Raw genomic sequence first — 113,617 nt, 5'->3', positions numbered from 1 at the left:
CGAACTGCTGCTGCATGATGGTGCGGCCGTCGCTGAGCTCGGTGAGCGGCTTCGGCAGGCTGCGCCCGAGGCGGCTGCCCATCCCCGCTGCGAGGATGACGATCTGCGTGGTCATGCTTGTCCCTTCCGGTGACCGCCCGCGACCCGGTCCGCCCGCGAGGGCGGTGGCTCCGGTTCGCCGTGGTGTCACGTCGAGCGTGCCCTGACGGACACTTCGATACAGCTTTACTGGATACTGCTCGCAGTCCGTTCGAGTTCGCCGGGAGACGCGTGATCCGGAGCGACGAGCGCCCTGACCCGCGACCACCCCGACGCGGTGCGGGCGAGTGTCCGTGTGGTGAACACTCCGTCGTGTCCCGGTGAATGATACGGAACCAGGCGGCGTCGGGGTACGGCTCGCGGGGCATCGTGTTCATTTCGTGACCCGCTCCGACGCGGCTCAGCGGGCGGTCGGAACCGTTGGTACGGTTGGGCTCGTGTCGGCAGGAACAGCGGGAAGCGACGACGTGTACAGCACGTCGGACGCGACATGGACGGCCGACGCGGACGACGACGGCACGACCGCCGCCCAGGGGACGGGCGACGACGACCACGACGACACGGGGGACACGGGCGCGTACGGCGCGTCCGCGGGTGACGACATGACGGACGACAGGACCGGCTCGGAGACGACGGGGGCAGACGTCCTGCCGGCCGCGTCCGCCACGAGCACGACGACGCAGCCGCGCCAGGGGAAGAAGCGGGACAAGCGCTCCGGCCGGGCGACCCGACCGCAGGGTTCCGCGGCCCGCGCCGCGGCCGAGGACGACGCCCAGGAGGCCCGTGCCGGGTCCGGCACATCGGCCTCGGCATCCGCCGGCGCGAGCACGACCAAGCGCCCGACCGGCCGCCCGAACGTGCCGCAGCAGCCCGTGGTGCTCCGCGCTGACGGGCTGGTCAAGCGGTACGGGCAGACCCTCGCGGTGGACGACGTGGACGTCGAGATCCGCAAGGGGTCGATCTTCGGCGTGGTCGGCCCGAACGGCGCCGGCAAGACGACGACGCTGTCGGTGCTGACGGGCCTCCTGCGGCCGGACGCCGGCACCGTGACCGTGCTCGACCACGACGTCTGGGCCGACCCGACCGCGGCGAAACGCGCGATGGGGGTCCTGCCGGACCGCCTCCGGCTGTTCGACCGCCTGACCGGCGCGCAGATGCTCTTCTACTCGGCGACGCTCCGCGGCCTGGACGGCAAGACCGCCCGCAGCCGCAGCGCCGACCTGGCCGCGGCCTTCGGTCTCGGCGACGCACTCGGGCGTCCGGTCGCGGACTACTCGATGGGCATGGCGAAGAAGATCGCCCTGGCCGCCACTCTCATCCACTCGCCGCGCGTGCTGGTGCTCGACGAACCGTTCGAGTCCGTCGACCCGGTCAGCGCGACGACGATCACCGACATCCTGCGGCGCTACACCGCGGGTGGCGGCACCGTGGTGCTCTCGAGCCACTCGATGGAACTGGTCCAGCGCACGTGCGACTCGGTGGCGATCATCGTCGGCGGCAAGGTCCTGGCCGCCGGCACCATGGCGCAGGTCCGTGGTCGCCGCAGCCTCGAGGACAAGTTCGTCGAACTCGCCGGCGGTCGTCCCGTCGCAGAGAGCATGGAATGGTTGCACAGCTTCTCCGGCTGAGGGTCGACCTGCTGGCGGGCGAGGTCCGCGGTGGGGCACGCCGTTCGGTCGGTGTGGTCCTCGGCAGTGTCGTCGCCCTGGCCGTCGTCCTCTGGGCCGCCTCGGTCCTCGGCGGCCTCCGCACCGCCGACCCCGTCGTGGCCCGGACGATCGTGGTGCTGCTCGGCACGGCGGTGACCCTCGGTTGCACGCTGGTCCCGCTCGCGCTCGGCGTCGCCGACCAGCTCGACCCACGACGCTTCGCCGCGTTCGGGATCGCACGGCGTGACCTGGTCGTCGGACTCGGCATCGCCGGGCTCGTCGGCCTGCCGGTCGTCGCCGTCGCGGTGCTCGCCGTCGCGCAGGTCGTCACGTGGAGCCGCGGTGCCGGACCGGCGCTCCTCGGGGTCGTCGCCGCGGTGCTCGTCGTCGCGACGACCGCCCTGGTCATCCGGGTCTGCAGCACCCTCGGTGCCGTGGCCGCCGCCGGGCGACGCGTCCGCGCCGTCACGTGGTCGGCCGTGGTCGTCGTGGTCCTGCTGGCGGTGCCGACCGTCTCGCTCCTGCTCCGCCTCGACTGGCTCGACCCGGCCGGTCCGGGCGCGCAGCGGCTCGCCGACATCGCCGGCTGGACGCCGTGGGGCGCCGCCTGGTCCGTCCCGGCCGACGCGGCCACCGGGGACGTCGGTACCGCCGTCGCGAAACTCCTCGTCGCCCTCGTCGTCGTCGCCGTGCTCGCCCTCGCCTGGTGGGCGCTGGTCGGACGACTGCTGGTCACGGTCGCACGCCCCGCCCGGGTCCGGCGTCACCGCTCCCTCGGCTGGTTCGACCCGCTGGGGTCGACCCCGTTCGGTGCCGTCGCGGCGCGCGCGCTCACCTACTGGGCGCGGGACCCGCGGTACCGCAGCTCGTACCTGATCCTCGTCTTCGTCCCGCTCGTCGTGCTGCCGCTCGGCGTCGCCGGTGTGCCGTGGGCGTGGACGGCCCTCGTGCCCCTGCCGCTGATGGCGCTCATCGCCGGTTTCCTGCCGCACAACGACGTCTCGTACGACAACACCGCGGTGTGGCTGCACGTCGCCTCCGGCGCGCCGGGCTGGACCGACCGACTCGGGCGTCTGGTGCCGCTCGTCGTCGTCGGTGCCCCGCTCCTGGTCGCCGGTGCCGCGGTCTCCGCCCGCCTCTACGGCGACATGGCGGCGTTCCCGCTGCTCGTCGCCGTCTCGGCCAGCGGGCTGCTCGGCGGGCTCGGACTGTCGAGCATCGTCTCGGTCGCGCTGCCGTACCCGACGGTCCGCCCGGGCGACCACCCGTTCCACCAGCCGCAGGCGGCCGGGGCGACGGCGACCGTCGCGCAGACGCTCATGGTGCTCGGCACCCTGCTCTGCATGGCACCGGCGGGGTGGATCGGCCTCCGGGCGTTGCTCGGCCTCGACCACCCGTCGCTGTCGCTGGTCCTCGGTGTCGGCATCGGCGTCGGTGTGGTCGTCCTCGTGATCGGTGTCCTCGTCGGCGGTGCGGTGTTCGACCGACGCGGCCCGGACCTCCTGGCCGCCGCGCAGCGGAACTGACGACCGCACGCGCGACCGCGGCGTGACCTGCGGGGCGTGCGCCCACGGCGTGACCGATCGGGCGACGGACGGGGCCCCGACGACGTACCCTGGTGCGATGAGCACGACGGAACCCGGTGGTGGCGGCCTCGACGTGATGGACCGCGAACTCGAGAAGCTCCTGGAAGAGGAGGCGATCGAGCCCGGCGACCACGAGCGCTTCTCGCACTACGTCAAGAAGGACAAGATCCTCGAGTCCGCCCTGACCGGCAAGGCCGTCAAGGCGCTGTGCGGCAAGAAGTGGATCCCGGGCCGCGACCCGGAGAAGTTCCCGGTCTGCCCGGACTGCAAGGCCATCTACGAGAAGATGAAGTCCGAGTGACCCCGGCCGACGCCGCTCAGACGAGCAGCGTCGGGATGGCCGGGTCGCCCCGGCCGATGCGTTCGGCGTCCGCCGGCAGTTCCGCCTTCGCGCGTTTGTGGTGTGCCCGGGCCGCCTCGACGCCGACGGCACCGAGGAACGCCGGATCGACCTCGCCGTGGGTGACGACCGGGACGAGCAGGTCCCGCTCGTCCGGGCCGACCGTCCCCGAGGTCAACACGACCTCGGCGGTCGCGATGCCGTTGCGGAGTCGCCGGCCGGCTTCCTTCCGACCGCCGACGGACGCCTTCTCGGCGGACTTCTTCGCCACCGGCACCCACTCGCCCGCAGGGGAGTGGTGGGCGACGAGCTTGAAGACCATGCCGGCCGCCGGGTGGCCCGAGCCGGAGACGACCGAGGTGCCGACGCCGTAGGAGTCGACCGGTGCGGCACGCAGCGCGGCGATCGTGTACTCGTCGAGGTCGTTCGTCACCGTGATCTTCGTCGCGGTCGCGCCGAGCCGGTCGAGCTGGGCCCGCACCGACGCCACGACGGAGGGCAGGTCACCGCTGTCGATCCGGACCGCGCCGAGCGTGCCCCCGGTCAGGCGGACGGCGGTCTCGACCGCGGCCTCGATGTCGTAGGTGTCGACGAGCAGGGTGGTGCCACTGCCGAGCGCGTCGAGCTGGGACCGGAACGCCGCCTCTTCCGAGTCGTGCAGCAGCGTGAAGGCGTGCGCCGCGGTGCCCATCGTGGGGATGCCCCAGGTGCGGCCCGCCTCGAGGTTGCTCGTGGCGCCGAAGCCCGCGATGTACGCGGCCCGAGCTGCGGCCACGGCGTTCCACTCACCGGTGCGGCGGGAACCCATCTCGGCGAGCGGACGACGGTCGGCCGCGGACACCATGCGCGCCGCGGCGGAGGCGATCGCCGAGTCGGCGTTGAGCACACTGAGCGCCAGTGTCTCGAGCATCACGGCCTCGGCGAAGGTGCCCTCGATCTGCAGGACGGGGGAGTTGGGGAAGAACACCTCGCCCTCGCGGTAGGCGCGGACGTCCCCGGTGAACCGGTAGTCCGCCAACCAGCGCGCGGTGCCCTCGTCGATGACGCGCCGATCCCGGAGGAACCCGATCTCCTCGTCACCGAACCGGAACTCGGTCAGCTGCGTGAGGAAGCGCCCGAGCCCCGCGGCCACGCCGTAGCGCCGTCCGTCCGGCAGCCGCCGGGCGAAGACCTCGAAGACGCAGCGGCGGTCGGCGGTGCCGTCCTTCAACGCGGCGTCGACCATGGTGAGTTCGTACTGGTCCGTCAGGAGCGCGGTGGTCACGTCTCCGACCCTAGCCAGGACCGGACGCGCAGGCACGGAGGGTGTCCGGAACGGTGGGCGTCGCACCGGTCGCGGTCGGCGGCGGGACGGGAGGCCGCACCACGCCAGCGGGGTCGGCTGGCGTCGGTACGCTGGTCACCGTGACAAATGCACCGATCGGAGTCTTCGACAGCGGCGTCGGCGGGCTCACGGTGGCCCGGGCGATCATCGACCAGCTGCCCCGCGAGAGCATCCGCTACGTCGGGGACACCGTGCACTCGCCGTACGGCCCGAAGCCGATCGCCGACGTCCGGCGCTACGCGCTCGAGGTCATGGACGACCTGGTCGACCAGGGGGTCAAGGCGCTCGTCATCGCGTGCAACACCGCCAGCTCCGCGGTGCTCCGCGACGCCCGGGAACGCTACGAGCAGGCGTACGGCATCCCCGTCGTCGAGGTCATCCAGCCCGCCGCCCGCGCCGCCGTGAAACAGACCCGCACCGGCCGGATCGGGGTGATCGGCACGATCGGCACGATCGCGTCCCGCGCCTACGAGGACGCCTTCGCGGTCGCCGCCGACGTCACCCTCACGACCGCGGCGTGTCCCCGCTTCGTCGAGTTCGTGGAGGCCGGGGACACCTCCTCCGCCCAGCTGCGCGAGGTCGCGGCCGGGTACCTCACCCCGGTGCGGGACGCCGGCGTCGACACGCTCGTCCTCGGCTGCACCCACTACCCGCTCATGTCCGCCGCGATCCAGTACGTGATGGGGCCGGACGTCACGTTGGTCTCGAGCGCCGAGGAGACCGCGAACGACGTCTACCGCCGACTCGTCGAACACGGACTGGAACGCACCGGCACCGAACCGCCGACGTACTCGTTCGAGGCCACCGGTGCCGACGAGGCCGGGTTCGTCCGCCTCGCCCGCCGCTTCCTCGGGCCCGAGGTCGCCACCGTCGGGCACCTCGAGACCGCCAGCATCCCGGTACAGGCCAGCATCAGCCCGCCCCTCGGGCTCGACGTGGCGGCGACCAGCCGCACGACGTGACCCGCCCCGACCACCCGCACCGTGCCTCCAGGCCGGACCGAGAGGAACCCATGAACGCCACCGACGGCACCGTCCGCATCGACGGCCGGACCACCACCGACCACCGACCCGTCACCATCGAACGCGGCTGGAGCACCCAGGCCGAGGGCAGCGCGCTCATCTCGTTCGGCAACACCAAGGTGCTCTGCACCGCCTCGTTCACCAACGGCGTCCCGCGCTGGATGGCCGGCAAGGGGGCCGGCTGGGTCACCGCCGAGTACTCGATGCTGCCGCGGTCGACCAACGAGCGCATGCAGCGCGAGTCGATCAAGGGGAAGGTCGGCGGCCGGACGCACGAGATCTCGCGGCTCATCGGCCGCTCGCTGCGTGCCGTCGTCGACATGAAGGGCCTCGGCGAGAACACCCTGGTGCTCGACTGTGACGTGCTGCAGGCCGACGGCGGTACCCGGACCGCGTCGATCACCGGCGCGTACGTGGCGATGGCCGATGCGATCGAGTGGGGCCGTGAGCGCGGCTTCATCGGCAAGAAGGCGACGCCGCTGACCGACAGCGTGCAGGCGATCTCCGTCGGCATCGTCGGAGGTGTGCCGATGCTCGACCTGGCCTACGAGGAGGACAGCCGCGCCGACACCGACATGAACATCGTCACCACCGGGTCCGGCACGTTCATCGAGGTCCAGGGCACGGCCGAGCACGCGCCGTTCGACCGCGACGAGCTGAACGCCCTGCTCGACCTCGGGCTGACGGGCAACGCATCGCTCGCCGCCGTGCAGCGCTCGGCGCTGGGGCTGGCGTGACCAGCGGAGTCGCCGGGCCGGCCGGCGACGGCGGTGGCGTCGTGACCCGCACCGTCGTCCTGGCGACGCACAACCAGGGCAAGGTCGTCGAGCTGCGGGACATCCTCGGTGACGCCCTCGGTGGGGTCGAACTCGTCGCCTACGACGGGCCCGAGCCGGTCGAGGACGGCGACACCTACGCCGCGAACGCGCTGATCAAGGCGCGGGCCGCGGTCGCCCACACCGGCCTGCCCGCGCTGGCGGACGACTCCGGCATCGCCGTCGACGCCCTCGACGGGGCGCCCGGCATCCACTCCGCCCGGTACGCCGGCACCCGGGTGGACGCCGACAACATCGCGTTGCTGCTGCGGAACCTGGACGGCGTCGTCGAGCGGACCGCGGCGTTCGTCTGCGCGGCGGCGTTCGTCACGCCCTCGGGCGTCGAGCACGTGTTCGAGGCGGTCTGGAACGGCGAGGTGCGCACCGAGCCGATCGGGGACGGCGGGCACGGCTACGACCCGGTGTTCCAGCCGGACGACGCGGATCGTTCGGCCGCGCAGCTGAGCCGTGCCGAGAAGAACGCGCTGAGCCACCGGTCGAAGGCGTTCCGGGGGATCGCGCCGATCGTCCGCGAGTGGTTCGCCGGCGGGACGCCGCGGGCGTAGGGGCAGGCGCGCCTGGTGCCGGCGTTGGTGCCGGTGCTGGCGCTGGCGCCGGTCGGCAGCGCACAACGGGAACCGGCTCGAACCACGGGATCGCGTGCTTCGAGCCGGTTCGTGTTGTGCGGGTCCCGCTCGCGCCGGGCGGGCGCTGCGCCGGGCTACGGCTGCTCGGGCTCGCGCTGCTTCGCCTTGCGGGCGTTCCGGAAGTAGGTGATCGCGGCGGGGACCACGGTGACGACGACCGCCGCCAGCAGGATGACGTCGATGTAGTTGCGCACGAGGTACGCCACGGCCGGGATGTACCCGAGGAAGTACCCGAGGAACGTGACGCCCACGCCCCAGATGACCGCGCCGACGGCGTTGTACAGCGAGTACTTCCGGTAGTCCATCCGCCCGACGCCCGCGGCGATGGGGGCGAAGGTCCGGACCACGGGGACGAAGCGCGCCAGGATCACCGCGAGGGCCCCGTACCGGTGGAAGAAGGCGTTCGTCCGGTCGACGTTCGCCTTCGAGAACAGACCGCTGTCCTTGCGCTCGAAGATCGGCGGCCCGGCCTTCTTGCCGATGTAGTAGCCCAGCTCACCGCCGAGGAACGCTGCTGCGCCGATCATCAGCGCGACGACCCAGATCGGGATCCCGCCGATCTGGCCGTCCCGGTCGAAGGCGAACAGGCCCGTGATGACGAGCAGGCTGTCGCCCGGGAAGATGAAGCCGATCAGGAGACCCGTCTCGGCGAAGATGATCGCGCAGACGATGAGCACGGCGAACGCCCCGAAGTGGTCGAGGATGTACTGCGGATCCAGCCAGGGGATCAGGGCGAGTGCGACGGAGTGCATGGTTCTTCCGGTCGGCGGACGAGGGCGGATGGAGCACCCGCCGGACCGAGGGTACCGTGCGGGCGTGTCCGGGCCGTCCGTCGGGAGGGTGACGTCCCGAGCGGTCCCGTGTCGTGCCGGCTGCGACGTCCGGTGCGGAAGGAGGGACTCGAACCCTCACGCCGGAGCACAGGAACCTAAATCCTGCGTGTCTACCAATTCCACCACTCCCGCTGGCCGACCCAGTGTACGCAGCGGGCCGGACGTCGGAGGTGGGGCGTGCCTCCCGGCCGGGGCACGGCGGGCCGGTCAGCGCAAGGTGCGGGGCAGGTACCGCGGCACGTACCGGAGCAGGATGCCCGCTCCGACCAGGCCGAGCACGCCCATCACGCCACTGGCGACCGCGATGGTGGCGAGCGCCGTGACACCGGAGATCACGAGCGGAGCCGCGGCGGACCCGAGGTCGCCCGTGAACCGCCACGCGCCCAGGAACGGTGCCGGTCGGTCGGCGGGCGCCAGGTCCGCGCCGAGCGTCATGAGGATGCCCGAGCCGACGCCGTTCGCCAGGGACATCGCCATCGCCACCGCGACGAACCAGCCGACGCGGGCGTCGAGGTGGTCGCTCCACGCGAGCAGGAAGTAGCAGATGCTCAGGCCGAGCATGCAGGGCAGCGCGCTCGCGAGGCGTCCCCAGCGGTCCATGATCTGCCCGCTCGTGTAGAAGAGCGCGAAGTCGACGGCACCGGCGATGCCGATGACGAGGGCGGCGGTGGAGTCGTCCAGTCCGACGCTGACCGCCCAGAGCGGCAGGATCACCTGGCGTCCGGCGCGCATCGCCCCGATCAGGGCCGCCCCGCTGCCGAGCCGGACGAGGACCCGGTGGTGGGCGCGGATGGTCTGGAAGAGGCCCTGCGATTCCGCCTTGACGAACTGCTCGCCCTCGAGCTCGGCCGGCTGGGCCGTGCCGGCGGCCGTGGCCGCGTCCGTTGCGGTCGCCGCGTCCGTCGCGTCCGGCTCGGTCGGTCGGGAGGCCCGGGTCGGTCGGGAGGCGCGTGCCGGCCGCTGCAGACCACGCACGCCGGTCGCGGGGTCGCGGATGACGAGCAACACCACGGCGGCTCCGAGGCAGCAGACGACGTGCACCCAGAAGGCGCTCTGCGTCGTGCCGGTGAGGTGGATGACCCCGGCTGCCAGGAACGGACCGACGAAGTAGCCGAAGCGGAACACGCCGCCGAGGCTCGAGAGCGCCCGGGCCCGGATCCGCAGCGGGATCGCGGTCGTCATGTAGGCGTGCCGGGCGAGGGCGAAGACCGCGGTGGACAGACCGACCAGGAAGACGCCGACGGCCAGGACGAGGGGGTTCGGAGCTGCCGTGCAGACGAGCAGCCCGACGACCGAGACGACCGCGGCGCCGATCATGGCGTTCCGCTCGCCGATCCGGGCGACGACGACGCCCGAGGGTACGTCGCCGATGAGTTCCCCGACCAGGATCAGCGAGGCGACGAACCCGGCGATCGCCAGGCTGGCGCCGAGGGAGTCCGCCGCGATCGGGATGATCGGGATGATGGCGCCCTCGCCGATCGCGAAGAGCGCCGCCGGCAGGAACCCGGACAGCAGGACGCCGCGGAGGTCGAAGGCGTCGTTCGTGGTGCTCGTCATCGTCGAGCAACGCTACGCCGTGTCGGAGTTACCCTGGACGCATGCGTGTACTGGCGGCGATGAGCGGTGGGGTCGACTCGGCGGTGGCCGCGGCCCGGGCGGTGGACGCCGGCCACGATGTCGTCGGGGTGCACCTGGCGCTCAGCCGGATGCCCGGCACCCTGCGGACCGGCAGCCGTGGCTGCTGCACGATCGAGGACTCGATGGACGCCCAGCGCGCCGCCGCGGCCCTCGGGATCCCGTACTACGTGTGGGACTTCTCGGCGCGGTTCAAGGAGGACGTCGTCGACGACTTCGTGGCCGAGTACCAGGCCGGGCGCACCCCGAACCCCTGCATGCGGTGCAACGAGCGGATCAAGTTCGCGGCCCTGCTCGAGAAGGCGCTGGCCCTCGGGTTCGACGCCGTCGCGACCGGGCACTACGCGTCGATCGTCACCGCACCGGACGGCTCGCGGGAGCTGCACCGCTCGGCAGCGTGGGCGAAGGACCAGTCGTACGTGCTCGGTGTCCTGACCGCCGAGCAGCTCCGGCACGCGATGTTCCCGCTCGGTGCCACCCCGTCGAAGGACGAGGTCCGCGCCGAGGCCGCCGCGCGTGGGCTGACCGTCGCACAGAAGCCCGACTCCTACGACATCTGCTTCATCCCCGACGGGGACACCCGCGGCTGGCTCGCCGACCGCGTGGGCAGTGCGACCGGCGACGTGGTCGAGCGTGACGGCACGGTCGTCGGCAGCCACGACGGCGCACACGGGTACACGGTCGGGCAGCGTCGCGGCCTGGCACTCGGGCGTCCGGCGGCCGACGGCAAGCCCCGCTTCGTCCTCGAGATCCGTCCGAAGGACAACACCGTCGTCGTCGGACCGAAGGAGGCGCTCGACGTCGCCTCGCTCTCCGGTACCCGGTACACCTGGGCCGGTGCGGCCCCGGCCGACCCGTCGACCCCGTTCCGCTGTGACGTGCAGATCCGTGCGCACGCCGATCCCGAGCCCGCGACGGCACGGATCGAGGACGGCGCGCTCGTGATCGTCCCGGACGAGCCGCTCTCCGGCGTCGCCCCCGGGCAGACCGCCGTCGTGTACGTCGGCACGCGGGTGCTCGGCCAGTGCACCATCGACACCACGGTGTCGGCAGCGCCCGTCCCGGCCTGACCGGACCGGCACAGCCGCCCAGGTGACCGCGCTCCCGACGGCTGCGGCCGGGGTCGGTGGGGCACGGTAGAACTGATGCATGAGCGACACCGACGCGACCTTCGAGACCATCGACCCAGCCGGCCTCGACGCCGCGCAGGCCGCTCGAGAGGTCGATCGGCTGCGCGCCCGGCTGGGTGAACTGCGGCACGCCTACTACGAGGGCAACGGCTCGCCCGTGTCCGACGCCGAGTACGACACGATGATGCGTCGGCTGGACGCGATCGAGCAGCGGTTCCCGGAACTCCTGACCGAGGACAGCCCGACGCAGACGGTCGGCGGGCAGGCGCAGACGACGCAGTTCGCGCCGGTCGAGCACGCCGAGCGGATGCTGAGCCTCGACAACGTCTTCAGCCCCGAGGAACTGACCGACTGGGCGCTGAAGGTCCAGCGGGACGCCGGCGCCGAACGCGTGCGGTTCCTGTCCGAGCTGAAGATCGACGGGCTCGCGATCAACCTCCGCTACGAGCACGGACGCCTCGTCTCGGCGGCCACCCGCGGTGACGGCGTGGTCGGCGAGGACGTCACCGGCAACGTCCGGACGATGGGCACGATCCCGGACCGGCTCGCCGGCAGCGGTCACCCGCCCCTGGTGGAGGTCCGTGGCGAGATCTTCTTCCCGGTCGCGCAGTTCGACGAGCTGAACGCCCGCCAGCGCGACGCCGGCGAGCGGGTCTTCGCGAATCCCCGGAACGCCGCCGCCGGGTCCCTCCGGCAGAAGGAAGAGGGCAAGTCCGCGGGCAAGCGAGAGCTGATGGTCGACCGGCTCCGCCGCCTCCGGATGCTCGTGCACGGCATCGGTGCCTGGCCGGTCGCCGAACTCGAGCGCGACACCGACGTCCGCGCCCAGTCCGAGGTCTACGAGCTGCTGCACGAGTGGGGACTGCCGACCGGCACGCACCACCGCGTCTTCGACTCCGTGGACGAGGTCCTGGGCTTCGTGCAGGACTACGGCGAACGTCGGTCCGCGGTCGAGCACCAGATCGACGGCATCGTCATCAAGGTCGACGACCTGGGGCTGCACGAGGAGCTCGGGTCCACCAGCCGTGCCCCGCGGTGGGCGATCGCCTACAAGTACCCGCCGGAAGAGGTCCACACGAAACTGCTCGACATCGTCGTCAGCGTCGGCCGCACCGGTCGCGCCACGCCGTTCGCCGCGATGGAGCCCGCCGAGGTCGCCGGGTCCGTGGTCCGCCAGGCCACCCTGCACAACCAGCAGGTCGTCAAGGCGAAGGGCGTCCTGATCGGGGACACCGTCGTGCTCCGGAAGGCCGGCGACGTGATCCCGGAGGTCCTCGGCCCGGTGGTCGAGCTCCGCGACGGCACCGAGCGCGAGTTCGTGATGCCGACCGACTGCCCGGAGTGCGGCACCCCGCTCCGCCCGGCGAAGGAGGGCGACATCGACCTCCGCTGCCCGAACGCCGAGAGCTGCCCTGCCCAGGTCCGCGGGCGCGTCGAGCACATCGCGTCCCGGGGCTCGCTCGACATCGAGGGACTGGGCGAGGTCGCGGCCGCGGCCCTCACGCAGCCGGTCTTCCCGGAGACCCCGCCGCTCGTGACCGAGGCGGGGTTGTTCGACCTGACGCTGGAGGACATCGTCCCGATCGAGGTGATCGTCCGTGATGCCGAGACCGGCATGGAGAAGACCGAGGACGGCGGTGCCCCGAAGCGCGTCACTCCGTTCAGCCGGGCACGCAAGAAGACCGACCCGCCGTTCGACCCGGAGGCCCGTGGTGCGGACTACACCGGCGAGCCCAGCCGGTACCCGTCGAAGAACGCGTTCGAGATGCTCGCGAACATCGACGCCGCGAAGACCAAGCCGCTGTGGCGCATCCTGGTCGGCCTGAACATCCGCCACGTCGGCCCCGTCGCCGCCCGTGCGCTCGCGAACCACTTCGGGTCGCTCGACGCGATCCGGTCGTCCACGCGCGACGAGCTGGCGGCGGTGGACGGCGTCGGCGGGATCATCGCCGACGCCCTGCTCGACTGGTTCGAGGTCGACTGGCACCGCGAGATCATCGACCGCTGGACGGCTGCGGGCGTGCAGCTGACGACCCCCGGACACCCCGGACCGGGTGCGGCGACCGAGGCCGGCGGCGTGCTCGCGGGCATCACGGTCGTCGCGACCGGGTCCCTCGAGGGCTTCAGCCGCGAAGGTGCGCAGGAGGCGATCATCGCCGCCGGCGGCAAGGCCGCGTCGAGCGTCAGCAAGAAGACCGACTTCGTCGCCGCCGGCCCGGGTGCCGGCTCCAAGCTGACGAAGGCCGAGCAGCTCGGGTTGCGGATCATCGACGCCGAGCAGTTCGCCCTCCTGGTGACCGAGGGTCCGGCGGCGCTGGGCGACCCCGCGCCCGCCGAGCCGGAGCCGACCGAGCCGGAGCCCAGCGAGCCGGAGCCGATCGAGCCGCACTGAGCATGCACGCGGCTGCGCAAACCGGCTGTCACGACGCACCCCCGGTTGCCCCCAGTTCGGGGGCCAAGTTGCATCTCGCATGACCCCCGAAGGGCCGGATCTTCGTAGACTCGACAGAGCATCACCTGTTGTCTGCAGGGGGACGACAGGCTGGCCTTCCCGGGGGAGACCCGTTTGCTGCTCATCGCCGCGGCTCTGCTGACCGCCTCGATCTACTCGTTGGGAGTCGTCGAGGCCCCAGCCGTGCCAGTTTCCGCCGTCGTCACCTCGACGCGCGTGACGTCGTCGCGCCAGGACGTCACCGAGGGGTCCCGCGTACGGGTCGACGTGCCCTCCCGTCCGGGGACCGACGGATCGGGGACGATCGCCGCAGTGGACCTGCTCGCGGGCGCCTCGGGGCAGCGGTGGCTCGACGGGCTCGCCACGTCGACCCCGGTGACCCTGCGCGCCGCGGACGACGACTCGCGCATCGCCGCGACCGCGATGGACGAGCCGCCCAGCACGAACCTCGTCGCGAACTGGTGGGCTGCCCTGTCGCCCGAGGCCCGGACGTCGCTGGCCGACGACGCCCCCGTCGTCATCGGCAACCTCGACGGTGTCCCGTACCACGTCCGTGACCTCGCCAACCGGGCTGTCCTCGCCACCGGGCTCGCCGACCCGACCGCACCGACCGCGCTCGCCGCGATGCTCGGCCAGGTGCGCCAGTCCCTCGAGCAGGCGCCGGACGACCCCCGGAAGTACCTCGTCACGCTGGACACCCGGGGCACCGGCCGGTGCGCGATCTCGGTCGGCGACCTCGACACCGCCGGCGACGTCTCCGTCGTGGTGCCCGGCATCTTCTTCTCCGTCAACGGCCAGATGGTGGACTTCACCGCGACGGCCGGCGACGTCTACCGCGAGCAGGCCACCCTGGCGCCCGTGGCCGCACCGGCGGACGGTCCCGGAGTGGCGGTCCTCGCCTGGATGGGGTACCGCACGCCCGGCATCGCGGACTTCATGTCGCTCGACCTCGCCCACGTCGGGGCCGACCGGCTGGTGCGCACCCTCGACGGTGTCCGGTCCGTCCGGAACGAGCACGAACCGCGGCTCGGCGTCGTCGCGCACTCGTACGGGTCGACGACGGCGATGATCGCGCTCTCGTCGGGCCGGACGCGGGTCGACAGCCTGACCATGCTCGGGTCGCCGGGGAGCGCCGTCGCCTCGGCCGACGAGCTCGGTGTCCCACGCGGTGAGGTGTACGTCGGCGGAGCGCACTGGGACCCCGTCGCCGGCACGGGCTTCTTCGGAACCGACCCGGGCCGTGCGGCGTTCGGCGCCGCCAAGCTCGACCTGGCCGGCGGCAGCGACCCCGCCGACGCCGGCGACGTCTTCCGGCAGCCGTTCGGGCACAACGACTACCTCAAGCCGGGCACCGCGTCGCTGCACGACGTCGCGCTCATCGCCCTCGGGCGCGGGGACCTCGTCCGGAGCGGGCACGGGTCCGGCGACGACCCCGACGACGGCGTCGTGCAGGCGAGCCCGGACATGTACCTCGTGCGTCCACAGGACCTCCAGCCCCGCGACTGAGGCCCGGTCACCGGGGTCGGGACGGGAGGCACTGCAGACGTGACCGGATCGTGACCGGACGTGCGCGCCGGCGGCGATCCGGGCCTCCAGGCCGTCCCGGCCACGTGCCGGAGGCGCGACCGGGAGCATCCTGTGCGGCTGTGCAGTCGCGCGACCGCGCGCACCAGAGCGGACTCAGCCCGTCTCCTTACCGTGCTCGGCATGCGAGTCGTGCGGTGGCCGGGGGCCTTCCTGATGTTCATCGTCATGTCGGTGCTCGCGGGGCTGCTCGTCGCCGTCGCGTTGACCCCGGCCGTGGCGGTCACGGGGGAGGGCGCGAGCGGCGCGGCCGAGTTCTTCGAGGACCTGCCGAGCTACCTCGACATCCAGACGCCCCAGCAGGTCTCGACCGTCTACGCGGAACAGGGCGGCAAGGAGGTGCCGATCGCGTCCTTCTACGCCGAGAACCGCGTCAACGTCACGTCCGACCAGATCGCGACGACGCTGAAGCAGGCGGCGATCGACACCGAGGACCCGCGCTTCCACGACGAGGGCGGCATCGACGTGGTCGGGACCCTCCGTGCGACCATCGCCGACGCACTCCACAAGGGCGTGCAGGGCGGCTCGAGCATCACGCAGCAGTACGTCAAGAACGTGCTCGTGCAGCAGTGCGAGCAGCTGAACGGCAAGGACGCGTCGGCCACCGCGAAGAAGGTGGCGGCCTGCTACGACAAGGTCGCCGGTCAGTCCAAGGCCCGGAAGCTGCAGGAGATCCGCTACGCGATCGCCGTCGACAAGAAGTACACGAAGAACCAGGTCCTGACCGGGTACCTCAACATCGTCGGGCTCGGTGGACGGGTCTACGGTGCCGAAGCCGGTGCCGAGTACTACTTCGGCGTGCACGCGAAGGACCTGTCGCTCGTGCAGTCGGCGACCCTCGTGGCGATCCTCAACAACCCGCAGAACCTGCGCATCGACCAGCCGGGCGAGAAGGCGAACGGGTCGGCGAACGGGTACGCGTTGACGAAGGTCCGGCGGGACTACGTCCTCCGCCGCATGCACGCCCACGGCGCGATCACCCAGGCGCAACTCACGAAGGCCGTCGCGACCCCGATCACCCCGAAGATCACCGAGACCGCCAACGGCTGCTCGACCGCCGCGGCGAAGTACGACGCCGGCTACTTCTGCGACATGGTGCGTTCGCAGCTGCTCGCCGACCCTGCGTTCGGCAAGACCGCGTCCGACCGGATCGCCACCCTCGACACGAAGGGCCTGTCGATCCACACGTCCCTCGACCTCGACCTGCAGGGCACCGCCCAGACCGCCCTGTCGTCGTACGTCCCCACCACCATGGCCGGGGTCGACGCCGGCGGCGCGAACGTCACCGTCGAACCCGGGACCGGCCGTGTCCTCTCGATGGTGCAGAACACCGACTACACGCAGTCGGACGCCCCGACGGCGGGCGCCACCGCCGTGAACTACAACGCCGACCAGGCCGTCGGCAGCTCGGGAGGCTTCCCGACCGGGTCGACCTACAAGGTGTTCACCCTCGCCGACTGGTTGGCGAACGGCCACACCCTGTCGCAGTCCGTGACGACGACCGAGCACTCGTTCCCGCAGGCCGAGTTCACGAACTCGTGCTCCGCGATCGGTGGCGCGCCCTGGCAGGTCGCCAACGCCGAACTGGTGCCGGCGTCCATGACCGTCCTCGCCGCCACGGTGGAGTCGATCAACACGGCGTTCGGGGCGATGGCGAAGCAGCTCGACCTGTGCGGGATCCAGAAGACGGCCGAGGGCATGGGCATCCACCAGGCCGACGGCAGCGCGCCGGACTCGAACCCGTCCTCCGTGCTCGGGACGAACCCGCTGGCGCCGATCGACCTCGCCGAGGCGTACGCCGGGTTCGCGAACGGCGGGATCGCCTGCACGCCCACCACCATCGACTCCGTCACGACCGCCAGTGGCGGCACCATCCACCCGACGCCGGCGACGTGCGACCGCGGTGTCAGCGCCGCGGTCGCCGGGACCGTCGACTACGCGCTGCAGGGCGTCCTGAGCGGGTCGGGGACCGCCGCCAGCGCGAACCCCGGTGACGCGGTCCCCAAGTTCGCGAAGACCGGCACGACCGACGGCGACGAGCAGAACTGGCTCATCACCTCGTCGACGAAGTACACGAACGCGACCTGGATCGGCAACGTGCAGGGCCACGTGCGGTTGGCGAACTGGCCGTTCCTGCAGGGCACGACCGGCTACAGCGCCAAGTTCGGCGTCGGCAAGCAGATGATGACGTACCTGGACGGTGCGTACGGCGGGGATGCCCTGCCGGCTCCGGACCCGGCGATGATCGGGACGCCGGCGAAGGCGAAGACCGCGACGCCGTCGACGGGTTCGGCGGGCTCGACGGGCTCTGCGGCGCAGCAGGCGACGCAGACGCCGGGCACGCTCGCTCCCGGCACGCAGACCCCGGCGACGTCGGACCCGGGCCAGCAGGCGCCGGCGGCGGGGGGAACGGCGGTGGGTGGCGCGACGGCGGGTGGCGCGGCGGCTCCCGGTGGCGGGGCGGCTGCGGGTGGCGCGGCGGCTGCGGGTGGCGGGGCGGCTGCGGGTGGCGCGGGTGCTGCGCCGGCGCCCCCGGCCGGATGAGCCGCTCCTGCACCGGCGGCCGCTCGTGGCCGGCGGTCCACAGGCGTCCGACCGCCGTGCAGCACGCCCAATAGACTGGGGCGCATTCCACGAACCGATCGACGGAGCACCATGCCTGACATCACGAGCGAGCAGGTCGCACACCTGGCGAACCTCGCACGTATCGCACTCACGCCCGACGAGATCGAGAAGATGACCGAGGAGCTGTCACTCATCGTCGACAGCGTCGCCAAGGTCACCGAGGTCGCGACCCCGGACGTCCCCGCGACGAGCCACCCGGTCCCGCTCGAGAACGTGTCCCGCCCCGACGTGGTCGGCGAGACGCTGACCCAGGAGCAGGCGCTCTCGGGCGCCCCCGACTCGGACGGCGAACGCTTCCGGGTGACCGCGATCCTCGGCGAAGAACAGTAGGCGGAAGAACCGTGACCCACGACATCACCACGCTGAGCGCGGCCGCGCTCGCCGACGCCCTGGTGGCCCGCGACGTCTCGAGCGTCGAGGCCACGCAGGCTCACCTCGACCGGATCGCCGCCGTCGACGGGGACGTGCACGCGTTCCTCCACGTCAACCAGAACGCGATCGCCGCCGCGAAGGCCATCGACTCCCGCCGCGCCGCCGGGGACGACCTCGGTCCGCTCGCCGGTGTGCCGATCGCCGTCAAGGACGTCCTGTGCACGCAGGACATGCCGACCACCTCGGGTTCGAAGATCCTCGAGGGCTGGGTGCCGCCGTACGACGCCACCCCGGTCGCCAAGCTCCGCCGTGCCGGCCTGGTGCCGCTCGGCAAGACCAACATGGACGAGTTCGCGATGGGCTCGTCGACCGAGTTCTCGGCGTACGGCCCGACCCACAACCCGTGGGACCTCGACCGGATCCCCGGTGGCTCCGGTGGCGGTTCGGCCGCCGCGGTCGCCGCGTTCGAAGCACCGCTCGCCCTCGGTTCCGACACCGGTGGCTCGATCCGCCAGCCCGGTGCCGTCACGGGCACCGTCGGTGTGAAGCCGACCTACGGTGGCGTCAGCCGCTACGGCGCGATCGCGCTCGCGTCGAGCCTCGACCAGATCGGCCCGGTGTCCCGCACCGTCCTCGACGCCGCGCTGCTGCACGACGTCATCGGCGGGCACGACCCGAAGGACTCCACCTCGCTGCGGCAGGAGTGGCCCTCGTTCGCCGCCGCCGCCCGCGACGGGTGGCAGGCGGACTCGCTCAAGGGCGTCCGCATCGGTGTCGTCAAGGAACTCGCCGGCGGCGAGGGCTTCCAGGCCGGCGTCACGCAGCGCTTCCAGGAGACCGTCGCGCTGCTCGAGTCCGCGGGTGCCGTCGTCGTCGAGATCGACGCACCGTCGTTCGCGTACGCGATCAGCGCCTACTACCTGATCCTCCCGGCGGAAGCGTCGTCGAACCTCGCGAAGTTCGACTCGGTCCGCTTCGGCCTGCGCGTCACCCCCGAGGGCGGTGCCACCGTCGAGGACGTCATGGCCGCCACACGTGAAGCCGGCTTCGGTCCCGAGGTGAAGCGCCGCATCATCCTCGGCACGTACGCCCTGAGCGCCGGGTACTACGACGCCTACTACGGCAGTGCGCAGAAGGTCCGGACGCTCGTCCAGCGCGACTTCACGGCCGCGTTCGAGCAGGTCGACCTGCTGATCAGCCCGTCGGCGCCGACCACCGCGTTCAAGATCGGTGAGCGCATCGACGACCCGCTCGCGATGTACCTCAACGACCTCACCACGATCCCCGCGAACCTGGCGGGCGTCCCCGGCATGAGCATCCCGAACGGTCTGGCGCCCGAGGACTCGCTGCCGACCGGCGTGCAGCTGATGGCCCCGCAGCGTGAGGACGCCCGGCTCTACCGGGTCGGCGCCGCGCTGGAGCGCCTGCTCGAGCAGCAGTGGGGTGCTCCGCTGATCTCCCGGATCCCGAACCTGGACGCCGCACAGCAGTCCGCCGCAGAGGAAGGTGTCATCTGATGGCCAAGGACGCACTCATGGACTTCGACGAGGCGATCGAGCGGTTCGAGCCGGTCCTCGGCTTCGAGGTGCACGTCGAACTCGCGACCGCCACGAAGATGTTCTCGGACGCGCCGAACTTCTTCGGTGGCGAGCCGAACACGAACGTGACGCCGGTCGACCTCGGGCTGCCCGGGTCCCTGCCGGTCGTCAACGAGCAGGCCGTGCGCTACTCGATCCAGCTCGGGCTCGCGCTCGGCTGCTCGATCGCCGAGAGCTCGCGGTTCGCGCGGAAGAACTACTTCTACCCGGACAACCCGAAGAACTACCAGATCTCGCAGTTCGACGAGCCGATCGCCTTCGAGGGCGAGGTCGAGGTCGAACTCGCCGACGGCACGATCTTCCAGGTGCCGATCGAGCGCGCCCACATGGAAGAGGACGCGGGCAAGCTGACGCACGTCGGTGGTGCGACCGGCCGCATCCAGGGCGCCGAGTACTCGCTCGTCGACTACAACCGTGCGGGCGTCCCGCTGGTCGAGATCGTCACGAAGCCGATCGTCGGGGCGAAGGAACGCGCCCCCGAGCTCGGCGCCGCGTACGTGCAGGTCATCCGCGACCTCGTCCGCGCGCTCGGTGTCTCCGAGGCCCGCATGGAGCGCGGGAACCTGCGCTGCGACGCGAACATCTCGCTGCGCCCGTGGGGCCAGGAGAAGCTCGGTACCCGCACCGAGACGAAGAACGTCAACTCGTTCCGTGCCGTCGAGCGCGCCATCCGCTACGAGATCCAGCGGCAGGCCGCGATCCTCGCCGCTGGCGGGACGATCACGCAGGAGACCCGGCACTGGCACGAGGACACCGGCCGCACCTCGGCCGGCCGTCCGAAGTCGGACGCCGACGACTACCGGTACTTCCCGGAGCCGGACCTGCTGCCCGTCGTGCCCGACCCGGCGGTCATCGAGGAACTCCGTGCGAGCCTGCCCGAGGCGCCGGTGGCCCGCCGCCGCCGCCTCAAGGGCGAGTGGGGCTTCGCCGACCTCGAGTTCCAGGACGTCGTCAACGGCGGTCTCCTCGACGAGGTCCAGGCGACCATCGACGCCGGTGCCGGTCCGCAGGCCGCCCGCAAGTGGTGGACCGGTGAGATCAGCCGCGTCGCGAACGCGCAGGACGCCGCCCCCGGGGACCTCGTGTCCCCGCAGCACGTGGCCGAGGTCATCGCGCTGGTCGAGTCCGGTGACCTGACCGATCGGCTCGCACGCCAGGTCCTCGAAGGCGTCATCGCCGGCGAGGGGTCGCCGGCGCAGGTCGTCGAGTCGCGCGGGCTCAAGGTCGTGTCGGACGACTCCGCCCTCACCGCCGCCGTCGACGAGGCCCTCGCCGGGCAGCCAGACGTGCTGCAGAAGATCCGCGACGGCAAGGTCCAGGCCGCCGGCGCGATCATCGGCTCCGTGATGAAGGCGATGAAGGGCCAGGCTGACGCCGCACGCGTCCGCGAGCTCGTCCTGGAGCGCGCGCAGCAGCAGTAGGACCCAGCGCTGGACGCGCTCATGAAGGAGGCCCGTGGCGAAACCGCCACGGGCCTCCCGTCCATCCTGGGGACACGTCAGCGATCCGGTGACAGGATGGAGCGTGTCAGCAACGATCCGAGCCATCGGTACCGCCGTCCCGCGGACCACCCTCGGGCAGGCGTCGGTCCGTGACCTGTTCGCCGCCCAGCCCGGCCTCGGGAGGCTGGCCTCGCGGCTGGTGCCCGCGGCCTTCAACGCCTCCGAGGTCGAGCACCGCCACAGCGTCCTGCCGGAGCTCGACTCCGCCGCCGGTCCCGGTGTCTTCCGCGACGCCGACGGGGTCCTCACCTCGCCGAGCACGGGCACCCGGAACGACCGCTTCCGCGAGCTCGCGCCGCCGCTGTTCGTCGGCGCCGCTCGTGACGCACTCGACCGGGCCGGGGTCGACCCCGCGACCGTCACCCACGTCGTCACGGTGTCCTGCACGGGCTTCACGCAGCCGGGTCCGGACCTGGCGATCGTCGAGGAACTCGGGCTGCCGCGGAACGTCTTCCGACAGCACGTCGGGTTCATGGGCTGCTTCGCCGCGTTCCCGGCGCTCCGCATCGCCGACGCGTTCGTCGGAGCGGACCCCACCGCGGTCGTCCTCGTCGTCTGTGCCGAACTCTGCACCCTGCACGTGCGGAACTCCGAGGACCCGGACCAGATCGTCGCGAACAGCGTCTTCGGCGACGGTGCCGCGGCGGCCGTCGTCACAGCGGACGGGCCGGGGCTCCGCCTCGACGCGTTCACCACGACGGTCCTGCCCGAGGGCGCGAGCGAGATGGCGTGGAACATCGGTGACGAGGGCTTCGAGATGGTGCTGAGCACCCAGGTCCCGAAGCTGATCGGCGTCCACGCCGCCGAGGCGGTCGCCCCGCTCCTCGAACCCCGCGGCTGGACGCCGGACGACGTGCCGGTCTGGGCCGTGCACCCCGGTGGGCGCGCGATCCTCGACCGGACCCAGGACGCACTGCACCTGCCGGACAGCGCCCTCACGGCGAGCCGCGCCGTGCTCCGCGACCACGGCAACATGTCGAGCGCGACGGTGCTGTTCGTCCTCCGGGAGGCCCTCGAGGCCGGCCCGTCGGACGGGACGCCCGTCGTCGCACTGGCCTTCGGGCCGGGACTGACGGTCGAGGCGGCATCTCTGACGGTCGTCGGGAGCGCGGTCGCCGCGACGGATGCCGGTGGTGAACTCGCCGTGGTCGACGCGGCCGACGCCGACGTCCCCGTCGGGGCCGGGGCGTGACCGACCCCGTCGACCTGTCCACCCGCGCGGTCGACCTGCGCGAACTCATGGACGACCCGGACTGCGATCCGGCGACGCTCGACCGCACCTTCCGCCGGTTCGCCCTGGTGAACGCCGCGGTGTCCGGCTGGCGGTCGGTGTGGCGCACCCACGTCGCTCCGGCGCTGCCGCCGACCGGTCGGGCTCGCGTGCTCGACCTGGGCTGCGGCGGCGGCGACCTCGCCCGGTCGCTGGTGCGGTGGGCGCGGAGCGACGGCTTCGACCTCGAGGTCGTCGGCGTGGACCCGGACCCGCGGGCGATCGCCGCTGCCGAGCGGCAGACGACGGCCGGGGTGACCTTCCGCACGCAGTCGAGCGGCGACCTGGTCGCGGCGGGGGAGCGGTTCGACGTCGTCGTGTCGAACCACGTGCTGCACCACCTCGACGACGCCGAGCGGGGGGCGTTCCTCCGGGACTCCGCGGAGCTCGCCGTCGGGCGCAGCGTGCACTCCGACATCCGGCGCTCGGTGTCCGCCTACCGGCTCTACGCCGTCGGGGCGTCGTTCGTGTCGGTCGGCACGTTCATCCGCGAGGACGGCCTCCGCTCGATCCGCCGGAGCTTCACGGTCCCCGAGCTCGCCGCGGCCCTCCCGCCGGGATGGCGTGCCGAGTCCGCGTCCCCGCACCGGGTCCTCGCCGTCCGCTGACCTTCCGCGAAACGCAACGTGGGCGGCACTGCGCAACGGAGTACCGCTGCGCGGGACCGCCCACGTTGCGTTTCGCGAGGGGCTACGGGCGCAGCAGCACCTTGATGGCGCGGCGCTCGTCCATCGCGGCGTAGGCCTCGGGCGCCTGGTCGAGGGGCAGCTCGAGGTCGAACACCTTGCCCGGGTCGATCGTGCGCGACAGCACGTCGGGCAGCAGCTCCTCGATGTAGGCGCGCGCCGGTGCCATGCCGCCGCCCACCGTGATGTTCTTCGCGAACAGGAACGGCATCGGCAGCTCCGGGTCACCCGCCGGCACACCGACGTACCCGACGGCACCACCGGCGCGGACGACGCGGAGTGCCTGGTCCATGCTCTCCGCGGTACCGACGGCCTCGAGTGCGCAGTCGGCGAGGTCTCCGCCGAGGAGCTCCCGCACGGCCGCGACGCCCTCGTCGCCCCGGGCCTCGACGATGTCGGTCGCGCCGAACTCCCGCGCGAGGGCCTGGCGGTCCGCGTGCCGGCTCATCGCGATGATCCGCTCGGCCCCGAGGCGCTTCGCCGCCAGCACGGCGGACAGCCCGACCGCGCCGTCGCCGACCACGACGACGGTCTTGCCCGGGCCGACCTCGGCCGAGACGGCCGCGTGGTGCCCGGTGGAGAACACGTCGGACAGGGTCAGCAGCGACGGCACCAGGTCGTCGTCGACCGGTCCGGGCACGACGACCAGGCTGGCGGCGGCGTCCGGCACGCGGACGTACTCGGCCTGCGCGCCCCCGAGCGGGTGGCCGTACGCGTCCGGGGTGACGCCGAAGGTCGAGCCGTGGTCGCAGCCGCTCGTCATGCCATGCGCGCAGGCCTGGCAGGTGCCGTCGTTGGTGGTGAAGGGCGCGATGACGAAGTCGCCCACGTGCAGGTCGGTCACGTCGTCGCCGACCTGGTCGACGACGCCGACGAACTCGTGGCCGATCCCCCGCGGCTCCTTCGTGTCGCGGACACCGCGGTAGGGCCAGAGGTCGGAGCCGCAGACACACGCGGCGACGACGCGCACGACGGCGTCGGACGGGGTGAGGATCGTGGGGGCGTCGCGCTCCTCGACACGGATGTCGCGGGGGGCGTGGATGACTGTTGCGCGCACGGGATGTGCCTTCCGTCGGGATGAGGGGGGACCGGCCGGTCGACGTTGTCCGGACGCCCGTCGACAGTACGCTCGTGCGGGTGGACGAGGACCGGTACGGCAGTGACGTGCTCTCGGGCGACTGGCGCTCGCGGGGTGTGCAGAAGGTGCGGCAGGTGCCGCTCGAGCGCGACATGGTGCTCGAGGACCCGGACTCCGGCTGGGCCGGCGCCGTGGTCGGGCTCGAGGCCGGGAACGTCGCGCTCGAGGACTGGAAGGGCCGCGTCCGCGCCTTCCCCTTCGTCGGCCAGTTCCTGCTCGAGGGCGAACTCGTCACCCTGAGCCGCCCACAGGCACCGGTCGGTCGGTCCGCCGCGGCCGCCCCGCCGGCTCGGTCCACGACGACGGCCGGGAGGCCCGGTGCGGCCCCCGCGGTCCGGCACACCTCCGACGGTGGTCGCCTCCGCACCGCGTCCGGGTCGTTCGCCGTCGAGCAGCAGCGCGCCCGCGTGGCGCTGCCGAGCCGGATCATGGTCGAGGGCAAGCACGACGCCGAACTCGTCGAGAAGGTGTGGGGCGCCGACCTCCGCGTCGAGGGGGTCGTCGTCGAGGAGCTGTCCGGCGTCGACAACCTGGCCGACGTGCTCGACGACTTCCGGCCGACCCGGGAGCGCCGCGTCGGCGTCCTCGTGGACCACCTCGTGCCGGGCTCGAAGGAGTCCCGCTTCGCCGACGCCGTGATGCGGGGGAAGTGGGGCGCGCACGTCCTCGTCGTCGGGCACCCGTTCGTCGACGTGTGGCAGTCGGTGAAGCCGGCGCGCGTCGGACTGCCGGCGTGGCCGACGATCCCGCGGTCGATCGAGTGGAAGGCCGGCATCTGCCAAGCGCTCGGCTGGCCGCACGCGGAGCAGGCCGACATCGCCCGGGCGTGGCAGCGGATCCTCGGGCAGGTCCGGACCTTCGCCGACCTCGAGCCGCAGCTGCTCGGTCGGGTCGAGGAACTGATCGACTTCGTCACCGAGCCGGCCTGACGGCCGCACCCGCGCCTCCCCGCCGCGCCGGGCCGCGCCGAGCCTCGGCCAGGCGGACAGATCCCGTGCCACATCCGCCGAGTTCTGTCCGCCGCACCGAGCCTCGGGTCGGATCCCGGGCGCGCCGCCTACGCTTGCAGGATGGACGGCATCGACGGACGCGTGCGGAACGCCGTCGACGTCTGGCTGCGCTGGCTGCCCCGCTGGCAGATCGGCACGGCCCGTCCGCGCACCCGCATCTGCCGCCGCTGCACGGGGTCACCGATCGCCGCCGCGGCCGGGTTCGGTCCGGACGTGCCGCACCCGGTGCAGCACGCGCTGATCGGTCGGATGTCCGCCATCGTCGAGGACGCCGTCGACGACTACACGGCGAAGAACCTGCCGCTGCTGCAGCGCGAACTCGAGCGCGCCGCTGCGCGCAAGCGGCACTCGGGCTACCAGCCGGCCGACGGGCTGTCGCCGGAGTTCCAGGGCCTCGACGTCGACCCGCAGCCGGAGCCGGGGGAGCCGTTCCTCTTCACCCTCGGCGAGCTCGCGGGGACCGGGGCGTCCGAACAGGAGCCACGCGAGCCGCTGTCGGACGAGGCGAAGGCCGCCCTCCGCCACGAGATCGAGCTGTCCGACGAGTGTGCACGGTCGACCGGCACGGCCGTGTGCCTGGCCCTGCTGGACCACCGGGAGCGCATCGCGGAAGCGGTCGAGCGGCTCGTCGAACCGCAGATCGCGGCCCTGGTGTCGGACATGTTCCGCGGACTCGAGGGCCCCGACGAGGGTCCGCGCGGCGGGCTGTTCTAGCGGACGGCCTCGGGGTCGCCGGCGGCCGGACGACGACCTGACCGGACCCGCAGGACGAGCCGGGCCAGGAGCCGCCAGCCGACCAGGAACACGCCGAGCACGATGGTCGCGACGACGAGGAACGAGATCGGCAACGGGTTGCCGTCGACGACACCCTGCCCGGTCGCGACCCGGATCGCCATGCCGACGAACACCGTGAGGATCCACGCCACGACGCCGGTCGGCCAGATCGCGAGCGGACGCGACCACGCCCCGGAGGTCACGTACGCGATGGCCCAGCCGGCCAGGAACGGGTACGCGGTCGTCCACAGGCCGAGTGGCGCGAACGCCTCGCCGTGCGAACTGCGTCCGATGACGGCGAACGCCACGATGAGCACGACGTCGACGACCGCCGCGAGCCAGCCCCAGGTACGAGTCTCCACTCGCCCATCCTCGCAGGCCCCGGCTGTTCACCGCCCCGTCACGTGGTGTTCGGCCCGCCCTCCCACCATGGGACGGTGACGACGCTCGAGACCCCGGCACCGCTGACGACCGGGAGGCCCGGCCTCCGTCCGCCACGGATCGTCGCCTCACGCGGGGCCCCGCGCGTCCGCCGCGAGAACACCCTGCCGGGCGTCGTGGTCGCCGAGGCGCTCGGTGCCGACGTCGTCGCCGTGGACGTCCGCGTCACCGCCGACGGGGTCGCGGTGCTGCTGCACGACGAGACCCTCGGGCGGATGTGGGGCGACGGACGCCGGGTCGCCGAGGTGTCGTGGTGCGACGTCGCCCGGCTCGGCAACGGCCTCGACCGCATCCCGCGGCTCGACGCCGTGCTCGAGCGGCTGGCGGGCTGCTCCGCCTCGCTCGTGATCGGGCTCGCGGACCCGGCCGACGCCGAGGCCGCGGTCCGGACCGTGGCGGCCGCCGACACCGGTTCGGACGACACCGTGCGGGTGGCCTGGCGTGGGACGGTCGCCGCGATGACCGCCGTCCGGTCGCTGCTGCCCGACGCCGACGTCTGGCTGCCCTGGGACACCCTCGGACCGCCGACGTCCGCGCAGGTGCGGGAGCTCCGGCCCTCGACGCTCGACCTCGACGTCGCCTTCCTCATCCCCGCGACCGTCCGCGCGGCGCACACCCTCGGCCTCTGCGTGGCGGTGTGGACCGTCGACGACCCCGAGCCGACGCGGTGGGCGACCCGGCTCGGTGCGGACCTGGTCCTGACCGAGGACGTCGCCACCGTGCACGCGGTCCTCGCCGCCGCCGAGCGCGACGGCTGGTCGCGGCCGGTGCGGGAACCCTCCGAGGCCGAGGTCGCCGGTCGTGCCCAGACCCTGGCGCACCGGATCGCACACGAGGTGATCGCCTTCACCCGTGAGCACCGCATCGACCCGGACGCCGGTGACGCCGCAGCCCGGGTCGCCGCACTCGACCGCTCGATCGAGCAGCACGTCCGCGGCCGGGTGCGCGCCGTGTTCCCGGAGCACGGCTTCGTCGGCGAGGAGTACGGCGTCGCGCCCGGGGACAAGCACCGCTGGTACGTGGACCCGGTCGACGGCAGCCGCAACCTGATGAACGGCGTGCCGTGGACGAGCACCTCGCTGTGCCTCACCCGGTCCGGACGCCCCCTGGTCGGCGTGGTCGCCGACCCCTGGCGCGGCGAGGTCCTCGAGGCCCGACGCGGCCGCGGTGCGACCGAACGCGACCGGGTGCTCCGCCTGGACGACGCGCCACGCCCGCTCGCCGGAGCCGTCGTCGGGACCGAGCTCGACGGCACGCACCCGTGGCCCGGCTTCGCCGCCTTCGTGGACGCGCTCGCCGCCCGCTCCTGCGCCGTGCGCATCCCGGGCTCCGGGACCCTGACCATCGCCCAGGTCGCCGCCGGCCGGGGGATCGGCGCGTGCATGCCGGCGTTCGACCCGGTGGACCACGCCGCGGCCGTGCTGCTCGTGCACGAGGCCGGCGGTGTGGTCCTCACCCTCGACGGACCGGTCGACGACTTCCCGCCGGTCGGCGCGCCGTTCCTCGCGGCGCACCCGGGCGCGGCGGACGAGCTGTTCGCGGTGTGGACCGCGGCGGTCGCCGGGGCCGAGCCGACGTCCTGACGGCGGTCGTGCCTCCCGGCCGGGAGGCGCACGGCGGCTTCTGAGCGCACGCACAGTCAGACCGGGCCGCCGGTGCCTACCGTGGGCGGCAGCGGGCACGGTGCCCGCGACGAAGGAGCACACCATGGGATTCCTCGACCGTCTGCTCGGCCGCGAGGAGCGTCCGGAGCAGCCACGCAACGGGGCCGGTGGGGCGCCGCAGCCGGGGTACCAGTACGGGCAGCAGTCGTACCAGCAGGCGCCGTACGGTGCTCCCGCGCAGCCGGGACCGGGCCAGCAGGCCGGGGGTGAGGACCAGCGGGCCGTCGAGCGGTACCGCTACCTGCTCCGGACCGCGCCACCCGAGCGCATCGAGGAGGTCCACGCCGAGGCCTTCGCCACCCTGACGCCCGAGCAGCGCCGGATGGTCTACGACGAGTTCACCCGTTCGGCACCGGCCGGTGAAGCGCCTCGTGGCGACGACCCGCGCTCGCTCGCCCAGAGCGCGACCCGGTCCGAGCTCCGGCAGCCCGGGTACATGGAGCGCTCGCTCGGTGGGCTCGGCGGCGGCGGTGGCTTCGGCGGCGGTGGCTTCGGCGGCCGCCAGGGCCCCGGCTTCGGGAGCATGCTCGGCGCCTCCCTGCTCGGCACCGTCGGCGGCTACGTGATCGGGTCCGCCCTGATGAGCGCCTTCCTGCCAGACCCCGGGTCGTTCGACGGTGGAACCGATGCGAGTGGTGCGGATGACGGCGGTTCGGGGGACACTGGTGACGGATCCGGCGACGGCGGTGCGGCCGACGGCGGCGGGTACGACGACGCCTCATGGGGCGACGGTGGTTCCGACTTCGGCGGCATGTCCGACGGCGGCTTCGACCAGGGCTCCAGTGACTTCGGTGGTGGCTTCGACGTCTGAGTGACGTCCAGCGCTCCCACCGGACCCGGCCGACCGGTCCACGTGACCGGTCGGCCCCCGAGGGACGCAGCCGGTCACGAAGGAGCGACATGGCCATCATCGAGGCTTCCGGCCTCACCAAGACGTACCGCTCGAAGTCCGGGCCCGTGCACGCACTGGCGGGTCTCGACCTGTCGGTGCCCGAGGGCACCGTCACCGCACTGCTCGGCCCGAACGGTGCCGGCAAGACCACGACCGTCAAGGTCCTCACCACCCTCGTCGAACCCGATGCCGGGTCCGCGACCGTCGCCGGCATGGACGTCGTCGCCGATCCGCAGGGCACCCGCCGCGTGATCGGCGTGTCCGGGCAGTACGCCGCCGTCGACGAGAACCTCACCGGCTTCGAGAACCTCGAGATGATCGGGCGGCTCTACCACCTCGGACGGCGAGCAGCCCGCGACCGGGCACGCGAACTCATCGACGTGTTCGGGCTCACCGAAGCGGGCGACCGCCCCGTCAAGGGCTTCTCCGGCGGCATGCGGCGGCGCATCGACCTCGCCGGTGCGCTCGTGATGAACCCGCGCGTGCTGTTCCTCGACGAGCCGACGACCGGCCTCGACCCCCGCAGCCGTCTGGCGCTCTGGGGCATCATCGAGGACCTCGTCGCCGGCGGGGCCACCGTGCTCCTCACCACGCAGTACCTCGAGGAGGCCGACCAGCTCGCCGACGACATCGCCGTCATCGACGACGGCCGGGTCATCGCCGAGGGCACCTCCGACGAGCTCAAGGCCCAGGTCGGCGGCCACCGCGTCGTCGTCACCCTGGTCGACGCCGCCGACGGGGACGCCGCCACCACCGTCCTCCGGCGCCACGGCACCGGGGACGTCGAGACGAGCGGGGACGGACGCACCCGAGCAGTCGCCGTCGACGCCGGACCCGCCGCACTGCAACGGGTCCTCGCCGACCTCGGCACGGCCGGCATCGCCCTCCACGACGCGGGCATGCGTCGCCCGACACTCGACGACGTGTTCCTGCGCCTCACGGGGCACGCCGCGACGGAGGACGAGGGCGCGGCCGGGGCCGGCGGTGGGCGCGGGACGGCGGCGACCAGTCCGTCGGACGGGGAACGCGCCTCCCGGCAGGAGCTGGTCCGATGACCGCCACCACCACGACCGGCGCGGGCAGCGCCCTCGGACGGCAGCTGCCCGTCGTCGTCACCGCGCCGCTCGCCGTCTGGGTCGAGGACGGGTGGACCGTCACCAAGCGGAACCTCATCAAGATCAAGCGGTCGCCGGACATGCTCGTGTTCGCCGTCCTGCAGCCGATCATGTTCGTCCTGCTGTTCAGCCAGGTCTACGGCGGCGCGATCAGCGTCCAGGGCACCGACTACACGCAGTTCCTGATGGCGGGCATCTTCGCCCAGACCGTCGTCTTCGGAGCCACCTTCTCGGGGTCGGCGATGGCGCAGGACCTCAAGGAAGGCCTCATCGACCGGTTCCGGACCCTGCCCATGTCGGCGTCCGCGGTCCTGGTCGGACGGACGAACTCCGACCTCGTGCTCAACGGCATCTCGATGGTGATCATGATGGCCACCGGACTCGCCGTCGGCTGGCGGGTGAACTCCTCGCCGGTGGAGTTCCTCGGCGGGCTCGCGCTGCTGCTGCTGTTCAGCTACGCGTTCAGCTGGGTGATGGCGCTGCTCGGCATGAGCGTCAAGACGCCCGAGGTGATCAACAACGCCTCGTTCATGATCCTGTTCCCGCTGACGTTCATCTCGAACGCCTTCGTGCCCAGCGAGACCATGCCGCTCGTGCTCCGGGTGTTCGCCGAGTGGAACCCGGTGTCCTCACTGGTGCAGGCTGCGCGGGAACTGTTCGGCAACGCCGGGTCCGCGCCGGTGCCGGACATCTGGACCATGCAGCACCCGATCACGACGGTGCTCATCGGGATCACGGTGATGCTCGCCGTGTTCGTGCCGTGGGCGGTGAACAAGTACACGCGGATCAGCAGCAAGTAGCTGCTGACAGCGCGCTGCTAGTCGTGCAGGATCGCGTCGCGCACCTTGCGGCGCAGGACCTTGCCGATCATCGACCGGGGGAGGTCCTCGACGACCACCACGCGACGCGGCACCTTGTACGCGGCCAGGTGGTCACGGGACCACGCCCGGAGGGCCTCCGCGTCGAAGGTCGCCGGGTCCGTCGGGATCACCGCGGCGACGACCTGCTCGTTGCCACTCTGCACGATGCCGACGACCGCGACCTCCTTGACGCTCGGGTGCTTGAGGAGCGTGTCCTCCACCTCGGACGGCGCGACGTTGAACCCACCGGTGATGATGAGTTCCTTCAGCCGGTCCACGATCCGCACGAAGCCGTCCGCGTCGATCGCCACGATGTCGCCCGTCCGGAACCAGCCATCCGAGGTGAACACCTCGTCGGTCGCCTCGGCCTTGCCCCAGTAGCCGCCGAACACCTGCGGGCCGCGGACCTGCAGCTCGCCGGACTCGTCGGTGCCGAGCACCCGGGACTCGTCGTCGGGGTCCACCACGCGGCACTCGGTCGACGGCAGCGGCAGGCCGATCACGCCGAGCCGACGGGCGTCCGACACCGGGTTCGCCATCAGCACGGGGGAGCACTCGGACAGGCCGTAGCCCTCCACCAGGTAGCCACCGGTGCGGGCCTCCCACGGCTCGATGACGTCCTGCGACAGCGGCATCGCACCGGAGATCCCGATGTCGATGCCCGCCAGCGACACCTTCGCCGAGTCGGCGGCGTGCTGCAGCCGGGCGTAGATCGGCGGCACGGCCGGCAGGAACGTCGGCGGACGCTTCTTGATCGCCTTGAGGACCAACGCGGGGTCGAACGCCGGGAACAGGACGAGCCTCCCGGCGATGCTCATCGCGAACGTGAGGCACAGCGTCAGACCGTAGGCGTGGAACATCGGCAGGACGGCGTGCACGACGCTGCCGTCACCCGCGCTGATCTGCGGGATCCAGGCCCGCGCCTGCGCGGCGTTCGCCAGCAGGTTCCGGTGCGTCAGGACGGCACCCTTCGGGGTGCCGGTCGTGCCGGAGGTGTACTGGATGAGCGCGACGTCGTCGGTCTCCGGACGGGGGTGCCGCTTCGACAGCTTCCGGGTCGACACCAGGTCGTCCCAGCGCGTCGTGCCGGACACCGAAGTCGTGAGCTTCGCGCGGGACTCGCGCGCCTTCGCCACCGGCAGCGCCAGCGCCAGGCGGGTGCTCCGCGGCATCGCCCGCGTCAGGTCCACCGAGACGATCGCGTCGAGCGCGACGTCCTTCGGGAAGTCCTGCAGCGTCGCGACCGACTTGTCCCAGGCGATCGCGACCGTCGCACCGTGGTCCTCGAACTGGTGTCGGAGCTCCCGCGGCGTGTACAGCGGGTTGTGCTCGACGACGATGCCGCCCAGACGGAGCACCGCGTAGAACGCCACGACGTGCTGCGGGCAGTTCGGCAACACCAGGGCCACCCGGTCGCCCTTCGTCACGCCGAGCTTCCGCAGCCCGTTCGCGGCCCGGGCGATCTGGTCCTCGAGCTCCGCGTACGTGGTCTCCCGCGTGAAGAACTCGAGCGCCACGGCCTTCGGGAAGCGCCGGGCGGACTGCTCGACCAGGTCCGGGAGGGACCCCGTCATCGGTTCGATGTCGTGCGGCACCCCTGACGCGTAGGAGGCAAGCCAGGGACGAGGCGTGTCGATGCTCACGTCGTCCAACCTAGCGGGCGGATCCGAGCGGTTGTCAGACGAGGGGTGCGGGTGCGTGCGCGTGGCGGTGCTCTCCGCGGCGGGTGCTCTTCGCGGCGGGTGCCGGTGCGGGCGACGCTCTTCGCGGCGGGTGCCGGTGCGGGCGACGCGGGGCGGCGCGGTGCGGCGCGGGGCGGCGCGGTTTCCGGCGAGTTGCGGGGCGCGCTGTCAGGGGACCGACGGACCATGAGCGCATGTCCTTCGTCACCGATGCGTTCCGCACCCGCCTGCAGGCCACGTTCACGGGGAACACCCACGGCAGCCCGGAGTGGGTGGACGAACTCGAGAAGGGCACCGACGCCGGCTTCTTCGGCCCCGGCTCGGCCACCTGGTCGGTGCACGGCGGCAACCAGACCATCGTCGCCGGTGTCCGCGCGCTCCTCGTCCAGGCTCTGCACCCGGGAGCGCTCGCCGGAGTCGCCGACCACTCCCGCTACAAGGAGGACCCGTTCGGCCGGCTCGCGGGCACCATCCGGTGGATCTACACCGTCACCCACGGCGACACCGCGACCGCGACCTCCGGCAGCGAGTGGGTCCTGCGGCTCCACGAACGCGTCCGCGGCCAGTACGTGGACGGGCACGGCATCGGTCGCCCCTACACGGCCAACGACCCGGACCTGGCCCGATGGGTGCACCTCGCGTTCACGGACGCGTTCCTCCGCACCGCGCAGCGCTGGGGTGGGCCGATCCCGGGTGGCGCCGACGCCTACGTCCGCGAGTGGGCGATCGCCGGTCGCCTGATGCGCGTGCAGGACGCCCCCGAGACCGAGGCGGAACTCCGCGCACAGATGGACGGCTACCTCGACCGTGGCGAACTCGCGGTGACGCCCCGGACCCGGGAGGTCCTGCGCTTCATCAAGAACCCGCCCCTCGCCGCCATGCTCCGTCCGGGCTACCAGGCGATCTACCAGGGCGCGGTCTCGACCCTCGACCCGCGGCACCGGTCGCTGCTCGGGATCCGCACGCCGTCGTTCGGGCCGATCGAGCTGCCCGTCGGCCGGGCGACCGGGGTGGTCCTCGACGGCATCACCGGCGTGCTCGGCAGTCAGTCGGGCAGCGAGCGGGCGGCCTTGCGGCGCATCGCGCGGCTCGAGCGCGAGGGCGCGGCGGACCGGGAGCTCGGCGCCGCCTGAGTCCGCAGGGCGGGCTGGGCACCCGCCCGCCCTGCCCGCTTGCCTTGCCCGCTTGCGCTGCGCCTGCTCGCTTGCGCTGCGCCTGCCCGCCTGCCCTGCCTTGCGCTGCGCGCTTGGGCCGCGCCCGCCTGCCCTGCCCTGCCTTGCTCGCTCGTGCTCCTCCTGCCGAGCGGGCGGATCCCACCCGTGCGCGCCTCCGGGGCCCCGGCATTCCGCCCGCTGACCGTCGAGGACGCGAAACGCTCGGAGCCTCGGCTCGGGGCGCGGGGTCCGAGCCCGGGCACCTCCGGCGGCGAGCGGGCGTATCCGCGGCCGTCCCGGCACGGGCACCCGTGGATTCCGTCCGCTCGCGCGTGCCCGCCTGGACCCGCTCGCACCCGCCCCGCACGCCCGCCGTTGCGCCCCGGCACGGCGGGCGAGGGCCCGTCGGGGGGGCACCGTGCCGTCCGGCTTCGGCGAGCGGGCGGAACTCCACGGGAACGAGCGGGCGGACCCGGGTATCTCGCCCGCTCGACTGAGTGGGCGGGCGGGAGCGACGGACGGACGGGAGGCGTGGTGCCCGCTGGCACCGCGCCTCCCGTCCGGATGGTGCGTCAGAAGCCGGACGGCACCCGCGGGGTGTACGCGTGCTCGAGTCGCGCGACCTCGTCGGCGGTGAGCTCGATCGCGGTGGCGGCGACCGCGTCGTCGATGTGGTGCTCCTTCGTCGCGCCGATGATCGGCGCCGAGACGGCCGGCTTCCCGGCGACCCACGCCAGGGCGATCTGCGCCATGCTCGCGCCACGCTCGTCGGCGACCTGCCCGACCGCCTCGACGATCGCGCGGTTCGCGTCCTCGTCCTGGCGGTACAGGGTCTTGCCGAACTCGTCGGTGTCGGAGCGGGAGCCGGAGCCCTGCGCGTCCCAGGGCCGGGTGACCTTGCCGCGGGCGAGGGGGCTCCACGGGATCACGCCGACCCCGGTGTGCGCGCAGAAGGGGTGCATCTCGCGCTCCTCCTCGCGTTCCAGGAGGTTGTACTGGTCCTGCATCGCGACGAACTTCGTCCAGCCGTGACGCTCGGCGACGTGCTGCATCTCGGCGAACTGCCACGTCCACATGCTCGACGCGCCGATGTACCGGGCCTTGCCGGCCTTGACGACGTCGTGGAGGGCCTCCATCGTCTCCTCGACCGGGGTCAGCGGGTCGAAACGGTGGATCTGGTACAGGTCGACGTAGTCGGTGCCGAGGCGGGTCAACGAGGCGTCGATCTCGTGCATGATCGCGGCGCGGGAGAGGCCGGCCCCGTTCCGCCCCGGGCGCATCCGGTTGAAGACCTTCGTGAAGACCTGCACCTCCTCACGCGGAGCGAGTTCCTTGAGGAGCTCGCCGGTGATCTCCTCGCTGCTGCCCGCGGAGTAGACGTTCGCGGTGTCGAAGGTGGTGATGCCGGCCTCGAACGCTCGACGGACGAAGGGCCGGGCCTCGTCGATGCCGACGCTCCAGGCGTGCGAGCCCTTGGTCGGGTCGCCGTAGGACATCATCCCGAGGATGACGCTCGAGATCTCGAGACCGGTGTTGCCGAGCCGGACCGTGGGGACGGTGGCGGAGTTCTGGGGAGTGTCGCTGGAGGTGTCGGACATGCGGGGTCCTTCCGATGCGGGCGGTGGTGGGCGGGTGCGTGCGCGGGCTGGGGTTCGTCCGCCGAGCGGGCGGGCCCGGCGGGTTCGTCCGCCGAGCGGGCTGTCCTGACGGGGTTCGTCCGCTGGGCGGGCTGTCCTGAGGGGGTTCGTCCGCTGGGCGGGCTGTCCTGAGGGGGTTCGTCCGCCGAGCGGGCTGTCCTGACGGGTGTGTCAGGCAGGCACCCGGGCATCTCGCCCGGTCACCGCAAGCAGCCGCACCTGCAGAGGAGCATCGTCGTCCACCTGCACTGGAGCCGCGTACAGCCCGGTCGCCGCGAGGGACTGGATCTGCGGCTCGAAGTGCGTCCACACCGCTTCGACGAGGGTGTCCGGCAGGTGCTCGTCACTCCCGGTCGCGCGGGCGAGGTCCCACGTGTGGATCGTGATGTCGCTGGTCTGCTCCGCCAGGTACTCGCCGGCCTGCACCACATCGGTCGAGAGGTGCACCGGCGTGTCCTTCGGGGCGCGCTGCCACGCTTCGATCGCAGCACTCGAGTGCCGCTCCCACTCCGCCAGGAGGTCGTCGCCGATCGGTTCGAGATCCGCCTCGGCCTGGGCGTGGTCGCAGCCGGTGAGGAGCTTCGGGATCCAGCGCTGCTCGTCGACCACGTGCGTGACGAGGTCGCGAGTCGTCCATTCGGAATCGGGTGTGGGCGCGTCCCAGTCGGTGACGGCGGCGACGCGGCGGCCGAACTCCGCCACGGCGAGGGTCTGCAGCGTGATCCAGTCGGTGGACATCGGGGTGCTCCTGTTCGTCGGCGAGCGGCGTCCCGACGGCGGCGTCGGACGTGCTTCGTGTGCAGCGGTGATCCGTGCAACTCCGCGGCCAGGGGGCGGATTCCCTCGGGCACGCCGGAGCGTTCCTCACGGTACCGCGCGACCCGGCCAGCGGCGCTCGTGCGTTCGGCGCCCGTGGTCGATGCGGAGCGCCCGTGGTCGGGGTCCGGGTCGCCCGTGGTTGGTCGGGTCGCCCGTGGTCGAGCGGGTCGCCCGTGGTCGGGCTCGACGGCGACGGGTTCGCGATCGACGTCGACGTCGACGGGCGGATCTGTAGCGTGTGGCGTCCATGGCTGAGCGGGCGAGGAGCAGGTACGGCCCGGGGACCGCGCTCGGCTCTGGCAGGGAGATCGGGCGCGAGTGCGGCGCGCGAACGGGCAGAACCGCCTGCACGGGAGGCGCGCGACCCAGCGGATCCGCCCGCTCGGTTCCCGCGTGGCCGGGCGGGCGAATCAGGTAGCCCGACGCATCGGGAAGCGGATCCGCCCGTTGGCCGTCCAGCGGCGCACCTGCCACGCGGCAATGGCGAACGGGCGAAATACCGCGGGAGGGGGCTGGCGCACCGTGGTGTTCCGCCCGCTCGCCTCCGGCGCCCGCTCGCCCCGGGTGCCGGCGCGTCAGTGAACTCGACGTCGGGCGGGGAGTGGTCCTCCGTCCGGACAGCACGAAGCCCCGACGCCGAGGGCGCCGGGGCTTCGTGAGGGGGAGAGGTCAGGCCGCCTGGAGGACGAACTGGACGTCGAGGTTGATCGTGACGTCGTTGCCCAGGGTGAAGCCACCGGCCTCGAGCGCCGCGTTCCAGTTCACGCCGAACTCGGTGCGGTCGATCTTGGTGGTCGCCTCGGCGCCGAGCTTCGTCTGGCCGTAGCCGTCGGTGGTGACGCCACCGAACTCGGTCTTCAGGGTGACGGGCTTGGTCACGCCGCGCAGCGAGAGCTCGCCGTCGATGAGCATGTCGTCGCCGTCCTCGCGGATGCCGGTGGAACGGAAGACCATGTGCGGGTGCTCTTCGGTGAGGAAGAAGTCACCGGTCGCGAGGTGCTGGTCGCGCTGCGCCTGGTTGGTGTTGATGCTCGAGACGTCGATCGAGGCCTCGAGGGTGGTGTCGAGGGGGTTCTCGGCGGTCACGAGGGTCGCGTCGAACTGCTCGAACTTGCCCTTGACCTTGCTGATCGCGAGGTGGCGGACGGAGAAGCTGACCTCGGAGTGGGTCGGGTCGAGCTTCCAGGTGCCGGTGACGTAGCCGGGGATGGCGGAGGCGTTGAGAGCCATGGTGTGTCCTTCTTCGAGCGGTGAGTCATGGGGCGGGCGCTCTGTTGCATACGCCCGCATCGAACCTGATGGTAGCCCATTCTGCACGCGTTTGGTTGAAGCGTCAACCATTGTTCACTGAAGCGTCGCTCATGGGCGATGTCGGCCGCTCCCGCCCACATCGAGGAGGCGTCGAACCCGCGCCACGAAACGGTCCACGGACGGTCCGATGTCATCGGCCGTCGCTCGGACCAACCACCAGTCGTCGTCCTTCAGGAGCTCACCCCGAGTGAGGTCCTTGCGGAACGTCCTGGGATCCGTCCGATGCAGGTCGCTCTCGTACTCGATCGCGACGCGAGCCTCTGGGAACGCGAGGTCGACGCACGCCACCCACCGACCGTCCACCACGACGTCGTGGTTCAACCTGGGCTGTGGGAGACCCGACCGGGTCAGCACGAGCCGGGTCCTCGTCTCACCGGGAGAGCGGGATCCGATCCGGATCTCAGCGAGGGCCGCCCGGAGCTTCACGACGCCGCGACAGCCGCGGCGACGGCGGACCGCGGCAGCCAGCTCCGGCAGAGTCGTCCAGCCGAGCCAACCCACCAGGGCGTCGCCGGCGACGATGAGTTCATCGACGGACAGGACGGAGGCGAGCGCGGTGAAGGTGTCAGCCGGATGCGTGAGGGCCACGCCCCTGCTGTGGACCACCCGTACTGTGCCTGCCTTGGCACGGTGGCCGACGGAACCGCCGACACGAAGCGCCTGATCCGTACCGATCGTCGTGACGTGCAGCCGGGGATCGCGTTCGAGGCGGCGGGGGAGCGGCACACCGAGCAGCATCGCGGCAGTCGAGTGACTGAACACCTGGTCGTCGCGCAACCGTGGTGCAAGTGCTCGTGCGAGCTCGTCCGGAGTCCGCGGTTGCTCAGCACACCGGATGCCGTGGAACGGGCGACGGAGATCCCGAGCATCGAGACGCCCGCGAGAGACCCCCATGCGGAGCGCGCGACGCACCCGGAACGGTGACCGGCGCAGGGCCGGGGGGAGCGGAGCTTTCGGAGACATGCGTCGATGCTCGGGCCGCGCCGGAGCGGCGTGGCTGAGAAGCGCCTCCGGTGTGGACGGTGTCACTCCCAGGGCCGCTTGTGGAGGAAGACGTCCGGGGGCTGAGCGGGCGGAACGGCGGGCTCACGGGAGGCAGCGCCCCGACATTCCGCCCGCTCGCGGGTCCGGAGGCGCCAGCCCCGGCATTCGGCCCGCTCGCGAGTCCGGAACGGCCAACCCCGACATTCCGCCCGCTCGCGGGTCGGGAGCGGCCGGTGCCGGCATCCCGCCCGCTCGCCGCTCCGGAGCGGCCAGCCCCGGCAGCCCGCCCGCACGCCTCCCAGACACCGTTCACACCCCGCGGCCGGTTGTACACAGGTACTGCCGCGGCCTCCCGCGTGCGCGCTCACTCCAGTAGCGTCGGGTCCATGGAATTCAGGTACCTAGGCAACTCAGGTCTCAAGATCTCCGAGATCACCTACGGCAACTGGCTGACGCACGGCTCGCAGGTCGAGAACGACGTCGCCACCCAGTGCGTGCGGGCAGCGCTCGACGCCGGCATCACCACGTTCGACACCGCAGACACCTACGCCAACACGGCAGCCGAGACCGTCCTCGGCGAAGCACTCAAGGGCGAGCGTCGTCAGTCCCTCGAGGTCTTCACGAAGGTCTACTGGCCGACCGGCCCCAAGGGGCACAATGACGTCGGTCTGAGCCGCAAGCACATCATGGAGTCGATCAACGGCTCGCTGGAGCGTCTGCAGACCGACTACGTCGACCTCTACCAGGCACACCGTTACGACTACGAGACGCCCCTCGAAGAGACGATGCAGGCCTTCGCGGACGTCGTCCGTCAGGGCAAGGCGCTCTACATCGGCGTCAGCGAGTGGTCGGCGGAGCAGATCCGCGCCGGTGCGGCCCTCGCGAAGGAGCTCGGCTTCCAGCTCATCTCGAACCAGCCGCAGTACTCGATGCTGTGGCGCGTGATCGAGGGCGAGGTCGTCCCCGCATCGAAGCAGCTGGGTCTGTCGCAGATCGTCTGGTCCCCGATCGCCCAGGGTGTCCTCACGGGCAAGTACAAGCCGGGTCAGCCCCTGCCCGAGGGATCGCGTGCCACGGACGAGAAGGGCGGCGCGGACATGATCAAGCGGTTCATGCGCGACGAGGTCCTCGAAGCCGTCCAGCGTCTCCAGCCGGTCGCGGACGAGTCCGGGCTCACGCTCGCGCAGCTCGCCATCGCCTGGACCCTGCAGAACGAGAACGTCGCGTCGGCGATCGTCGGCGCCTCGCGTCCGTCGCAGGTGACCGACAACGTGAAGGCCGCCGGCGTGAAGCTCGACGCCGGCACGATGGCTCGCATCGACGAAGCGCTCGGGGACATCCCGGAGCGCGACGCCGCGAGGAACGTCTCCCCGGCACAGCGTCCCGCCTGAGCGGAACGCACCGCCTCACGGACAGGAGGCCCGGTACCAGCTGGTACCGGGCCTCCTGTCCGTGACGTGGTCGGTTGCGTCAGCGCACCACGACGAGCCCTCGACCCGCGAAGCGGACGCCGTCGGTGTCGAAGTCGGCGTCTCCGAAGCTGAAGAGCACCTCGCCGGTCGCCCCCACGAGCGGGACCTCCGCCGGGTCGTCCGACAGGTTGACGACGACGTGCACGGGCGCCGCCGTCGGGCCGAGCAGCCCGCGGGTGAGCACGAGCCAGCGCTCGTCCTCGCTGAACCGGATCGCGTTCGCCTCGTACCGGTGGTCGACGAACGCCTCGTCGGTGCGGCGGAGTGCGACGAGCACCCGGTAGGCGTTGAGGATCCGCGCCCCACGTTCGGAGTCGACGTCGGACCAGTCGAGCTTCGAGTTGGTGAACGTCGTCGGGTCCTGCGGGTCGGGGACCGTGGACTCGTCCCAGCCGTGCTCGGCGAACTCCTTGATCCGCCCCTCGGCGGTGACCTTGCCGAGCTCCGGCTCCGGGTGCGAGGTGAAGAACTGCCACGGGGTCGTGGCGGCGAACTCCTCGCCCATGAAGAGCATCGGCGTGAACGGGCCGAGCAGGGTGAGGGCGGCGGCGATGACCAGGCCCTCGTCGGACACGGTCGCGGCGAGACGATCGCCGGCGGCGCGGTTGCCGATCTGGTCGTGGTTCTGGTTCGCCACGACCAGGGCGGTCGTCGGCGAGGTGCCGCGGTCGATCGGTCGGCCGTGCCGCTTGCCGCGGAACGACGACCAGGTGCCGTCATGGAAGAAGCCCTGGTCGAGGACCTTCGCCAGCGCGGTCAGCGGGGCGAAGTCGGCGTAGTAGCCGTTCGTCTCGCCGGTGACGGCGACGTGCACGGCGTGGTGGAAGTCGTCCGACCACTGGCCGGCGAGCCCGTAGCCCGCGGCTTCACGCGGCCGGAACATGATCGGGTCGTTGAGGTCCGATTCGGCGATGAGTGACAGCGGCTTGCCGGCGAACGACGAGAACGCGTCGGTCTCGCTGGCCATCTCGGCCAGGATGTGCGGCCGGGTCGTGTCGCGGATGGCGTGCACGGCATCGAGCCGCAGACCGTCGACGTGGTGGTCGCGGAACCACATCCGGACGTTGTCCAGGACGTAGCGGCGGACTTCGGGCTCTTCGACGTTGACCGAGTCACCCCACGTGTTGGCGAGCCCCTGCACCAGGTACGGCCCGTAGAGCGGCAGGTAGTTCCCGCTCGGTCCGAGGTGGTTGTAGACGACGTCCTGGATGACGCCGAGCCCGAGTGCGTGGGCGCGGTCGACGAAGCGGTCGTAGGCGTCCGGGCCGCCGTACGGCGCGTGCACCGCGTACCAGGCGACGCCGTCGTAGCCCCAGTTCCACTCGCCGTTGACGCCGTTCACGGGCAGGAGCTCGACGAACTCCACGCCGAGCTCCACCAGGTGCTCGAGCTTGGCGGCTGCTGCGTCGAGGGTCCCCTCGGGCGTGTAGGTGCCGATGTGCATCTCGTAGATGACGCCGCCCCGTGCGGGACGACCGGTCCAGGCGTCGTCGGTCCAGGCGAAGCGCGCCGGGTCGACGACCTCGGAGGGCCCGTGCACGCCCTCGGGCTGGAAGCGGCTGCGCGGATCGGGGCGGACAGAGTCGTCCTCGTCGATGCGGAAGCCGTAGCGGGCTCCGACGACGGGGAGGACCTCCTCGGTCGTCCACCAGTCGTCGTCCCCACGGGTGAGCGGGTACTCGGTACCGTCGACGACGAGTCGGACGTTCTCGGGTTCGGGGGCCCAGACGCCGTAGCGGTCGGGACTGGTCATGCGTGACCCTCCAGGATCTCGACCTCGGCCTGCGCGTCGGTCTCGGTGTCATCAGTGCTGTTGCTGGTGTTCGTGCTGCCGGTCGTGCTGGTCTCGGTGGCGTCGTGTCCCGCTCCGTCGACGACGTCGGCCGGGACGAGCAGCGCGACGGGGAAGTCGGTGAGCACCTCGGCGAGCAGCAGGTCGCGGTCGGCCGGGAAGCGCCTCCCGGTCAGCAGGTCCACACGCTCCACCGGGACGACGTGCAGGAGCGTGTCGGCCCACCCGCCGACGGTCTGGAGGCCCAGGGGCAGTCGCGTGGCGACCGTCACCACGCCGCCACGGTCGAAGGCGACCACGTGGTCGGCCGCAGGTCCGGTCGCGTCGAGCGGGACGTACCGCGAGAACAGTTCCGGGTGGTCGCGGCGGACGCGGAGGGCACGGCTCGTGACGAGGGTCTTCGCGGCGCCGCCGAGGTCGATCGCGGGCAGCGCATCGGGACCGTCGTCGTCGGCACCGTCGAGTGCGGCGAGGACGTGACGACGCTCGGCGTAGTCCACGGGTCGCCGGTTGTCCGGGTCGACGAGCGATCGGTCCCATGACTCGGTGCCCTGGTAGACGTCCGGGACGCCCGGAGCGGTGAGCTGCACGATCTTCGCGCCGAGGCCGTTCGACCAGCCGGCAGCGTCGATCCGCTCGTCGAGGGCGTCGAGCTCGGCGACCACGGCCGGGTCGTCGAACGCGGCGTCGACGAGAGCGTGCATCTGCTCCTCGAACGACTCGTCCGGCTCGGTCCACGTCGTGCTGTCACCGGCTTCGCGGGAGGCCTTCTCAGCGTAGGCGTGCAGGCGTTCGCGCGAGGCGGGCCGCGCTCCGACGATCGCCTGCCAGAGGAGGTTGGCGAACACGCCGTCCTCGAGCGGCGCGAGCGCGTTCAGGCGGTCGAACGTCGCGGTCCATTCGTCGCCGAGCTCGGACAGGACGGCGATGCGGGCGCGTGTGTCCTCGCTGCGCTTCGTGTCGTGCGTGGTGAGGGTCGTCATGGTGTGCGGCCAGCTTGCGAGCCGCTCGCGCTGTGCCGCGTGGAACTCGTCGAGGGTCACCGAGAAGACGCTCGGGTCACCGCCGACCTCGCTGAGGGATGACAGACGGGACGTCCGGTAGAACGCGGTGTCCTCGACGCCCTTCGCCATCACCATGCCGCTGGTCTGCTGCAGGCGGATCGCGGCCGCGTTGTCCGGGTCGCACAGCGCCGGCGCGATGCGGTCGACGACGTCGGCGAGGTCGGGCCGGGCCTCGGCCGCGACTTCGAGCGCCTCGATCAGGTGGTGGATGCCCTCCGGGAGGTAGGTGCGGTACACCTCGAAGCTCGCGACGAGTTCTGCGACGGCGTCGACGATCCGGTCCTCCGACACGGGGGTGCCGTCACCCTGGACGGCCGGGTCGACGACCAGGAGGCGCGCCAGGCGTCGGACTTCGCTGTTCAGGATGCCGTCGGCGATCCCGCGACGGGTGCCGTGCGTGAGGTCCTGCCACGACACGTGCGCGCCGCGGAGCCGGTCCTCGAGTGCGGTGAGGGGGCCTTCGCCCGCCGGGTCCACGAACACGCGGTCGATGAAGCCGAGGGCGTCGTAGCCGGTCGTGCCGTCCACCGGCCACGACGACGGCAGCAGTTCACCCGGCTCGAGGATCTTCTCGACCAGGGTGTAGGCCCCACCCGTCAGATCCGCGAGGTCGTCGAGGTAGCCGGCCGGGTCGTAGAGCCCGTCCGGGTGGTCGATCCGCAGCCCGTCGACGAGACCGTCGCGGAACCACGAGCCGATGACGCCGTGGGAGGCCGCGAACACCTCGGGCTCCTCGACGCGGATCGCGGCGAGGGTGTTCACCGCGAAGAACCGGCGGTAGTTCAGTTCGGAGTCAGCGCGCTTCCAGTGCACGAACTCGTAGTGCTGCCGGGCGTGCACCGTCTCCACGTCGTCACCGTCGTGCACGGTGCCGGGCGCAGTCGGGTACGCGGTCTCCCCGACGAGCAGACGCGGAGCCGTCCCGTCGGTGCTGCCGGCCTCGAGGGTGACGGCGTCGAGCAGCCGGTCGTCGAGCACGGGGATGCGCAGGCGTCCGTCGCCGGCGGCCCAGTCGATGTCGAACGCCCACGCCACGGGGGACTCCTGGCCGTGCTCGAGCAGCGACCACCACCACGGGTTCACGGCCGGGGTGGCGACGCCGACGTGGTTCGGCACGACGTCGACGAGGACCCCGAGCCCCGCTGCGTGGGCCGCCTCGGCGAGGGCACGCATCGCGTCGTCGCCGCCGCGGTCGGTGTCGACGTGCGTGTGGTCGACGACGTCGTAGCCGTGTCCGGAACCGGGCTCCGCCTGCAGGACGGGGGACAGGTAGATCCAGTCGGCCCCGAGGTCGCGGACGTAGTCGACGACCTCCTGCGCGGCGTTCAGGTCGAAGTCGGCGGTGACCTGCAGACGGTAGGTCGAGGTCGGGTTCCGGCGGGTCATGCGGCACTCCCAGGGGTGTCAGAGTCGGGCGTCTCGGAGGTGGTGTCGGGCGTCGCCGGGGCTCCGGCTCCACCGGTGGTGCTGGTCGTGTCGCCGGCCGCCACGGTCGTCGTGTTCGCCGGGCTCGTGACGCCGGATGCGCCGGGCGTCCCGGCCGCACTCGGGGTGGCCGAGGCGGCGGGGTTCGCGGGTGTCGCCGCCGGGTGGTCCGGGTCGGACGGCTCGGCGGCGTCGGCGGCCGAGTGGTCGGTCGTGCGCGCCGTCGTGTCGACCGGCGTGTGCTCGATCTCGTGTTCGGGCTCCGCGCGGAGCACGATCATCGAGCGAGCGGGGACGTCGAGCGCGTCGCCGGCCTCGAGGACCTCGTCGCGCGCGCCGGGTTCGGCGGTGTCGATGCGCACCGTCCAGCCCGGGGAGTACTCCTCCGGCGGCAGGGTGAAGGTCACGACGCCGTCGTGGGCGTTGAAGTAGGTCAGGAAGGCCACGTCGGTGACGCGCTCGCCGCGGGCGTCACGGCCGCGGATGCCCTCGCCGTTCAGGTACATGCCGACGCTCTTGCCGAAGCCCGAGTCCCATTCCTCCGGCTGCATGGCGTCGCCGGCCGGGGTCAGCCACACCACGTCGGGCAGCGGCTCGCCCTCGCCGCGGCGGACCGGGCGACCGTTGAAGTAGCGGGTCCGGCGGAACGTCGGGTGGTCGTGACGGAGCTTGACGACGTCGGCGGTGAACTGGATGAGGTCGTCATCGGCAGTCGCCCAGTCGATCCAGCTCAGCTCGGAGTCCTGCGCGTAGACGTTGTTGTTGCCCTGCTGGGTGCGGCCGAGTTCGTCGCCGTGCGCGATCATCGGGACGCCCTGGCTGAGCAGGAGCGTGGCGATGAAGTTCCGGCGACGCTGCAGCCGGAGGGCGTTCACGTCGGGGTCGTCGGTGGGCCCTTCGGCACCGGAGTTCCACGAGCGGTTGTGGCTCTCGCCGTCGTTGTTGTCCTCGCCGTTGGCGTCGTTGTGCTTCTCGTTGTAGGCGACCAGGTCGTACAGGGTGAAGCCGTCGTGCGCGGTGATGAAGTTGATGCTCGCCTTGGGCGTGCGGCCGTCGTGCTCGTACAGGTCGGCGGAGCCCGAGATGCGCGAGGCGAACTCGCCGAGCGTCGACGGCTCACCCCGCCAGAAGTCGCGCACGGTGTCGCGGTACTTGCCGTTCCACTCCGACCACTGCGGCGGGAAGTTGCCGACCTGGTACCCGCCGGGGCCGACGTCCCACGGTTCGGCGATGAGCTTCACCTGCGACACGATCGGGTCCTGCTGGACCAGTTCGAAGAACGCCGACAGCCGGTCGACCTCGTAGAACTCGCGGGCCAGGGCAGCGGCGAGGTCGAAGCGGAACCCGTCGACGTGCATCTCGGTCACCCAGTACCGGAGCGAGTCCATGATGAGCTGCAGCGAGTGCGGGTGCCCGACGTTGAGCGAGTTGCCCGTGCCCGTCACGTCCATGTAGTACCGCTTGTCGTCGTCCATCAGGCGGTAGTACGCGGCGTTGTCGAGGCCGCGGAAGGACAGCGTCGGCCCGAGGTGGTTGCCCTCGGCGGTGTGGTTGTAGACGACGTCGATGACGACCTCGATGCCGGCGCGGTGCAGCTCGCGGACCATCGTCTTGAACTCCTGCACCTGCTGCCCGCCGTCGCCCGAGGACGAGTAGTGCGAGTGCGGTGCGAAGAAGCCGATGGTGTTGTAGCCCCAGTAGTTCGACAACCCCTTGTCCTGCAGGGTCGAGTCGTTCACGAACTGGTGCACCGGCATGAGCTCGAGCGTCGTGACGCCGAGGCGCTGGAGGTGCTCGATGACGGCGGGGTGCGAGACGCCCGCGTAGGTGCCGCGCTGGTCCTCCGGCACGTCGGGGTGCGTCTCGGTGAGGCCCTTGACGTGCGCCTCGTAGATCACGGTCTCGCCGTAGGGGATGCGCGGAGCCCGGTCACCCTGCCAGTCGAAGAACGGGTTGATGACCACGCCCTTCACCATGTGCGAGGCGGAGTCCTCGTCGTTCGTCGAGTCCGGGTCGCCGAACGTGTACGAGAACAGGGACTGGTCCCAGTCGATGTCGCCGCTCGTCGCCTTCGCGTACGGGTCCAGGAGGAGCTTCGCCGGGTTCGACCGGACGCCGTTCGCGGGGTCGTACGGGGCGTGGACACGGAAGCCGTACTCCTGTCCGGGGCCGACGGTGGGCAGGTAGGCATGCCAGACGTGCGCGTCGACCTCGACGAGGCGGACTCGCTCTTCGGTCCCGTCGGCATCGAACAGGCAGAGCTCGACCCCTTCGGCGACCTCGCTGAACACGGCGAAGTTCGTGCCGCTGCCGTCGTAGGTCGCGCCGAGCGGGTAGGGGTTGCCGGGCCAGGTGTGCAAACGTGCCTCCAGGAGAGATGAACTGGGCCAACGTATCGGCGTACCCCTGTGATGTCCGGCGCTCAGACTCGCACTGTGGAGCGTTCCGGCTCTCCACACGCAGCGTCGGACAGGTCCGTCCACTCCTCCACAGGACGACCGACCGCGGCGCTCGTCCACACTTCGTCACGGCCGGTCCGACAGCCAGTGCTCGCGGAGTAGCGTCGCCGACATGACCAACATCGTCACGCAGATCGCAGACAAGGTCCGACCCGTCGGCGTCACCTCGAACTACGGGGACCCGGTGGAGGTCGGCGACAGCACGCTGATCCCCGTCTCCGTCAACTGGTACGGCTTCGGCGGCGGTTCCGACGCCGATGAGGACGGTGCCGGCGGTGGCGGCGGCGGCGCCGTCTCGCTCCCGGTCGGTGCCTACGTCCGCCGGCCCGGACAGGACCTCGCCTTCGAGCCGAACGTCATCTCGCTCCTCACCGTCAGCATCCCGGTCATCTGGGTCGCCGGCAAGGTGCTCGTCAAGCTCATCCGCGCGCTCAAGAAGTGACCGCCTGACGGCCAGGAGGCACGTGGTCACCGAGACCACGCGCCTCCTGTCCGGTGGGTACACTGCTGGGACACACACGGGAGTCCGCCAGAGCGGGCTGAGAGGGAGCGAACCGCGCTCCGACCGTCGAACCTGATCCGGATCATGCCGGCGCAGGGAGGAGTCATCGCGATGTCCACTGGTGCACCCACCACCACGACCACCGAACGCCACGTCCCGAAGCGCTCGTTGCGCTGGCGGGTCGTCGACATCGTCGTCGCCGCGGTCCTCGCGGTCGCGGTCGGCGTCGTCTTCAAGCTCTGGGACTTCGCCTACGAGCCGATCGGAGCGGGGCTCGGTCTGGTCCTGCCGGGGTCGCAGGCCCTCGTCGGCGGCGTCTGGCTGCTCGCGGGACCGCTCGTCGCCATCGTCGTCCGCAAGCCCGGCGCAGCGCTCTTCGGCGAGATCGTCGCCGCGTCCGTCGAAGCGATGCTCGGCACCCAGTGGGGTTGGGGCACGCTGCTCTCTGGGCTGGTGCAGGGCATCGGCGCCGAGATCGTGCTCGCTCTGTTCCTCTATCGGGTGTGGAAGCTGCCGGTGGTCATGCTCGCCGGGGCTGCAACCGGCCTGGCGCTCGGTCTGAACGACGCCTTCCGCTACTACGCGGGAGCGACTGCCTCGTTCCAGGTGACGTACGTGATCTGCGCGGTCATCTCCGGTGTCGTGATCTCCGGCATCGGATCGTGGTTGCTCGTCCGCGCACTCGCCCGTACCGGGGTGCTGTCCTCGTTCGCGGCCGGACGGGAGCACGGGCGCCGGCCACGAGCCTCCGCCGCGTGACCAGCGCACACATCACGTTCCGCGGCTGGGGATGGCGGTACCCGGAGCGGCAGGCCTGGGCGGTCCGGAACGTCGAACTCGACATCCGGCCAGGGGAGCGCGTCGCCGTCGTGGGGTCGTCCGGCGCCGGGAAGTCGACGGTCCTCCGCGCTGCCGCGGGTGTCCTCGCGGACGACCCGGACGACGGTGACGAGACCGCGGCTTCCGTCGAGGGAACCGTCCTCGTCGACGGTGCCGACCCCCGAACCGTCCGGGGACGCGTCGGCCTCGTGATGCAGGACCCCGAGGCGCACACCGTGATGTCGCGGATCGGCGACGACGTCGCCTTCGGCTGCGAGAACCTCGGCGTCCCGCGCAACGAGATCTGGCCGCGGGTGGAGCACGCCCTCGACGTCGTCGGGCTCGACCTGCCGCTCGACCGCTCCACCACGAAGCTCTCCGGTGGGCAGCGGCAGCGGCTGGCGCTCGCCGGGGTGCTCGCGATGCGCCCGGGTGCACTCGTGCTCGACGAACCGTGCGCGAACCTCGACCCGTCCGGTGTGACGCAGGTGCACGACGCCGTCCGGGCGCTCCTCGACGACACCGGGGCCACACTGCTCGTGGTCGAGCACCGCATCGGTACCTGGCTCGACCTGGTCGACCGTCTGGTGCTCCTCGAGCCCGGCGGCGGGGTCGTGGCGGACGCGGCGCCCGGCGAGGTGCTCGCAGTGCACGGCGACGCCCTCGAGCGAGGCGGTGTGTGGATCCCGGGCTCCGCGCCGGCGCGAGGGTCGGCGCGAGCGGTCGCGGTCGGACCGGAGGCACACGTCACCTCCGACGACGTCGACCTGCTCCGTGCGCGCGGTCTGGCGACCAGCCGGAGTGGGCGACCCCGCACCCGCCGTCGACTCCGGGAGCAGACGCACCACGTCGGACAGGACATCGACCTCGCGGTCCGGAGCGGCCGGGTCCTCGCCGTCACCGGGCCCAACGGCGTCGGCAAGAGCACGCTCGGGCTCACCCTCGCGGGTCTCCTCCGCCCCGCCGGTGGAACGCTCGACGCCACCCCGCGCCTCGCCGGGACGACGAGCACTGCGCCGTCCTCGTGGACGAGCCGTGAGCTCGCTGCACGCATCGGCACCGTGTTCCAGGACCCGGAACACCAGTTCATCGCCCGATCGGTCCGCGAAGAACTCGTCGCCGGTCCCGCCGCCCTCGGCTTGCCGGAGGCCGAGGTCGACGAGCGTGTCACCGGGTTGCTCGACACGTTCCGCCTCGACCACCTCGCGGACGCGAACCCGTTCACCCTCTCCGGCGGGGAGCAGCGTCGTCTCGCGATCGCCGCCGTCGTCGCGACACGCCCGCCGGTCCTGGTCCTCGACGAGCCGACGTCCGGTCAGGACCGAGCCACCTGGACCGCGGTCGTGGACCACCTCGGAGCGCTCGCGGACGATGGGACCGCCGTGGTCGTCGTGACCCACGACCGCGACCTCGTCCGCGCGCTCGACGCCGACGAGGTTGTCCTGCACGCGGACGGCCTGACCGCGGCAGCGCCGGACGACATCGCCACGGGGGAGCCCCGGTGACCGCTCCGATGACCGTCAGCGACGAGCGGACCGGTGCCGAGCCTCCCGGCCGTCCCGGGCGTGGCGTGGCCGGCGTGCAGCCGGTCGCCTCGCTGCTCGGCGTGATCGCGCTGGGCATCGTCCTCGTCCTCAGCCTCGACCTGGTGTCCGCGACGGTCGCGCTCCTGCTCGAACTCATGCTCCTGCCGGTGCTCCGCATCCCGGTCCGCACACTCCTCCTCCGGACGTCACCGGTCCTGGTCGCCGTCCCGCTGACGGGCGTGAGCATCGCGCTCTACGGGCAGGCGTCCGGGCGTGTCTGGTTCGACTTCGCGTTCGCGCACGTCACCGACGGCTCGTTGCAGCTGGCGCTCGCGACGATGCTGCGCGTCCTGGCAGTGGGGATCCCCGGCATCGTGCTGTTCGTCCGCACGGACGTCACGGACCTCGCCGACGGTCTCGCGCAGGTCCTCCGACTGCCGGCCCGCTTCGTTCTCGGAGCCCTCGCCGCAGTCCGGATGATGACCCTCCTGGGCGACGACTGGCGGCAGCTCGCGATGGCGCGGCGCGCCCGGGGAGTCGCCGACAGCGGCCGCTTCCGCCGTGGACTGTCGATGGCGTTCGGTCTGCTCGTGGTCGCCCTGCGGCGCGCGACGACCCTCGCCGTCGCCATGGAGTCCCGGGGGTTCGGGGCCCCGGGTCGGCGGACGTGGGCGCGTCCGGTCCGCTTCGCCGGGCCCGAGTGGGCGATGGTCGGCCTCCTCGTCGGCATCGGAGCGGTCGCGGTCGTCGCTGCCGTGATCGCCGGGACCTGGCGTGGGTGACACGCAGACAACCGGCGGCGGTCAGGAGGCTCCGCTCACCTCGCCGCGGTCACTCGCGTCCCGCGCGCGGTCGGCCTCCCGCACCTCCCGTCTCGTCGTCCTCGTCGACGGGCGCTCCGGCACCGGCAAGACGACGCTCGGGAACGCCCTCGCCGCGGAGCTCGACGCGACCATCGTCCATCTCGACGACGTCTACCCGGGGTGGGACGGCCTCCAGGCTGCGGCCGACACCGTCGCGCGCGACGTCCTGGGCGCACCGGCCGGGTACCGGCGGTGGGACTGGGCGACGTCCACCCCTGCCGACTGGGTGCCGGTCGACCCCGCCGCCCCGCTCGTCATCGAGGGATGCGGGGCGTTGTCCCGCGCATCAGCACCACTGGCGACCTTCCGGGTGTGGCTGACCGCGGACGACCGGGAGCGCCGCCGCCGCGCACTCGATCGCGACGGTGAGACGTTCGCCCGTCAGTGGGAGCGGTGGGCTCGGCAGGAGGAGACGTTCATCGCGGCCGAGGCGCCCGAGGCCCTCGCGGACGCGGTCCTCCGGTCGTAGGCAGGGGACGGTCCTCCGGTCGTGGGGAGGGCACGATCCTCCGGTCCTCGGCAGGGCACGATCCGGCGCTACGCCCAGCCGAGCTCGTGCAGCCGCTCGTCGTCGATGCCGTAGAAGTGGCCGATCTCGTGCACGAGCGTGGTGTGGACCTCGTCCTCGAGGTCCTCCAACGTGTCACATTCGAGCAGGTGCTGCTTCCGGAACACGACGATCCGGTCCGGCAGTTCGCCGAAGCCGTACTGACCGCGCTCGGTCTGCGCCACGCCGTCGTAGACACCGAAGAGATCAGAGCCGTCCTCGGGTTCCTCCTCGACCACGAAGACGACGTTGTCGAGCCCGTCGACCATGTCGTCCGGCAGGAGGTCGAGTTGGTCGGTCACCAGCTGCTCGAAGTCCTCGGCTGACATCTCCATCACGGGAGGATCGTGGCACAGCTGCCCGGGCGGGACCTGGTCGGGTGGCGGGCGGTGGCGTGTTGATGAGCCAGCGGTGCGGGCGGGCGCGCTGTGCCGCGCGCGGTGCGGTACTCGCCGTGAAGCGGGCGGTGCGGGACGCGCCTTGCAGCGGGCACCGTCCGCCGGGCATGACGAAAGCCCCCGTCCGACGGACGAGGGCTTCCGGAACACCGCGGCGGATGACGACCGGGTGAACATCGACTGGGGTGAGTAACGGGGCTTGAACCCGCGACCTCCTGGACCACAACCAGGCGCTCTACCAGCTGAGCTATACCCACCAAGTGCTGGTCCGGCGAGCCGGAGCAACCACTCGATTGTAGTACATCTGGACGCCCGTCCAGACCACGATCGCTACTCGGCGTGCTCCGACACCGGCGCGGCAGTGGTTTCAGCGCCGGACGGCGGCGTCAACCGGGACTCCCACTTCGCGACGACCTCGGCCGCGATGGCCTTGACGTCGTCACTGGCCGGGCCGGGCTCGGGCGTGAAGCCGGCGCGACGGTAGTACTCGAGCTCGCGGATCGACTCGAGGATGTCGGCGAGGGCGCGGTGCCCGCCGTGCTTCTCGGGCGAGTTGAAGTACACGCGCGGGAACCAGCGGCGGCAGAGCTCCTTGATGCTCGAGACGTCGACGCTGCGGTAGTGCAGGTGGTTGTCGATGCGCGGCATGTACTTCGCGAGGAACGCGCGGTCCGTGCCGATCGTGTTGCCGGCCAGGGGAGCGGTGCCCTCGGCCGGTACGTGGGCGAGGATGTACTCGAGGACCTGGTACTCGGCGTCCGCCAAGGACACGCCGTCCGGGATCTCGTCGATGAGTCCGGATGTCGTGTGCATCTTCGTGACGAAGTCGTTCATGTTGTCGAGCGCGGACTGGTCCGGCTTGATGACGATGTCGAACCCGGGGTGCACCGGGTTGAGATCGAAGTCCGTGACGACCACCGCGACCTCGACGAGTTCGTCGACGTCGACGTCGAGCCCCGTCATCTCACAGTCGATCCAGACGAGGCGGTCATTCGCTGCAGACATAGGGCGATCCTACTTCGGCGCACCGACGCCCCGCCGCCCCTGTGGACGAGCGGTGCGGAGGCCGTCACCACCCAGGCGCGAGCGGGCGGAACACCGGCGTCCACTCGCGTCCGCCGCCGGCCTTCCGCCCGCTCGCTGCTCCGGAGCCCGGACGGGAGGCCCGTGACCGGTCCGCCTGGCGGGTCATGTGCCTCCCGTCCGCCGCGCGGACGCGAGCGGGCGGAATCCCGGAGGTCGCGTGCGCAGCACCCGGGCATTCCGCCCGCTCGCCCGCGGGTAGCGCGGAGCGCACGCACGGGAGGCCCGTGACTGGTCCGCCACGCTGGTCGCGTGCCTCCCGCGCGGCCAGCGGACGCGAGCGGGCGGAATCCCGGCTGGTGGGCGCGGCGCACCCTGGCATTCCGCCCGCTCGCGCGCCCCACGCCAATCCGGACCCGGCCGGCTAGCCGCCGAACCCCGCGCCGAACAGCGCGCGCGGAACCCCGTCCGCCGAAGCTCGCCGAAGTACCCCGCATGGCGGACACAGCAGTGGCCGGGCCCCCATCGCGGACCCGGCCACCGGCAGCAGCGAGGACTACGCCATCTCGCCGGCGGAGATCGCCTCGGCCTCGACGCGCTCGGGCTCGGCACCGTCGTCGACGCGCCGGAGCACCTTCGTGGTGAGCACGACGACCAGGAACGCGACCGCCACGGACACGCCCGCGAAGACGTACGCGGCGCTCGGCGAGTAGGCGTCGGCGAGCAGTGTCGCGACGGGCGGGGCGATGGCGCCGCCGATGAAGCGGACGGCGGAGTAGGCACTCGAGGCAACGGAGCGGGGGAGGTCGGTCGCCTCCATGACGCACTCGGTCAGCACGGTGTTGAGGACGCCGAGCACGAGCCCGCCGATGACGACGCAGACGATGAGCCCGGCTTGAGACTGCACGACGACGGCTGCGGCGAACAGGTCGAGCGCGAGCAGCGGCAACGCGAGCTTCAGGACGCTCGTCCGACGCATGCGTGCGGTGAGCATCGGGGCGACCCACACCGAGGTGACCGCGAGGCCGACACCCCAGCCGAAGAACGTGAACCCGATGCCGAGTGCCCCGAACCCGAGCGGGAAGGGCGTGTAGGCGAGGAGCACGAAGAAGCCGATGTTGTAGAACAGTGCGGTCGCGGCGAGGGCAGCGAGGGCCGGACGACCCAGGGCACGGAACGGTGCGGAGAGCTTGGTCGGCGTGGGCTTCTCGAGCGTGCCGGACTTGAGCAGCACCAGGATGGCGATGAACGCGACGGCCATCAGCGTGGTGACGCCGAAGAACGGGCCACGCCAGCTGACGGATCCGAGCAGGCCGCCGACGAGGGGTCCGACCGCGATGCCGAGGCCCAGTGCGGCCTCGTAGAGGATGATCGCCGACGCGGTCCCGCCCGAGGCGGCGCCGACGATGGTGGCGAGCGCGGTCGAGATGAAGAGGGCGTTGCCGAGACCCCAGCCGGCCCGGAAGCCGATGATCGTCCAGACGTCGTTGGACACGGCCGCGAGGACCGAGAACAGCACGATGAGGGCGAGCCCGATCATCAGGGTCTTCTTCGCGCCGATCCGGCTCGAGACCCAGCTGGTGAAGAACATCGCGACACCGGTGACGGCGAGGTAACTGGTGAAGAGCAGTTCGGTCTGCGCGGGCGTCGCCTGGAGTGACTCGGCGATCGCGGGGAGGATCGGGTCGACGAGGCCGATGCCCATGAAGGCGACGACGCAGGCGAAGGCGATCGCCCACACCGCCGACGACTGCTTCAGGATCGAGCCGGACTGCCCAGCTGGTGCGTGCGCGTTCACGCGGTGGTCTCCGTTCTGGTCCTCGCTGCGATGAGGGCCGATGCTTCGTGCAGGATGTCCCAGTCGTCGTCGGTGAGGTCCTCGAACAGGGGACCGACGGTGCTGGTGAGTGCGGCTCGCCATGCGACGAGTCGCTCGCGTCCGACGTCGGTGATCTCGATGAGCTGGCCTCTCGAGTCGTCGGGGTCGACGGTCCGTGAGACGAGTCCGTCGGCGGTCATGCCGGCGACCAGGCGGGTCATGGTCGGCTGCGACACGCGTGACGCCCGGGCGAGTTCGCCGAGCCGCAGGGACTCGTCGGTCTCGAGGATGCCGAGCGTCCGCCAGACGGCGGTGGACGTGGTGTGGCCGGTGGCCTGGAGCGCGGACCGGATGAGCCGGTTGACGGAGACGAGGAGCGTCTCGATGGTCTGTTCCCGCGCTTGTTCCATCCCTGAACTATATAGCGTTGCTATGGATTCGGCAAGGAGGTACGGCACGGCTCCGCCACGCCACTTCCGTCCGCCGGCGGGTCACGATGCGCTGGACGGCGATGCCCCCTGCCCTGGTAGAAGGGACGCATGACCGACATCACCATCCACGAGGGCGACGAGTTCACCGCCATCTTCCACCAGGGCCCCTTCGACGGGACCACGGACACCCGCACCGCCACGAGCGATGCGCTGGACGACGAGGTGACGGTGTTCGCGGACGTCGAGGGCCTCCAGACCGCCTTCACCTACAAGGCCACCGGCTCGCGTCAGGTCCTCGACCAGATCTCGGTCGACTACACCTTCGCGCCCGACGAGTCCGACCCGGTCGACGACCTGCAGGACCGCGGCGACCGCTCCGGCGAGTTCGACCGCGAGTAGCAGCCTCCGACGGTGCCCCCGGTCGTCCAGGACGGCCGGGGGCATTCGTCGTCCTGATCGGGAGTGCCCCGACCGAGGACGGCGTTGCAGGACTCCATGCAGGTCGATCTCTGGACGTCCGCGTTCTGTGCGCCGTGTGCCGCCGCCCGTAGGTTGGTCGGCGACGCCGCCCGGCTCGTTCCGGGCCTCGTCGTCACCGAACGGGACATCGCGAACGACCCTGACCGCGTCGAGGAGCTCGGCATCCGGTCGACCCCGACGGTCCTGGTCCGGCGTGACGACGGGACCGAGGTCTTCCGTTCAGCGGGCGTCCCGACCCGCGACCAGTTCCTCGTCGCGGTCGCGAAGGCGCTCGACTGACACCGTCGTGGTGGGCATCGCCGTCGCGGGACGCAGCGCGCGCCGGGCCTTCCGGATCGAGCGTTTCACCGCCCGGATCGGCGTGCCGATGACCGCCGCCAGCCGTCCGATCGTGGTCCGGTCGTGGTCGCCCAGAGCGTTCCGCCGCTCCCAGGCCCGCCGCAGCAGGCCACCACGACTCCGCCGTGCCGCCGGACGGTCGACCAGCATGTCGGCATCCCGGAGCCGCATCAGCTCCTCGGCCCGGTCCGCCCAGTCGTCGTCGGCTGCGGGGTGGAAGTAGTTGTCGGCCATCCACTCCGGACGGACCGTCCCGAAGCGCCCGTGCACCAGGTCGTCGGCGGTGCCCTCGAGCCCGCTGTCGACGAAGACCTCGTTGATGAGGGAGCGCGACGTGCCGAAGTCCGTCAGCGTCAGTGCCGGCACACCTCGGGCAGCGGCTTCGAGCACCGCCGTCGAGCTGATCGTCACGAGCGCCACCGCTCGGTCGAGGTGCACCGACATCGGCCCGGCCTCGACCACCAGGTTCGACGGGGCATCGGCCGGCACGAGGTCCGCGTAGGGGAAGGTCTCCCGGTGCGTCTGCTGCTCGCCGACGGCCGCCCGGGTCTTCACCACGACACGCCACTCCGGGTGCGCTCGAGCCGTGTCCGCGAGCCACCCGACCAGGCGGCGGCGGTCGTCCTCCTCTGCGGGCACGCTCGGCTGCGCGGCGAACACCACCGAGTCCCGACGCACCCCGGTCCGCGACGACCCGGCTGTCCGGGCGAAGGGCAGCGTGGCGAGCGCGAAGGACGGCTGGACGCCGCCAGCGGTCGCCATCGCCCGGTACTCCCGGACCTCACGGTGACTGTGGAGCACGAACAGGTCCGCGCGCGCCCGCAGGAACACGCCCTTCCACTTCGCCGGGAACGAGATGCCCGGCAGCCCGCTGAGCAGCACCGGCCGCCGGGCGACCGAGCGCAGCACCTGGTCGATGAGGACCTCCGCCACCGGGCCGATGCACGACACCAGCACCGCGTCCGGCGGGTCGGCCTGGAGGCGCGCCACCACGTCGTCCACGCCCGACGGCTCGGGAGGTGCGAGGTCGATCGGCCCAAGACGCGCATCGACGTCGCGGAACGCCGCCCGCAGCTGCGCCGGACTCGCCGAGCGGGGCGTCGCCACCGTCAGCAGTTCCAGTGACCAGTGCGCCGGGGCCGCCGACAGCAGGTGGGCGCCCCACTTCGCGAACGAGTCGGTGTCGACCAGGCCGACCACGCGGCGGCGGCGAGGCGGCGTGCCGGCGGGGGGTCGTGCCTCCCGGCCGTCAGACGTCCCGTCGGGGTCGTGCGACGCAGCGCTCACGCACCGACCCGACGGAGCTTGGCGAGGGGCGCCTGCTCGCCGGGGAAGATGCGCTTGACGCCGTCGCCCATCGCGGTCTCGATGATGCGGATGTCGCGGACCAGCGTGCGGAGGCCGTGCGGCTCGAGCGACGCCGCGTGGTCCGAGCCCCACATCGTGCGGTCGAGCGTGATGTGCCGCTCGACCGCCGTCGCGCCGAGGGCGACGGCGGCGAGGGAGATCTGGAGGCCCGGCTCGTGCCCCGAGTACCCCACCGGGACGCCCGCGTAGGCGTAGCGGGTGGCGAGGGTCTCGATCATGCGGAGGTTCGCCTCCTCCGGGGGCAGCGGGTACGTCGAGGTGGCGTGCATGAGCACCAGACGCTCGGTGCCGAGGGTCGAGACCGCACGGTCGATCTGCTCCATCGTCGACATGCCGGTCGACAGGATCACGGGCTTCCCGGTCGCGGCGACGGCGGCGAGCATGCCGAGGTCCGTCACCGACGCCGACGCGATCTTGTAGGCGACGACGTTGAGGTCCTCGAGGAAGGCCACCGACGGCTCGTCCCACGGCGACGCGAACCAGTCCAGGCCGCGGAGGGTCGCATGGTCGCCGATCTCGATGTACTGGTCACGGTCGAACTCCACGCGGTAGCGGTAGTCCAGGTACGTCATGTCGCCCCACGGGGTGCTGCGCGGCATCGACTTCATGTGCTCGGGCGTCGAGATCTCCGGCGTCCGCTTCTGGAACTTCACGGCCTGCATGCCGGCGTCGGCGGCGACGTCGATGAGCTGCTTGGCGATCTCGACGTCGCCGTTGTGGTTCAGGCCGATCTCGCCGATGAGGTACGCGGGGTGGCCCGCGCCGATGGTGGAGAGGCCGATGCGGACGCTCATGGTGCTCCGTTCTCCGCGGCGGAGGTCCGCGCGGGGTGGTGGTCAGGGGTGGCTCGCGCCGGGACGGGCTCGCCCTCGAGGAGGGGAGCCAGGGCGGAGGCGAGGGCCAGGTCGTGCGGCTCGTCGATGTCGATCGCGGTGGAAGCCGGGACGACCGCCACCTCGACGCGCCCCACGAAGCGGTGGCGTGCCTCCCGGAAAGCGGCGACGCGGACGGCGTAGAACGCGCCGGTCTCGCGGTACTCCGGCGCGCGGTCCTGCCGGCGTGGACGCGTCGCAGCGTCGTGGTTGACGGCGATCGCGGAACCGTCCTCGGCGATGCGCCAGAGGAAGGCGTGCGACGGGGCGGCCGCGAGGACGGAGTCCGCGGCGCCGTCGAGGACGCGGGTGACGGCCCGGTCGAGGTCGGCAGGATCGATGAAGGGGGAGGTGGCCTGGAGGAAGAGGAGGACCTCCGGTGCGGCCGCACGGTCGGTCGCGACGGTGTCGAGGGCGTGGAGCAGGGCCGACTCGGAGGACGCCTCGTCTCCCGAGAGGTCTGCCGGGCGACGGACGACCCGTGCTCCGGCGGCGACCGCCTCCGCCGCGATCGCGTCACCGTCGGTGCTCACGACGACCTCGTCCACCGACTCCGTGGCGAGTGCTGCCACCACCGCACGGGCGACGAGGGTGCGGCCGGCGACCTCGCGGAGGTTCTTGCCCGGGATGCCCTTCGACCCGGCCCTCGCCGGGATCACCGCGAGGACACGGGGCTTGGAGCTCATGGGGGAAACGTAGGGAGCGGTGGTGACGCTGAGCGGAACGGCAGGGAGACGGGCGGCGAACCGTTCCGGAAGCCGGCTCGCTGGGGCGGCTGTCCCGCGGGGACGGGAGGCGCGTGGTGCGTGAGCGGGTCGGTGTGGTGACCTCGGCCCCGACCTGGGTCTCGCCAGTGGCAGTACGGCCGGGTGCGTCAGCTGCTGGCCGAGCGCGCCGACACGCTGGTCTGGCTCGACCTGCCGAAGCCGGTGGCGTTCGTCCGGCTCCTCCGACGGACGGTGCGTCGACGTCTGCAGCGGACGGCGCTCTGGAACGGCGACGTCGAACCGCCGCTCTGGACGTTCTGCACGCGGGAGGACCACATCCTCCGCTGGGGGATCGAGCGGTTCGTCGGGCGGCTCACCCCGCACAGCGAATAAGATCGTCGGCGTCCGCCCCCGTAGCTCAGTGGATAGAGCAGGTGGTTTCTACCCACCGTGCCGCGGGTTCGATTCCTGCCGGGGGCACCGACGCCGAAGGCCGCCATCCGGTGAGGACGGCGGCCTTCGGCGAAGGGATCAGATCAGGTCACTCGTCGTCCTCGGCACGACGGCGCAGTTCACTGGCGCTCACCGGGTTCGAGTACGGGGCTTCTGCCGTCTCGTCGGCATCAGCCGGCTCGGCGGGCGCGTCGGTCATCCGGGTCGGGATCGACATCGTGCTCGTCGTCCCGGAGGCGTCGACACCGGGGGTGCTGCGCTCGGCGGGACGGGCGACGTCCTCGCGGGGGGAGGATCCGCGTGCGGTCCACGATGCGGGCAGGTCGTTCCGACCGTTCCGCTCGTCGCGCACGACCGGGGCGCGGGCTGCTGACCCGGGCCGGTTCGCGGACTCGATCTGGACGTCGTCCACCGCGTCGGCGTTGTCCGCGTCGGCGTTCGCCGCATCGGACGTGCGTGATGCCGACCAACCGCGGCCGGAGGACCCGAACGCGGGCGAGCCGAGAGCCGGGCGGATCGGGGTGGTCTCACCCTCGGAGTACGGGCGGGTGGTGTTCTCGGAGATCGGGACGGTGGCGTCCGACCCGTACCCGTCGGTTGCCGGACGGCCCGAGGGCGCGGCGACCGGACTCGGCTGCGCCTGGGTGGGCGCGGCCGCTGCGACCGGCGTCACCGCGGGCTGTGCCGGACGGAGGGTCGTCGTCGTCGGGGTCGGGGCGGGCTCCGGCGTGCGGGTCGAATCGACCTTGTCGGCGTTCCAGTCCTGCTGACGCTTGATGAGGTCGGCGTCCGGGTCCGGCGAGTCGAACTTCCAGCGCTCGAGGTCGCTCTTGAAGAGCTTGCGCGCACGTGCCGGGCGGGCCTGCCACTCGAGGATCCGGTCACGGAACTCGGTGAGGGACTGGTCGGCCTGGAAGCTGAAGGTCGAGGAGTTCTTCTTGATGTCCGCGATCTCGTGCTGCGCCCAGTTCGCGGCGATCGGCGCGCCGGTGACGGGCAGCAGCCGGAGGCGGATGTCGGCGTCCTCGGCGAGGTGATCGGCGTACGCGCGCTCGTCGTGTCCGAGGGAGCCCCAGTTCGCGGCCTTCCGCGCGGCGGACACGAGCCCGGCGACGGCGGCGTTCTTCGCTTCGCGCTCCTGGAGTGCGACGACGCGCTTCGTGGCCGCGCGGCCGATCAGGGCCGCGATGACGCCCGCGACGACGATCGCGACGAAGGGGATGATCGCCCCCGACAGCACGCGCCAACCGGCATCGGACGAGGTCCAGTCGTTCAGGTCGTTCCACCACTGCATGCGCGCACCCTACGTCGGGATCGGTCAGGGAACGGCGATGACAGGCGGAGGAACCGCACATCCGTCGCATCTGATACCGATGTGGAACATCATCACCAGCGGAGGGTGTCGACCGCGTCGTCCGCGTCCCACACGTTGGGGAGCTCGACGAACCGCCGCTCTGCCGCGATGTAGCGGCGTGCACGGTACGCGGTGTCCCCGGCCACGTCGACGCGGTCCACGTACCCGACGATCTCGCCGTTGGCGCGGGTGACACGACTCAGGTCGTCGCGGACGTCCAGGATGCGGAGGTCCCCTCGGGACCGGGCCACGGGCCGAGGCGAGTGGATGCTCAGTCGGGCGTCCGTCGTGGTCTGCATGTGGGCCTCCTGGTCGTCTGGTGTGTCTCGAACGTACGTTCGGCCACCGACACGCGGGCGGGCCGGAGCCCGATCTGGGGAAGACTCCGGGCGCTCACGGTGTTGTGCAGGAGTGTCCCGACAACGGCTCTCCGGAGCCCCGGAAGGTAGGTTCTGACCATGACGACGTTCGTGCTCGCAGGTGGCTGTTTCTGGTGTCTGGACGCGGTGTACCGCACGCTCCAGGGTGTGCAGGACGTGGTGTCCGGCTACATCGGCGGGAGCGACCCGCACCCGACGTACGAGCAGGTGTGCACCGGCACGACCGGCCACGCCGAGGCCGTCGCCGTCACGTTCGACGAGTCGGTCCTGCCCGCGCAGGTCGTCCTCGACGTCTTCTTCACGCTGCACGACCCGCGCCAGCTGAACCGGCAGGGCGCCGACGTCGGCACCCAGTACCGGTCCGCGATGTTCCCGGCGGACGACGACCAGCGCGCGTTGTTCGAGCAGGCGATCGAGCGGGCGGCCGAGATCTGGGACGGCGGGATCGTCACGACGATCGAGCCGCTCGGTGAGTTCCACCGGGCCGAGGACTACCACCAGGACTTCTTCGCGAAGAACCCGGGCCAGGGCTACTGCCTGGCGGTGGCGCTGCCCAAGGTCAACAAGGTGCGCAAGGCATACAGTCAGTACATCCTGGCGTCCTGACACGACGGGGCGTCGGGGCCACGAGGAGGTGGTCGCACGATGACGAACGACACGCTGCAGAACGCGGACGCGACGACGGGGACCTGGGTCGCCGTCGGACCGGCAGGAGCGGTGGGCACCATCCACCGCGCTGCCGACGGGTTCCGGGTGGAGCTCTACGGGCGACGCGGCCCGGGCGGGACCTACCCGTCGCTCCAGTCCGCCAAGGGCGCGGTGCACAAGGCGATGGGTCCGCTCGCGGACCGGCCGGAGTTCCGCGCGCACTGATCCGGCCGGGAGGCTCCGGTCACCTTCCTGCACAGGGAGCGTGAACGGGGCCTCCCGTCCACAGCTTCGACGCCACCGCCCGGCGAGGAGGGCTGCCGTCGGACGATCGATGCATGAACGACATGATCACGGTCTGCGGCATCGTCGCCACCGAACCCCGACACCTCGTCACCGAGACGGGCATCGCCATCACCAGCCTCCGGCTGGCGTCACCGTCCCGTCGCTGGGACCGCCAGAGTTCGACCTGGAGCAACGGGCCGACCAACTGGTACACGGTCACCGCCTTCCGGTCGCTCGCGGCCAACGTGAACCGCTCCCTCAACAAAGGGGACCGGGTGCTCGTCACCGGGCGTGTGCGCATCCGGAACTGGGAGCGTGACGGCCGCGGCGGCACCAGCGTCGAGATCGACGCCGAGGGCATCGGGCACGACCTCGCCTGGGGCATCAGCAACTGGATGCGCCTGCCCCGCCACGCCACCGAAGCAACGGCCGCTCCTGGGTCGTCACCGCGCGTCGACCACGACACCGGAGAGATCCACGACGACGCTCCCGACGCAGCACACCCACCGGTGGAGGCCGCACCGGATGATGCTCACCCGGACGAGCCCCACGTGCCGGATGACGGCGTCGTCGCGATGCTGGTCGACCCTGCCCACGACCCCGCCGTCGAGGACCCGGAGCACCACGCCGGACTCGATGCGGCCTGATCTCGACACCTGCGCCCACGGGCGGGCGGTGTCGTCACTACACTTGGAGCGATATGGCTGAGTACATCTACCAGATGGTCCGCGCCCGCAAGGCGGTCGGTGACAAGCTGATCCTCGACGACGTCACGATGTCGTTCCTGCCCGGCGCCAAGATCGGCGTCGTCGGGCCGAACGGTGCCGGCAAGTCGACGATCCTGAAGATCATGGCGGGTCTCGACCAGCCTTCGAACGGTGAAGCGAAGCTGACGCCCGGCTTCACCGTCGGCATCCTCATGCAGGAGCCGGAACTCGACGAGACCAAGACGGTTCTCGAGAACGTCCAGGAAGGCGTCGGCGAGATCCACGGGAAGCTCGCACGCTTCAACGAGATCTCCGCGCTGATGGCCGAGCCGGACGCCGACTTCGACGCGCTCCTGGCCGAGATGGGCACCCTGCAGGAAGAGATCGACGCGGCTGACGCGTGGGACCTCGACTCGCAGCTCGAGCAGGCGATGGCCGCGCTCCAGTGCCCGCCGGGCGACGAGCTCGTCACGCACCTCTCCGGTGGTGAGAAGCGCCGTGTCGCACTCTGCAAGCTCCTGCTGCAGAAGCCCGACCTGCTGCTGCTCGACGAGCCCACCAACCACCTGGACGCCGAGAGCGTGCAGTGGCTCGAGCAGCACCTGCAGCAGTACCACGGTGCCGTCCTCGCCGTGACCCACGACCGGTACTTCCTGGACCACGTGGCCCAGTGGATCGCCGAGGTCGACCGCGGTCGTCTGTACCCGTACGAGGGCAACTACTCGACCTACCTCGAGAAGAAGCGCGCCCGCCTCGAAGTGCAGGGCAAGAAGGACGCCAAGCTCGCGAAGCGACTGACGTCCGAGCTCGACTGGGTTCGCAGCAACACCAAGGGACGCCAGGCGAAGTCCAAGGCGCGCCTGGCTCGCTACGAGGAGATGGTCACGGAGGCCGAGCGCACGCGCAAGCTCGACTTCGAGGAGATCGTCATCCCCGTCGGCCCGCGTCTGGGCTCGCAGGTGATCGACGCCGAGAAGCTGCACAAGCAGTTCGGTGAGCGCGTCATCATCGGCGATCTGTCGTTCACGCTCCCGCGCAACGGCATCGTCGGGGTCATCGGCCCGAACGGCGTCGGCAAGACCACGCTCTTCAAGACGATCGTCGGCCTCGAGCCCCTCGACGGCGGCACGCTGAAGATCGGCGACACGGTCGACATCTCGTACGTCGACCAGAGCCGTGGCGGCATCGACCCGAACAAGAACCTGTGGGAGGTCGTGTCCGACGGACTCGACTACATCCAGGTCGGCAAGACCGAGATCCCGTCCCGCGCGTACGTGTCGCAGTTCGGGTTCAAGGGTCCGGACCAGCAGAAGCGTGCCGGCATCCTGTCCGGCGGTGAGCGCAACCGCCTGAACCTGGCGCTGACGCTCAAGCAGGGCGGCAACCTGCTGCTCCTCGACGAGCCGACGAACGACCTGGACGTCGAGACGCTCGGCAGCCTCGAGAACGCACTGCTCGAGTACCCCGGCTGCGCCGTGGTCATCACCCACGACCGGTGGTTCCTCGACCGCATCGCGACGCACATCCTCGCCTGGGAAGGGCTGAACGAGGACGGCACGCCGATCTGGTACTGGTTCGAGGGCAACTTCGAGGCCTACGAAGAGAACAAGATCGAGCGCCTCGGTGCCGACGCTGCGAAGCCCGGCCGCGCGACGTACCGCAAGCTCACCCGGGACTAGTCCCGGTGGCACGCCTGCACGCTCCGATCCGCATTCGCTGGAGTGACATCGACGCCTACGGGCACGTCAACAACTCGGCGATGCTCCGGCTGCTCGAAGAAGCACGCGTGCTGGCGTTCTGGGCGCCGGACCCCGACGAGATCGACGAGTCGGGGTCCGCGCCGGAGCCGGTGATCGACGGCCGGCCCGGCTCGGGGACGATGACGGTGATCGCGGCACAGCGCCTCGAGTACCTCGCCTCGACGCCGTACTTCCGGCGACCGCTCGACATCCAGCTGTGGATCGGGCGGCTGGGTGGGGCGAGCCTCGACATCTCGTACGAGGTCTGGTCACCGCTCGGGCACGAGCCTGCCGAGCTCTACACGCGGGCCACGACCACGCTCGTGCTCGTGGATGCGGAGACCAACCGGCCGAGACGCCTGAGCGCTGCGGAACGTGCGGCCTGCGAGCAGTACATCGAGCCGCCGGTCACGTTCTCCCGCCCCTGAGACGCGATCTGCTGAGACGTGATCGGCTGCGGCGCGATCGGCTCCGACGCGATCTGCAGCGGCGCGCGATTGGCAGCGGCATCGGTGCGGCCCGCCGCCGGCTGGAGGCGACCCCGGCCTGGGGCCGCTCGCGTTCAGTCCGCCGTCGGAACCCGCATCATGCCCTCCTGCGCGACGGTCGCGAGCAGCCGTCCGTCCCGCGAGAACATCCGGCCGAAGGCGAGCCCGCGGCCGCCCTGAGCGCTGGGGGACTCCTGGGCGTAGAGCACCCAGTCGTCCGCACGACCGTCACGGTGCCACCACATGGCGTGGTCGAGGCTGGCGAGCTTCACGCCCGGCGTCCCCCAGGCCATCCCGTGCCGGCGCATGATCGGCTCGAGGAGCGACAGGTCGCTCGCGTAGGCGAGGACCGCGCGGTGCAGAGCCGGGTCGTCCGGCAGGTCGCGTTCGACGCGGAACCACACCGCCTGGTGTGCGACCCGCGCGCCCTGCACGTCGACGTAGACCGACCCGTCGACATGGCGCATGTCGATCGACCGTTCCGCCCAGGCCTGCGCCGTCGGGTGGTCGATCGACGCGAGCACGGACGCGGCCGACGGCAACGACTCCGGGTCCGGCACGTCCGAGGGGAACGGATCCTGGTGTTCGGCACCGACGTCCGGCGTCTGGAAGGACGCGATCATCGAGAAGATCGGGACGCCGTTCTGGTACGCCTGGGCTCGACGTGTGGCGAAGGACCGGCCGTCGTGGATCCGTTCGACGCCGAACGTGATCGGCACGTCGATGGCCCCGGGCCGCAGGAAGTATCCGTGGACCGAGTGGATGGCGCGTCCCTCGATGGTGCTCTGCGCCGCGACGATGCACTGCGCGAGAACCTGCCCGCCGAACACCCGACCACCCGGCGACCAGTGGCTCGCACCGGTGAGGATCGTCTCGCGGGTGCTTGCTCCGGTGTCCTCGAGGCGCAGCGTGGAGAGGAAGTCGGGTTCGCGGTTCACGCCGTCAGTCTACGAACGGCTGCCCGGCGCCGTCACGGGCGACGAGGACGGTGACGGGGCCGAGCGGCTGCGGCCAGGGAGCACCGAACCGCCCCCGACTAAGATCGGAAGCGACATGAGCAGCTCGTTCACCCTTCCTGACGCCGCCTCGCTCGGTGACCTCCGCACCTACCTCGGGCGGGCCGCTCGGATCGAGGACGGGTCGGTCCGTCTGATCGCCGACTCCGGCGTCCTGGCCGTCTACACCGCGATCCTCTACCCGCTCGGACTGCTCGATGAGCTGCCGACCGTGCTCGGGCTCCGGACGTTCGCGCTGACCCAACCGGAGCACATCGACGTCGTCGTGCCGCTGCAGTCGTTCCGCGAGCGGCTGCGGCTGCTCGCGGAGGCGCAGGACGCCGCGGATGTCGAGAGCGCCGACCCGACGCGCGCCACACCGATCGAGGTGGACCTGCCCCTCGAGGTCCACACCGTCACCTGGGCTGCGATCTCGCCACCCCGTGGTGGGTGGGCACCGCTGCCCGACGTCTCCGCGGAGCTGCTGCACCGTGCAGCGCGGCAGGGGATCGACGAGGTCGCTGCCGCGGTGCCGGCGAGCTCGGGGGAGTCCATCGTCCGGCGTGTCCGGTCCGAGGTGTGGGGTCGGCCGATCGACGGGGTCGAACACCTGCCGGCCGGCGCGGGCTTCGCTGCCGAGAGCCTCGGGTTCCTCGGCACGGAACCGGTGCGCCTGTTCGAGACCGGTCCGTGGAGTCGGCTCACGACCTCCCGCGGGCACGTGCTCGTCAAGCGCCGCGCCTGGACCCTCAGCTCCTAGCGCGACCCGGCACCCGGCACCCGGCGACCGGCACCCGTCGCCCCGCTCACGTCACGGTCAGCACCAGCCTGCGAGCAGGGGCATGTGGTTCGCTCCGGTCCATGCTCGTCTTCCTCACCGGCGCGTCCGGGTACATCGGTTCCGCCGTCCTCCGCGCGCTCATCGCCCACGACCACAGCGTCACGGCCGTCCTCCGCTCGGACGAGAAGGCCGCTGGCGCCCAGCAGTCGGGTGCCACCGTCCTCGTCGGGGACCTGTCCGACCAGGACCTCGTCGCCCGACTGGCGCGCGAGGCCGACGCTGTCGTCCACACGGCCTCGGGCGAGCACGTCGACCCGGACTTCATCGCGACCGTCCTGGCGGCGCTCGAGGGCACCACGAAGCCGTTCGTCCACACCGGCGGGATCTTCACCTTCGGTGCATCCGGGGAGATCACCGAGGACTCCCCGGTCAGCCCGCCGACGCTGACGGCCTGGCGGGCAGCGAACGAGGCGCGCGTCCGGGCGAGCACGGTCCGCACGACGATCGTCGCGCCCGGCATCGTCCACGGACGCGCTGCGGGCATCCCGACGATGTTCGTACCCGACGGCGACGCACCGGTCCGCCTGGTCGGTGACGGTACCCAACACTGGACGACGGTGCACGTGGACGACCTGGCCGAGCTCTACGTCCTCGCGGTCGAGCGTGGCGACCAGGACGGGTACCTCGTTGCGGCGTCCGGCCACAACCCGACGGTCCGCGAGCTCGCCCAGGCCGGCGTCGACGGACAGGCCGGCGTCGACGGACAGGCCGGCGTCGACGGACAGGCCGGCGTCGACGGACAGTCGGCCGTTCAGGCGTCGGTCCTCGCGGAGTCCGCCGCCGAGTCCCGGGAGCGCCTCGGAACCGACTTCGCCGACGCCCTGTTGCTCGACCAGGTGGCGACGGGCGCGCATGCACGGAGCCTCGGGTGGCGGCCGTCACGGCCGACCCTCGTCGATGAGCTCCGGTCCGGGTACCGGGCCGACTGACGCCACGGCGCACGGCGCTCGGCGCACGGCGCCCGGCGCCCGCGACCCACGGCGCAAGCGCACACCGCACACACAGCGCGACCCGGTGACGGACGGGAGGCTCGTGGCGGTGCCGCTCCGGGCCTCCCGTCCGTCATCCGGGACGTCGGACCATGTCGCCCGGTACCGACATCAGGCCGGCGACGACGCAACCCGGGCCGACGGCGCAACCCAGGCCGGCGGCGGAGTCAGTCGAACGAGTTGGTCATCGCGTGCGCCGCACGGTCGAGATACCCCCACAGCTCGGCCTCGTCGAGCGGCGCGAGCTCGAGTGACTCGACCGCGTCGTGCATGTGCTGGAGCCAGTGCTCGCGTGCCTCGGGCGTGATCCGGAACGGGTTGTGCCGCATGCGCAGGCGGGGGTGCCCGCGCTGCTCACTGTAGGTCGACGGCCCGCCCCAGTACTGCTGGAGGAACTGCGACAGTCGCCAGATCGCGCCGTCGAGGTCCTCGGCCCGGTACATCGGCCAGATGACCTCGTCCTGTTGCACACCCTCGTAGAAGCGGCGGACAAGACGGTCGAACGTGGGGGCGCCGCCGATGCGGTCGAAGAGCGAGCCGCTCGCTGCCGCACCGCCGAGCCCGACGCGGAGGGTGACCGGCTGTGCCGGGACGGCTGCGGCGTCGCCCGAGCCAGCGGCACGACCGGCGCTCCCGGTCGGCGGCCCGAGGGGCAGTGACGGTCCGGTCATGGGGAGTCCTCGTGGTCGGTGCTGGGTTCGTCGCCGGTGCGGATGGCCCGGCCGAAGACGTTCCGGCGTGCGCTCCGCGACCTGGTGGGTGCCGGGACGGGTGCGGTCCGTACCGGACGGAGGCCGTTGACCGAGGTGGCGTTCTCCCACCCGTCGGGCATGATCATCGCCATCGCGGGCAGGGTGACGCCGAGTTCGTCGACGCTGTGCTTCAGCCGGATGCGGAGTTCGCGTCCGACGACGTCGAGTTCGGAGGCACGTGTCTTCACGACCAGGCGGAACACCATGCCGGTGTCCGTGATCGACTGCAGCCCCCAGATCTCGGGCTTCTCGACGATCCGCTGGCGCCACCGCGGCTCTTGCGACATGGTGACGGCTGCGTGCAGGAGGGCGTCCTGCACGGCGTCGATGTCGGTGTCGTAGGGGACGGTGATGTCGACCAGGACGCGGGACCACCCCTGCGAGAGGTTGCCGACGCGCAGGATCTGGCCGTTGGGTACGAACCACAGGATCCCGTTCACGTCGCGGATCTGCATGACGCGCAGGCCGACGCTCTCGACCACGCCGGTCGCCTGGCCCGTGTCGACGACGTCGCCGACGCCGGCCTGGTCCTCGAGGATCATGAAGATGCCGGACAGGATGTCGCGGACGATGCTCTGCGCACCGACCGCCAGGCCTGCGGCGACCACCGAAGCGCCACCGACGATGCCGACGGCGGCGGTCGGGAACACGGTCGAGATGATGATGGCGAACGCGATGACCGCCACGATGACGGTCGCCAGGTTCTCGAGCACGCTGCCGAGCGTGCGGGTGCGTTGGACGACCCGGGCGGTCTGCAGCGGCGAGGCGACGAGCGCCTGCGTGTCGGCGGCGCCCTGCCGCTTCTTCACACCGTTGACGATGCGGTCGACGACCTGCTTGATCGTCCGGCGGAGGATGAGTCGGAGGATCACCGCCGCGAGCAGGACGATGACGATGGTGATCGGGACGTGCCAGGTGTCGACGAACTGGGTGAACGTGTTCGACGCCCACTTCGAGACGTCGGGGGTGTCTGCAGCCAAGAGCATGATCCGGACGATGCTAAGCGGCGAGGCCTCGGCGTCCCTGGAGGAACGCCGAGGCCTCGCCGCTGGTCACATCAGGCTCAGACGTCCGCTGCCTGGACGCGGAGGGCCCGCTCGGTGCCCGCGAGGTTCTCGGTGACGATGCGGCGGAGCGCCGGCGTCTCCGGGTGTGCCTCGAGCCACGCCACGGCCGCGTCACGCAGCTCCGTCGACGCCAGCGGCGCGGGGTAGAGCCCCGTGACGACGGTGTCGGCGATGTGGTAACTGCGCTCGTCCCAGATGCGGGTGATCACGTCGAAGTACCGCGGCACGAGGCCCTCGAGCACGACGGGCGAGTTCACGTGCTGGAACCCGATCGTGGTCTGACGGACGATCGCGTTCGGCGCGTCGTCGCTGTCCACGAGCGACGAGAACGCCGCGAGCTTGCCCTCCGCAGTAGGGATGGTGGCCCGGGCCCGAGCGGCAGCCTGCTCGCCGGAGGCGGTGCGGTCGGCGGCGAGTTCGGTGTCGATCTCGTCGTTGCCCGCGGCGCCGGCGAGCACCAGGCCCTCGAGCAGCTCCCAACGCAGGTCGGTGTCGACCTCGAGCCCCTGCAGCGCCACGGAGCCGTCGCGCAGGCCCTGCAGCGTTGCCACGTGCTCAGGCGTCGAGGGGATCTGCGCGAAGAACTTCACGAACTGGAACTGTGCGTCGGAGCCGGACTCGGCCGACGACGCGAGCCGCCAGAGGGTGTCACCGACCGTGCGGACGGTGCTGTCGGACTTCGCCGGCGCGACGTAGTTCCGCGCGGTCAGCAGCAGCTGCGACAGCGTGGTCCGGATCGTCGTGGACTCGGTCTCGGTGGCGATGTTGCCGAGCACCAGGGACACGTAATCGCTGGCGGGGGACTCGGCGTCGCGCGTGGCGTCCCAGACGGCACCCCACACGATTGAGCGGGCGAGCGGGTTCGCGATCGCGGCGAGGTGCTCGATCGCCGTGCGACGGGACTGCTCGTCGAGGCGGATCTTGGCGTACGCCAGGTCGTCGTCGTTGAGCAGCACGAGGTCGCCGCGGTGGACGCCGACGAGGTCGGGGACCTCGGTGCGGGGGCCGTCGACGTCGATCTCGACGCGGTGGACGCGCTCGAGCTTGCCGCCCGAGGACGCGGTGTCGGCGCCGAACGGTGCCGAAGCGTCGTTCGTGAAGCCGTAGACGCCGATCGCCAGGCGGTGCGGGCGGAGCGTCGGGTGGTCGGCCGGTGCTTCCTGCAGGACGGCGAAGGACGTGATCACGCCGTCGTCGTCGGTCTGGATCTCCGGACGGAGGGTGTTCACGCCGGCGGTCTCGAGCCACAGCTTCGACCACTCGGAGAGGTCACGGCCGCTGGTGGACTCGAGCTCGACGAGCAGGTCCTTCAGCTCGGTGTTGGAGTGGTGGTGCTTCTTGAAGTACGCCGAGACGCCCGCGAAGAACGCGTCGATGCCGACCCAGGCGACGAGCTGCTTGAGGACCGAGCCGCCCTTCGCGTAGGTGATGCCGTCGAAGTTGACCTGGACGTCTTCGAGGTCGTTGATCGTCGCGACGATCGGGTGCGTCGACGGCAGCTGGTCCTGCCGGTACGCCCAGGACTTCTCCATCGCCTGGAACGTCGTCCAGGCTTCGGTCCACTCGGTGGCCTCGGCCGTGGCGATCGTCGACGCCCACTCGGCGAACGACTCGTTGAGCCACAGGTCGTTCCACCACTTCATGGTGACGAGGTCCCCGAACCACATGTGCGCGAGCTCGTGCAGGATCGTGACGACCCGGCGCTCCTTGATGGCGTCGGTGACCTTCGAGCGGAACACGTACGTCTCGGTGAACGTCACCGCACCCGCGTTCTCCATCGCGCCGGCGTTGAACTCCGGGACGAAGAGCTGGTCGTACTTCTCGAACGGGTAGGCGACGTCGAACTTCTCCTCGAAGTACGCGAAGCCCTTGCGCGTGATGTCGAAGACGTAGTCAGGGTCGAGGTACTCGGCCAGCGACTTGCGGGCGAACACCCCGAGCGGGATGGTGCGGCCGTCACGGCTGGTGAGCTCGCTGCGTACGACCTCGTACGGGCCGGCGACGAGGGCCGTGATGTAGCTGGAGATCGTCGCGGTGGGCGGGAACGTCCACGTGGCGTGGTCACCGTCGACGTGCGGCTCGGGCGTGGGGGCGTTCGAGACGACCTGCCAGCGCGCCGGAGCGGTCACGGTGAAGCGGAACTCGGCCTTGAGGTCGGGCTGCTCGAACACGGCGAACATGCGACGGCTGTCCGGGACCTCGAACTGGGAGTACAGGTAGACCTCGTCGTCGACGGGGTCCACGAAGCGGTGCAGGCCTTCGCCGGTGTTCGTGTACAGCGCGTCGGCGACGACGACGAGCTCGTTCTGCTCCTGCAGGTCGGCGAGCTGGATGCGGACGCCGTCGTTCACGGCGGCGACGTCGAGCGCCGTGCCGTTGAGGGTGACCGAGTGGACGGTCTTCGTGATGGCGTCGATGAACGTGCTGGCGCCGGGCGTGGCGGTGAAGCGCACGCGGGTGGTGCTGCCGAAGCTGTCGGCGCCGCGGGTCAGGTCGAGTTCGACGTCGTACGTCTGGACACTGACGATGCCGGCACGTTCCTGGGCTTCGGTTCTGGTGAGGTTCTCTCCGGGCACGGACGCTCCATCTTCGCTGCGGACGCGGACGATCGATGTCCGCGTGACTGTGGCCCCGCTCGGCGTCGTGCGTCGGCGGGACGGCTCGTGACCAGCCTAGCGAGCGGGCGTACGCTGCGATCCGTGACTGACACCACTGTGGAGAACACCCCTGCGACCCGGACTGCTGTGGAGTTCTGGTTCGACCCGACCTGCCCCTGGGCGTGGATGACGAGCCGCTGGGTGGGTGAGGTCGAGCAGCACCGCGACCTCGACGTCACCTGGAACGTCATGAGCCTCTTCGTCCTCAACGAGCACAACGAGGACATGCCCGCCGAGTACCGCGAGGCGATGGAGCGCAACCAGGTCTACTCGCGCCTGGTGACGGCGGCGAAGGCCCGCCACGGTCAGGAGGTCGTCAAGCGCCTCTACGACGCGCTCGGCGAGCAAATCCACCACCGCCAGCAGAAGGACCCGCAGCAGGTCGTGCCGGCCGTCCTCGAACAGCTCGGCCTCGAGGCAGACCTCGCCGACGCCGCGTGGACCGACGAGACCGACGCCGCGATGCGCGAGAGCCACCGTGACGGCATCGAGCGGGTCGGCCAGGACGTCGGCACGCCCGTCATCGCGGTCGACGGCGTCGCCTTCTTCGGCCCCGTCATCTCGCCGGCACCGAAGGGCCAGCAGGCACTCGACCTCTGGGACGGAGTCGTCGCGGCGGCCCGCTACCCGGGCTTCTTCGAGCTCAAGCGTTCACGCACGACCGGCCCGGTCTTCGACACCGTCGAGGGCTGACGGGCTGACGGGCTGACTGCCGACAGATCGACGGACTGACGAACCGCCGGACGGGAGGCGCGGTGCGGGCCCGCACCGCGCCTCCCGTTCGGCGACGATCGGTCAGTCGAGCGGCAACCGCATCAGCGTCAGGTCCAGCCACCGGCCGAACTTGCGGCCCACCTCGGGCACCACGGCGACGGTGGTGAAGCCGAGCCGCTCGTGCAACGCGATCGAGCCCGTGTTGGTGCTGCAGATGCCAGCGACCATGACGTGCCGACCCTCCGTGGTCGCCCGGGTGACGAGGGCGCGCATCAGGGTCGAGGCGACGCCCTGACCACGGAACGACTCGACCACGTAGACGCTGTGCTCGACGGTGAGCCGGTAACCCTGGTGCGGTCGCCACTGCGAGTAGGTGGCGTAGCCCGCGACGACCCCGTCGACCTCGGCGACCAGGACCGGCCAGCCGTCGCCCTGCCGGTCGGCGAGCCAGGTGTCGAACCACTCGCGGGGGTGCGGGACCTCCTGCCAGATCGCGGTCGAGTGCAGGACCGCATCGACGTGGAGCGCGTGCACGACGTCGAGGTCCGCGGGTGTGCAGTCGCGGACCCGGACCGCATCTGTCGCATATGCTGTCGCCATGTCTCACATCGTAGACGAGCCGGAGGGTGCGGACGCAACCCCCGCCGACACGCTCGCTGACGGAAGCGCGGACACCGAGCACGCCGAGCAAACCGAGCACCCCGAGCACGTGAACGCCGAGCACCCCGACGACGCCGACCAGCGCCGACTGGGGGAGCGGTTGCAGCGCCTCCGCACCGAACGCCGCTGGAGCCTCACCGAACTCGCCGAGGAGTCCGGGGTCTCCCGCGCCATGATCAACCGCGTCGAGCGGGGCGTCTCGAGCCCGACCGCGACGATCCTCGGCCGCCTCTCCGGAGCGTTCGGCCTCACCGTCTCGCAGCTCCTCGACGAGGCCCTCGAGCACGAGGTCCCGCGCACCAGCGACCCGGACGAAGCCCGCGGTGTGCAGCGCGCCGCCTCGGCCGACTCGTGGACCGACCCGGAGACCGGGTACCGCCGCCGGCCGCTCTCGAGCGCCGACTTCCCGGCCGACGTCACCGAGGTCCGCCTGCCCGCCGGACGCGAGGTGGCCTACCCCGCCAGCGCGTACGCCTTCCTCCGCCACTGCATCTGGGTGGTGGACGGGACACTCGAACTGCAGGTCGGCGAGACCACGACGCGGCTCGGTACCGGCGACCGCATCGAACTCGGCGAGCCCGCCGACGTGGTGTACCGCAACGCCGGCGACGAGCCGTGTCGGTACGTCGTCGTCGTGGTGCGGCAGCGCTGACGGGAGGCCCGCCCCGGGTCCGGCACCGCGCCTCCCGTCCGACGGGTGGCCCGCTCGTGGGCCGCGCCCGCCGGCGGCAGCCGCGGGAATAGGATCGGTCCATGCGCATCCACCTCGGAACGGACCACGCCGGCCTCGAGTTCACCAAGACCCTCGCCACGCACCTGACCGAAGCTGGCCACGAGGTCGTGGACCACGGTCCGACCGCGTACGAGCCGCTCGACGACTACCCCTCGTTCTGCATCAACGCCGCGCACGCCGTGGTCCAGGACCAGCGCGCGGGGGTCCAGGCCCTCGGCGTCGTGTTCGGTGGGTCGGGCAACGGTGAGCAGATCGCGGCGAACAAGGTCGAGGGCGTCCGGGCCGCGCTGGTGTGGAACGAGTCGACCGCGGTCCTCGCGCGACAGCACAACGACGCGAACGTCATCTCGATCGGTGCCCGTCAGCACACCGAGGACGAAGCCATCCGCTTCGTCGACCTCTTCATCGCCGAGCCGTTCTCGGGTGAAGAGCGCCACGCCCGCCGCATCGCGCAGCTCGCCGAGTACGAGCAGACCGGCACCATCGCCGGCAAGCAGGTCGACGCGTAGGACACGGCCGGGGGACACCGGTCGTCAGCGGCACCGGGTAGAACGGGACGCATGCCCGAGGGTCACTCCGTCCACCGAATCGCCAACCAGTTCACCCGCCACTTCGTCGGCAAGCGCTGCGAGGTGTCCAGTCCGCAGGGACGGTTCGCCGCGGGAGCCGCGCAGCTCGACGGCAAGAGGATGATCGCGTCCCGGGCCGTCGGCAAGCAGCTGTTCCTGGAGTTCGAGGACGACCTGTTCCTCCGCGTGCACCTGGGGCTGTACGGGGCGTGGGACTTCGCGGGCGTGATCTCCACCGCCGAGGCGCTGTCGGACGACGACGACCGCGAGGAGTCCCTGGCCTCGATCGGTGCTCCGCGGCTCGCCCGCTACCGGATGGCCGAGCAGGAGAAGACCGAGGACCCGATCGAGGCGTTCCCGCCGGACCCGGTCGGCCAGGTGCGGGTGCGGCTGCTCACCGAGGACACCGTCGCCGACCTCCGCGGCCCCACCGCCTGTGTCGTCGAGGACCCGACCGGCGTGCAGCGTGCGCTCGACAAGCTCGGTCCGGACCCGGTGAACGACGACGGGCCCGAGGCCGAGAAGGTCTTCGTGGACAACGTCCGGAAGCGCAACGTCGCGATCGGGCAGCTCCTGATGGACCAGTCCGTGGTGAGCGGCATCGGCAACATCTACCGTGCCGAGCTGCTGTTCCGGCAGCGCATCGACCCGTACAAGGTCGGGAAGAAGATCACCGTCAAGCAGGCGAAGGCGCTCTGGGCGGACTGGTCGAAGCTGCTGCACGACGGCGTCCGGGACGGCCTGATGCTCACGATGGACGGGCTCTCCGACGCCGACCACAAGAAGGCGCTGCGCTCCCGGAAGGACCGGCACTGGGTGTACCACCGCCAGGGCGAACCGTGCCGGGTCTGCGGCACCGAGATCCGGATCGCCGACATGGCCGGTCGCAAGCTCTACTGGTGCCCGAAGGACCAGAAGTAGCCCTCCCGCAAGACGCAACGGTGGCGGCGCTCCGCAAGGGTGTTCCCTTGCGTGATGCCGCCACCGTTGCGTTCCGCGGACCTACAGGGCGCGGTGGGTCCAGCGGCCGGCGACAGCCGTCGCCAGGACCGGCATCGCGCGGAGCGCGGCCGACGTCGCCGTGAGCGGATCGGACGGCACGAGGACCAGGTCGGCGACGTCGCCGACCGCGACACCCACCCGGCCGTCGGTGCTGCCCCGCCAGGCGGCGAGCGCGGACATCCGCTGCTCCGGGTGCCACGGGCTCCGGCCGTCTCGGTCCCGCCACACGGCGGCTGCGAGCGCCACCCACGGGTCGAGGGGTGCGACCGGCGCGTCCGATCCGAGCTGCATCCGTGCGCCGGCGCGTTCGAGTGCCGCGAACGGGAACGCCCGGTCGGTGCGGCCCGCCCAGTGGTGGTCGGCGATGTCGCGGTCGTCCATCGCGTGCTCGGGCTGCACCGACGCGACGACCCCGAGGCGCGCGAACCGGGGGACGTCCTCGGGCTGCAGCAGCTGGGCGTGCTCGATGGTGCCGCGGGTGCCGACGGTCTCGAAGGCGTCGAGCGCCAGGCTGACGGCACGATCGCCGATCGCGTGCACGGCGGGGACGAGTCCGGCGGCGACGGCACGGCGGAGCACGGGGACGAGGTCCTCCGGCGTCCACGTGAGGAGCCCCGCGCCGTCGGACGTCGCCGCGGTCCGGGTACCGAGGGACCCGTCCGTGATCACCTTGAACGGCCCCATCGTCAGCAGCCCCCGGGTGCCGGGAACGACGTCGCCGGTGCGGAGGCCACGGGCGATCGCGTCGTCCAGTTCGCCGGGGTAGACACCGGAGGCGACCCGGATGCCGTCCGTGCCGGCGGCGATGCGGCGGGTCCACCGGTCGAGACCGAAGACCATCTCGAGGTCGACGACCCCGGTGACCCCGCGCTGGGCCGCGGCGTCGACCGCTTCGTCGACGGCGGCGTCGAGCAGCTCGGCGGGGACGCGGGACAGCGCGCCGGTGACGTCGAAGGCGTCCTGCTCGCGGAGGACACCGTCCGGACCGGCCGGCAGCGCGCGGCCGAGCATGCCGCCGAAGTGCGCGAGGGCGCGCGTGTTGCACCAGACGGCGTGCAGGTCCGCGGCCACCACGACGACCGGGAGGCCCGGGGCGGCCCGGTCGAGCAGGTCACGTCGTGCGGGTGCCGGCCAGAGCCCGTCGCGGTAGCCGTGCCCGACGAGGACACGGTCCGGGAGCGCGGTGCGGGCTGCGTCGGCCAGACGGGCGGCGGTCTCCTGGGCAGAGCCGCAGTCCTGCACGTCGACGCGTTGCCGCATCAGGGCCCACTGGTCGAAGTGCACGTGGTGGTCCCGGAGTCCGGGGCCGATCCAGGCGCCGTCCGCCTCGACGACCTCGACGTCGAGCGAGGTGCCGGTCGGCACGTCCGCGCTGGTCGGCCGGTCGATCGTCCCGGCGGGCCCGATCGCGGCGATCCGCCCGTCGACGACGAGCACGTCGGCGGGGGCGCCGGACGTCCCCACACGGCGGACGGTGCGGAGCAGGGTCGCCATCACCGCGCCTCCCGCCCGTCGTCGCGACGTGCCCGCGCCCGCTCCATCTCGTCGGCCAGTGCCGGCGCCGCGTACGGCCCGTCGGCGCGGAGGCCCGCGATCACCCGATCGACGACCTCGGGCGCCTTGTTCTGGCTGAGCTTCGCGCGCGCGTCGAACCGGGTGACCCGCAGCCGGATGCCGACCGTGCCGCGGGCGATGCGGCGGGCGGTGTCCTCGTCGACGTCGAGCGACACCGGGGACGGCATCGCCCGCTCGAAGTGGTCGACCAGGTCACCGAGGACCCGGAAGTTCTCGTCGTCGGACAGGATCTCCGGCGTGCCCCACAGGTGTGCGGTGGTGTGGTTCCAGGTGGGGACGAACTGCTCCGGCGGGTACCAGGCGGGGGAGACGTAGCCGTGCGGCCCCTGCACGACGACCAGGACCTCGTGCCGGCCGAGCTCGTGTGCGACCTCGTCGGGGCGGCCGACGTGCGACACCAGGACGAGTTCGTCGTCGGCGCTCGGTTCGAGCATGAACGGGTAGTGCGACGCCACCAGCCCCGCGGCCGTGTGCGACACGATCGTCGCCCAGGGGTTCCCGTCGACGAGCCGTCGGACCTCGTCGACCTCGGTCATCAGGAAGGAGGGTGTGTGCCGCATGCGACGAGCGTGGCACATGCCAGGCTGGTCGGCATGGAGAAGCGCGCTGCCTACGAGTCCGTCCTGCCCTACGTCCGCGAGTGGATCGCGTACAAGGTGTGGCAGCTGCGGTTGCCCGGCGTCCAGGTCGCCGTCGGGTTCGAGGGCCAGGAGCTGTTCGCCGACGCGTTCGGCTACGCGGACGTCGAGGCCGGCCGGCGGCTGACGACGTCGGACCTGTTCCGGATCGCCTCCCACTCGAAGACGTTCACCGCGACCGCGTTGCTGCAGCTCGCCGACCAGGGTGCCCTGCGCCTCGACGACACCGTCGGCACGTTCGTCCCGGCCCTCGTCGAGGCCGGGTCGCCGATCGCCGACGCCACGGTCCGGGAGCTCATGGAGATGGGCGCCGGGGTGGTCCGCGACGGAGCGGACGGCGACCACTGGGCGTTGGCACACCCGTTCCCGGACGCCGACGAACTCGTGGCGCTCGTCGTCGCGGGCGGCGCGAAGGTGCCCGTCGGGTCGGCGTTCAACTACTCGAACCTGGGCTACGGCCTGCTCGGCCTCGTCATCGAAGCGGTCACCGGCACCAGCTACGCCGAGCACGTCCGCACGGCGATCACCGAGCCGCTCGGTCTCACCGGCACCGGCGCCGAGTTCGACCCGGCGCGCGAGGACGAGTACGTCGTGGGCTACACCGGCCTGCACATCGCCCGTACCCGGCAGCGCGTCCCGCACGTGACGACGGGGGCGCTCGCCGCGGCCACCGGGTTCCACGGCACGGCCTCGGACCTGGTCCGGTACTTCTCGGCGCACGTGCCCGGCCGCGGCTCGCTGCTCTCCGACCACGCGAAGCGCCTGGCTCAGCGGAAGGCGTGGAGCGCACTCGACAGCGACCCGGCCGCGCGCGGCTACGGGGCCGGGTTCGTCGTGGACCGGATCAACGGCCGGGAGGTCCGTGGCCACTCCGGCGGGTTCCCCGGGCAGATCACGCAGTCCGTCTTCGACCCCGCGTCCTCGCTGGTCGTGTCGGTGCTGACCAGCAGTGCCACGGGCCCGGCGACGATGCTGGCGTACGGCGTCGTCCACCTGCTCGACGCCGCAGCGGACGAGCACGCCCCCGGGACGCCCGTGCCGGCGGACGTCGACACCGACCGGTACACCGGGCGCTTCACCACGTTCGAGGGCATCACGGACATCGCCCGCGTCGGGGAGCGGCTGCTGGCGATCGACCCGACGCAGCCCGTCCCCACGGAGTCGCCGGTCCGACTGGACGTCGTCGACGCCGACACGCTGCGGATGGCGTCGGGCAACCGGTTCGGGTCGATCGACGAGGACATCGTGTTCACCCGCGACGACTCCGGTGCGATCGTGACCGTGCGGGGCGACAGCGGCATGACGCAGCGTCCGTGGTCCGTGCCGGCGGAGTCACCGGAGGTCGCCGCGGCGCTCGTCTGAGCACCGGACCGCCGGAGCGGGCGGGGCGGTCGGCGTCAGCGGACGTCGGCCGTCTCCCACAGCCGGCGGGCGCCGTCGCCGACCGGGCGGAGCAGCGGCGGCACGAACACCACCGCGGCACCGACGAAGGCGACGAACTGGGCGGTCTGTGGGATCGCGAACAGGACGGTCAACCAGTCCTGGGTCGGCGTCCAGAGCCCGTAGAGCACCGGTTCGACGACCGTCCAGACGAGCCAGACCCCGCCGCCGACCAGGACCGCCCAGGCAGCGACGCGGTGCGCCCGGCCGCCCGCTGCACCCGCGCCCGCGATGGTGTCGGCGGTGGGAGCGGTGTCGGTCCTGGTGCGGACGACGAGCAGCACCCCGAAGACGAACACCAGCACCCGGGCCGCGATGAACAGGACGGTCCCGAGCACCCAGACCGCGTCGGGCAGGAGACCGGCGACCGACCAGGTGAGCACGGCGAGGGCGAAGGCGAGCAGGACGCGGTCGTGACCGCGGAGGGCTCGGACCGTCACCAGGGCAGCGGCGACGACACCGACGACCATCACCGTGCGGAAGCCCACCGTGTACAGGTCCTGCGCGGTGAGCGCGAGCTGCGACCAGGTGGCCACGACGGCGAGCGCCGGGACGAGTGCGGCGACGACCGCGGCGAGCGCCGACAGTCGATCGCGTGTGGTGTCGTGCATGGTTCCCCCTCGTGCTGTCCTGCGTCGGTGCAGTGTCGGCACTCTACGCATCACGCTCCACCGACACCAGAGCCGGTCGGGGCCTGTGGAGAACGGGGGTGGGGACAACCCCACCACGGGTCCGGGAGGCGGCAGGATGGGACCGGGCCCGCTCCTCCGCGAGGCTCGATGCATGACCGACACCGACCGGCTCGACCTGGCCCGCACCGTCCCCCTGGACGACGCGGTGACCTCGCCCGACCATGCCGAGACCGTTCCGCTCGACACCACGACACCGGAAGCGACCATCCCGATGCCCTCCGCCCCTGCACCCGGTCCCGGCGGGCCTCCCGGCGCCTGGGACGCGACCCCGCCGGTGACCACCCCGCAGCCGCCGGAGCCGTCGTCGTCGGCGCCCGGCGGTCGCGGTCCGGATGCCCCGATCCGCTCCGGCAGCGGTGGCAGCGGTGGGCGAGCGAGCGCGGGCGCCTTCTACCGGGAGGCCTGGCGTCGGTCGCCGCGGGACTTCGGCTACATGGCCCTCACCGCGGTGCTCCTCTGCACCCTGTACTTCGCGTTCCCCGCGATCCTGGGCATCGGTGGGCTCGGGTCGCGTGACGTGGTCAACCCGTTCACCCTGCTGCTGTTCTTCGTGGCGCTGTTCGTCGCCCGGTGGCTCGGGCAGTTCGAGAAGCTCCGGATGAGCTGGGCCGACCCGCGGCCGATCCGTCCGGTGGACTGGACGCCGAAGTGGCAGCAGAACTGGTGGACGCGCACCGGTTCGGCGGTCGCGAACCCGCACTACTGGCTGTACCTGCTGCACGCGGTCGTCGTGTACCCGCTGACCGCCGCCGTGACGGTCGGTGCCGGTCTGCTCCTGGCGGTCGGGTTCCTCTGGCCGGTCGTCGTCGTCCTGGTGTACGTCGTCGGCGGCCGGTACCTGCTCGACCCGAACGACATCGGCTCGGGTGCCGGGGTCCTCTTCCTGGCACTCCTGTCCATGGCCGCGAGCGTCGTCCTCTTCCCGCTGTGGCTGCGCGGCTCGGTGCTCGCGCACTACTGGATCGACCACGGTCTGCTCGGTGGGTTCCGGGCCGAGGTGCTCGAGGAGCGGGTGGCGGGCCTCCAGGCCTCCCGTGCCGGCGCGGTGACCGCCGAGGGGCAGGCGCTCCGACAGATCGAACGCGACCTGCACGACGGACCCCAGCAGCGGCTCGTCCGACTGCGGATGGACCTGGCTGCGGCCGAGCGGTCGTTCGAGAAGGACCCGGAGCGGGCGAAGCGGCTCATCGGTGAGGCGTCCGGCCACGCCCAGGACGCGCTCGACGAGCTCCGGGCGCTGTCCCGTGGGTTCGCGCCGCCGATCCTGCTCGACCGTGGGCTCGTCGCCGCCCTCGAGGCGCTGTGCTCCCGATCGCCGATCCCGGTCGGACTCGACATCCGCCTGCCCGACGGCCTCGAGCTCGCGACGGAGATCCAGCGGAACGTCTACTTCACGGTCAGCGAGCTGCTGACGAACACCGCGAAGCACGCCGGCGCCTCGGTGGCCGGGGTGTACCTCGGGCTGCTCGTCGACACCGCCGGCACCTGGTTCCTGACGGTCAGCGTCACGGACGACGGCCGCGGTGGGGCGAGTCCGCGCGAAGGACACGGCATCGAGGGCCTGATGGGCCGGATGCGCGCCCTCGACGGCGAGCTGACCGTGTCCAGCCCCCTCGGCGGACCGACCGAGGCGACGGCACGGATCCCGCTCGGCGCGCTGAACGGCGTACCCACCCCGCGCACGTGACCGGACCCCGTCGCCACTAGGCTGACCGCATGACCGACGGCCCGGATGCAGCACGCATCCGGGCCGTCGTCGTCGACGACGCCGTCCTGCTCCGCGAGGGCCTGGCCCGCGTGCTCGACGAGGCCGGCATCGACGTCGTCGGCCAGTTCGGTGACCCGGCGTCGTTCCTCGCCGCACTGCCCGCGCTGACGCCCGACGTCGTCGTGATGGACGTCCGGATGCCGCCCACCTTCACCGACGAGGGCGTCCGTGCCGCCGTCCAGGCCCGGCGCATCGCACCCCGGACCGGCATCCTGCTGCTGTCCCAGTACGTCGAGGCCGCCTACGCCGAGGACGTCCTGGCGGCCGGCAGCGCCGGCATCGGCTACCTGCTCAAGGACCGTGTCACCCGGCTCGACGAGATCGACGACGCCGTCCGACGGGTCGCGTCGGGAGGCACGGTGCTGGACCCCGAGGTCGTCACCCAGCTCATGAGTCGCCGCCGCGATCCCCTCGCGGCGCTGACGCCCCGCGAGCGCGAGGTCCTCGGCCTGATGGCGGAGGGCCGCACGAACGCCGCCATCGCCCGCGCCCTCGTGATCGGGACCGGCGCGGTCGAGAAGCACGTCACGAGCATCTTCGGCAAGCTCGCGCTCGAGGACACCGGTGAGGACCACCGCCGTGTCCTGGCCGTCCTGGCCTACCTCGGATGAACCGGGTCCCGGCACCGCTGCTGGCACTCACCGCGATGGTGTCCGTCCAGATCGGCGCCGCGGTCGCGAAGACCCGCTTCGACGACGTGGGCTCGGTCGGTGCCGCCACCCTGCGGCTCGTCATCGGCGCGATCATCCTGGCGCTCGTCGTCCGTCCCCGCGTCCGCCACTGGACCCGGGCCCAGTGGCTCGCCGCGGTCCTGCTGGGCCTGGCCCTCGGCGGCATGAACCTGTTCATCTACGTGGCGTTCGCAACGATCCCCATCGGGGTCGCCGTGACGATCGAGTTCCTCGGCCCGCTGACCCTCTCCCTCGCCCACACCCGGCGGTGGCGGGATGCCGTCTGGGCGGCGCTGGCGCTCGCGGGCGTGGTGCTGCTGGGCGTCGGACCGTCCGCGGTCGGTGACGTCGGGGGCGTCCTGGCCGCGGTCCTCGCCGCCGGGTGCTGGGCCGCCTACATCGTGATGAACCGTCGCGTCGGCGCAGCGATCCCCGGGATCGACGGGCTCGCGGTGTCGATGCTCGTCGCGATGGTGGTGGCGCTGCCGTTCGGACTCCGGTCCGCCGCTGCCGGAGTCATCGCCGAGCCGACGCTGCTCGTCGTGTTCGGTGTCGTCGCGCTGCTGTCGAGCGTGCTGCCGTACGCGCTCGAGATGTCGGCGCTCCGTCGGATGCCGACGCGGGTCTTCGGCGTGCTGCAGAGTCTCGGGCCGGCGATCGCGGCGCTCGCCGGGCTGGTCGTCCTCGGTGAGGCGCTGTCGGCGCTCGAGGTCGTCGCACTGGTCTGCGTCACCGCGGCGAGTGCCGGGGTCACGCTGTCGTCGCGACGCGGTGCCGCAGCGGCCTGACGGCGGCGGTCCTGCTCGTGCGGACTACTCGGCGCGGAGGAAGTCCGCGTACGTGGGCTCGGCCTGCACGCCCGACAACAGCGACGGGTCGTTGACCCGGCGGTCGACGTAGGCCGCGATGACCTCGGGCGGGGTGAGCACGTGAGCGACCCAGGTCGGCACATCGGTCTTCTTCATGAGGCCTCCTCCCGGGTCTCCGGCCGGTTGTCTCGATGATCGAGAAGTTCAGCGAACCGGTGTGTCACGAACGATCCTCGCCGGTGGTCGGGAAGTCAACGCAGTGCGTCATGCGGACTCCGGGGAACGCGATCGCGCCGGTCGTGGATCGGACCGGCTGCCGTTCGTCGGCGCGTGTCCGGTGCGCGGATCCGCCGCGCGCAGGGTGCGGTGCTTCACGGCCGAGCGCCAGATCCAGGCGTCGGCCTGTTGTCCGAACTGCGCCCACTCGACCAGGACGGCGTCCCGGGTCCAACTCCGGGCGAACGCCTTCACCCGGACGTGGAACGTCGGGAACTGGACCCACGCCCAGACCGGGATCGGGGTGACCGCGTGGCAGACGTCGCCGCCCCGGGCGTCCTCCGACAGGGAGAAGGCGCTCGGGCGTTCCACCTCCGGGTGCTCCGGGGGCTGCCACCGGTTCTCGCGACGCCGTCCCACCCTCGTATTCGAACGTGTGTTCGAATGCTGCGTCAAGTCCGACGTGTGCTCCGGCGTGTCCGGGACGGCCTGCACGACGGCATGGCCCCGCCGTGGCGCGGCCCCGCCGTGGTGCAGCGTGGCCCCCGCCGTCGCGCAGCGTGGGTCAGGGGGTGACGCGGGCCGTGGACTCGCGCACGCTCAGCGTCAGCTCGGGCCCCGGGCGCGACGGCAGGGGAGCGTCGGACTCGATCTGCTCGCGGAGCAGCACGGCGGCCCGCTGCCCGAGCTCGACGGTGTCACGGGTCAGCGAGGTGATCGCCGGCCGGACGAGACGGATCATCGCCGAGTCGTCGAACGACACGATCGAGACGTCCTGCGGCACGCGCACGCCCATCTCGCTCGCGACCCCGAGCCCGGCGACGGCGAGCACGTCGTTGTCGAACACGATGGCGGTCGGTCGGGTCGTCGCGGAGAGCAGGCGTCGGGTGGCTGCGGCGCCGGCCTCGGCGGAGTAGTCGGTCGGCACGGACTCGGTCCGGTCGTCGGGGTCGTCGCCCGCGCCGGCGAAGGCCCGGACGCGATCGATCCGCAGTGCGGTGTGCTCGAACTCGGGCGGCCCGGAGACGTGCGCGATCCGCCGGTGTCCCAGGGCCCGCAGGTAGCGCAGGACCGTGTCGGTGGCGTCCGAGTCGTCGATCCAGACGCTCGGGGCCGCACCCGCCGGTGACGGGTGCGAGCCGACGACGACCGAGGGCATGCCGAGTTCGGCGAGCAGGCGCAGGCGGTCGTCGTCCCGCCGCGGGTCGATGACGATCACCCCGTCGACCCGGTGTCCGCGCCACCAGTCCCGGTAGGTCTCGAGCTCCTCGTCGGCATCACGGGCGACGAGCAGCGTCATGCCGATGTGGGTGCCCGTCAGGCCGAGCTGGATGCCGGAGATCAGGTCGCCGAAGAACGACTCGGTGCCCAGGGTGCGGGCCGGTCGGTTGAGCACGAAGCCGATGGAGCCGGCCTTCGCACCGCCCAGGGCCCGCGCCGCGGTGTGCGGTTGCCAGTCGAGGTCGCGGGCCACCTGACGGACCCGTTCGCGTGTCGTCTCGGACACGCCGGGGCGCCCGTTGAGGGCGAACGAGACGGCGCTGATTGACACGCCGGCCCGTGCTGCGATGTCGGCGATCGTCGTCCGGCGTCCTGTGGCCACGGGCTTGACTATAGCGCTTTAGTCAGGCATCGTCGCCGTCACGCAGGGGTTCGGCGCACACGGCTGAACCGGTTCAGTAGCTCGACGAAGGAGTCAGCAACGATGAGAAGCACCCACCGCACCACGTCGGGCCGAGTGGCCGCGATCCTCGCGGGCGCCGCAGCGACCGCCCTCGTCCTCACCGGTTGCTCGAGCGGCAGCACCGCCGGCACCGGCGGTGGCGACGGCGAGATCAGCGGGTCGATCACCCTCCAGACCTGGGCCCTCACGCCGACCTACACGGACTACCTCAACGGGGTCGTCAAGGCGTTCGAGAAGAAGCACCCGGACGCGAAGGTCAAGCTCGTCGACCAGCCCGGCGACGGCTACGCGGACAAGGTGCTCAGCCAGGCCTCGTCGAACTCGCTGCCCGACGTCGTCAACCTGCCGCCGGACATCGCCCTGCCCCTCGCCAAGCGCGGCTTCCTGCAGGACGTGTCGAAGGACGACAGCACGCTCTCGAGCACCTACGTCGAGGGCGCTCTGGCCGCCTACGACTACAAGGGCGTCGACGGCACGTTCGGGTACCCCTGGTACCTCAACACCGACATCGACTACTGGAACAAGACGATGTTCACCAAGTGCGGTCTCGACCCGGCCAGCCCGCCGAAGACGACCGACGAGCTGTTCTCGCAGGCCGAGACGATGCACCAGAAGTGCCCGGACGACTACCTGATGAGCCGCAAGCCCGGCCTGTCCGACTTCTCGCTCGCCGGCGTCAAGATCCTCAACGCCGACGGCACGAAGTTCACCTTCGCGAACTCGTCGAAGGCCGCCGACCTCATCACGAAGTACGCCAAGGCCTACAAGGAGGGCCTGATGCCGTCGTCGGTCCTCAACACCGACTACCTCGGCAACTCCACCCTGTTCACGCAGGGCAAGGTCGCGTGGACCACCGGTGGAGCGACCGCGATCAGCGACTTCGAGAAGAACAACCCGTCGCTCAAGGGCAACATCATCGTGTCGCCGGCGCTGGACAACCCGCCGCTGTACGTGCAGGGCCTCAGCGTCTCGGCGAAGAGCAAGCACATCGCCACGGCCGAAGCGCTCGCCGCGTTCATGACCAACGCGGAGAACCAGGAGGCGTTCGCGCACCTGGTGAACATCTTCCCGTCGACGAAGTCCTCGCAGTCCGACCCGTTCTTCTCGAAGGACGACGGCACCGTGCAGGCCAAGGCCCGGGTGCTCGCCAACGAGGCGCTGAAGACCGCGAAGAACCTCAACCCGGTCGAGGCCAACTCGGCGATGACCGACTTCCTCGACCAGCAGATCGCACTGGCGATGAAGGGCGGCGTGAGCCCCGAGAAGGCGCTGCAGACCGCGCAGGACAAGATGAACACCCTGCTCGCCAACGGCTGATCCAGCCCCGTCACGTCAAGGAAGAGGGAGGATCGTCATGCGTGCGAACCGCTGGTTCACGCCCTGGCTGCTGGTGCTGCCCGCACTGGTATGGCTGCTCGCGTTCAGTCTCTGGCCGTCGATCAACACCGTGCGGCTGTCGTTCACCAACGCCAGCCCGCTCGGCGGGGTCAGCGCGTGGGTGGGGACGGCGAACTTCCGGACCCTGCTCGCGGACCCGCAGGTGTGGGAGGCGCTGCTCAACAGCGTCATCTACATGGCGGTGTGCCTGCCGCTGCTGACGGTCCTCCCGCTCCTGATGGCGGTGCTCGTCCAGCACAAGATGCCCGGCATCGCGTTCTTCCGCACCGCGTACTACACGCCGGTGATCGCGAGCGCGGTCGTCGTCGGGCTGATCTGGAACTGGATCCTCGACGACCGCGGTGTCGTCAACGAGATGGCACAGTCGCTCGGCATCGTGCAGGGCGCGATCCCGTTCCTGACCGACCGGTGGCTCCTGCTGTTCAGCGCCATCAGCCTGACCGTGTGGAAGGGCCTCGGCTACTACATGATCATCTTCCTGGCCGCGCTCGGGAACGTCGGCAAGGACCTGCACGAGGCCGCCGCACTCGACGGCGCCGGCTCCGTCCGACGCTTCTGGTCGGTCACGATGCCCGGTGTCCGCGGCACGATGACCCTCGTCGGCATCCTGGTCTGCGTCTCCGCGCTCCGGGTGTTCAGCGAGCTCTACATCCTGACGAACGGGACGGGTGGCCCCGGCGGCCAGGACAACTCCCTCGTCATGCTCATCCAGCAGTACGCCCGCGGCTTCACCGGCAACCTCGGCTACGCGTCCGCCCTGAGCCTCCTGCTCTTCGCCGTGACGCTCATCCCGATGCTCGCCCTGGCCCGGATGAACAGCAAGGCGGACAAGTGACGAACACGACCGACACCAGCGAACCCGTCATCGGCGGCAACGCCGGTCTGGCCGCACCGACGCCGGACCTGACCGGCGCGACGGGCGGGAGGGGAGCCTCCAGGCCGCCCGGCAAGCGGCGCCGTGCCGCCTGGGGCGTGATGTCCACCCGCGAGAAGGCGGTCCGCTACGTCCTGCTCGTCGTGGTGCTGTTCATCACGATCGGCCCGTTCGTCTGGCAGCTCTCGACCTCGCTCAAGGGCACCGGCGAGGACATCTACACCGCGAACCCGTCCTTCATCCCGTCGCAGCCGACGATCGGCAACTACCTGCGGGTCGCCGACGCGATCCCGGTCTTCGGCTACATCGGCAACTCGCTCATCGTCGCCGCGATCGACGTGCTCGGGAACATCGTCTTCGCGACCCTCGCGGGCTTCGCCCTGGCACGGCTGCAGTGGCGGTTCCGCAAGCTCGTCCTCGGCCTGTTCCTCGCCACCCTGGTGCTGCCGGGCGAGGCGACGATCATCTCCCAGTTCGTCACCGTCAAGGACCTCGGCCTCGCCGACTCCCTGGTCGGGGTCGCCCTGCCCGGCATGATCGCGGCGCTCAACGTGCTGCTCATGTTCAACGCCTTCCGGCAGGTGCCCGAGGAGATCGACCAGGCGGCCGTGATGGACGGCGCGAACGCGTTGCAGCGGCTCCGGTACATCTCGTTCCCGGCCGTGCAGGGGACCATCGCGGTGATCGCGATCTTCTCGTTCATCGGCGCCTGGGACGACTTCCTGTGGCCGCTCATCGTCCTGCAGTCGCCGGACAAGCTCACCCTGACCGTCGGTCTGCAGTACCTGCAGGGCACGTTCGCCACCGACCAGCGGATGATCGCGGCCGGCACGATGATCGCCTTCATCCCGATCGCGGTGATCTTCGCCCTCCTGCAGCGCTTCTTCTTCAAGGGTGTGGAAGAGGGCGGGGTGAAGGGCTGATGCGCTTCGGCGTCAACCACGCACCGTCGGTGGGGTGGTTCCACTCGTGGCTGGACTTCTCACCCTCGGACACCGCCCGCGACCTCGAGGCGATCGCGGGTCTCGGTGCCGACCACGTCCGGATCTTCCCGCTCTGGCCGGTCGTGCAGCCGAACCGCACCCTGATCCGGCCCGCGGCACTGCAGGACGTCGCGACCGTCGTCGACATCGCCGGCTCGTTCGGGCTCGACGTCAACGTCGACGCGCTGCAGGGGCACCTGTCGAGCTTCGACTTCGTGCCCTCGTGGCTGGACAGCTGGCACCGCCGGAACATGTTCACCGACCCGGACGTCGTCGCATCGACCGCCGACTACGTCCGTGCTCTGGCCGCGGCGGTGGCGGACCGGCCGAACCTGCTCGGGGTGACGATCGGCAACGAGGTGAACCAGTTCGCGCACGCCCCGCACCCGACGCCGTTCCCGACGACGCCGGACCAGGGGCACGCGTGGGCGGCGGCCATGGTCGACGCCGCACGCGCGGGGCTCGAGACCGGCGCAGCCGCGTCCGGCACCGTCGCGTCCGGTTCCGGCCGGGAGGCCCGTGGCGCGTCCGCCCCGCTGCCCCGGCAGCCGCTGGTCACCCTGGCGCAGTACGACGCCGCCTGGTACGACGACGCGCAGCCGTTCGGGCCCGAGCACGCGGCCGAGCACGGCGACGCCACGGTCACGCACTCGTGGGTGTTCAACGGCGCGGCCCGCCTGCACGGAGCCCTCGGCGCCGGGTCCGTCCGGCACGGTGAGTACCTGCTCCAGCTGGCCGCCGCGTGGAACGACCGCGCGGACCGGCCGAACTGGTTGCAGGAGGTCGGCGCACCGACGAACGTGGTGGACGTGGCCGACGCCCCGAGCTTCACCGAGCAGACGATCCGGCACGCCCTCGACGTGCAGCACCTCGCCGGCATCACGTGGTGGTGCTCCCACGACGTGTCCCGGTCGCTCGCGGACTTCCCGGAGCTCGAGTACGACCTCGGGCTGCTCACGAACGACGGCCGCGTGAAGCCGACGGGGGAGCGGTTCCGCGAGATGGCGTTGGCGTTCGGTGACGGCCGGTACGAGGCACCGACGCCGCCGTCGACCGCGCTCGTGCTCGACGACGTTGCTCCGGACGGGGCGCCGCTCTCCGGCACGCGTGCCGACTCGGCGCCCGGGGGCCGGTTCGCCGCCGCGTGGCTCACGCTCGCCGAGCAGGACGGGCGCGGCCCCCAGGTGGTCCTGCGCTCCCGCCTCCGGGACACCGCGTTCCTGGCAGCCCGCGGCATCCGCACCTGCGTCGACGTCCCCGCCGACACCACGACGACCGCGCTCCGGGTCGCGCACCCCGCGGCCATGCCCTGACCGAACCGCACGACCACCGCCGTCCCCGGAAGGACCCATGCACGACGACATCCCGCTCACCATCGGCCGCGCACGCCGTGTGCTCGACGAGCGCATCCTGCCCGAGGTGCACGCCACCGCCGTCCCGCTCGACACCGCCTGGCACGAACTGCCCGGTGAGCCGATCGCCCCCGCCGACGGCCTCGCGCTCACCTTCGAGCCGTACGAGGTCGGCACCCCCTGGGGCGCCGCGTGGGGCACCACCTGGTTCCGGCTCAGCGGCACCGTCCCCACCGAGTGGGCCGGACAGCGCGTCGAGGCGCTCATCGACCTCGGGTTCGACAAGAACATGCCGGGGTTCCAGTGCGAGGGACTCGTGTACCTGTCCGACGGCACCCCGGTGAAGTCGATCAACCCCCGCAACCAGTGGGTGCTCATCGCGGAAGCAGCCGTCGGCGGCGAGACCGTCGAGTTCTTCGTCGAGGCGGCGTCGAACCCCGTGCTGCTCGACTACCACCCCTTCCTCGTGACGCAGGAGGGCGACATCCGGACCTCGTCCCCGAAGCGGCTGTACACGTCGCGCCGGATGGACCTGGCCGTGTTCGCGTCCGAGGTGCACGAACTCGCGCTCGACATCGACGTGCTGCTCGAGCTGCAGGAGGAGCTGCCACAGGGCCCGCGCCGGATGCGCATCCTGCAGGCCCTCGACGACGCGCTCGACGCCCTCGACCTGCAGCACATCGCCGAGACGGCCCCGGACGCCCGCGCAGCGCTCGCCGAGGTGCTCGCCGCCCCCGCCGAGGCCTCCGCGCACCGGATCTCGGCCGTCGGCCACGCGCACATCGACTCCGCCTGGCTCTGGCCGGTGCGCGAGACGATCCGGAAGGTCGCGCGCACCACCTCGAGCATGACCGAGCTCATCGACCAGACCGACGACTTCCTCTACGGCATGTCCAGCGCGCAGCAGTACGCCTGGATCAAGGAGCACCGCCCCGAGGTGTACGCGAAGGTCAAGGCCGCCGTCGCCGCCGGTCGGTTCCTGCCGCTCGGCGGGATGTGGGTCGAGTCCGACACGGTGATGCCGACCGGCGAGAGCATCGTCCGCCAGTTCTCGCAGGGCCAGCGGTTCTTCGAGCGCGAGTTCGGCATCCGACCCAAGGGTGTGTGGCTGCCGGACAGCTTCGGGTACTCGCCGGCGCTCCCGCAGCTGATGCGCCGTGCCGGGTTCGAGTGGTTCTTCACGCAGAAGATCTCCTGGAACCAGGTGAACAAGTTCCCGCACCACACGTTCCTCTGGGAGGGCATCGACGGGTCGCGGGTGTTCTCGCACTTCCCGTCGATGGACACCTACAACTCCCGGCTGTCCGGGTCCGAGGTCGCGAAGGCCGCACGCCAGTTCCGCGAGAACCGTCTGGCGTCCGGCTCGATCGCCCCGGTCGGCTGGGGCGACGGCGGCGGCGGCACCACGCGCGAGATGACCGGCACGGCCGCGCGCCTGGCGGACCTCGAGGGCAGCGCACGCGTCACGTGGGAGCACCCGGACGCGTTCTTCGACCGGGCGAAGTCCGAGCTGGAGCACCCGCCCGTGTGGGTCGGCGAGCTCTACCTCGAGCTGCACCGTGCGACTTTGACCAGCCAGCACCAGACCAAGCAGGGCAACCGCCGCAGCGAGCACCTGCTCGTCGAGGCCGAGCTCTGGGCCGCGACCGCCGCTGCCCGTACCGACTTCCCGTACCCGTACGAGGAGCTCGACGCGCTGTGGCAGCAGGTCCTGCTGCAGCAGTTCCACGACATCCTGCCGGGCACCTCGATCGCATGGGTGCACCGCGAGGCCGTCGAGCGGTACGCGGAGATCGCGGACCGCCTGGAGGCCCTCATCGCCTCCGCCCTGTCGGCCCTCGCTGGTACCGGGGACCGCACGATCGTCGTGAACCCGGCCCCGAGCCTCCAGGGCGGTGCCCTCGCGCAGAGCGCGGTCCTGACCTCCGACCTGGAGGCCACGACCCCGGTCGCGATCACCGAGGCCGACGGCGTGTTCGTGCTGACGAACGAGCTGGTGCGCGTCGTCGTCGACGCCCGCGGGCTCGTCACGAGCGCCGTGGACCTGGCCACCGGCCGCGACGCGATCGCTCCCGGGCAGGTCGCGAACCTGCTGCAGCTGCACCAGGACTTCCCGAACATGTGGGACGCGTGGGACGTCGACCGCTACTACCGCAACCGGGTCGAGGACCTGGTCTCGGTGACCTCGATCGACTCCTCGGTCGATGAGTCGGGTGTCGCCCGGGTCGTCGTGTCGCGGGCCTTCGGCGACTCGACCGTGACGCAGGAGATCGTGCTGGAGCCCGGGGCGCGGACGCTCGAGTTCGACCAGACGACCGACTGGCACGAGACCGAGAAGTTCCTCAAGGTGGCGTTCCCGCTCGACGTCCGCGCCGAGCACACCATCGCGGAGACCCAGTTCGGCGCACAGAAGCGGGTGACCCACACGAACACCTCGTGGGAGGCCGCCAAGTTCGAGACGTCGATGCACCGCTACGTGCTCGTCGAGGAGCCCGGCTTCGGTGTCGCCCTCGTCAACGACTCGATCCACGGGTTCGACGTCACGCGCGACGCGGTCGACGGCCACGTCACCACGACCCTGCGGCTCTCGCTGCTGCGGGCACCGCGGTTCCCGGACCCGGAGACCGACCAGGGTGTGCAGACCCACCGGTACGGCCTGGTCGTCGGCACCGACGTCCTCGGGGCGACCGCAGCCGGGACGGTGATGAACAGCGCCGCCCGCACCGTCACGGGCGACCACGGGTTCGGGCCGCTCGTCCAGGCCTCCGGTGACGTGGTGGTGTCGGCCGTGAAGCTCGCCGACGACCGCTCCGGGGACCTGGTCGTCCGCGTGTATGAGCCGGTCGGACGTCGGGGGACCGGCGGTCTGGGCGTCGAGGGGCCGTTCGGCGACCCGGTCGAGGTCACGCTGCTCGAGGAGACCGACGCGGCACTGCCCGGGGTCGCCGCGGTCACCGACGGCGTGGCGGCGTTCGCGGTCGACGCGTTCGAGGTCCGCACCTTCCGCTTCCCGCGGAGCGGCCGCTGACCGGCGCCCGTTGAGACCCCCGCCGTCGGGACTTCGGGTGTCCCGGCGGCGGGACCCACGGCCGGTCGGTCGTGGGCCCGCGGCGGCACCTCGTCGTCGCGGACACCACTCGAAGAGGAGTGTCATGCAGAAGTCCATGAAGATCGGGATCGTGGCGGCGCTGGTCGCCATGGTGGCGGCACCGATGGTGCCCGCGGCAGCATCGGCAGCACCGGGCGGGCCGGCAGCGGCCGCAGCGGGGCAGGGTCACGGCCACGGCCACGGGCGACCGGGGCACAGTGCCCCGACGAAGACGGGTCCGACCAGCATCGCCTACGTCGAGGTGAACAACGACGAGCTCCGGAACGTCGGCCGGTACACGCTCGAGAACGGCGCGAACGCGTTCGACGTGGCGATCATCTTCGCCGCGAACATCAACCGTGACGCGGACGGCGACGCGGTCCTGTACGCCAACGAGAACGTGCAGCGAACCCTCGACCAGGCGGCGACGCAGATCCGTCCGCTGCAGGCCAAGGGCATCAAGGTGACGCTCTCGGTGCTCGGGAACCACCAGGGCACCGGGCTGGCGAACTTCACCTCGAAGGCCGAGGCGCGGGACTTCGCGGCGCAGGTCGCCGCCACCGTCAAGCGGTACGGGCTGGACGGCGTCGACCTGGACGACGAGTACTCGGACTACGGCGTGGACGGCACCGCGCAGCCGAACGAGCAGTCGATCGGGTGGCTGATCTCGGCGCTCCGTGCGGACATGCCGGGCAAGATCATCTCGTTCTACGACATCGGCCCGTCGTCGGACGCCCTGAAGACCGCGCACCCGTCCGTCGGGAAGAAGCTCGACTACGCCTGGAACCCGTACTACGGCACCTACACGGCGCCGAGCATCCCCGGGGTGCCGAAGTCGAAGCTGTCGGCCGCGGCGATCGACATCCAGAACACCCCGGCCGCGACCGCGGTGACACTGGCGCAGCGCAGCAAGGCCGACGGGTACGGCGTCTTCATGACGTACAACCTGCCGGACGGCGACGTCAGCCCGTACGTGTCCGGGTTCACGAAGGTGCTGTACGGCCAGAGCGCGGTCTACGAGTGAGGAACGACTGATCCATGAGTGACGCACGCCGTGGTGGCCCGGAGGCCGCTGACCCGACGACAGTGGGCCCGACGACCGCGGTCGCGGCCCGGAACGGGGTCGGTTTCGTCTCGCACGAGGCGACCCCGGTCGAACAGACCGACCCGGGGGAGACCGTGCAGGTCCTCCCCGGGTTCGCCGGTCGGGAGGTCGGCCCCGCCGACGTCCTGACCTGGGTCTGGTTCCCGGAGCGGTCGCTGCCCGAGGGGCAGACCGAACCGGCGGTCTCGGACCTCGACGGGTTCTGGGCCGCCACGGCGTTCGCACTCGACATCGTCTTCACCGACGGCACCCGGCTGAGCGAGGGCGGTGCCCGCGACCAGTACGGCGACGCGGTCACCCCGGAGGCGCAGGACGACGCACGCAAGCAGTGGGTCGACCAGTGGAACCGGCGGACCGTCGACCTGGCGGCGCACGTCGGCCGGGTCGTGGACCGCCTGGAGGCCCGGCTCGGTCGTGCAGACCGGCCCGCGTCCGTCACCGGTCCGGACCGCCCGGTCCGCGGCTGGGTCGACGACGTCCGCATCGAGCCCGTCGGTCCCGCGACCGGTGCCCTGCCCGCCGACGCCCGCCCGCTCGACCACGTCCGCACCACCCGCGGCACGCACTCGTCCGGCACGTTCTCGCGCGGCAACACCGCACCCCTCGTCGGGCTGCCGCACGGCGGGGTGTTCGGGCTGCCGATGACGAACGCCGCCGACAGCCGGTGGCCGTACGCGTACCAGGAACACAACCGACCGAGCGACAACCGGCCCGCGATCCAGGCCTTCGCGACGAGCCACCTCCCGTCACCGTGGATGGCCGACCGCGGCGTGTTCCAGGTGATGCCGTCCCCGCTCGCCGACCCCGACGTCGACCGGACCGCCCGCGCGCTCGGCTTCGACCACGTCGACGAGCTCGACGGCCCGCACCGCTACCGGGTCGCGCTGGATGCGGGCGTCACCGCCGAGATGACCGCCGGGGAGTTCGCCCTGGCGTGGCGCTTCACCGGCGTCCGGAGCATCGTCCTCGACCACCACGGCGTGCTCCGCTCCAGCACCGTCCGGCTCGAGGACGGCACGGCGGTCGTCGACGCCCTGCTCGACGACCGGGCCGAGACGCCGCCGCACCACGTGCACCTGCGGATCACGAACGCGCTCGCCGAGCACACCACGTTCGTCGACGGGCTGCTCCGCGGCCGGGTCGAGGTCTCCGGCGACACCGACGTCCTGCTCGGCATCTCGACCGTCTCCGCCGAGGACGCGATCGCGAACCTCCGCGCTGCGGGGGACTTCGACGCGATGCGCGGGCACGCCGAGGACCGCTGGACCGCCGAACTCGACACGCTGCAGGTCGAGGGCGCCACCCCGGACCAGCTCGTGTCGCTGTACTCGGGGCTCTACCGGGCGTTCCTCTACCCGACCCGGGCGGGGGAGACCGCCCTCGTCCACCAGACCGATCCGGCCGGCAGCCCCCGACACCGCTCCCCGTACGGCGACGTCCTGTCCGAGCCGATCCGCGACGAGCCCGGCCCCGAGGTCGTCGACGGGCCGCTCACCACCACGAACGGGTTCTGGGACACCTACCGGACGGCCTGGCCGCTCCTCGCGCTCCTCACCCCGGACACCGCGGCCGACCTGGCCGAGGGTGTCGTCGGACACTTCACCGACGGTGGCTGGACACCCCGCTGGAGCGCCCCCGGCGCCGAGGACGTCATGACCGGCACCACGAGCGACACCGTCTTCGCCGACCTCGTCGCGAAGGGCGTCGACGGGTTCGACGTCGCGCAGGCCTACCGGTCCGCGGTGCGGAACGCGACCGTCCCGGCACGGGACCGACGGGTCGGGCGGAAGGGGAGCCTCCCGGGCCTGTTCCGGGGGTACGTCGACACGGCGACCGGCGAGGGCATGTCGTGGACGCTCGACGCGGCCATCAACGACTGGGGCGTCGCGGTGCTGGCGAACGCGATGGCGGACCGTGCCGTCGCGGCCGGGGACGACGTCGGCGCTGCCCGCCACCGGGCCGAACACGAGTGGTTCGCGCGCCGGTCGCTGCAGTACCGGAACGTCTTCGACCGCGAGCGTGGGTTCTTCATCGGCCGGACGCCCGACGGCAACTGGCGTGACGCCGGTCCGGCCGGCGACTCCGACCCGGACGGCGGTTTCGACCCGGACGTGTGGGGGAGCGACTACACCGAGACGAACGCATGGGGCACGATGTTCACCGCCCCGCACGACGGTGCCGGGGTCGTCGACCTGCACGGCGGACCGGCTGCCTTCGACCAGGCGTTCGCCCGCTTCTGGGCGCGCCGCGAGACCGGCGGCACGGACCGCTCCGGCTCCTACGGCTTCGCGATCCACGAGATGACCGAGGCCCGCGACATCCGGATGGGCATGCTCGGCCTGTCGAACCAGCCGGCGCACCACATCCCGTTCTTCCCGATGTTCACCGGTCGGCACGACGACGCCCACCGCATCGTCCGCGAGTGCCTGGAACGACTCTTCGTCGGCTCGGACCTGGGCCAGGGGTACCCGGGCGACGAGGACAACGGCGAGATGAGCGCCTGGTACGTCTTCGCCACGATCGGGCTCTACCCGCTGGCACCGTCGACGGGCACCTACGTGCTCGTGCCGCCGTCGGTCCGGAGAACGGTGCTGAACCGAGGGGGAGGGTCGTCCACCGTCATCGAGACCACCGGCAGTGGTGCGTCCATCGCCTCGGTCACCGTCGACGGTGAGCCCTGGGAGTCGGTGAGCATCCCGCACGCGGTCGTCGTCGCGGCCACACGCATCGAGGTGGCGCTCGCCGAGACGCCGCAGGGGTGGGCAGCGGCCAGCCGTCCGGCATCGGCCTCCGCCCTGCACGGGTACCGGGACACGCCGGACGACGTCCTGCCCGTCGGGGCATCGCCACTCACCGACGACACCGGGGCGACCGTCGTGTCGCTCGGGGCGGGGGAGTCCGTCGTCGTGCCGGTCACGGTGTCGCAGGCCTCGCTCGTCACGGTGACCGTCGCCGCGGCCGGCACCGGGTCGTGGCGGATCGTGCTGCGGGACGCCGACGGCGCGGCGGTGCACGTGCTCGACGGGTCGGACGAGACCTTCGACCGGGACGGCCAGACGCGGGTGTTCCCGTTCGCCGGCGGGGTGGACGGCGGGACGCTCGCGTTCGAGGCACTGACACCGGTCGCGCTGACGCAGCTGCAGCTCGTCGCGGCCGACGGGACCGCTCGCTGACGACGGGTTGACGGGCGTGGCTATGGGTGTTAGCTTTTGGCTAACACTCGTAGCCAGGAGGCGCACATGCTCGAACACATCGAACGCGACGGCGGCACCATCGCCGTCGACGTCACCGGCACCGGACCCCTCGTCGTCCTCGCCCACGGCATGGGGGACAGCCGACACTCGTACCGGTTCCTCGTGCCGGAGCTCGTCGCCGCCGGGTACCGCGTCGCCAACGTCGACATCCGCGGCTGCGGCGACTCGAGCACCGGATGGGCCGGGTACTCCCGCACCGACATCGCCGGGGACCTCGTCGCCGTCGTCCGACACCTCGGCGGTCCGGCCGTCGTCGTCGGCCAGTCCATCAGCGGTGGGGCCGCGACCATCGCCGCCGCCGACGCCCCCGAACTCATCACCGGCGTCGTCGAACTCGCCCCCTTCACCCGCGCCCAGTCCTTCGACGTCGCCGGGTTCCTCCGCAACCGGAACCACCACCGTTCCGGCACGATCCAGCTCCTCCGCGTCATGGCCGCCGGCAGCCTGCCCGGCTGGCTCGCCTACCTCGACCTCGCCGTCCCCACGAAGCCCGCCGACTGGGCCGTCGAACGCCGCCGCATCGAGACCACACTCCGACAGCCCGAGCGGATGGCGGTCCTCCGGGCCATGACCAAGACGACCCCCGCGGACGCCGGTGCCCGACTGGCAGACGTCCGCTGCCCGGTCCTCGTCGTCCAGGGCGGCGCCGACCCGGACTGGGCCGACCCCGCTGCCGAAGGACGCCGCGTCGTCGGCGACCTGACGACGGGCCTCGGCGAACTCGCCGTCATCGACGGTGCCGGCCACTACCCGCACACCGAGACGCCCGCCCAGGTCCTGGCGCTCCTGCTGCCGTTCCTCGGCCGCACCCTGACGGCCACCACCACCGGGGGTGACCGTGCCTAGGGCCGGACTCGATCCCTCCGTCGTCACCGAAGCCGCTGCGGCCCTGGCCGACGAGAACGGTCTCGCGCACCTGAGCATGAGCACCCTCGCGGACCGGCTCGGCGTGAAGCCGCCGTCGCTCTACAAACACGTGGCGGGCCTCCCGGACCTGACCCGCCGGATCGCCGCGCTCGCCGCCGCGGAGTTGACCGAGGAGCTGACCGACGCGACCGGGGGGCGGACCGGACGGGAGGCGCTGGCCGCCGCCGCGCGCACCGTGCGTCGGTACGTGCAGGAGCACCCCGGTCGCTACGCCGCCACCACCGGCAGTCGTCCGGCCGACGCCGACGACCCGCTCAGCTCCGCTCTCGACCAGTCGCTGTCGTCGTTCGTCACCGTCCTGCGGGACTACGGTCTCGACCCGGCGGACGAAGTGCACGCGCTCCGGATGCTCCGCAGCATGCTGCACGGGTTCGCCACGCTCGAGGTGTCCGGTGGGTTCCAGCTCGGCACGGACGTCGACGAGAGCTTCACGTGGATGATCGACTTCCTCGACCGGGGGTTGCGCGCGCAGGCGTCAGGTGGGGGCGACCGGGCGGATCGCTAGCCTGCTCGCGGGGACCGTGGACGACACGATCACCACCTGGGACGGCAGCACGCCCGCGGAGCACACGGCGCCGCTGTCCACGGCACGGCGACCGACCTGACCGGCAGCCCGGTCAGTGGCGCCGCGACGGCGTGGGTGACGGCGGTGCGGTCCGAACCGAGTCGAGGTCGTCGATGATGTCCTGGTCGAGGGGGACCTCCTCGGCGACGCCGACCGTCGTGTGTCCGATCACCGTCATGCCGTCGGACTCGACCACGTCACCGCCATCCACGTCGGTCGACCGGATCCAGCCCCGGCGACCGTTGTCCGCCGTCGCGGGCACCAGGTCCGGCTGCCCCGAGGCGTTCGGGACGCCGTAGGTCTGGCCCTGCCCGTTCACGCCCCAGGCCGACGTGACCGCGGTGGCGTACTGCACCGTCGCCGTCCACCGCGTGCCGGCGGACGCCTCCACGCTGAACGTCGTCGTCCCGTGCTCGGGCAGCCGCCCGTCGACGACGTGCATCGTCCGCTTCATGCGGCAGTGGACTCCAGATGCACCCTGGCCGACGGTGGGGACGGTCACCATCCCGACGTCGTTGCGACAGGTGATGTCGACGATGACGGCGCCCGCGGTGTCCGGGGCATCGCCGATCTCGATCAGTGCGGGCCCCGTGTGCGTCTCGGTGGTCGTCCGTCCGATGGCTGCGGTCGTCGTCGAGCCGGGGAGACCGGCGACGACGAGTGCAGCGGCGCTGGTGGTCACGGCGACCGCGGCGACCGCGGCGACGGACACAGCGATGCGTGCGCGCCGTTGTCGGCGCTGCAGGGTGCTGCGCCGTGTGCCGATCGCCGAGAGTTCGGAACGGATCGCCGTCGCGGCGTCGGGATGCATGTCGGTGCTCATCAGGAAGTGCCTTCCGGGGCGTTGCGGACGCTGGGACGGAGATCGTGGAGTTCGTGCTGGAGGCGCTGCCGCAGCCGGTGCAGGCGGACCCGCGCTGCGGGCGGCGTGAGACCGACCGCCTGCGCGGCCTGCAAGACGGGCATCTCCTCCACCCCGGTCAGCACCAGCAGTGCCGCCTCGACGGGGGAGAGTCCGCGGATCGTGTCTCGGAGACGCCGGCGAGCCTCCAGGCCCTCGGCGTCGACGGCCGGAGCGACGGCCTCGCTCCGGGGGAGCTCCTCGAGGAGCTTCCGGTACCGGGCCGCAGCCCGGCGGTGGTTGCGGGTCAGGTTGACCGTCGTGACCAGCAACCACGGGGCGACCGAGCCGGCGACGAGCGTCACACTGCGGCGTCGGCGCCAGAGCTCGTAGAACGCGGCTGCCGTGACGTCCTCGGCATCGTGGGTGTTCTCGGTCAAGGTCAGTGCGCGTCGGTAGATCCGCGGTCGGTGGCGGTCGAACAGCAGAGCGAACGCCGCTCCGTCGTCGTGGACTGCTCGTGCCCACACCGAGCTGTCGTCCTGTTCGTCCTGCACACCTAGGAGTGTCCGGTCAGGGCTCCGGCGTTACAAACTCGTCAGTGTCGGAGCCGTGTCAGGGGAGTGCGCGCACCAGGCCGTCCAACGTGTCCAGGTGCAGGTCGGCCTGGGCCACCTCGATGCGCTCGGCGTGCACGTGCCCCCACGGTCCGCGACGGATGAACGCGGTCCACATCCCGGCTGCCTTCGGCGGCAGGACGTCGTTGTCCAGACGGTCGCCGACGTACAGGACCTCGTCGGCACGGCAGCCGGACGCCGCGACGACCGGGCGGAGAAGTCGGACGACGGCTTCGCCACACCCCATGAGGTCGACGACGCGATGAAGTCCGGCGCGCAACCGGCCGCACGCAGCTGCTGCTCGACCCCGGCCGGTTGGTTCCCCGCGATGCCGACCAGGAGGCCGTGGGCTCGGACCGCCTCCAGGGTCGCGACCGCATCCGGGTACAGGTCGACCGCCTCGATCGGCTGCCCGCTCGCGGCCGGAGTGCGAGGATCGGCGTGTGCAGTACCGACGACTCCCCACGGGCCTCCGGGCGGTCGTCTTCGACGTGGGCGAAACGCTAGCCCGGTACGGTCGCAGACATGGCCGTCTCGTTCTCCGTCCGCCGAACCGTCGAGGACGACTGGCCGCTGGTACGTGGCCTGCGCGTCGAGAACGCGACCGACAACCCGATCTCCTACGGGGCGACGCTCGAGACGACGCTCGCGATGTCGGAGGCTGACTGGCGGCTCCGTGCCCGGCGCGGCCAGGCCGAGGACGCGACGAGCCTCGCTGCCGTCGAGACCGACACCGGCCGGTGGATCGGCATGATGAGCGCGCAGAGCCACGATGACGACGGCCCGGACCCGGTCCTGACCGGTGTGTTCGTCTCGCCGGGCCACCGTGGGCGCGAGAACGGGGTGGCAGACGCGCTGCTGGACGGCATCCTCCGGTGGGCGCACGAACGAGGTGCCACGCGCCTCCGGCTGTTCGTGGACGAGCACGCCGAGCCCGCGCGCCGCTTCTACGCACGGCACGGGTTCGTCCCCACGGGGAGGACGCGTCCGGTCGGGTTCACGGCCGGCAACACGCTCGAACTCGTTCGGACGCTCGACAGCGCCGTGCTGGACGGGCGTACCCGATGACCGTGATCCGACTGGTCGAGCCGGACGACAGTCGTGCGCTCGCCGACCTGCTCGTCCGCAACCGGGCGTTCCTCGCTCCGTGGAGTCCGATCCGCGCCGAGGACCACGAGACCGCCGACGGGCAACGGCGGGACATCGATCTGGTCCTGGAGCGTCACCGTCGCGGCGAGAGCGTGCCGTTGGTGGTCCTCGACGACGCCGGCGACGTGGCCGGACGCCTGACCCTCAGCGGAATCGTGCGTGGCCCGTTCCGGTCGTGCGCGATGGGGTACTGGCTGTCGGAGGACCGCACCGGCCGCGGTCTCGCCACCCGGGCGGTCGCCGCAGCCCTCCGGCATGTCTTCGACGACCTCGGCCTGCACCGGGTCCAGGCGGAGACACTCGTCCACAACGCCGCGTCCCAGCGGGTCCTGGCCCGGAACGGGTTCGTTCAGTACGGCCTCGCTCCGCGGTACCTGGAGATCGCGGGCCGGTGGCAGGACCACTGCATGTTCCAGCGGCTGCGCGACGACCCTCCGGTGTCGTCCGGCGACCGGAGCGCGCCGCTGGGCTGATGCCGTTCGGCCGCTCGACTCTGCGGGAGCGCCGACGTCAGTCGAGCGCCACCCACGTTCGCTCAGCCGGATCCCACCGGCCGCGTACAACCGATCCGTCGAGCACGGCGGACACGAGCCGGTTCGCGAGGTCTTCGGCTTCCTGCCAGTCCTCTGTCAGACCGACGGCGCGTTGTGCCGCCTTCCGGTACCCACGTTTGATCGTCTCGGATGCGTCCACCGCGACGAACGGGTCCAGCTCACGCTCGTCGATCTGCCAGGCGATCGCTTCGCGGAGTGCCCGAGCGTCGCAGGGCAGGTGCGACGCGATCAGGGCGAGATCGACGAGGTCCTTGGCGCGAGGATCGGCCGTCCCCGCCCGGGTGTCGCGTCTCCATCATCGCGGCGGCCTTGTCGGCGATCTGCTGCTCGACGGCGATCATCACGTAGTCGACGGACTCGACCGCCCGCGCCAACGGCACACGGAAGGCCGGTGCAGCGACGATGGTCGCGTCTCCGGCACGCTCGTGCACTGCGAGGTCGATCTTCACCAGCTCACGAGTCTCGTCTGCGCGGAACACCAGACGAACGACGGACAGGTTCGGTTGGTCGTCGCCTCCGCCACTCGAACGCGACACGAGGCGGAAGCGCAGCCGGTCGCCGATGTCGATGCTGACGAGATCGGCGAGGAGCGTCACTGCGTCGTCGAGTCCGAGCTTCGTCTCGAGGTCCACGTCGACCGTCGCCCGTGCGGTCGGGATGAACGCGAGCATGCGGGTGCCGCCCTTGAGGACGAACGCGTGCGCCTCCTGGCGGAACACCCGCACGAGGAACCGGTCGAACACCAGGTAGCTGCGGAGATCGTTCACCCTCACGCCCATCGCCGGCGCCGCCGCACGGGCTGCTGCTGCGATCGCCTGCATCGTGGCCAGCGGAGATGCGTAGTGCTCCGGCTTGCTCACGGTTCCGCACGCCCCTCGGGCGCGACGGTCCGTCGGGGAACGATCGAGGACGAGCCGGACTCTGACCGCATGGCCGCCATGCGGTCGATGAGGGCGAGCGTCGACGGCGACAGTGTGATCGGTGGGAGCGGGACCGTCGGTGCCGTGCCCGTCCGCGGCGGATCAACGGCCGGGGTCGGCGTTGCATCAGTCACGCGCTCTGGCTGTCGTTCGATCTGACGATCGAGCCTCGCCGTTGCGTCCTGGAGCGCCTCGTGCAGCCGATCCTCGATCGCCGCGCTGACCTGCGCGGCGATGTCGGTGTGTGCGAGCAGGTTCCGGAGCCGGACCTCGTCCACGCGGGACAGGGCGCGCAGGTGCTCGTAGAGCGCAGCACCGTCCCGGTGACCGACGCGTTCGGCCACCGATCCCAGATGGTCGATCAGCGCACCCTCGTCGACGTCCGCACCGGACAGTTCTGCATCGCGGAGAGCGTCCGCCGCGGTCGACAGGTCCGCCCCGGGCTCGTCGAGCAGGTCGGCGATGGTGCGTTCCCGGGTCGTGACCGGGAGCCCGTCGAGGACCATCACGTCCTCGGGCGAGAGTGGGCGGGTGCTGTACCGGACGTCGTCGTGGCGGCTTCGACGGCGGGCGGCGCTGTAGAGCAGGACAGGCGAGGGTGGAAGATCACCGATGCCGTGCAGCGAGGCAGCCGCCGCACCACCGACGACGACGTCCGGGTCGTCCAGTCGATCGCGCGCGACGACCGGGGCTGCTGTCGCGAGCCACGCAGCTCGGATCACGTCGGACGGGTCGGCGGGAGCGCCCGGGAGGCGGTAGACGCCGTGGCGGACACGTTCGAGCGCTCCACTCTGCTCACGGCGGAGGATGGTGCTCCGAGCGATGCCCGCGGCGGAAGCCTGCGCCGCGGTGATCATGCCCCACTGGCCAGCGGCAAGGCGCGCGATCGTGCTCTCGGTTCCTCCGGCCATGGCACGATTGTATGCGAGAACGCAACAAAGGGGGCTGACGATCTCGTGAGTCCGGCCGGTGTCGTTCGACCATTGACTTTCCGCGACGGCAAGTGGATGACTTGCCGTCATGGAAAGCGAATCGGCGCACGCCGACCCCGCCGACCTGGCCGACGCTTGCCAGGCGCTCGCCGCTGTCGACGCGACCCGGTCGCCGGGCTCCGTGCCGGGTCCGCGACGTGGTGGGCGGTGGCGGTGGGGGGCGTCGACATGGTCGCGGTGCTCGCGGCCTTCGTCATGCACGAGTCCACGGGCCTCCGGTGGCGGGTGTGGGTGTTGGCCGTGGGCGTCGCCCTGGCGATGGTCGTGGCCGGCAGCCGGTTCGATCGTCGGCTCCGATCGGAGTTGCGGTGCGGCCGGGTCCGGGTCTCGTGACCACCACGCCGACGACGGACCGGGGGAGCGACGGGGGCTGCGCGTTCGACGAGGTCGTGCACGCCCCGAACCGTCTGCAGATCTGCGCGTTCCTCGAGCCGCTCGACCAGGCCGAGTTCTCGGTCGTGCGCGACGTGCTCGGCGCGAGCGACTCGGTGACGAGCAAGCACGTCAAGGTCTGCAGGACGCCGGGTACCTGACGGTGTACAAGCCGACCGGCAAGGGGCGTGTCAAGACGTGGCTCACACTCACCCCGGAGGGCCGCACCGCCTACTGCGGACACGTCGCGGCCCTGCGCGCACTGCTGGGCTGACGCCCGCCAGCCCCTCGAGACCGGCCGACGTCAGCCCGGCACCACCGCGGGAGCGGTCAGAACGGGACGCCGCAGACGAGCACCGCGTTCGCGAACGCCGTCGCCTCGCCGGTCCGGACGAACAGCCGAGCGTCGGCGGACATGGCCTTCAACTCGTCGTGCGACACCGAACGGCGATCGGGGAACCGGTCGCCGAGCCAGGTGTCCGCCTCGGTGCCCGCGGCCTCGGTCGCCGCGAAGCACTCCTGGAAGACCGCGTCGCCGAGCAGCGCGTCGAGCACGTCGACGAACCGCGGGACCCCGTGCACGAGGGCGAGGTCCACGACCGGCACCCCGGGTGGGATCGGCAGGCCGCAGTCCGCGACCACGACGAGGTCGCCGTGGCCGAGTCGGCTCAGTCCGGCGTTCAACTCGGCGTTGAGGATGCCTGCCTTCTTCACGCGCTGACCTCCGCGTCGTCTGCCTCGACCCGCGGGAGCACGTCGTCGAGGGTGGGGTAGGACGGCTGGGTCCCGACGCCCTGGACGGCGAACGCACCGACACGGACGGCCTGCCGGGCGGCGTCGAGCAGTGTGTCGCCCGCCGCCAGCCCGGCTGCCAGTGCGCCGACGAAGGCGTCGCCCGCACCGGAGGAGTCGACCGCCACCACCCGCGGGGACGGCACGGCGACCACAGCCGTGTCGTCGCCGTCGGACACCAGGGCGCCACGTGCACCGAGGGTGACGACGACCGACCGGATGCCGAGCGACCGCAGCGCGCCGACCAGCGACGACTCGTCCGTCGGCACCACGGCGTCCGGGACGAGCTGCCGGAGGACGAGGGCTGCCTCGTGCTCGTTGACGACGAGCGGGTCGGCGGCGAGCACGGCCTCCCGTCCGACCGGGACGACGGGTGCCAGGTTGAGCAGCACCCGCCCGGTCGCCGCCGTGGCGGCGGCGCCGATGCCGTCGGCGGGCACCTCGCCCTGCAGGACGACCACCGCGGCCGACGCGACGGTGTCCGCAGCCGCGAGCACGGCCTCCGCCCCGGTCGAGGCGTTGGCCCCGGGGACGACGACGATCGTGTTCTCGCCGGTGCGGTCGACCGTGACGGTCGCGAGCCCGGTGGGGGCGTCGACCGCGCGGACGTGGGTCACGTCGACACCGCTGCCGGCCAGGAGGCTCGTGGCCACCTGCGCCGCACCGTCGCGTCCGACGCTCCCAACCATCACGGTCGGTGCGCCCCGCCGGGCGGCCGCGACGGCCTGGTTCGCGCCCTTGCCGCCGGGCAGCAGGGCGAAGGAGGTCGCGACGAGCGTCTCACCCGGGGCGGGGTGGCGGTCGACGGTCACGACCTGGTCGACGTTGAGCGAACCCACGACGACCACGGTTCCGGTGGGACGGCTCACTTGGTGAAGTCTCCGACGTTGCTCTTGGTCACCGAGACGACCGGGACCTGGACGGTCTTGTCGGCCTTGCCGGAGACCGCCTTGACGGCCTGGTCGACAGCGAGGGCGCCGAGCTTGGCGGGCTGCTGCGCGACCGAGCTGCTCAGCGTGCCGTCCTCGATGGCCGTGAGGCCGTCGGCCTCGCCGTCGAACCCGGCGACCTTGACACTCGTGCCGGCCTTCGCACCGAGGGCCTTGATCGCGCCCAGGGCCATCTCGTCGTTCTCGGCGAAGACGCCGACGACGTCGGGGTGGGCCTGCAGGAGGTTGGTGGTGACGTCGAGCGCGGTGGCACGGTCGAAGTTGGCGGTCTGCTTGCCGACCACCTTGATGTCCGGGTACGCCTTGATGCCCTCGGCGAAGCCCTGGCCGCGGTCACGGCTGGCGGAGGTGCCGGCCTGACCCTGCAGGACGAGGATCTCGCCCTTCTCGCCGATCGCCTTCGCCAGGTCGTCGGCGGCCTGCTTGCCACCGGCGACGTTGTCGCTCGCGATGAACGAGTCGACCGAGGCGTCGTTGACGGTGCGGTCGACGGCGATGACCGGGATGTCCGCCTTGTTCAGCGCGGTGACGCTCGGGCCGGCGGCGTCGGAGTCCACCGGGTTGACGATGACGGCCTTCGTGCTGCCGCTCGAGGCGGTCTGCAGCTGGTTGGCCTGCTGCGCGGAGTCGTTCTGCGCGTCGACGACGTCGAGGGTGACGCCCTGCTTCTTCGCCTCGGCCTTCGCGCCGTCGCGGACCTCGACGAAGAACGGGTTGTTGAGCGTGGACAGGGCGAGCGTGATCTTCATGTCGCCACCGCCCGAGGCGCCGCTGCTGCTCGTGCGGTTGCACCCGGCGGTGCCGAGGACGACCAGGCCGGCGACGACGCCGACGGTGGCGATCTTCTGGAAGGAGGAGAACTTCATCGTTGGTTCCTTTGTGGAGGGGGAGTGGGGGAAGAGGAAGCGGAGAGGAGTGCGCGTCAGCTGCTGCGCGTCTTGCGGCGCAGCACGTCGAAACCGACGGCGACCGCGATGACCAGGCCGATGACGACCTGCTGCCAGAACGAGCTGACGTTGAGCAGGTTCAGGCCGTTGCGGATCACGACGAGGACGAGCGCACCGATGAACGTGCCCGAGATCCGACCGACACCGCCGGCGAGCGAGGCGCCACCGATGACGACCGATGCGATCGCGTCGAGCTCGTACCCGCTGGCGGCCTGCGGCTGCGCCGAGTCGAGCCGACCTGCCAGCAGCAGACCGGCGAGCGCGGCGAAGAGACCGGACAGGCCGAACACGACGACCACGATGCGCTTGACCGGGAGGCCCGACAGCCGTGCCGCTTCGGCGTTGCCGCCGACGGCGTACATGCTCCGGCCGATCACGGTGCGGTTGAGGATGAAGGACGCGATCAGGGCGGCGACCACGAGGACGATGATCGGCACCGGGACGGGTCCGATGTCCCCGCCGAGGAACGACACCTGGGGCGAGGTCGGCACCGGCTTGCCGTCGGAGAGCACGAGCGTCAGGCCGCGGGCGACGCTGAGCATCGCGAGGGTCGCGATGAAGGACGGCAGCTTGCCGTAGGCGCTCGCCAGGCCGTTCACGACACCGGTGACGAGTCCCGCGACGAGCCCGCCGACGAGGGCGAGCCAGCCGGGCAGCCCCGCCGTCGCGAAGAACCACGCCGAGACCATCGCCGACAGTGCGGCGACCGAGCCGACCGACAGGTCGATGCCGCCGGCGACGATGACGAACGTGACACCGAACGCGAGCACGGCCACGGTCGACACCTGGATGCCGATGTTGAGGATGTTGCGGCCGGTGAGGAAGTCCGGCGTCGCGATGAAGAGGGCGATGCAGAGGACGACGAGGCCGACGAGGGCGCCGTTGTTCGCCAGGAACTTCGTGAACGAGAAGGACCGGGTCGGGGCCTTCGCAGTGGTCGATGACATGCGGCTTGTGCTTTCTGGTGGGTACTGCGCTGTACGCGGGGGAGGGCGCGCGGCCGCGCGGGGCCGTGCGGGAGGAGTCGCTCGGGCGACCGGCGGCTCAGGCGGCGTCGGCGTCCGGGGCGTCGCGAGCGGCGAGGGTCATCACGGCGTCCTCGGTGGCGTCGGCACCGTCGAGTTCGCCGGCGATCCGGCCGTCGCGCATCACGAGGATCCGGTCGCTCATGCCGAGCACCTCGGGCAGTTCGCTCGACACCATGACGACGGCACCCCCGGCGGCGGTGATGGCGTTGACGAGTTCGTAGATCTCGACCTTCGCGCCGACGTCGACGCCACGGGTGGGTTCGTCGAGCAGGAGCACGCTCGAGCCGGCCAGGATCCAGCGCCCGAAGACGGCCTTCTGCTGGTTGCCGCCGGAGAGCGAGCCGATCGGCTGGTCGATGTCGTGCATCCGGATCCGGAGTCGGGTGGCGACCTGTTCGGCGCGCTGCTTCTGTCCGGCGAAGTCGACGAGTCCGCCGCGGGCGCTCGAGGCCAGCGTGGCGTACCCGAGGTTGTCGTTGACCGAGGCGCCGAGCACCAGGCCCTGGCCCTTGCGGTCCTCCGGCACGTGACCGATGCCGGCGCGGATCGCCCCGGCGACGCTGCCCTTGCCGAGCGTGCGCCCACGGACCGTGACCGTGCCGCTGTCGTAGCCGTCCGCTCCGGCGATCGCCCGGACCAGTTCCGTCCGACCGGCGCCGACGAGTCCGGAGATGCCGACGATCTCACCGGCGTGCACGTCGAAGGAGACGTCCTGGAAGCGTCCGGAGGCGGTGAGGTGCTCGACCCGCAGGACCGGGTCGGCACGGTCGACGACGGCGCTGCCGGTCGGGTACTGCTCCTCGATGCTCCGGCCGACCATGAGGCGGACGAGTTCGTCCTCCGGGGTCGATGCCGGGACCTCGGCGACGAAGTGCCCGTCGCGGAGCACGGCGACGGTGTCGCCGATCTCGGCGATCTCGTCGAGGTGGTGGCTGATGAAGAGCATCCCGACGCCCCGGGCGCGGAGGTCCGCGACCACCCGGAACAGGGCCTCGGTCTCGTGGCGGGTGAGCGCGGCGGTGGGTTCGTCGAGGATCAGGATGCGGGCCTCCACGCTGAGCGCCTTCGCGATCTCGACCAGCTGCTGGCGGGCGATGCCGAGCTCGCCGACGGGGGTGTCGACGTCGACGTCGAGCCCGATCACCGCGAGCGCGGCCTCGGCCTGACGGCGGAGCGTCTTCCGGTCGACCAGCCCGAAGCGCGTCGGGATCCGGCCCATCATCACGTTCTCTGCGACGCTGAGCGAGCCGACCAGGTTGAGTTCCTGGTGGATCGTCGCGATGCCGAGCCGCTCCGCGGCCGTGACGGTCGGGAGGCTCACCTCGGCTCCGTCGACCAGGATCCGTCCGCCGTCGGGCTGGTGGATGCCGGACATCATCTTGATGAGCGTCGACTTGCCGGCGCCGTTCTCGCCCAGGAGGACCTGGACCTTCCCGGCGTGGACGTCGACTGTGACGTCGGTGATGACCTGGACCGGACCGAAGGACTTGCTGACGCGGTCGAGGGTGAGGAGGGGGGTCTGAGCCATGTCAGTTCTCCGGGTGCTGCTGGGCGGCGGGGTGCGACGATGCGGCCTGCCGGGCGGGTCGGATGGGGGTGGCCGAGGAGGCGCGGACGATGAGTTCGCTCGGCAGACGGACGGACTCGGGACTGCCGCCGTCGATCACGTCGCGGAGGAGGCCCACGGCGACGCGGCCCATGTCCTCCACACTGTGGGCGACGACGGAGAGCGCGGGCTCGAGGAGCGAGAACCACTCGATGTCGTCGAAGGCGACCAGGGCGATGTCCTGGCCGAGTCGGAGCCCGAGGCGGTTCAGGATCGCGATCGCGCCGACCGCCATCAGGCTGTCCGCGGCGAAGATCGCGGTCGGCGGGTCGGCGAGCTGCAGCAGCGTGGTGACCCCGGCCGAGCCGGACGCTGCCTGGAAGTCACCGAAGACGATGAGGTCGGGGTCGTCGCTCAGTCCGGCTGCGGCGACGGCGTCCTGGTAGGCGGTGAAGCGCTCCCGGCCGGTCGAGACGCTCTGCGGGCCGGCGATGTACCCGATGCGGGTGTGGCCGAGGGCGGCGAGGTGCTCGACGGTCTGCCGGATGCCGGTGCTGCTGTCGGTCGTGACGCTCGGGACGTCGATGCCCGGGATCACGCGGTCGACGAAGACGGTGGGGACCTCACGGTCGACGAGCTGCTGCACGGTGCCGGTGTCGTTGCCCTGCGGTGCGACGATCACGCCGTCGACCCGGCGGGCGATGAGGGTGTCGAGGTACCGGTTCTGCTGGTCGGCGCGCTCGTTCGCGTTGCCGAGGAGGGTGACGTAGCCCTCGGCGAGCGCCGCTTGCTCGATCGTGTGGGCGAGGTCGGCGAAGAACGGGTTGCGGACGTCGGAGACCAGCAGGCCGATCGTGTCCGACCGGGTGGAGCGGAGCGCGCGAGCCTGCAGGTTCGGGCGGAAGTCGAGGTCCTTCGCGGCCTGCTCGACCGCCCGACGGGACTCTTCACTGGTGGCTGCGTTGCCGGAGAGCACGCGGGACGCCGTCGCTGCGGAGACGCCGGCGCGGGCGGCGACGTCCTTGATGGTGACGGTGTTCATCGGTGAGCACTCCGTTGGGCGAGTCGTGGAATCGATTCCATGGAATCGATTCCATGACGATAGGGACCGTGCCAGTCGGATGTCAAGCCGGGCCGTCCGGAGTCGCGCGTGACGGAACCGTCCGCGGGAACGACGGTCGTCCGTGCCGGCGCGGGCGCACGACGAGGGGCGCCGGTCAGGCAGCCTGCGGAGGGGGAAGTGGAGGGGATGACGGGAATCGAACCCGCGTAGCCAGTTTGGAAGACTGGGGCTCTACCATTGAGCTACATCCCCGCGCCTGCGCACGTGTCGCAGCCCCACCACCATACCGGACGAACGACACCCCCATGATCCTGCCGCCGCCGGACGAGTCGTCGCAGCGCACGATCAGGCGATCCCGGGTGTTCTCCTACGTGCTGGTGGCCGTCGCCGCGGTGGTGTTCTCGCTCCGCCCGGAGCTGTTCGGCGACCCGCAGGCGCAACCCTGGCACGCGCTGTTGCACGTGTGGCGGATCGTCGCCGGACTGCTGCTGGCTGTCGCCGCGCTGGCCGTCCAGGTCGTCGTCGGGGTTCAGTGGCGACGGGGTCTGCGACGGGCCGCGGACGACTGACTTCCCACAACCGGGAGTCCTACCGGGGATCGTGCACCCGGAGCCCGCTAGACTCGTCGAGGTCGCTGGGCTGGACTCGTCCTGCCCGCGCGCTGAACGGCGCACGCGACGATCCTGGCCCTCGTACCGGGGCGTAGCTCAGCTTGGTAGAGCGCCCGCTTTGGGAGCGGGAGGTCGCAGGTTCAAATCCTGTCGCCCCGACCAGGTCACATCGAACGTCAACCAACAGGAGAACATCCCTTGGCCACCAGCACCGTCGACAAGGTGAGCGACACCCGCGTCAAGCTCACCGTGAACGTGACGCCGGAAGATCTCAAGCCGAGCATCGACCACGCGTACAAGCACATCGCAGAGCAGATCAACATCCCCGGCTTCCGCAAGGGCAAGGTCCCGCCGGCGATCGTCGATCAGCGCGTCGGTCGGGGCGAGGTCCTGAACCACGCCGTCGGCGACGCGATCGACACCTTCTACCGCCAGGCGGTGGACGAGCAGGAGCTCCGCATCCTCGGCCGCGCCGAGGCCGACGTCGCCGAGCTCCCGAACGTCAAGGACTTCACCGGCGACCTCGTCCTCACCTTCGAGGTCGACGTCCGTCCCGAGTTCGACCTGCCCGACTACAGCTCCTTCGAGCTCGTGGTCGACGAGGTCGAGGTCTCCGACGACGAGATCGACGAAGAGCTGCAGAACCTCCGCACGCGCTTCGGCACCCTCGTGACCGTGGACCGTCCGGCCACCTCGGGCGACTTCGCCCAGCTCGACCTGACCGCCACCATCGGTGACGACGAGGTCGACTCGGCCACCGGCGTCTCCTACGAGATCGGTTCGGGCGACCTGCTCGAGGGCATCGACGAGGCGCTCGAGTCCCTCACCGCCGGCGAGTCCACCACCTTCGAGTCGAAGCTCGTCGGTGGCGACCGCGAGGGCGAGACCGCCCAGATCGCCGTGACCGTCACCGCCGTCAAGGAGCGCGAGCTCCCCGACGCCGACGACGAGTTCGCCCAGATCGCGAGCCAGTTCGACACCCTCGACGAGCTCAAGGCGGACCTCAAGGAGCAGATCGCGAAGTCGAAGACCTTCAGCCAGGGCGCTGCGGCACGCGACAAGCTCGTCGAGCAGCTCCTCGACTCGGTCGAGATCCCGATCTCGGAGAAGCTCATCGAGGACGAGGTGCACCGTCACCTCGAGCAGGAGAACCGTCTGGAGGACGACGAGCACCGCAAGGAGGTCGCTGAGTCCAGCGAGAAGGCCTTCCGCTCGCAGATCCTCCTCGACTCCATCGCCGAGAAGGAGCAGATCCAGGTCTCGCAGGAAGAGCTCACGCAGTACCTGATCCAGGCCGCTGCGCAGTACGGCATGGAGCCGGCCGAGTTCATCAAGGTCATCGACCAGAACGGTCAGATCCCCGGCATGGTCGGCGAGGTCGCTCGTTCCAAGGCCGTCGCCACGGTCCTGTCGAAGGTCACCGTGAAGGACACCGCCGGCAACCCGGTCGACCTCTCCGCGTTCACCGCGGGTGTCGCCGATGACGACGAGATCGTCGCGGACGACGAGTCGACCGAGACCGACGACGAGTCGGCCGAGGCCGACGCGAAGTAGTCGCGACCATCCGCACGAACGGGAGGCACGGTGCCAGCTGGCGCCGTGCCTCCCGTTCGTTTCCCCGCACGTCCTGACCGCGTTCCCTGTCCTGCTGACCGCCGACAGCGAACACAGGAGACCACGTGCGTTGCAACCGATAAGTTCGACAACAAGCGACAACTGAACGGGAGCTTTTCCATGGCCGAAGCAACACTGAACCCCAGTGTTTTTGACCGCCTTCTGAGAGACCGGATCGTGTGGCTCGGCTCCGAGGTCCGCGACGACAACTCGAACGAGATCGCAGCCAAGCTGCTGCTGCTCGCCGCCGAGGACCCTGAGAAGGACATCTACCTCTACATCAACTCGCCCGGTGGCTCGATCACCGCCGGCATGGCGATCTACGACACGATGCAGTTCGTGCCGAACGACATCGTCACGGTGGGCATCGGCCTCGCCGCCTCGATGGGGCAGTTCCTGCTCTCGTCCGGCACGCCCGGCAAGCGCTACATCACGCCGAACGCGCGCGTGCTCCTGCACCAGCCGTCCGGTGGCTTCGGTGGTACCGCCGCCGACATCCAGACGCAGGCGAAGGTCATCCTCGACATGAAGCAGCGGATGGCCGAGCTGACCGCCGAGCAGACCGGCAAGTCCATCGAGCAGATCCTCAAGGACAACGACCGCGACAACTGGTTCTCGGCACAGGAGGCCCTGGAGTACGGCTTCGTCGACCACCTGCGCGCCTCGTCCGCCGAGGTCGTCGGTGGTGGCGGAACCGTCAACGACGGCGAGACGCAGACCCCTGCGGCCGAGCCCGACGCCCAGTCCTGATCACCACCGAAGAAAAGGAAACGAGAATGCACCTCCCCATGCTCGGTGGCGCGCAGAACGTCCCGGCCCCCTCTGATCGGTACATCCTCCCGAGCTTCGAAGAGCGCACGGCCTACGGCTACAAGCGTCAGGACCCGTACGCGAAGCTCTTCGAGGACCGCATCGTGTTCCTCGGTGTCCAGGTCGACGACGCGTCGGCCGACGACGTCATGGCCCAGCTGCTCGTGCTCGAGTCGATGGACCCCGACCGCGACATCGTGATGTACATCAACTCGCCCGGTGGCTCGTTCACCGCGATGACGG

At 71.5% G+C, this 113,617-nt stretch carries 109 protein-coding genes, 5 tRNA genes and 1 riboswitch (2 of these 115 only partly in view); of the genes, 66 read left to right on the top strand and 48 right to left on the bottom strand.

Annotated elements, in window-relative coordinates; genetic code table 11:
• A protein-coding gene (locus E9228_RS05695) for a phosphocholine cytidylyltransferase family protein (RefSeq protein ID WP_166779624.1) crosses the window boundary here: on the bottom strand, positions 1–115 show its start. It extends 581 nt beyond the left edge of the window; 115 of the gene's 696 nt are visible here — the first part of the coding sequence; the start codon lies at positions 113–115; the stop codon falls past the left edge of the window.
• A gap of 361 nt (positions 116–476) precedes the next feature.
• Between E9228_RS05695 and E9228_RS05690 the strand changes: the two genes are divergently transcribed.
• From E9228_RS05690 to E9228_RS05680, 3 genes are all read left to right on the top strand, one after another.
• Positions 477–1,667: an ABC transporter ATP-binding protein gene (locus E9228_RS05690; RefSeq protein WP_341849788.1), complete on the top strand. Its 1,191-nt coding sequence runs from the start codon at positions 477–479 to the stop codon at positions 1,665–1,667.
• Positions 1,643–3,214: an ABC transporter permease gene (locus tag E9228_RS05685; protein ID WP_166779623.1), complete on the top strand. Its 1,572-nt coding sequence runs from the start codon at positions 1,643–1,645 to the stop codon at positions 3,212–3,214. The genes E9228_RS05690 and E9228_RS05685 overlap by 25 nt, the downstream gene beginning before the upstream one ends.
• A gap of 97 nt (positions 3,215–3,311) precedes the next feature.
• Positions 3,312–3,575 carry a DUF3039 domain-containing protein gene (locus E9228_RS05680; RefSeq protein WP_110823714.1) on the top strand — a complete coding sequence of 88 codons (264 nt, stop codon included), beginning with the start codon at positions 3,312–3,314 and terminating at the stop codon, positions 3,573–3,575.
• Between the two features lie 16 nt (positions 3,576–3,591).
• Here E9228_RS05680 and E9228_RS05675 read toward each other — a convergent pair whose 3' ends face one another.
• A complete protein-coding gene (locus tag E9228_RS05675; protein WP_166779622.1) occupies positions 3,592–4,878 on the bottom strand; it encodes a nicotinate phosphoribosyltransferase in 1,287 nt (428 codons plus the stop codon).
• Positions 4,879–5,018: 140 nt separating this feature from the next.
• Between E9228_RS05675 and murI the strand changes: the two genes are divergently transcribed.
• From murI to rdgB, 3 genes are read left to right on the top strand one after another with little or no spacing between them, the layout of a single operon-like run.
• On the top strand, positions 5,019–5,900 hold the full coding sequence (gene murI, locus E9228_RS05670) for a glutamate racemase (RefSeq protein WP_166779621.1): 882 nt from the start codon (positions 5,019–5,021) through the stop codon (positions 5,898–5,900).
• 50 nt (positions 5,901–5,950) lie between these two features.
• Positions 5,951–6,697, top strand: coding sequence for a ribonuclease PH (rph, locus tag E9228_RS05665; RefSeq protein WP_166779620.1), 747 nt, complete (start codon positions 5,951–5,953; stop codon positions 6,695–6,697).
• The gene (rdgB, locus tag E9228_RS05660; protein WP_341849787.1) at positions 6,694–7,341 is read left to right on the top strand and encodes an RdgB/HAM1 family non-canonical purine NTP pyrophosphatase; all 648 of its coding nucleotides are present in this window, start codon (positions 6,694–6,696) and stop codon (positions 7,339–7,341) included. The genes rph and rdgB overlap by 4 nt, the downstream gene beginning before the upstream one ends.
• A gap of 155 nt (positions 7,342–7,496) precedes the next feature.
• On the opposite strand, the gene E9228_RS05655 is transcribed toward rdgB, so the two are convergent.
• From E9228_RS05655 to E9228_RS05645, 3 genes are all read right to left on the bottom strand, one after another.
• On the bottom strand, positions 7,497–8,174 hold the full coding sequence (locus tag E9228_RS05655; RefSeq protein ID WP_166779619.1) for a DedA family protein: 678 nt from the start codon (positions 8,172–8,174) through the stop codon (positions 7,497–7,499).
• Between the two features lie 133 nt (positions 8,175–8,307).
• Positions 8,308–8,387: transfer RNA gene (locus E9228_RS05650), tRNA-Leu, on the bottom strand.
• Positions 8,388–8,462: 75 nt separating this feature from the next.
• A complete protein-coding gene (locus E9228_RS05645; RefSeq protein WP_166779618.1) occupies positions 8,463–9,812 on the bottom strand; it encodes an MFS transporter in 1,350 nt (449 codons plus the stop codon).
• Between the two features lie 41 nt (positions 9,813–9,853).
• On the opposite strand from E9228_RS05645, the gene mnmA reads away from it, so the two are divergent.
• The 9 genes from mnmA (at position 9,854) to E9228_RS05600 (ending at position 23,031) form a co-directional block, all read left to right on the top strand.
• Positions 9,854–10,960: a tRNA 2-thiouridine(34) synthase MnmA gene (gene mnmA, locus E9228_RS05640; RefSeq protein ID WP_166779617.1), complete on the top strand. Its 1,107-nt coding sequence runs from the start codon at positions 9,854–9,856 to the stop codon at positions 10,958–10,960.
• A gap of 79 nt (positions 10,961–11,039) precedes the next feature.
• Positions 11,040–13,412 carry an NAD-dependent DNA ligase LigA gene (gene ligA, locus E9228_RS05635; RefSeq protein WP_166779616.1) on the top strand — a complete coding sequence of 791 codons (2,373 nt, stop codon included), beginning with the start codon at positions 11,040–11,042 and terminating at the stop codon, positions 13,410–13,412.
• A 174-nt stretch (positions 13,413–13,586) separates the two neighbouring features.
• Positions 13,587–14,978 (top strand): alpha/beta hydrolase, encoded by a 1,392-nt coding sequence (locus E9228_RS05630; RefSeq protein ID WP_166779615.1) that lies wholly within the window; start codon positions 13,587–13,589, stop codon positions 14,976–14,978.
• A 201-nt stretch (positions 14,979–15,179) separates the two neighbouring features.
• A complete protein-coding gene (locus E9228_RS05625) occupies positions 15,180–17,600 on the top strand; it encodes a transglycosylase domain-containing protein (protein WP_166779614.1) in 2,421 nt (806 codons plus the stop codon).
• A gap of 111 nt (positions 17,601–17,711) precedes the next feature.
• A complete protein-coding gene (gatC, locus tag E9228_RS05620) occupies positions 17,712–18,011 on the top strand; it encodes an Asp-tRNA(Asn)/Glu-tRNA(Gln) amidotransferase subunit GatC (protein WP_111076257.1) in 300 nt (99 codons plus the stop codon).
• Positions 18,012–18,022: 11 nt separating this feature from the next.
• Positions 18,023–19,570 (top strand): Asp-tRNA(Asn)/Glu-tRNA(Gln) amidotransferase subunit GatA, encoded by a 1,548-nt coding sequence (gatA, locus tag E9228_RS05615; RefSeq protein WP_166779613.1) that lies wholly within the window; start codon positions 18,023–18,025, stop codon positions 19,568–19,570.
• Complete coding sequence (gene gatB / locus E9228_RS05610; RefSeq protein WP_166779612.1) at positions 19,570–21,072, top strand: Asp-tRNA(Asn)/Glu-tRNA(Gln) amidotransferase subunit GatB; 1,503 nt, start codon at positions 19,570–19,572, stop codon at positions 21,070–21,072. The genes gatA and gatB overlap by 1 nt, the downstream gene beginning before the upstream one ends.
• Before the next feature lie 103 nt (positions 21,073–21,175).
• A complete protein-coding gene (locus E9228_RS05605) occupies positions 21,176–22,345 on the top strand; it encodes a 3-oxoacyl-[acyl-carrier-protein] synthase III C-terminal domain-containing protein (protein ID WP_166779611.1) in 1,170 nt (389 codons plus the stop codon).
• On the top strand, positions 22,342–23,031 hold the full coding sequence (locus E9228_RS05600; protein ID WP_341849784.1) for a methyltransferase domain-containing protein: 690 nt from the start codon (positions 22,342–22,344) through the stop codon (positions 23,029–23,031). Before E9228_RS05605 ends, E9228_RS05600 begins: the two co-directional genes overlap by 4 nt.
• 82 nt (positions 23,032–23,113) lie before the next feature.
• Here E9228_RS05600 and E9228_RS05595 read toward each other — a convergent pair whose 3' ends face one another.
• On the bottom strand, positions 23,114–24,166 hold the full coding sequence (locus E9228_RS05595; protein WP_166779610.1) for a zinc-binding dehydrogenase: 1,053 nt from the start codon (positions 24,164–24,166) through the stop codon (positions 23,114–23,116).
• Positions 24,167–24,246: 80 nt separating this feature from the next.
• Here E9228_RS05595 and E9228_RS05590 point away from each other — a divergent pair, with 80 nt between their 5' ends.
• Both E9228_RS05590 and E9228_RS05585 read left to right on the top strand, forming a co-directional pair.
• On the top strand, positions 24,247–25,176 hold the full coding sequence (locus E9228_RS05590; RefSeq protein ID WP_166779609.1) for a DUF3097 family protein: 930 nt from the start codon (positions 24,247–24,249) through the stop codon (positions 25,174–25,176).
• Positions 25,177–25,317: 141 nt separating this feature from the next.
• Complete coding sequence (locus E9228_RS05585; protein WP_166779608.1) at positions 25,318–25,971, top strand: spermidine/putrescine ABC transporter substrate-binding protein; 654 nt, start codon at positions 25,318–25,320, stop codon at positions 25,969–25,971.
• On the opposite strand, the gene E9228_RS05580 is transcribed toward E9228_RS05585, so the two are convergent.
• Positions 25,968–26,393 carry a DUF3054 family protein gene (locus E9228_RS05580; protein WP_166779607.1) on the bottom strand — a complete coding sequence of 142 codons (426 nt, stop codon included), beginning with the start codon at positions 26,391–26,393 and terminating at the stop codon, positions 25,968–25,970. The two genes, E9228_RS05585 and E9228_RS05580, sit on opposite strands and share 4 nt — an antisense overlap.
• Before the next feature lie 75 nt (positions 26,394–26,468).
• On the opposite strand from E9228_RS05580, the gene E9228_RS05575 reads away from it, so the two are divergent.
• The 4 genes from E9228_RS05575 (at position 26,469) to E9228_RS05560 (ending at position 30,943) form a co-directional block, all read left to right on the top strand.
• Complete coding sequence (locus E9228_RS05575; RefSeq protein WP_166779606.1) at positions 26,469–28,055, top strand: inositol monophosphatase family protein; 1,587 nt, start codon at positions 26,469–26,471, stop codon at positions 28,053–28,055.
• A gap of 124 nt (positions 28,056–28,179) precedes the next feature.
• A complete protein-coding gene (locus E9228_RS05570; protein WP_166779605.1) occupies positions 28,180–28,947 on the top strand; it encodes a hypothetical protein in 768 nt (255 codons plus the stop codon).
• A gap of 89 nt (positions 28,948–29,036) precedes the next feature.
• Positions 29,037–30,083 (top strand): ATP-binding cassette domain-containing protein, encoded by a 1,047-nt coding sequence (locus tag E9228_RS05565; protein WP_166779604.1) that lies wholly within the window; start codon positions 29,037–29,039, stop codon positions 30,081–30,083.
• Positions 30,080–30,943, top strand: a complete 864-nt coding sequence (locus tag E9228_RS05560) for an ABC transporter permease (RefSeq protein ID WP_252727776.1) — start codon at positions 30,080–30,082, stop codon at positions 30,941–30,943. Before E9228_RS05565 ends, E9228_RS05560 begins: the two co-directional genes overlap by 4 nt.
• Positions 30,944–30,960: 17 nt before the next feature.
• On the opposite strand, the gene E9228_RS05555 is transcribed toward E9228_RS05560, so the two are convergent.
• On the bottom strand, positions 30,961–32,646 hold the full coding sequence (locus E9228_RS05555) for a long-chain-fatty-acid--CoA ligase (protein WP_166779603.1): 1,686 nt from the start codon (positions 32,644–32,646) through the stop codon (positions 30,961–30,963).
• Between the two features lie 233 nt (positions 32,647–32,879).
• Here E9228_RS05555 and E9228_RS05550 point away from each other — a divergent pair, with 233 nt between their 5' ends.
• Positions 32,880–33,818 (top strand): oxygenase MpaB family protein, encoded by a 939-nt coding sequence (locus tag E9228_RS05550; RefSeq protein WP_166779602.1) that lies wholly within the window; start codon positions 32,880–32,882, stop codon positions 33,816–33,818.
• Between the two features lie 593 nt (positions 33,819–34,411).
• On the opposite strand, the gene E9228_RS05545 is transcribed toward E9228_RS05550, so the two are convergent.
• The 4 genes from E9228_RS05545 to E9228_RS05530 all read right to left on the bottom strand — a co-directional run bounded on the left by E9228_RS05545 (position 34,412) and on the right by E9228_RS05530 (position 38,344).
• The gene (locus E9228_RS05545) at positions 34,412–35,437 is read right to left on the bottom strand and encodes an aldo/keto reductase (RefSeq protein WP_166779601.1); all 1,026 of its coding nucleotides are present in this window, start codon (positions 35,435–35,437) and stop codon (positions 34,412–34,414) included.
• 210 nt (positions 35,438–35,647) lie between these two features.
• Complete coding sequence (locus E9228_RS05540; protein ID WP_166779600.1) at positions 35,648–36,214, bottom strand: TIGR03086 family metal-binding protein; 567 nt, start codon at positions 36,212–36,214, stop codon at positions 35,648–35,650.
• Between the two features lie 750 nt (positions 36,215–36,964).
• Complete coding sequence (locus tag E9228_RS05535; protein WP_166779599.1) at positions 36,965–37,525, bottom strand: YceI family protein; 561 nt, start codon at positions 37,523–37,525, stop codon at positions 36,965–36,967.
• Between the two features lie 129 nt (positions 37,526–37,654).
• Positions 37,655–38,344, bottom strand: coding sequence for a hypothetical protein (locus E9228_RS05530; protein WP_166779598.1), 690 nt, complete (start codon positions 38,342–38,344; stop codon positions 37,655–37,657).
• 632 nt (positions 38,345–38,976) lie between these two features.
• Here E9228_RS05530 and E9228_RS05525 point away from each other — a divergent pair.
• The gene (locus tag E9228_RS05525; protein WP_166779597.1) at positions 38,977–39,981 is read left to right on the top strand and encodes an aldo/keto reductase family protein; all 1,005 of its coding nucleotides are present in this window, start codon (positions 38,977–38,979) and stop codon (positions 39,979–39,981) included.
• Between the two features lie 79 nt (positions 39,982–40,060).
• On the opposite strand, the gene treZ is transcribed toward E9228_RS05525, so the two are convergent.
• From treZ to glgX, 3 genes are read right to left on the bottom strand one after another with little or no spacing between them, the layout of a single operon-like run.
• Positions 40,061–41,815: a malto-oligosyltrehalose trehalohydrolase gene (gene treZ, locus E9228_RS05520; RefSeq protein WP_166779596.1), complete on the bottom strand. Its 1,755-nt coding sequence runs from the start codon at positions 41,813–41,815 to the stop codon at positions 40,061–40,063.
• The gene (gene treY, locus E9228_RS05515) at positions 41,812–44,304 is read right to left on the bottom strand and encodes a malto-oligosyltrehalose synthase (RefSeq protein ID WP_166779595.1); all 2,493 of its coding nucleotides are present in this window, start codon (positions 44,302–44,304) and stop codon (positions 41,812–41,814) included. Before treY ends, treZ begins: the two co-directional genes overlap by 4 nt.
• Positions 44,301–46,703 (bottom strand): glycogen debranching protein GlgX, encoded by a 2,403-nt coding sequence (gene glgX, locus E9228_RS05510; protein WP_252727775.1) that lies wholly within the window; start codon positions 46,701–46,703, stop codon positions 44,301–44,303. Before glgX ends, treY begins: the two co-directional genes overlap by 4 nt.
• Positions 46,704–46,914: 211 nt before the next feature.
• Here glgX and E9228_RS05505 point away from each other — a divergent pair, with 211 nt between their 5' ends.
• From E9228_RS05505 to E9228_RS05485, 5 genes are all read left to right on the top strand, one after another.
• Positions 46,915–47,244 (top strand): hypothetical protein, encoded by a 330-nt coding sequence (locus E9228_RS05505; RefSeq protein ID WP_166779594.1) that lies wholly within the window; start codon positions 46,915–46,917, stop codon positions 47,242–47,244.
• Positions 47,245–47,310: 66 nt separating this feature from the next.
• Positions 47,311–47,421: riboswitch (TPP riboswitch) on the top strand.
• A complete protein-coding gene (locus tag E9228_RS05500) occupies positions 47,416–48,063 on the top strand; it encodes an ECF transporter S component (protein ID WP_166779593.1) in 648 nt (215 codons plus the stop codon). Its footprint overlaps the riboswitch before it by 6 nt.
• The gene (locus E9228_RS05495) at positions 48,060–49,628 is read left to right on the top strand and encodes an ABC transporter ATP-binding protein (RefSeq protein ID WP_341849783.1); all 1,569 of its coding nucleotides are present in this window, start codon (positions 48,060–48,062) and stop codon (positions 49,626–49,628) included. Before E9228_RS05500 ends, E9228_RS05495 begins: the two co-directional genes overlap by 4 nt.
• Positions 49,625–50,431, top strand: a complete 807-nt coding sequence (locus E9228_RS05490; protein ID WP_341849782.1) for an energy-coupling factor transporter transmembrane component T family protein — start codon at positions 49,625–49,627, stop codon at positions 50,429–50,431. The genes E9228_RS05495 and E9228_RS05490 overlap by 4 nt, the downstream gene beginning before the upstream one ends.
• Positions 50,424–50,981, top strand: a complete 558-nt coding sequence (locus tag E9228_RS05485) for a nucleoside/nucleotide kinase family protein (protein ID WP_166779592.1) — start codon at positions 50,424–50,426, stop codon at positions 50,979–50,981. The genes E9228_RS05490 and E9228_RS05485 overlap by 8 nt, the downstream gene beginning before the upstream one ends.
• Positions 50,982–51,049: 68 nt before the next feature.
• Here E9228_RS05485 and E9228_RS05480 read toward each other — a convergent pair whose 3' ends face one another.
• From E9228_RS05480 to E9228_RS05460, 5 genes are all read right to left on the bottom strand, one after another.
• A complete protein-coding gene (locus tag E9228_RS05480; RefSeq protein WP_166779591.1) occupies positions 51,050–51,394 on the bottom strand; it encodes a metallopeptidase family protein in 345 nt (114 codons plus the stop codon).
• A 244-nt stretch (positions 51,395–51,638) separates the two neighbouring features.
• Positions 51,639–51,714, bottom strand: a tRNA-His gene (locus tag E9228_RS05475).
• Positions 51,715–51,787: 73 nt separating this feature from the next.
• On the bottom strand, positions 51,788–52,462 hold the full coding sequence (gene orn, locus E9228_RS05470) for an oligoribonuclease (RefSeq protein ID WP_166779590.1): 675 nt from the start codon (positions 52,460–52,462) through the stop codon (positions 51,788–51,790).
• A gap of 574 nt (positions 52,463–53,036) precedes the next feature.
• Entirely contained in the window at positions 53,037–54,278 is a 1,242-nt protein-coding gene (locus E9228_RS05465) for an MFS transporter (RefSeq protein WP_166779589.1), read from the bottom strand.
• On the bottom strand, positions 54,275–54,709 hold the full coding sequence (locus tag E9228_RS05460; protein WP_166779588.1) for a MarR family winged helix-turn-helix transcriptional regulator: 435 nt from the start codon (positions 54,707–54,709) through the stop codon (positions 54,275–54,277). The genes E9228_RS05465 and E9228_RS05460 overlap by 4 nt, the downstream gene beginning before the upstream one ends.
• A 129-nt stretch (positions 54,710–54,838) precedes the next feature.
• On the opposite strand from E9228_RS05460, the gene E9228_RS05455 reads away from it, so the two are divergent.
• A complete protein-coding gene (locus E9228_RS05455; protein WP_166779587.1) occupies positions 54,839–55,129 on the top strand; it encodes a hypothetical protein in 291 nt (96 codons plus the stop codon).
• A gap of 96 nt (positions 55,130–55,225) precedes the next feature.
• On the top strand, positions 55,226–55,489 hold the full coding sequence (locus tag E9228_RS05450) for a thioredoxin family protein (RefSeq protein WP_166779586.1): 264 nt from the start codon (positions 55,226–55,228) through the stop codon (positions 55,487–55,489).
• On the opposite strand, the gene E9228_RS05445 is transcribed toward E9228_RS05450, so the two are convergent.
• Genes E9228_RS05445 through E9228_RS05435 form a run of 3 tightly spaced genes read right to left on the bottom strand, consistent with a single transcriptional unit; the run spans position 55,430 to position 58,475 of the window.
• Entirely contained in the window at positions 55,430–56,836 is a 1,407-nt protein-coding gene (locus tag E9228_RS05445; protein ID WP_166779585.1) for a DUF6716 putative glycosyltransferase, read from the bottom strand. The two genes, E9228_RS05450 and E9228_RS05445, sit on opposite strands and share 60 nt — an antisense overlap.
• Entirely contained in the window at positions 56,833–57,711 is an 879-nt protein-coding gene (locus E9228_RS05440; protein ID WP_166779584.1) for an N-acetylneuraminate synthase family protein, read from the bottom strand. Before E9228_RS05440 ends, E9228_RS05445 begins: the two co-directional genes overlap by 4 nt.
• Complete coding sequence (locus E9228_RS05435; protein WP_166779583.1) at positions 57,708–58,475, bottom strand: acylneuraminate cytidylyltransferase family protein; 768 nt, start codon at positions 58,473–58,475, stop codon at positions 57,708–57,710. Before E9228_RS05435 ends, E9228_RS05440 begins: the two co-directional genes overlap by 4 nt.
• A 183-nt stretch (positions 58,476–58,658) precedes the next feature.
• On the opposite strand from E9228_RS05435, the gene E9228_RS16960 reads away from it, so the two are divergent.
• A complete protein-coding gene (locus E9228_RS16960) occupies positions 58,659–58,889 on the top strand; it encodes a hypothetical protein (protein WP_252727774.1) in 231 nt (76 codons plus the stop codon).
• Between the two features lie 14 nt (positions 58,890–58,903).
• Positions 58,904–58,976: transfer RNA gene (locus E9228_RS05425), tRNA-Arg, on the top strand.
• A 61-nt stretch (positions 58,977–59,037) separates the two neighbouring features.
• Here the strand turns inward: E9228_RS05425 and E9228_RS05420 are convergent.
• Both E9228_RS05420 and E9228_RS05415 read right to left on the bottom strand, forming a co-directional pair.
• Positions 59,038–60,243, bottom strand: coding sequence for a hypothetical protein (locus E9228_RS05420; RefSeq protein WP_166779582.1), 1,206 nt, complete (start codon positions 60,241–60,243; stop codon positions 59,038–59,040).
• Positions 60,244–60,335: 92 nt separating this feature from the next.
• Complete coding sequence (locus E9228_RS05415; RefSeq protein WP_110905048.1) at positions 60,336–60,602, bottom strand: hypothetical protein; 267 nt, start codon at positions 60,600–60,602, stop codon at positions 60,336–60,338.
• A gap of 159 nt (positions 60,603–60,761) precedes the next feature.
• On the opposite strand from E9228_RS05415, the gene msrA reads away from it, so the two are divergent.
• The 5 genes from msrA to E9228_RS05390 all read left to right on the top strand — a co-directional run bounded on the left by msrA (position 60,762) and on the right by E9228_RS05390 (position 64,490).
• Complete coding sequence (gene msrA, locus E9228_RS05410) at positions 60,762–61,289, top strand: peptide-methionine (S)-S-oxide reductase MsrA (protein ID WP_166779581.1); 528 nt, start codon at positions 60,762–60,764, stop codon at positions 61,287–61,289.
• A 39-nt stretch (positions 61,290–61,328) separates the two neighbouring features.
• The gene (locus E9228_RS05405; protein WP_166779580.1) at positions 61,329–61,556 is read left to right on the top strand and encodes a methyltransferase; all 228 of its coding nucleotides are present in this window, start codon (positions 61,329–61,331) and stop codon (positions 61,554–61,556) included.
• A 113-nt stretch (positions 61,557–61,669) separates the two neighbouring features.
• Positions 61,670–62,263 (top strand): single-stranded DNA-binding protein, encoded by a 594-nt coding sequence (locus tag E9228_RS05400; protein WP_166779579.1) that lies wholly within the window; start codon positions 61,670–61,672, stop codon positions 62,261–62,263.
• A gap of 53 nt (positions 62,264–62,316) precedes the next feature.
• Positions 62,317–64,002, top strand: a complete 1,686-nt coding sequence (ettA, locus tag E9228_RS05395) for an energy-dependent translational throttle protein EttA (protein ID WP_110905044.1) — start codon at positions 62,317–62,319, stop codon at positions 64,000–64,002.
• A gap of 5 nt (positions 64,003–64,007) precedes the next feature.
• The gene (locus E9228_RS05390) at positions 64,008–64,490 is read left to right on the top strand and encodes a thioesterase family protein (protein ID WP_166779578.1); all 483 of its coding nucleotides are present in this window, start codon (positions 64,008–64,010) and stop codon (positions 64,488–64,490) included.
• 134 nt (positions 64,491–64,624) lie between these two features.
• On the opposite strand, the gene E9228_RS05385 is transcribed toward E9228_RS05390, so the two are convergent.
• A complete protein-coding gene (locus E9228_RS05385; RefSeq protein ID WP_166779577.1) occupies positions 64,625–65,488 on the bottom strand; it encodes an acyl-CoA thioesterase domain-containing protein in 864 nt (287 codons plus the stop codon).
• Positions 65,489–65,603: 115 nt separating this feature from the next.
• On the opposite strand from E9228_RS05385, the gene E9228_RS05380 reads away from it, so the two are divergent.
• Both E9228_RS05380 and E9228_RS05375 read left to right on the top strand, forming a co-directional pair.
• Positions 65,604–66,305: a DUF8185 domain-containing protein gene (locus E9228_RS05380; RefSeq protein WP_166779576.1), complete on the top strand. Its 702-nt coding sequence runs from the start codon at positions 65,604–65,606 to the stop codon at positions 66,303–66,305.
• Between the two features lie 101 nt (positions 66,306–66,406).
• Positions 66,407–67,315, top strand: coding sequence for an NAD(P)H-binding protein (locus E9228_RS05375; protein ID WP_166779575.1), 909 nt, complete (start codon positions 66,407–66,409; stop codon positions 67,313–67,315).
• 227 nt (positions 67,316–67,542) lie between these two features.
• On the opposite strand, the gene E9228_RS05370 is transcribed toward E9228_RS05375, so the two are convergent.
• The 3 genes from E9228_RS05370 to pepN all read right to left on the bottom strand — a co-directional run bounded on the left by E9228_RS05370 (position 67,543) and on the right by pepN (position 71,770).
• Positions 67,543–68,046, bottom strand: coding sequence for a globin (locus E9228_RS05370; protein WP_166779574.1), 504 nt, complete (start codon positions 68,044–68,046; stop codon positions 67,543–67,545).
• Entirely contained in the window at positions 68,043–69,113 is a 1,071-nt protein-coding gene (locus tag E9228_RS05365) for a mechanosensitive ion channel family protein (RefSeq protein ID WP_208385603.1), read from the bottom strand. Before E9228_RS05365 ends, E9228_RS05370 begins: the two co-directional genes overlap by 4 nt.
• 77 nt (positions 69,114–69,190) lie before the next feature.
• Positions 69,191–71,770 carry an aminopeptidase N gene (gene pepN, locus E9228_RS05360; RefSeq protein ID WP_166779573.1) on the bottom strand — a complete coding sequence of 860 codons (2,580 nt, stop codon included), beginning with the start codon at positions 71,768–71,770 and terminating at the stop codon, positions 69,191–69,193.
• 123 nt (positions 71,771–71,893) lie between these two features.
• On the opposite strand from pepN, the gene E9228_RS05355 reads away from it, so the two are divergent.
• Positions 71,894–72,544, top strand: a complete 651-nt coding sequence (locus E9228_RS05355) for a mycothiol-dependent nitroreductase Rv2466c family protein (protein WP_341849781.1) — start codon at positions 71,894–71,896, stop codon at positions 72,542–72,544.
• Positions 72,545–72,646: 102 nt separating this feature from the next.
• Here the strand turns inward: E9228_RS05355 and E9228_RS05350 are convergent, their stop codons facing one another.
• Positions 72,647–73,165 carry a GNAT family N-acetyltransferase gene (locus tag E9228_RS05350; RefSeq protein ID WP_166779572.1) on the bottom strand — a complete coding sequence of 173 codons (519 nt, stop codon included), beginning with the start codon at positions 73,163–73,165 and terminating at the stop codon, positions 72,647–72,649.
• Between E9228_RS05350 and E9228_RS05345 the strand changes: the two genes are divergently transcribed.
• From E9228_RS05345 to E9228_RS05335, 3 genes are all read left to right on the top strand, one after another.
• Positions 73,164–73,877 (top strand): helix-turn-helix domain-containing protein, encoded by a 714-nt coding sequence (locus tag E9228_RS05345; protein ID WP_166779571.1) that lies wholly within the window; start codon positions 73,164–73,166, stop codon positions 73,875–73,877. The genes E9228_RS05350 and E9228_RS05345 overlap by 2 nt on opposite strands.
• 101 nt (positions 73,878–73,978) lie before the next feature.
• Positions 73,979–74,467, top strand: a complete 489-nt coding sequence (locus tag E9228_RS05340) for a ribose-5-phosphate isomerase (protein ID WP_166779570.1) — start codon at positions 73,979–73,981, stop codon at positions 74,465–74,467.
• Between the two features lie 51 nt (positions 74,468–74,518).
• Positions 74,519–75,448: an Fpg/Nei family DNA glycosylase gene (locus tag E9228_RS05335; RefSeq protein ID WP_166779569.1), complete on the top strand. Its 930-nt coding sequence runs from the start codon at positions 74,519–74,521 to the stop codon at positions 75,446–75,448.
• An 81-nt stretch (positions 75,449–75,529) separates the two neighbouring features.
• On the opposite strand, the gene E9228_RS05330 is transcribed toward E9228_RS05335, so the two are convergent.
• Together E9228_RS05330 and E9228_RS05325 are read right to left on the bottom strand one after the other, a co-directional pair.
• Positions 75,530–77,023 (bottom strand): amidohydrolase, encoded by a 1,494-nt coding sequence (locus E9228_RS05330; protein WP_166779568.1) that lies wholly within the window; start codon positions 77,021–77,023, stop codon positions 75,530–75,532.
• On the bottom strand, positions 77,023–77,664 hold the full coding sequence (locus E9228_RS05325; protein ID WP_166779567.1) for an FMN-binding negative transcriptional regulator: 642 nt from the start codon (positions 77,662–77,664) through the stop codon (positions 77,023–77,025). The genes E9228_RS05330 and E9228_RS05325 overlap by 1 nt, the downstream gene beginning before the upstream one ends.
• Positions 77,665–77,697: 33 nt before the next feature.
• On the opposite strand from E9228_RS05325, the gene E9228_RS05320 reads away from it, so the two are divergent.
• The gene (locus tag E9228_RS05320; protein WP_166779566.1) at positions 77,698–79,104 is read left to right on the top strand and encodes a serine hydrolase domain-containing protein; all 1,407 of its coding nucleotides are present in this window, start codon (positions 77,698–77,700) and stop codon (positions 79,102–79,104) included.
• A 35-nt stretch (positions 79,105–79,139) separates the two neighbouring features.
• On the opposite strand, the gene E9228_RS05315 is transcribed toward E9228_RS05320, so the two are convergent.
• Positions 79,140–79,793: a hypothetical protein gene (locus E9228_RS05315; RefSeq protein WP_166779565.1), complete on the bottom strand. Its 654-nt coding sequence runs from the start codon at positions 79,791–79,793 to the stop codon at positions 79,140–79,142.
• Positions 79,794–79,965: 172 nt separating this feature from the next.
• On the opposite strand from E9228_RS05315, the gene E9228_RS05310 reads away from it, so the two are divergent.
• From E9228_RS05310 to E9228_RS05300, 3 genes are read left to right on the top strand one after another with little or no spacing between them, the layout of a single operon-like run.
• Positions 79,966–81,561, top strand: a complete 1,596-nt coding sequence (locus tag E9228_RS05310) for a sensor histidine kinase (RefSeq protein ID WP_166779564.1) — start codon at positions 79,966–79,968, stop codon at positions 81,559–81,561.
• Between the two features lie 29 nt (positions 81,562–81,590).
• The gene (locus E9228_RS05305; protein ID WP_110904025.1) at positions 81,591–82,253 is read left to right on the top strand and encodes a response regulator transcription factor; all 663 of its coding nucleotides are present in this window, start codon (positions 81,591–81,593) and stop codon (positions 82,251–82,253) included.
• The gene (locus tag E9228_RS05300; protein ID WP_166779563.1) at positions 82,250–83,101 is read left to right on the top strand and encodes an EamA family transporter; all 852 of its coding nucleotides are present in this window, start codon (positions 82,250–82,252) and stop codon (positions 83,099–83,101) included. The genes E9228_RS05305 and E9228_RS05300 overlap by 4 nt, the downstream gene beginning before the upstream one ends.
• 24 nt (positions 83,102–83,125) lie before the next feature.
• Here E9228_RS05300 and E9228_RS05295 read toward each other — a convergent pair whose 3' ends face one another.
• The 3 genes from E9228_RS05295 to E9228_RS05285 form a co-directional block, all read right to left on the bottom strand.
• Positions 83,126–83,278, bottom strand: a complete 153-nt coding sequence (locus tag E9228_RS05295; protein WP_166779562.1) for a hypothetical protein — start codon at positions 83,276–83,278, stop codon at positions 83,126–83,128.
• Positions 83,279–83,386: 108 nt separating this feature from the next.
• Positions 83,387–83,710 (bottom strand): hypothetical protein, encoded by a 324-nt coding sequence (locus E9228_RS05290; protein ID WP_166779561.1) that lies wholly within the window; start codon positions 83,708–83,710, stop codon positions 83,387–83,389.
• Between the two features lie 193 nt (positions 83,711–83,903).
• Positions 83,904–84,941: a substrate-binding domain-containing protein gene (locus E9228_RS05285; protein WP_166779560.1), complete on the bottom strand. Its 1,038-nt coding sequence runs from the start codon at positions 84,939–84,941 to the stop codon at positions 83,904–83,906.
• A 102-nt stretch (positions 84,942–85,043) separates the two neighbouring features.
• Here E9228_RS05285 and E9228_RS05280 point away from each other — a divergent pair, with 102 nt between their 5' ends.
• The 9 genes from E9228_RS05280 to E9228_RS05240 all read left to right on the top strand — a co-directional run bounded on the left by E9228_RS05280 (position 85,044) and on the right by E9228_RS05240 (position 98,508).
• Positions 85,044–86,339, top strand: coding sequence for an ABC transporter substrate-binding protein (locus E9228_RS05280; protein ID WP_166779559.1), 1,296 nt, complete (start codon positions 85,044–85,046; stop codon positions 86,337–86,339).
• Between the two features lie 37 nt (positions 86,340–86,376).
• On the top strand, positions 86,377–87,255 hold the full coding sequence (locus tag E9228_RS05275; protein ID WP_110904020.1) for a carbohydrate ABC transporter permease: 879 nt from the start codon (positions 86,377–86,379) through the stop codon (positions 87,253–87,255).
• Entirely contained in the window at positions 87,252–88,217 is a 966-nt protein-coding gene (locus E9228_RS05270; RefSeq protein WP_341849780.1) for a carbohydrate ABC transporter permease, read from the top strand. Before E9228_RS05275 ends, E9228_RS05270 begins: the two co-directional genes overlap by 4 nt.
• Positions 88,217–89,590 (top strand): glycoside hydrolase 5 family protein, encoded by a 1,374-nt coding sequence (locus tag E9228_RS05265; protein WP_166779558.1) that lies wholly within the window; start codon positions 88,217–88,219, stop codon positions 89,588–89,590. The genes E9228_RS05270 and E9228_RS05265 overlap by 1 nt, the downstream gene beginning before the upstream one ends.
• Before the next feature lie 37 nt (positions 89,591–89,627).
• Positions 89,628–92,657 carry an alpha-mannosidase gene (locus E9228_RS05260; protein WP_166779557.1) on the top strand — a complete coding sequence of 1,010 codons (3,030 nt, stop codon included), beginning with the start codon at positions 89,628–89,630 and terminating at the stop codon, positions 92,655–92,657.
• Between the two features lie 124 nt (positions 92,658–92,781).
• Positions 92,782–93,741: an endo-beta-N-acetylglucosaminidase H gene (locus E9228_RS05255; RefSeq protein ID WP_166779556.1), complete on the top strand. Its 960-nt coding sequence runs from the start codon at positions 92,782–92,784 to the stop codon at positions 93,739–93,741.
• Between the two features lie 14 nt (positions 93,742–93,755).
• The gene (locus tag E9228_RS05250; protein ID WP_166779555.1) at positions 93,756–96,995 is read left to right on the top strand and encodes a GH92 family glycosyl hydrolase; all 3,240 of its coding nucleotides are present in this window, start codon (positions 93,756–93,758) and stop codon (positions 96,993–96,995) included.
• A gap of 66 nt (positions 96,996–97,061) precedes the next feature.
• Positions 97,062–97,922: an alpha/beta fold hydrolase gene (locus E9228_RS05245; protein WP_166779554.1), complete on the top strand. Its 861-nt coding sequence runs from the start codon at positions 97,062–97,064 to the stop codon at positions 97,920–97,922.
• Entirely contained in the window at positions 97,909–98,508 is a 600-nt protein-coding gene (locus E9228_RS05240) for a TetR/AcrR family transcriptional regulator (protein ID WP_341849779.1), read from the top strand. Before E9228_RS05245 ends, E9228_RS05240 begins: the two co-directional genes overlap by 14 nt.
• Before the next feature lie 112 nt (positions 98,509–98,620).
• Here E9228_RS05240 and E9228_RS05235 read toward each other — a convergent pair whose 3' ends face one another.
• The 3 genes from E9228_RS05235 to E9228_RS05225 are packed head-to-tail and all read right to left on the bottom strand — an operon-like array spanning position 98,621 to position 100,273.
• The gene (locus E9228_RS05235; RefSeq protein ID WP_166779553.1) at positions 98,621–99,391 is read right to left on the bottom strand and encodes a hypothetical protein; all 771 of its coding nucleotides are present in this window, start codon (positions 99,389–99,391) and stop codon (positions 98,621–98,623) included.
• Positions 99,391–99,966 carry a sigma-70 family RNA polymerase sigma factor gene (locus E9228_RS05230; RefSeq protein ID WP_166779552.1) on the bottom strand — a complete coding sequence of 192 codons (576 nt, stop codon included), beginning with the start codon at positions 99,964–99,966 and terminating at the stop codon, positions 99,391–99,393. Before E9228_RS05230 ends, E9228_RS05235 begins: the two co-directional genes overlap by 1 nt.
• A gap of 58 nt (positions 99,967–100,024) precedes the next feature.
• Entirely contained in the window at positions 100,025–100,273 is a 249-nt protein-coding gene (locus tag E9228_RS05225) for an HAD hydrolase-like protein (RefSeq protein ID WP_166779551.1), read from the bottom strand.
• 278 nt (positions 100,274–100,551) lie between these two features.
• Between E9228_RS05225 and E9228_RS05220 the strand changes: the two genes are divergently transcribed.
• A complete protein-coding gene (locus E9228_RS05220) occupies positions 100,552–101,094 on the top strand; it encodes a GNAT family N-acetyltransferase (RefSeq protein ID WP_166779550.1) in 543 nt (180 codons plus the stop codon).
• A complete protein-coding gene (locus E9228_RS05215; protein WP_166779549.1) occupies positions 101,091–101,648 on the top strand; it encodes a GNAT family N-acetyltransferase in 558 nt (185 codons plus the stop codon). The genes E9228_RS05220 and E9228_RS05215 overlap by 4 nt, the downstream gene beginning before the upstream one ends.
• A gap of 239 nt (positions 101,649–101,887) precedes the next feature.
• On the opposite strand, the gene E9228_RS05210 is transcribed toward E9228_RS05215, so the two are convergent.
• The gene (locus E9228_RS05210; RefSeq protein WP_166779548.1) at positions 101,888–102,589 is read right to left on the bottom strand and encodes a nucleotidyl transferase AbiEii/AbiGii toxin family protein; all 702 of its coding nucleotides are present in this window, start codon (positions 102,587–102,589) and stop codon (positions 101,888–101,890) included.
• The gene (locus E9228_RS05205) at positions 102,586–103,560 is read right to left on the bottom strand and encodes a type IV toxin-antitoxin system AbiEi family antitoxin domain-containing protein (RefSeq protein WP_166779547.1); all 975 of its coding nucleotides are present in this window, start codon (positions 103,558–103,560) and stop codon (positions 102,586–102,588) included. The genes E9228_RS05210 and E9228_RS05205 overlap by 4 nt, the downstream gene beginning before the upstream one ends.
• Positions 103,561–103,794: 234 nt before the next feature.
• Between E9228_RS05205 and E9228_RS05200 the strand changes: the two genes are divergently transcribed.
• From E9228_RS05200 to E9228_RS17505, 3 genes are read left to right on the top strand one after another with little or no spacing between them, the layout of a single operon-like run.
• The gene (locus tag E9228_RS05200; RefSeq protein ID WP_166779546.1) at positions 103,795–103,974 is read left to right on the top strand and encodes a hypothetical protein; all 180 of its coding nucleotides are present in this window, start codon (positions 103,795–103,797) and stop codon (positions 103,972–103,974) included.
• A complete protein-coding gene (locus E9228_RS17510; protein ID WP_341849778.1) occupies positions 103,971–104,174 on the top strand; it encodes a hypothetical protein in 204 nt (67 codons plus the stop codon). Before E9228_RS05200 ends, E9228_RS17510 begins: the two co-directional genes overlap by 4 nt.
• Positions 104,175–104,176: 2 nt before the next feature.
• Positions 104,177–104,287, top strand: coding sequence for a hypothetical protein (locus tag E9228_RS17505; protein WP_341849777.1), 111 nt, complete (start codon positions 104,177–104,179; stop codon positions 104,285–104,287).
• 56 nt (positions 104,288–104,343) lie between these two features.
• Here E9228_RS17505 and rbsD read toward each other — a convergent pair whose 3' ends face one another.
• The 7 genes from rbsD to E9228_RS05160 form a co-directional block, all read right to left on the bottom strand.
• The gene (rbsD, locus tag E9228_RS05190; RefSeq protein ID WP_166779545.1) at positions 104,344–104,727 is read right to left on the bottom strand and encodes a D-ribose pyranase; all 384 of its coding nucleotides are present in this window, start codon (positions 104,725–104,727) and stop codon (positions 104,344–104,346) included.
• Positions 104,724–105,674 carry a PfkB family carbohydrate kinase gene (locus tag E9228_RS05185; protein ID WP_166779544.1) on the bottom strand — a complete coding sequence of 317 codons (951 nt, stop codon included), beginning with the start codon at positions 105,672–105,674 and terminating at the stop codon, positions 104,724–104,726. Before E9228_RS05185 ends, rbsD begins: the two co-directional genes overlap by 4 nt.
• Positions 105,671–106,621 carry a substrate-binding domain-containing protein gene (locus E9228_RS05180; protein ID WP_166779543.1) on the bottom strand — a complete coding sequence of 317 codons (951 nt, stop codon included), beginning with the start codon at positions 106,619–106,621 and terminating at the stop codon, positions 105,671–105,673. Before E9228_RS05180 ends, E9228_RS05185 begins: the two co-directional genes overlap by 4 nt.
• Before the next feature lie 56 nt (positions 106,622–106,677).
• Positions 106,678–107,649 (bottom strand): ABC transporter permease, encoded by a 972-nt coding sequence (locus E9228_RS05175; RefSeq protein ID WP_166779542.1) that lies wholly within the window; start codon positions 107,647–107,649, stop codon positions 106,678–106,680.
• A gap of 97 nt (positions 107,650–107,746) precedes the next feature.
• Positions 107,747–109,258, bottom strand: coding sequence for a sugar ABC transporter ATP-binding protein (locus E9228_RS05170; RefSeq protein WP_166779541.1), 1,512 nt, complete (start codon positions 109,256–109,258; stop codon positions 107,747–107,749).
• A 1-nt stretch (position 109,259) separates the two neighbouring features.
• A complete protein-coding gene (locus tag E9228_RS05165; protein WP_166779540.1) occupies positions 109,260–110,318 on the bottom strand; it encodes a LacI family DNA-binding transcriptional regulator in 1,059 nt (352 codons plus the stop codon).
• Between the two features lie 199 nt (positions 110,319–110,517).
• Positions 110,518–110,591, bottom strand: a tRNA-Gly gene (locus E9228_RS05160).
• A 53-nt stretch (positions 110,592–110,644) separates the two neighbouring features.
• Here E9228_RS05160 and E9228_RS05155 point away from each other — a divergent pair.
• The 5 genes from E9228_RS05155 to E9228_RS05135 form a co-directional block, all read left to right on the top strand.
• Positions 110,645–110,908, top strand: coding sequence for a hypothetical protein (locus E9228_RS05155; protein WP_166779539.1), 264 nt, complete (start codon positions 110,645–110,647; stop codon positions 110,906–110,908).
• Between the two features lie 127 nt (positions 110,909–111,035).
• Positions 111,036–111,112 (top strand) — tRNA-Pro (locus tag E9228_RS05150).
• Positions 111,113–111,148: 36 nt separating this feature from the next.
• Complete coding sequence (gene tig / locus E9228_RS05145) at positions 111,149–112,504, top strand: trigger factor (protein WP_166779538.1); 1,356 nt, start codon at positions 111,149–111,151, stop codon at positions 112,502–112,504.
• 180 nt (positions 112,505–112,684) lie between these two features.
• Positions 112,685–113,314, top strand: a complete 630-nt coding sequence (locus E9228_RS05140) for an ATP-dependent Clp protease proteolytic subunit (protein ID WP_110903999.1) — start codon at positions 112,685–112,687, stop codon at positions 113,312–113,314.
• Positions 113,315–113,340: 26 nt separating this feature from the next.
• Positions 113,341–113,617, top strand: the 5' portion of a protein-coding gene (locus tag E9228_RS05135; protein WP_110903998.1) for an ATP-dependent Clp protease proteolytic subunit. It continues 383 nt past the right edge of the window; only the first 277 of its 660 coding nucleotides appear in the window; the start codon lies at positions 113,341–113,343; its stop codon lies beyond the right edge, outside the window.

It is taken from the genome of Curtobacterium salicis, from assembly GCF_011759505.1.
GTDB classification, from domain to species: Bacteria; Actinomycetota; Actinomycetes; order Actinomycetales; family Microbacteriaceae; genus Curtobacterium; species Curtobacterium salicis.
The sequence above is the reverse complement of the archived record's forward strand: the minus strand, read 5'-3'. Positions and strand labels throughout refer to the sequence as shown.

Coding starts and splice junctions, on each gene's coding strand:
- E9228_RS05685 (WP_166779623.1), top strand. CDS start 1,643: ATGGTTGCACAGCTTCTCCGGCTGAGGGTCGACCTGCTGGCGGGCGAG.
- E9228_RS05680 (WP_110823714.1), top strand. CDS start 3,312: ATGAGCACGACGGAACCCGGTGGTGGCGGCCTCGACGTGATGGACCGC.
- rph (WP_166779620.1), top strand. CDS start 5,951: ATGAACGCCACCGACGGCACCGTCCGCATCGACGGCCGGACCACCACC.
- E9228_RS05655 (WP_166779619.1), bottom strand. CDS start 8,174: ATGCACTCCGTCGCACTCGCCCTGATCCCCTGGCTGGATCCGCAGTAC.
- E9228_RS05645 (WP_166779618.1), bottom strand. CDS start 9,812: ATGACGAGCACCACGAACGACGCCTTCGACCTCCGCGGCGTCCTGCTG.
- mnmA (WP_166779617.1), top strand. CDS start 9,854: ATGCGTGTACTGGCGGCGATGAGCGGTGGGGTCGACTCGGCGGTGGCC.
- ligA (WP_166779616.1), top strand. CDS start 11,040: ATGAGCGACACCGACGCGACCTTCGAGACCATCGACCCAGCCGGCCTC.
- E9228_RS05625 (WP_166779614.1), top strand. CDS start 15,180: ATGCGAGTCGTGCGGTGGCCGGGGGCCTTCCTGATGTTCATCGTCATG.
- gatC (WP_111076257.1), top strand. CDS start 17,712: ATGCCTGACATCACGAGCGAGCAGGTCGCACACCTGGCGAACCTCGCA.
- gatB (WP_166779612.1), top strand. CDS start 19,570: ATGGCCAAGGACGCACTCATGGACTTCGACGAGGCGATCGAGCGGTTC.
- E9228_RS05585 (WP_166779608.1), top strand. CDS start 25,318: ATGGACGGCATCGACGGACGCGTGCGGAACGCCGTCGACGTCTGGCTG.
- E9228_RS05570 (WP_166779605.1), top strand. CDS start 28,180: ATGGGATTCCTCGACCGTCTGCTCGGCCGCGAGGAGCGTCCGGAGCAG.
- E9228_RS05565 (WP_166779604.1), top strand. CDS start 29,037: ATGGCCATCATCGAGGCTTCCGGCCTCACCAAGACGTACCGCTCGAAG.
- E9228_RS05560 (WP_252727776.1), top strand. CDS start 30,080: ATGACCGCCACCACCACGACCGGCGCGGGCAGCGCCCTCGGACGGCAG.
- E9228_RS05550 (WP_166779602.1), top strand. CDS start 32,880: ATGTCCTTCGTCACCGATGCGTTCCGCACCCGCCTGCAGGCCACGTTC.
- E9228_RS05545 (WP_166779601.1), bottom strand. CDS start 35,437: ATGTCCGACACCTCCAGCGACACTCCCCAGAACTCCGCCACCGTCCCC.
- E9228_RS05540 (WP_166779600.1), bottom strand. CDS start 36,214: ATGTCCACCGACTGGATCACGCTGCAGACCCTCGCCGTGGCGGAGTTC.
- E9228_RS05535 (WP_166779599.1), bottom strand. CDS start 37,525: ATGGCTCTCAACGCCTCCGCCATCCCCGGCTACGTCACCGGCACCTGG.
- E9228_RS05530 (WP_166779598.1), bottom strand. CDS start 38,344: ATGCTGCTCGGTGTGCCGCTCCCCCGCCGCCTCGAACGCGATCCCCGG.
- E9228_RS05525 (WP_166779597.1), top strand. CDS start 38,977: ATGGAATTCAGGTACCTAGGCAACTCAGGTCTCAAGATCTCCGAGATC.
- treZ (WP_166779596.1), bottom strand. CDS start 41,815: ATGACCAGTCCCGACCGCTACGGCGTCTGGGCCCCCGAACCCGAGAAC.
- treY (WP_166779595.1), bottom strand. CDS start 44,304: ATGACCCGCCGGAACCCGACCTCGACCTACCGTCTGCAGGTCACCGCC.
- E9228_RS05505 (WP_166779594.1), top strand. CDS start 46,915: ATGACCAACATCGTCACGCAGATCGCAGACAAGGTCCGACCCGTCGGC.
- E9228_RS05500 (WP_166779593.1), top strand. CDS start 47,416: ATGTCCACTGGTGCACCCACCACCACGACCACCGAACGCCACGTCCCG.
- E9228_RS05480 (WP_166779591.1), bottom strand. CDS start 51,394: ATGGAGATGTCAGCCGAGGACTTCGAGCAGCTGGTGACCGACCAACTC.
- orn (WP_166779590.1), bottom strand. CDS start 52,462: ATGTCTGCAGCGAATGACCGCCTCGTCTGGATCGACTGTGAGATGACG.
- E9228_RS05460 (WP_166779588.1), bottom strand. CDS start 54,709: ATGGAACAAGCGCGGGAACAGACCATCGAGACGCTCCTCGTCTCCGTC.
- E9228_RS05455 (WP_166779587.1), top strand. CDS start 54,839: ATGACCGACATCACCATCCACGAGGGCGACGAGTTCACCGCCATCTTC.
- E9228_RS05450 (WP_166779586.1), top strand. CDS start 55,226: ATGCAGGTCGATCTCTGGACGTCCGCGTTCTGTGCGCCGTGTGCCGCC.
- E9228_RS05440 (WP_166779584.1), bottom strand. CDS start 57,711: ATGAGCGTCCGCATCGGCCTCTCCACCATCGGCGCGGGCCACCCCGCG.
- E9228_RS05435 (WP_166779583.1), bottom strand. CDS start 58,475: ATGAGCTCCAAGCCCCGTGTCCTCGCGGTGATCCCGGCGAGGGCCGGG.
- E9228_RS05420 (WP_166779582.1), bottom strand. CDS start 60,243: ATGCAGTGGTGGAACGACCTGAACGACTGGACCTCGTCCGATGCCGGT.
- E9228_RS05415 (WP_110905048.1), bottom strand. CDS start 60,602: ATGCAGACCACGACGGACGCCCGACTGAGCATCCACTCGCCTCGGCCC.
- msrA (WP_166779581.1), top strand. CDS start 60,762: ATGACGACGTTCGTGCTCGCAGGTGGCTGTTTCTGGTGTCTGGACGCG.
- E9228_RS05405 (WP_166779580.1), top strand. CDS start 61,329: ATGACGAACGACACGCTGCAGAACGCGGACGCGACGACGGGGACCTGG.
- E9228_RS05400 (WP_166779579.1), top strand. CDS start 61,670: ATGAACGACATGATCACGGTCTGCGGCATCGTCGCCACCGAACCCCGA.
- ettA (WP_110905044.1), top strand. CDS start 62,317: ATGGCTGAGTACATCTACCAGATGGTCCGCGCCCGCAAGGCGGTCGGT.
- E9228_RS05380 (WP_166779576.1), top strand. CDS start 65,604: ATGAGCAGCTCGTTCACCCTTCCTGACGCCGCCTCGCTCGGTGACCTC.
- E9228_RS05375 (WP_166779575.1), top strand. CDS start 66,407: ATGCTCGTCTTCCTCACCGGCGCGTCCGGGTACATCGGTTCCGCCGTC.
- E9228_RS05370 (WP_166779574.1), bottom strand. CDS start 68,046: ATGACCGGACCGTCACTGCCCCTCGGGCCGCCGACCGGGAGCGCCGGT.
- E9228_RS05365 (WP_208385603.1), bottom strand. CDS start 69,113: ATGCTCTTGGCTGCAGACACCCCCGACGTCTCGAAGTGGGCGTCGAAC.
- E9228_RS05345 (WP_166779571.1), top strand. CDS start 73,164: ATGTCTCACATCGTAGACGAGCCGGAGGGTGCGGACGCAACCCCCGCC.
- E9228_RS05350 (WP_166779572.1), bottom strand. CDS start 73,165: ATGGCGACAGCATATGCGACAGATGCGGTCCGGGTCCGCGACTGCACA.
- E9228_RS05340 (WP_166779570.1), top strand. CDS start 73,979: ATGCGCATCCACCTCGGAACGGACCACGCCGGCCTCGAGTTCACCAAG.
- E9228_RS05335 (WP_166779569.1), top strand. CDS start 74,519: ATGCCCGAGGGTCACTCCGTCCACCGAATCGCCAACCAGTTCACCCGC.
- E9228_RS05330 (WP_166779568.1), bottom strand. CDS start 77,023: ATGGCGACCCTGCTCCGCACCGTCCGCCGTGTGGGGACGTCCGGCGCC.
- E9228_RS05325 (WP_166779567.1), bottom strand. CDS start 77,664: ATGCGGCACACACCCTCCTTCCTGATGACCGAGGTCGACGAGGTCCGA.
- E9228_RS05320 (WP_166779566.1), top strand. CDS start 77,698: ATGGAGAAGCGCGCTGCCTACGAGTCCGTCCTGCCCTACGTCCGCGAG.
- E9228_RS05315 (WP_166779565.1), bottom strand. CDS start 79,793: ATGCACGACACCACACGCGATCGACTGTCGGCGCTCGCCGCGGTCGTC.
- E9228_RS05310 (WP_166779564.1), top strand. CDS start 79,966: ATGACCGACACCGACCGGCTCGACCTGGCCCGCACCGTCCCCCTGGAC.
- E9228_RS05305 (WP_110904025.1), top strand. CDS start 81,591: ATGACCGACGGCCCGGATGCAGCACGCATCCGGGCCGTCGTCGTCGAC.
- E9228_RS05300 (WP_166779563.1), top strand. CDS start 82,250: ATGAACCGGGTCCCGGCACCGCTGCTGGCACTCACCGCGATGGTGTCC.
- E9228_RS05295 (WP_166779562.1), bottom strand. CDS start 83,278: ATGAAGAAGACCGATGTGCCGACCTGGGTCGCTCACGTGCTCACCCCG.
- E9228_RS05280 (WP_166779559.1), top strand. CDS start 85,044: ATGAGAAGCACCCACCGCACCACGTCGGGCCGAGTGGCCGCGATCCTC.
- E9228_RS05275 (WP_110904020.1), top strand. CDS start 86,377: ATGCGTGCGAACCGCTGGTTCACGCCCTGGCTGCTGGTGCTGCCCGCA.
- E9228_RS05265 (WP_166779558.1), top strand. CDS start 88,217: ATGCGCTTCGGCGTCAACCACGCACCGTCGGTGGGGTGGTTCCACTCG.
- E9228_RS05260 (WP_166779557.1), top strand. CDS start 89,628: ATGCACGACGACATCCCGCTCACCATCGGCCGCGCACGCCGTGTGCTC.
- E9228_RS05255 (WP_166779556.1), top strand. CDS start 92,782: ATGCAGAAGTCCATGAAGATCGGGATCGTGGCGGCGCTGGTCGCCATG.
- E9228_RS05250 (WP_166779555.1), top strand. CDS start 93,756: ATGAGTGACGCACGCCGTGGTGGCCCGGAGGCCGCTGACCCGACGACA.
- E9228_RS05245 (WP_166779554.1), top strand. CDS start 97,062: ATGCTCGAACACATCGAACGCGACGGCGGCACCATCGCCGTCGACGTC.
- E9228_RS05235 (WP_166779553.1), bottom strand. CDS start 99,391: ATGAGCACCGACATGCATCCCGACGCCGCGACGGCGATCCGTTCCGAA.
- E9228_RS05225 (WP_166779551.1), bottom strand. CDS start 100,273: ATGGGGTGTGGCGAAGCCGTCGTCCGACTTCTCCGCCCGGTCGTCGCG.
- E9228_RS05220 (WP_166779550.1), top strand. CDS start 100,552: ATGGCCGTCTCGTTCTCCGTCCGCCGAACCGTCGAGGACGACTGGCCG.
- E9228_RS05215 (WP_166779549.1), top strand. CDS start 101,091: ATGACCGTGATCCGACTGGTCGAGCCGGACGACAGTCGTGCGCTCGCC.
- E9228_RS05205 (WP_166779547.1), bottom strand. CDS start 103,560: ATGGCCGGAGGAACCGAGAGCACGATCGCGCGCCTTGCCGCTGGCCAG.
- E9228_RS05180 (WP_166779543.1), bottom strand. CDS start 106,621: ATGAAGTTCTCCTCCTTCCAGAAGATCGCCACCGTCGGCGTCGTCGCC.
- E9228_RS05175 (WP_166779542.1), bottom strand. CDS start 107,649: ATGTCATCGACCACTGCGAAGGCCCCGACCCGGTCCTTCTCGTTCACG.
- E9228_RS05170 (WP_166779541.1), bottom strand. CDS start 109,258: ATGGCTCAGACCCCCCTCCTCACCCTCGACCGCGTCAGCAAGTCCTTC.
- E9228_RS05165 (WP_166779540.1), bottom strand. CDS start 110,318: ATGAACACCGTCACCATCAAGGACGTCGCCGCCCGCGCCGGCGTCTCC.
- E9228_RS05155 (WP_166779539.1), top strand. CDS start 110,645: ATGATCCTGCCGCCGCCGGACGAGTCGTCGCAGCGCACGATCAGGCGA.
- E9228_RS05140 (WP_110903999.1), top strand. CDS start 112,685: ATGGCCGAAGCAACACTGAACCCCAGTGTTTTTGACCGCCTTCTGAGA.